This window comes from Bacillota bacterium, from assembly GCA_024653485.1.
In the GTDB taxonomy this organism is placed as follows: domain Bacteria; phylum Bacillota; class SHA-98; order UBA4971; family UBA4971; genus UBA6256.
Window position 1 is genome coordinate 1 of record JANLFY010000008.1, and the last position, 115343, is coordinate 115343.

The following is a 115343-nucleotide window of genomic DNA, read 5'->3' on the forward strand; positions in this document are numbered from 1 at the left end:
AGATCCCCGATCCCGAAAACCCCCTCTGTGTGCCCTGTCACTGTCGAACCCGGGTACTCGCGTGAGCACGCTTCCGGCGCGTTTCGCAGTCGCGGGTTCCAGAACGATAGGAGGGTCAGAATCACAGCGGAGCACGGAGGGCCTTCGCAGAATATCGGGCGCCAGCCGGCAGTCTTTGCCGGTGATCTGGTGAGTCAGCGGCAGAGGACGATGGGGTGGCCCAGGCTTTAGACACGGTCCGGGGCTCAGGAGCGTTGCCTCTCGAGAGGCATGGAGGAGCGCGCGAATTCGGCGGTGGCAAACAGGACTTGGAATGATGATAGGAGAATACCAGTACATCGCAAGACATGTTTGCTGCGGTCCTTTTCGCTATCGTCCTCGCAGCTACGACCTTAAGAGAAGGCTTGAGCGAAATCCCGAGACCTGGGAGGTGTTGGGCGTGGGTGTCTCCATCCTGATCATCGGGGCCGGTGTCGCGGGGCTTTCCACAGGGTGCTACGCTCAGATGAACGGCTTTACCACGGAGATCTTCGAGATGGGCGACAAGCCGGGCGGGCTGTGCACGGCATGGACGCGCGGGGGCTATACGTTCGACTACTGCATTCACAATTTGGCTGGGACCGCGCCAAGCTCACGGTATTATCGGATGTGGCGGGAACTGGGCGCTCTGCAACCGGAGAGCAACACACGGGCTGGAGCCGAGTCCACGGCTGAAGAAGCTGAACTGGCTCGACCGTACAGTCCAGAGGCTCGCACACGCCCTGCGGGTCCAGACTGGACCGACGCCGGAGGTTGTCCCGTGTATCACTACAAGGAACTGGTCCGCGTGGAAGATCCCTCTGGCAAGTCTCTCACGATTGGACCGGACATCGACAGGCTTGAGCGGGATCTAGTTGCCTTGGCCAAGGACGACACGGGGGTCATCCGTGAATACGTCCAGGGTGTGCGCGCCTTCAAGGGCCTAGATCTCCTCAGCTTGACGGGCGCGGGCATCGGCGGCGCGCTGAGACTGCTCCCCCATGCCGGTAAGGTGCTCAGGTGGATGAAGCCTACTCTCGCCGAATTCGCTCAGCGGTTCTCTGACCCCTTTCTGCGGCGGGCGTTCCGTTATGTCCAGTATGACATGCCTGCGACTCCCACGGGCGTACACCTCAGTATGATCGCGGGTATGAGCCGCGGGGACTGCGGTTGGCCGGTGGGGGGCTCGCTGGCCTTCTCGCGCGCCATAGAGCGGCGCTACCGCGACCTGGGAGGTCGGGTTCACTACAGGTCGAAGGTGGCGAGAATCCTCACGGAAAACGGACGGGCCGTCGGCGTTCGTCTGGCGGATGGCTCGGAGCACCGAGGAGACGTGGTGGTCTCGGCGGCGGACGGGCACGGCACAATCTTTGATATGCTAGAGGGTCGCTACGTGAACCAGGCTGTCCGCTCGTACTACGCCGCGGCGCCCGAGACTCAGGACATGGCCTTGCACGTGTGCTTTGGAGTGAACCGAGATCTCTCACGGGAGCCGCACGCTCTCGTTCTGCTCCTCGATAAACCTGTGGAGATCGCGGGACACGTGCGGGACAGGCTCGGCGTAGAGATCCTCAATTTCGACCCAGTCATGGCCCCGCCGGGAAAGTCCGTGATAAAGGTCCCGCTGGAGGCCAGGTATGCCTTCTGGCAATCTCTGAAGTCCGGCGGAGGAGACGCATACCGCGCCGCAAAGGAAGAGGTCGCCGCACAGGTCTTGGACTTGCTCGAAACGCGTTTTTCAGGGCTTGGCAGGCAAGTGGAGGTTACTGACGTTTCCACGCCGCTCACCGTGGAACGCTACACGGGGAACTGGCGCGGGTTGCAAGCGTGGATGCCCCCCGGCAATCCCATGGGCGCCTTTCTCAAGGGGGCCTTCATGAGCACCCTCCCGGGGCTTGGTGGATTCTTCATGGTGGGACAATGGGCGTGCGGCGTGATCGGCTTGACTACTGCCGCCTCCGCCGGCCGGAGGCTGGTCCAGTCGCTCTGCCGGCGCTTTGGACGTCCTTTCGCGGCCTTTGAGTCGGAGAGCGAGGAGTACCGACGCTGACCGCTCTCAGCCTTCAGCCGCCCAAACGAAGCGTTTCGGTCGCTTGGTCTTCGTGGGAGTGAGGTAGCCCTCTTGCACCAGGGCTTCGAGGTCTCTGTACGCTGTCGTCGCGCTGACCCGGAAATGTTCCTGATAGCTTCTGGCCGTCCAGACGCTGCCCCGTTGGGCAAGGACGAGAGCTTCGCGCACGCGTCCCACATGGTCTCTCACGGAGACGGCGCCTGAATCAGACGGCACTGTGTCTTGCCCCGTGAGGTCCCACCCGACGTGGCCCTCGGCGACCGCACTTGCCGTCTGCGTGTCGTTCCAAGGAACGGTCTCGCCGGCACCCTCAAACCCCTCCCGAAGCACGACCACAGCGGCGGATAGCCAGCGGTACGCCATATTCTGAGCTATGCCTCGCGTCTCCGCGAAGAGCCACTGCACTGCCGGATACTCCGCCTGCAACGCTGCTACGACGTTGAGCAGCCACGCCGTAGAGACTCGGGCTTCTCTCGCTGCTTTCACCATGTCGCTGAGACGTCCCTCCACCACGAGGATGCTCCTTGGCAGTTGGCTTAGCTCGGCCAGCTGCATTCTCAAGGTGCCCGATGACACGGCGCTAACTACATCACCCAGCGACTTGCGTTCCACCGCCGCCACAAGCTTGTCTCCGAAGAACACACCGTAGTCTCCCACTGGGAGCTCTCTTCGCTCTGTTCGTGCGTTCTGGCGCGGGAACTTCCAGGGATAGCGTTCCCGATGGTCTACGGCCACCGCGAGCACCCGCTTCTCCAAGCCCCTCGCGACCGGCACACGGATTCCCGGGCGTGCTGATTGCATAGTCTTCTGGGTCCGCCAGAAAACAAGCGTGCGTCCTCGGCTCTCCGTCCAGATGAACATGGAGCGACGCCTTTGGCGCCGCCTCAGAACCAAGTGGACTGCCTTGCCCGCCCGCCAGCATGACTGAACAGGGGCTGTCTCGAGCACTTCCGATTCCGCAGGCCACGCATCGGCCTCCAACTCCAGGCAGAAGAGGTCCTTGCCGTGCGGCCACGTATCCGAGGTCGCCAGGACGAGAGGACGTTCCCCGGCCACGGGTAGGGAAATGAGGTAAGGCAGCCGCGTGTTAGACTTGGGATTGCGAGCCACGATGAACGCGTGGGAAGCAGGCTCATTTCTGGAACGTGCGCCAGCGGAACTCGTGTCGTCAGTGCTCAAGAAGCCTCACCTCACCGCCCAGGGTGGCCGTCATTGACAGCCCAATATCGAACTTGCCCAGCTCCATTCTCGTACCGCGTGGCGGATATGTCAACCTGGTTTTCTGCTCGCTCCGCTCAGCGTCGCCTCTCTTCGTCTGAACCGCCAAACCGTGCGGCGGGCTCTCCTTAACAGGGACCACCACGCACCAGCTTCACGTAATGCTCATAGCGCGAGCGTCGTATGAATCCCGATTCGACGGCGTCGCGCACGGCACATTCCGGCTCAGAAACGTGGACGCAGTCGGAGAACCTGCACCTTCCGATGTAGGGCCTCATTTCCCGGAAGCACGGCGCGAGGTCCCTGGCCGGGATCTCCCACAGCCCGAATTCCCTCATTCCGGCGGTGTCTGCTACGAATCCACCGGCTGTCAGCGGGATGAGCCGCGAGGCGGTGGTCGTGTGCCGCCCCCGGTGAGTGGTCTTCCCGACTTCTCCTGTGGCCAGCTTGATCCCGGGCTCGACCGCGTTGAGCAGGGACGACTTTCCGACCCCCGAAGGTCCTACCACGACGGAGATCCTCCCTGAGAGAACAGCATTGAGCTCGTCGACGCCCTGGCCGGTCCTGACGCACGTGCGGAGAACGCGGTATCCGATCTCCTCATACGGAGCTGCCATTCCCTGGACGTCTTCTGGAGACACGAGGTCGATCTTGTTGAGACACACGATACAAGGTATGCCGGAATGCTCGGCTACGGCCAGGTAACGGTCAAGGGCCCTCGCTCTGAACGCGGGTTCAGCTGCGGCGAACACGATGACGATCCGGTCGACGTTCGCCGCGATGACTTGTTCTCCGGGGCGGTCGCCCGCCGCTCTCCGTCCGAACGAGTTGCGTCGTTTCTCAATCTCCTCTATCACGCCCTTGTCGTGCTCGAGTAGCGCAAGGCGGACGAGATCGCCCGGCGCGACCGGGTTTGTGGCGCTGCCCGTCTCCCTCACCAGCCTGCGCCTGATCGTGCAAAGGACAGCCCTGCCGTCGACTAGGACGTGGTACACGTCGTTTCCTATCTGCAGAACGAGTCCGCGGCGGAGGTTGTCCTCTGGTACGCGTTCACCCATCGGACTCCACCTCCCCGTCGTCATCGAAGCCACCGAGGAACTCATCGATGAGCTCCATGATCTCCTGATTATCGCGACGCGGCGAGCCGTGGCGTCCCGCATGCCTTTCCTGGCGCCGCGCCTTGAGGCGTTCCTTCATCTTGACTCGATTGCGCTTTTGCTCGAGGTTCTTCTTGATCCCTGCTACTTGGTGCTTAGTCAATCTATCTGCCATCGGTACATGACCTCCATTATCATCTTCGCGTGACGTGCGACAGGGTTGCTCGAGCGATCCTGTCGGTCGCCTTCGAAGCTGTCCTCAACGTCTTGAGTCCATGGCCTCCTTCCTTGTGAACCGTCGCCTATCGTGTCTGGTCGGTACACAGGAAAGCCGTGGGCGACGCCTCACCCACGGCTCGAAACTAGACAGGATGTCTCGACAAACGGAAATGCCCGCCAGCGCGGGCATACAGAGCCGGTCTAGACTCACCTGACATGAGTTGCAGGCAGGAACCCAGTTCTCTGCTCTTAGGGGTTCCCGTTCATGTCAGGGCCTTCCTTCATGCCCCGACGGCAAGGTGGGTGAGGCGAATTGTGCCAGCAGCAAACATACCCGCAATGGCCCTCTTCACACAACCCACCTCCGTTCCGGAAACATGATCCAGACGCTATAACTGTAGCACCCGAGGGAGACGATGTCAACAGCGGCCTCCCTGTTCTCTCACAAACCGTTCCCTGCGAAGTGGGTTGATGGATGCGTTCCGGCTCATAGAGGAAAACGCATGGATGTCTAGAAGTGCCCATCATGCTCCTTGCCAAGCGGTGAGCGTTGACTATATCGCGGTCGGCCGCGCAGCGCAGCCGAACACAATGTCGACGTGGATGGAAAGCACTATGGCTGGGAGCATATCGGAGATCTCCTGGCTCGGCTCGATGAGGGGCTTGCTGTGACCGTCAAGGTCAGCGATGTGACCTCCTGAGTCGTAGCGGTATATCGGCTGGCCGGGCCGTGCCATGAACAGGCGGCCTGAAAGCTGGCGGATCAGGAGATGGCCGCACGGACGACGTATGAGCCGGGAGAGACGGCGGATGGGGGGAGTGAGTGTGAATCTGGAGGAGGTTGCCTATTGCGGGTTGTATTGTGGCCTGTGTGCGAGCCGGCGGCGCATTCCAAAGCAGGCTGCGACGCTGCGCGAGTCCCTACGCAAGGAGGGATACGATCGCGGTTACTTCGATGTGCCCGGTCTTGACAAGGTGTTCGCCGCGTTCTGGGAGGGGCTCGGGCTCCTGGTCGACGTGCCTTGCCCGGGATGTCGAGCGGGCGCGGGTTTTCCCGATTGTAGCGTCCGGGCGTGCGCGCAGGAGCGGGAGGTGCTCGCTTGTCCCTTCTGTTCCGATTTCCCCTGCGATAGACTGGCGATGCTGAATCGCTACCCGCTTCTCGTGGCTGACGGCGAGAGGATGCGCCAGCTTGGTCTCGAAACGTGGGTAGCGGAGCAAGAGGCTCGAGCAGCTGCCGGATTCGCATATGCCGACGTGCGTTATCCGGAATAGCTATCGGCAATAGCCACAGACAGCCACCAACGTCTTTGCACGTGGCTGCGTCCATTTCGGCAAGGATAGGCTCACCGGGCGGGCCATGGCAATACCATGGCAATACAATGTATCATGCGCTTTACTCCGCGAACGAAGAGACGTGCTCATGCCTGTTGTAAGCTCCGAGATAACATGTCCAAATCGGACCAGGCGTATAATACGGCGTCATACTGCTGGCCGCCGATCTCTATCTCATTGCGCTTGATCTCCCGGGCTCCAAGATCCTCGTAGAACTCGCGAAACGGATTGGCGGCAAGCACCCAAACAGCCATCGAGTGGAGGCCTGCCTCGAGCAGGCTTTTCGCGATGCCAGCCACAAGCATTCTGCCGACGCCCTTTCTCTGATGCTCGGGCAGGACATAGATTGCGTGCAATTCTCCGGCGCACTCGATCTCCTCGATCTCCGTGTCCCGATTGGGGCCCCCTGCGGCGAAGCCCACTACTCCAGACACCTCGTGCTCGGCCACCAGCACGGTTAATCCACGTGACGAGTCTGAATCTGGCGCATCGGCAAGGCTTGCAAGGCTTGCCTTCCAACGGTCCTCTCCTGCACGGTAATCGAGGCGGGCAAGATACGAATCAGCTATGATTCCTTTGTACGTAGCTCTCCAAGTATCCACGTGCACTCTGGCCAATATCGGGGCGTCAGCCGGAGTCGCTTTCCTGATCCTCATGAGTGACCTCACTGTCCCGCTTACGAGAATCGTCAGGACCCATCCTATGCCTTTTGGTCTCCTCAATTCGCATTGTGAGTCGCGTGGCAGGTGCGCCAGTGGCGCAACCAAGCAATTCTTCACTTGACAACAGACTCCTCCACGACAGAACTGTCTTGTTAGCCTACAGCTTGGCTTACCGCCTGGCTTGCCGCCGGCTCAGCAGTGGCGCGCGATCATCAGCGCGTACAATCACGCGCGCACGCGCGGGCGTGTCCGAGCATGTCCTTGTACGCCGCCACGTGGAGACAGGCTCGAAACAGGGAGTGGGCGAAAAGTCGACAGAACACGCATGGAGGCTAGTGAGAGCTGGTCAGAAGGAAGCGCCGGGCACCGAGCCGCAGCAGATGTCGCCAGAGACCTTCTTGCAGGCGTCACCGCCTCAGGGGCCTGGTCGAACATCTCGGAAGGCGCGCTTCGGACCGCACGAGGTCCGAAAGACGCTTCTAGGGCGCCTTGCCCGGCGCTTAAGGAGACACCCTGAAGGACATCTGGCAGGGGTCTCCGCTCAAAGAGTATTCCCCGACGTTCCCCCGGCTATGACACCGACCGGACATGGCGAAAAGAGATTCGTTAGCCAGATTCTGACTTTCTGACTCCCTCTTGCCTTCTCGTCCGGACCGTGCTATAGTACCTGCCAACAACCTAGCAGAAGAGAGGAGAGGGAAGAGATGCAGTATCATATCCGACGGTCGCTCTGCGCGACCATACTCGCAGCAAGCCTGGTGTTGTTGTGCCTGTTACCTGGAGCAAGTGCGGCAGGTGCACAGAAACGCGGAGGCACTCTTGTCATCGGTACTACGACGGACTTGGACACGTTCAACGTTCTTGTATCCAACAGCATCACGTCGTCATGGATTCTCGATCTGATGTACCCGAGCCTTCTCGTGATGGATGAGAAAGCCAACAAGATCCCCTACCTCGCGAAAGAATGGGGCTACTCCGATGGTGGCCGAGTCGCCTGGTTCAAGCTCAGAGAAGACGCCAAGTGGCAGGATGGCACGCCGATCACGGCCGAAGACGTGAAGTTCACCGTCGACGTCACGGTCAAACATAGCATAGGTTTCAACGCGTCGCTCTTCTCGTCGGTGGAGAAGATCGTCACCCCCGACTCGCGTACCGTGCAGTTCTACCTCAAGGAGCCGAGCGTGAGCTTCGCGCCGAGCGCTGGTTTCTGGCTGCGCGTCGTGCCGAAGCACATCTGGGAGAAGATACAGGATCCCAAGCAGTTCGCAAACGAGAAACCGATAGGAGCGGGTCCTTTCGCGCTAGTGAGGTACCAGCGCGGTCAATACTATGAACTCGAACCCGTCAAGCAAGGGTTCTTCGTCGAGTCGGGGCCGCCGCTAATCGATAAGGTGATCTTCAAGGTCTATCCGGACATCAATACTTTGATACTGGCTCTCAAGAAGGGCGAAGTGGACCTTTGCGCTGAGTCGATTCCGCCCGCCTCCGTGCCCGACCTCAAGAAAACAAAGGGCATCAACGTTGTTTCCGGGCCCAGCCTTGGGTACGCGTACATGATCTTCAACCTGCACTCGAAGCAGGCTGGATTCCTAGCTGATGTCCAGGTTAGGAAGGCTTTGGCCCATGCGGTGAACAAGGACATAATCAACAAGATGATCCTCGCGGGAAACGCGCTTCCGATCGCGACCGCCGTCTCCCCGGTCCTGGACTTCTGGCACAATCCCAATGTGAAGGACTATGCATACGATCTCGAGCAGGCCAAGAAGATCCTAGACGCGGCAGGGTACAAGGATACGAACGGTGATGGGGTCCGCGAGGTTCCGGCTTCCAAGGGCGGTGGGAGACTCAGAGTGAGGATCCTCTACGATTCTGGACACGCTCAGCAGCCGAAGGTCGTGCAGATCCTCAAGGACGATCTCGCCAAGATCGGAGTTGAGCTCGTGGCGGACGGCATGGAGCGCAACGCGTACCTGGCGAAGAGGAAGGCACTGGACTTCGACCTCATGTTGGGCCGCTGGGGCATCATGGACGAGCCCGCCGACTACCTCTACTTGCTGTATCACTCAGACACGTACGGAAAGGGAGGAATCAACGAATCCGGTCCTAACGATCCCGTCCTCGACAAGCTCATAGAGGAAGCTAACAAGACCGGGGACGTAAACGTCGCGCGCGACAGGGTCTTCAAGATCCAGGAGCGCCTGCACGAGGTGATACCGGAAGTCCACCTGTACGTGGAGCAGTATTACTTCGCATACCGCGACCGGTTCACCGGCTATAGGCTGTTCCCGAGCGATCTGCGCGGGCTAGTGGATCCTCAGTCGCTCTCTGTGGTCCACTTGGCTGAGTAGAGAACGACAGCGAGCTGGTGAGCCACGCGCGGACACCGCACGCACCGCGGGGATGAGCCAAAGCGCGAGGATGAACGCAGGAGGGTGCGCGGACCAATGAAGGGATGAGGACGCGCGTCGCGCAAGGGAATCATGCCGCGCGATATGGTTCAGCAGGCTATCTGAAGAACCTCGTTATGCCTACGGCCGTGGACTCAGGCGTTGCCTTTCTCGAAGGCTTCCTTTTCGGACAGCCTGAGTCCACGGCTTGGCAGTCCCGTTGCTCGTCCCGTTGATCGAACCCCCAACCTCCATCGGAGGGAACGCTGATGAGCAGATATATGGTGAAACGGATACTGCGCGGCCTGCTGACGGCCGTGGTTTCAGTATCGTTGACTTTCATCGTGGTTCGGGTCATGCCTGGGGACCCCGCCGCGATGCTCATGGACCCCAGGATGACCGAGGAGATACGACAACAGATACTGCGCGACTTCGGGCTGGACAAACCGCTGTGGGCGCAGTACCTAACATACATCGGGCAGCTGCTAAGAGGAAACCTCGGAGTATCCTTCCGGTCGCTTAGCTCCGTGACCGGGGTCATATGGTCCCGGTTGCCTTGGACACTCCTCCTCATGGGCACGAGTTTCGTCCTCACCATCATCATGGGAGTTCCGCTGGGTGTGCTGGCGGCGGTGAGGCGCGGCGGTGCTCTCGACCGAGCCATCAACGCGTTCGCCATCGTCGGACATTCTGTTTTCGTTCCGTGGCTCGCCATCACCCTGCTCTACCTCTTGGGATACATGCTGCCGTGGTTCCCGATAGGAGGCGCGTGCGACATAGGGGTGGCGGGTTGGGATGCCGTGAGGAGCATCACCAAGCATCTGGTGCTTCCCGCGGCCACTCTCACCATAATCAACCTCGCGAGCTACGTCCTCTTTCTGAGGACGGGCATGGTGGAGACGCTGAAAGAGGACTTCGTCCGGACGGCCAGGGCGAAAGGAGTGCCGGAGAACAGCGTGGTCTTCAAGCACGCTTTGCGGAACGCTTTCCTGCCCACTGTGACGATGATGGGCCTTCAGCTCGGGTCCATGGTTGGAGGGGCGGTGCTCACCGAGTCCGTCTTCGCTTATCCCGGAGTTGGAAGGCTCATCTACGAGTCGGTGATGCAACACGATTACCCGGTGCTGCAAGGCACGTTCATCATCCTCGCTTTCACAGTCATCCTGGCCAACATACTCACCGACCTGGCCTACGCTTACCTGGACCCCAAGGTCAGGTTCGAGTCTTGAGCGAGGTGAGAGCAGTGTCTGTAGCAGTCGATGTAGATGCGGCCGGCGTCGAGCCCGGGACGCGAGGTGCGCGACACCACGTTCTGGCTGTGGTGAGGCAGCTCGTTTCCAACCCTCTGGGTGCCATCGGCTTGTCGGTTCTTGCAGTGATGGCGCTGGTGGCCGTATTCGCGCCTGCCATAGCGCCTTACCCGTCGGGATACGGCAATCTGGAGGAGATGAGCCTGCCGCCCAGCAGCCGTCATCCATTCGGAACGGACGACATGGGACTGGACATCCTGGCGCAGGTCGTGTGGGGCACGAGAGTATCCATGCTGGTCGGCATCGCGGCGACCATGCTCTCCCTCGCCATCGGGGTCCCCATCGGGCTCCTTTCCGGATTCTACAGGGGGCGCGTGGACGCCCTGACTACCAGCGTGGTCGACCTGTTCCTGAGCCTCCCGGTTCTCCCACTGATGATACTGCTCGGCGCGGTGCTCGGCCCCAGCCTGACCAACGTGATCCTCGTGATCGGCTTCTTCTGCTGGCCGTCCACGGCGCGGGTCGTCCGGGCCCAGGCGCTCTCCATCGCCGAGCAGCAGTTCACGGAGGCCGCGAGGGCGATGGGCGCGACGGACGCCCGCATACTTCTGAAGCACCTTCTGCCGAACGTGTTCCCGCCGATCATGGTGAACATGGTGCTGACCATCGCCACGGCTGTGCTGTCTGAAGCGGGGCTCAGCTTTCTCGGCCTTGGCGACCCTACACAGTGGAGCTGGGGGCGCATCCTTGAAAACGCCCACCGAAGCGGGGCCTTTGTTACGGCTTGGTGGCACACCCTCTTCCCCAGCATCGCCATCATGCTCCTAGTCATGTCGGCGAATTTCCTGGGCATGGCGATCAACGAGATCCTCAACCCGCGCTTGAAGAGGAGGTAAGGCGTCTTGCAGGGCTTCGACATTCTGATAACCAACGCCAGAGTAATCGATGGAACGGGTAACGACGCCTTCATGGGGAAGGTCGGAATCAAAGGCGACCGGATAGTGCACGTTTCCCGAGAGAGCGCGCCTGTACCCTTTGGGCCGCGCGAAGGGGAAGCGTCATCGTTCCACGCGGCGAAAACAGTCATCGACGCTCGGGGAAAGGTCGTGTGTCCCGGCTTCGTGGATCCCCACGCCCACCTCGAGCTTCTCATCCTCCATCAACCGCGCACCGAGGCGTACGTGGCCCAAGGCATAACCACGGCGATCAATGGAAACTGCGGGCACTCCGTTACCCCGTACGGGACGGAGCGGGTGCTGGAGTACCAGTACAGGAACGGCCTTATCACGCAGCGATTCCGCTCCACTCCGGTACCGTTCCGGTGGAACTCGTTCGCAGAGTACATCGAGGGTCTCGAGGCGAGCGGCGGCACTACCATAAGCCATGGATTCCTGCTGGGACACGGCACGCTGCGCTGGGCCGTGATGGGCGGCGCCATAAACAGGCCGCCGAACGAGGATGAGCGCAAGGAGCTCGAGAGGCTTGTGAGGGAAGGCCTGGAGGACGGCGCTCTCGGCATGTCCACGGGTCTCGCCTACATCCCGAGCAAGTTCGCAGCCACGGACGAAATCGTGGAGCTAGCCAAGGTGCTCGCGGAGTATGATGCCACGTACGCATCCCACATACGGTACGACCTTGGAATCGAGGCAGCGACAGCCGAGGCCATCGAGATAGGCAGGCGCTCGGGGGCGAGGGTACAGGTCTCGCATCTCCACATGGGAGCGCCTGGAGCATATGAGCTCATCGCGAAAGCCGTGGAAGAGGGGCAGGACGTCGCGGCCGACACGATTCCGAGGAGCACGGGGCATCTCGTGCGCGGCGACCGGCTCGTGCAGTTTGTAATGACGATGTCTCCCGAGTACTTCGACGTCGGCGTCGAAGGGGTGCTCCAGGCCATGCGCACCCGGAAGGGCAGGGAGCTTTTCAGAGAGCAAGAGCCGTTCTTCAAGCACGACCCCGAGAAGGTGTACATAGTCAACACGGGCGATCCTGCTCTAGAGGGCAAGACTGTGGCGGAAGTTGCGGCGACGCACTCGCTGGAGCCCTCGGATCTCATCTTCGACCTCTTGCTGGCTAAAGGGAAGGCGGTGACCTTCTGGTTCGGGAAAGACAGGCAGGACGCCGCGCCGGATTTCCCGCCCGACGAGGTCATCAGGCAACCATGGCTTTCGCCTGGCACCGACATTTTGATGGTCGAGGACTGGGATCCCACGGGGTGGTACGAGCTCATGCGGCCGGGGTGCATGGTCACCTTCATGAAGCAGGCTCGCCGCGCAGGAGTGCGGCTGGAAGAGATAATCAGGCGGATGACGTCCTTCCCGGCCAAGCAGTTCCGCATCGGCGACCGGGGGGTCTTGGAGCCCGGCAAGGCGGCAGACGTGATAGTGTTCGACCCGGATACGCTATCGTACCCGTCGCTGGACGCGATGGATTACTCTGATCCGTACAAGCGCGCGAGCGGCATGGATTACGTGATCGTGAACGGCACGGTCGTGATGGCGCACGGCAAGCAGCTCGACGCGCGGCCCGGGCGACCGGTCACCCGCCGCGGGTGATACAGGCGCGGTTTTCCGCAAGCGGGCAAGCGGGAACGCGAAGGCGAAGAAGGATGGTGATGGTCGAGTGAGGCTCACGAGACCCTTTTACCTGCGCAAGATAGCGAGATGTAGACAGGCGCTGGCCGACAGAGGCCTAGACGGTCTGTTCATCCTCAACCACTTGAGCATCTGGTACCTGACGGGGTTCTTCCACTTTCCGACCGAGCGGCCCATCGGGGTGTTCATCGCCACCGACGAGGAAGTCCCGAGGTTCTTCATACCGAAGCTCGAGGAGGACCAGGTGCTCGAGGTGTGGGACCGCGACATAGAGACATACTTCGAGTATCCCGGGGTCGAGGACCCACTTTCGTGGATGTGCGGGCGCCTCGGCGAACTAGGCTACGGGCGCGGGCGACTGGGGTATGAGTCCAGTATATCTGTGGGCGCGAGAGACGTGTTGAGCGCGGTCCTTCCCGAAGCGCGCTGGACAGAGGCGGGTGACATCATAGCCGGCATGCGCCTAGTGAAAGACGAGGAGGAGATCGAGCTCATCCGCAAGGCGGCTATGTACTCCGACTTCATGGTGGAAGAGGGCGTCCGGGTCGTTAAAGAGCGGGGGTTCATCTCCGAGATAGAGATCCTCGAGGAAGTGGTCAGGAGAACCGTGGACAAGATGCTCGACGAGCTGGACCCCATCGTCTACGTGTCGGGCATCGCTGCGGGACTCGTGTGCTCAGGAGAGAGGTCGGCCTTCCCCCATGGCCTTCCGAGTAAGCGCCGGATCAGGCGGGGCGAGAACCTCATCCTCAGCTTCGGGTGCGTTGTCGGAGGATACAACGCCGAAAGCGAGAGGACCGTCTTCGTGGGGAGCCCGTCGGATGAGCAGAGGAAGACGTACGAGGCTGTGAGGGAAGCGCAGGAAGTCGGCACCATGGCCCTCAGGTCGGGCCGGCCCTGCCGGGACGCGAACCGCGTGTGTCTCGACGTGCTCCGGAAGGCGGGCCTGTGGGACTACGTCAAGCATCGCCAGGGACACGGGATCGGGATCTCCAATCACGAGCCGCCGTGGATCGAGGACGGGGACGGCACCATTCTGAAGCCTGGAATGGTCGTGTCGAGCGAGCCGGGGATATACGTCCCCGGCAAGGGAGGGTACCGCGTGTCTGACACGGTGCTCATCACCGAAGCGGGGCCGGAGAGGTTGACATCCTACCCTCGTGACATGGAAAAGTTGATCATCGACCTTTGAGGATGGGGACTCAACCAGGAGGTCACACCGCTGCCTGTGGCCCGTTGCCTACCACGCGTGACCTGCACCAGACGCAGAATGCGACGACGTTCCACAATTGCGGGGACGTTCACGAAACCGGACGCACGGCGCCGCTAGGCATCGTGCAGCGCGTAATAAGCAACAAGCAGTGCGTAGGGAGGAATGCAGCACGGGTATGAACAAAAGGTACAACGGATACAGAGCCTACCAGTACCTGGAGCCTGGAGTGGACTACAGAGACTTCGTCATGTGTAAGGAGATCGGACGCGTTCCCGAGTACTTGGTTCCGCTCACCCCGGAGCAAGAGAAACGCGCGGAGGAGATAGCCCGGGATTCGATCGTCATATCGCTGCACGATCATCCCGTGGTATTCCCGGAAGACCTCGAGCGCGACCTGTTCGAATACGCCCGCGAGGGAAGGGAGAAGACCGCGTATGAGGCGCTGTCCCACTCCTACCTTGACTGCGTGTTCGACAACATGATGGACGGAACGTGCACCATCACTTCCAAGGCTGGGTGGAAGTGGCGCGACGTGCTCTACGACCTTGGAATGAGGCTGTGCGACATCGCCCATCAGGACTTCATCATCCGTTGCGAGCGCGTAGATGATATATACCGGGCTCATGCAGAGGGCAAGATCGCCCTGGTCGCGGCCATCGAGGGCGCGGCCATGCTCGAGAACGAGGTCGACCGCGTGGACATCCTGTACGGCTTCGGCGTGCGGCTCATGGGGATCACGTACAGTGAATCGAACGCGCTTGGGTCCGGTCTGCGTGAAGACAACGACGGTGGCCTCACCCAGTTCGGGCGGCAGGTGGTCGAGAGGATGAACAAGATCGGAATGGCCATCGACTGCTCTCACTGTGGCGTGAAGACGGCCCTGGACGTGATCAAGACCAGCAAGAAGCCGATATTCCTGACGCACGTGGGCGCGAGGGCTTTGTGGGAGAGCAGAAGGCTGTTCCCCGACGACGTGCTAAAGGCGTGCGCGGACAAAGGCGGCGTCATCGGCATCGAGGCGGCGCCTCATACGACGCTCACGGAGAAGAACAGGACGCACTCCATCGAGTCGTACATGGAGCACTTCGAATACGTGAAGGATCTGGTCGGCATCGACCACGTGGCGTTCGGGCCCGACACGCTGTACGGCGATCACGTCGGCTTGCACCATGCGTACGCGGCCCATCTATCCACCAAGGGCACGCAGGGCGTCAAGCATTTCGACGAAGTGGAGTACGTGAAGGGCCTCGAGAACCCGACCGAAGCCTCGAAGAACACCCTGCGCTGGCTGGTCAAGCATGACTACTCCACCGAGAACATCAAGAAGGTCATCGGTGGGAACATCCTGCGGGTCCTGAAGGAAGTGTGGTACTAGGCCCAATCGTGCTGAGAAACGTGCTGAGAACGGTACGCACTGTCGGCCCCGGCCCAGCAGCCGGGGCCGCGCCGTCTGCGTCCGAGCCAGCAGCGGTGCGTGAACTCTCCGCGACAGCTTCCTCTCCTTGCGATCGTAGTCGCAGGAAAGCGGGATGACCGCTCCTTGTCGCGACCGCAGGTACGTGCTATCATACTATTCGTGTATACATGATCGAGTGCGCGCGTCCTCATGCGCCGGCGTGGCAGTCAAGCGTGCAACGCCGCCGCGCGGCGCGCAGCCCGTTGCGGGAGGAGGGCGACGACCAGTCGTGCGCGGGCATGAGCCGGTTTTCTACGGGGCCGTGACTGTCGGAGAACGCGGTCAGGTGGTCATCCCCCAGCAGGCCAGGGAGGCTCAGGGGATCAAACCCGGCGACAAGATGCTGGTGCTTGGCGGGGGATTCGACGGCCACGGCTTGGTGATGATCAAGGCCGACGCGGTGAGCGGTCTACTTGCGAAGTTGAGCGAGCGTGTGACCCTTCTCGAGAAGGTGTTTCGCATGTCCAAGGGAGACGCCAAGGAGGACGTCAAAGAGGAGGACGTCAAGCAGGACGAGTAGGGCCGAGTCCGCCGACACCGAGTCCGCGGCAAATGCCTAGCTTGTCCATCCCTTCGGCCTGGCCTTGCTCCAAACGAGGGGAAAGAGGCCGTTGAGAGGCATGGTGGGCCATGATAAAGCTGATGAGATTCCTCAAGCCATATAGGGCCGAGATAGCGCTGGTGGTAGGTCTCGTGTTCACTCAGACCATTTCTGAGCTGTACCTTCCGACACTTATGTCTGACATCGTCAACACGGGGATCATGAGGGGCGACATCGGCCACATCTGGCGAGTGGGCAGGCTGATGCTCCTGGTCGCTCTGGGCGGGACGGCCTGTTCCATTACGGCGGCGTTCTTGTCTGCTCGAATTGCGATGGGTTTCGGCAAGGTGCTCCGGGCGAGGATCTTCGAGCATGTTCAGAAGTTCTCGCTGCGCGAATTCGACAAGATCGGCACACCCTCCCTCATCACCCGGAACACCAACGACGTCACGCAGATCCAGATGGTGACGATGGTCATGATGCGCATGATGATAAGCGCGCCCATCATGTGCTTCGGAGGGATCATAATGGCCTTGTCCAAGGACAGAGGCCTTGCGCGGATCCTCGCCTTCGTCCTGCCGGTCCTTGCGGCCACGGTCGTCTTCGTCGCGCGCAAGGGCTTCCCTCTCTTCAGGATGATCCAAGAGAAGATCGACAGGATAAACCTCATCGTGCGGGAGAACCTCTCGGGAATCCGAGTCATTCGCGCCTTCAATCGGACGGACCACGAGAGGAGGCGCTTTCACGACGCCAATATCGACCTCACCGAGACCTCCATCAGGGTCAACAGACTGATGGCTCTCATGATGCCTACCATGATGTTCATCATGAACTCGACAATGATAGCGACCATCTGGTTCGGGAGCATTCGTGTCGATCGCGGAACTCTCGAGGTCGGCAATATGATGGCGTTTTTCCAGTACGCCATGCAGATCATGATGTCGCTGCTCATGGCCTCGATGCTCTTCATCATGATCCCCCGCGCCCAAGCCTCGGCGGACAGGATCACCGAGGTGCTGGCCATCGAGCCGGAGATCAACGACCCGTCCGCGCCGAAGTCGGCCGCGGCGGGTGGCCTCGAGGGGCATGTTGAGTTTCGCGATGTAACGTTCAGGTATCACGGCGCCGAGGAGCCCGCCGTGAGGAACGTCTCATTCCGCGCTCGTCCCGGTGAGACCGTCGCCATTATCGGCGGAACGGGGTCGGGCAAATCGACGCTCGTCAGCTTGATCCCGCGCTTCTACGACGTAACCTCCGGCAGCGTCCTCGTCGATGGCGTGGACGTTCGCGCGATGACCCAGGAAGAGCTGAGGGTGAAGATCGGTTTCGTCCCACAGAAAGCGATGCTCTTCTCCGGCACGGTCGCCGAGAATATCCGCTACGGCAAGGAAGATGCAACGGATGAGGAAGTCGCGCGGGCGGCGAAGATCGCCCAGGCCTTCGACTTCATCTGCGAAATGAAAGACGGGTTCAACTCCGAGATCGCTCAGGGTGGCGCGAACCTTTCGGGCGGGCAGAGGCAGCGTCTGGCCATCGCCCGCGCCCTCGTGAGGAAGCCTGAGATCTACATCTTCGATGACAGCTTCTCTGCCCTTGACTTCAAGACCGACGCCAAGCTGCGGGCGGCGTTGAAGAGGGAGACGGCAGGTAGCACGGTGCTGATCGTCGCTCAACGGGTCAGCACGGTCATGGACGCGGACCGAATAGTCGTGCTTGACCGCGGCAGGGTCGTGGGGACCGGCACCCACAAGGAACTGCTCAAGACGTGCGAGATCTACCGCGAGATCGTCGCTTCGCAGCTTCCGGAGGAAGAGATCGCCTGAGGATGAATGCCGTATGAGCCAAGCAAACGTAAGCAGGGACAGCGTGACAAGCAGGGACGGCGTGACAAGAGTCGGTATGAATGGGGCTTTTCAGTCACATGCAAGGCCGGTCGGTCCTATGATGCCTGGCGGTTTCAGACCCGGCAGAGGCGGCTTCGGCGGCGGACACGGATTCGGCGGGCCCGTGGAGAAACCCAAGGATCTCAAAGGCACGCTGAGGAGGTTGGCGGTCTACCTCAGGCCGATGTGGCCGCGCCTGGCGGTGGTATTCCTTGCGGCCGTCGGGAGCACGGCGTTGAGCGTCGTGAGCCCCAAAGTCATGGGAAAGGCCGTCACGAGCCTGGGGCGGACGTTCGGGATGAGGCTCATGGGGCTCCCGGCCGGTGTAGACTTCCCATACATCGGCCGCATAGTCCTGTGGCTCGCCGGCTTGTACACCGCAAGCTCGCTTCTGAATTACGTGACGCAATACGTCATGGCAGGCGTTGCTCAGAGGACCGTCTGCGACATGCGCCGCGACTTGAGCGACAAGTTCGCGCGCCTGCCCTTGAGGTTCTTCGACGGACGCACTCACGGCGAGATCATGAGCCGGATGACCAACGACATAGACACCATCGGCATGACGCTCCAGCAGACCTTGGGGCAGCTCATCACGGCGTCTATTGGAATAGTCGGCGCCATAGTCATGATGTTCAGCATAAGCTGGCTCCTGACGCTGATATGTCTCGTCACGCTGCCGCTTGCTTTCTTCGTCACAGCCACGATTGCCAGAACTTCTCAGCGCAACTTCGCGGCGCAGCAGATGGAGCTCGGCCTGCTCAACGGGCATGTGGAGGAGATGTACACCGGACACAAGATAGTCAAAGCGTTTGGCCACGAGAGCAAGGCCATCGACCGGTTCAATCAGATCAACGAGCGGCTGTACAACGCGGCGTGGCGGGCTCACTTCGTGTCCGGGATGATCTTCCCTCTGATGAACTTCATGAACAACATAGGGTATGTACTCATCTGCGCGATAGGCGGGGTGATGGTTACCAGGCGAGCGATAGAGCTCGGCGACATCACCGCTTTTCTGCAGTACCAAAGGATGTTCACAATGCCCATAGGCCAGACGGCGAATATCGTCAACATCCTCCAGTCGACGGTGGCCTCCGCGGAGCGGGTGTTCGAGCTGCTGGACGAGACCGAAGAGGTTCCTGACACCAGGGACGCTGCAGCCATTGCTTCGCCTCGGGGCGAGGTGAGGTTCGAGAACGTCAGGTTCAGCTACAAGAGGGACGTTCCGCTCATCGAGGACCTCAGCATCGAGGTCAAACCCGGACAGACCATCGCCATCGTAGGGCCGACGGGTGCGGGCAAGACCACCCTCGTCAACCTGCTCATGCGCTTTTACGATGTCGACGCCGGACGGATCACCATTGACGGGGTGGACATCAGGGACCTGAACCGAGGGGAGCTACGCAAGCTCTTCGGCATGGTGCTCCAGGATACCTGGCTCTTCCACGGCACCATAAGAGACAACATCGCGTATGGTCGCGAAGGGGCAACCGATGAGGAGATCGTTCGGGCCGCCAAGGCCGCCCAGGCCGATCATTTCATCAGGGCTCTTCCCGACGGCTACGACACAGTCCTGGACGAAGACGCCTCAAACCTCTCTCAGGGTGAGAGGCAGCTAGTCACCATCGCCCGAGCCCTTCTGGCCGATCCTGCCATTCTCATCCTCGACGAGGCAACCAGCAGCGTGGACACGAGGACTGAGACCTACATCCAAAAGGCCATGGCCGAGCTGATGCGTGGCCGCACGAGTTTCGTCATAGCCCACCGGCTTTCCACAATCAGAAACGCCGAACTCATCCTGGTGATGAACAACGGAAGGATCATTGAGACCGGCGCCCACGAGCAGCTGCTCGCTATGGGAGGCTTCTACGCGGATCTCTACAACAGCCAATTCCGAGGGGCTTACGCCGACGATCTGGCGGTCTGAAACCCGAACGTAGCCGGCCCCGCCTGTCACCCGGGATGTCGGTGCCGGGCGGGGCTGTTCCCCCTGAATCGCCCACATTCCCCCAGACTACCGATCAGAAGTGTGCTGCGCGGCCATGCAGCGAAGCCACCCGAAGCCGTCCACGGAAAAGGGCACGGCGAAAACGAAAGGCAGCCCAAAAGTAAGCAGGGATCAAAGTGGGTTTCAACGAACTATCTTGCTGTCTTGGAAACAACCCCTGGGGTTACTATCGTCCGAGCATGAGAAGCAGATCAGAAGAGAATTGGATGCCGCCCCGGGATTGAGGGGAAAGGGGGTCGATGGGGCTCGGTAAGCTCAAGGTCTCAGAGCGCAGGGAACATCCGGGAGAGCAGGGTAGAAGGAGGATACGAAAGTCTGCTGAGGGGGCCGCGCCAATGCCCGGCCGCTACAGACCCATAAGGAGGTAATCCTCGAGATGAGACTCGGACGGTTCGCAGCCACGACCCTGGGTATGGTGTTGATTCTGAGTCTAGTGCTTACGCTGCAAAGTGCGGCGACGCTTGCGAGCGTCAAGACAGGCGGCACTCTCAACGATTACTTCGCGGAGGACCCCGGCACCTTCGATGTCCAGGCTGACACGACGCTCGCTGTGTACGGCTTGGGCAGGGAGATCTTCAATACCCTTCTCAGGTACAAGGAGTCCACGCTGGAGCTCGAGCCGGAGCTTCTTGCAAAGATGCCGGAGATATCCAAGGACGGGCTCGTGTATTCGTTCGAACTGAGAAAGGGTGTCCGGTTCCACGACGGCAAGACCGAGCTTACTTCAGAGGACGTGAAGTTCACCATCGAGCGGATGCTCGGTCCCGTCGGCCTCAGCAAGTGGCTTTTCGATCCCATCAAAGGGGCAAAGGACTTCATAGCCAAAAAGGCCAGTTCCGTGTCAGGTATCGCCATTGTCGACAAGTACCGTTTCACTATCACCCTGGAGAAGCCATACGCACCATTTCTTGCCAATCTTGCGGTGCCCTCGGCCTCGATCTACTCCAAGAAGCTGGTGACCGAGGCCGGCGACAAGTGGCCGCACAATCCCGTGGGCACGGGCCCGTTCAGGCTCAAGAGATACGTCCCGAACACCGAGATCATCCTCGAGAGGAATCCCAACTACTTCGAGGAGGGGTTTCCCTACCTCGATGGGATCAACTACCGGATCATTGCTGACTCCACCACCGCACTCATGGAGTTCGAGGCGGGGAACCTCGATCTCGCGACCGTTCCCTCCGAGGCGGAGGAGAGACAGAGGCTTCTCAGCACGGGCAAGTACGAACTCCTGAAGTCGACGCCTCTCGCCACGTACTACTTTGTGTTCAACATGAAAGACCCGGCGTGGAAAGACGTGAGACTTCGAAAGGCGCTCGCCATGTGCATCGACAAACAGGCCATCATCGACTCCATTTGGGGAGGCGACGCGGTGGTGGCCACCAGCTTCGTGACCCCCGGCATTCCCGGGGCCTTTGCCATGGGCAAGGGACCCGCCCTGCCTTACGACCCCGAGGCCGCGAAGAAGCTCGTTCAACAGCTGAAGGCAGAGGGAAAGCCCGTGAAGTGTGAGGCGTGGCAGCGGGGAGGCACAGCCGTTGCCGACACCAACATCGCCATTCAGGAGATGGCGAGGCAAGTAGGCATTGAGCTGGAGGTGGTCCTCACCGAGAGGGCAGCCTTCGGCGAGGCGAGATCCAAGGGCCAAGTCCCGGCGAACTACGGGAACTGGTGGGCCGACATCCCCGACCCCGACAACTACCTGTACACATACTTCCATCCCTCTGAGATGATGTCCACGCAGTACCGGAACGACAAGGTCACCAAGCTTCTCGAGGAAGCCAAGGTGGAGACCGACCCCAAGGTCAGGGCCAGGAAGTACCAGGAAGCGGAGACGATCATCATCAGAGACGACTGCGCCATCGTTCCATTGCTTCACCCAGTTGACCTGCTTCTCGTTCAGAAGAACGTCCACGGGGTGATAATGCATCCCACGGGCGTGAACAGCTACAAGCATACCTGGAAGGACGCTCCTCAGAAGTGAGACGGCGAGACTAGAGATTGAAGTTGGAAGGCGAGCCCGGCAGGGTGAGCGGCGCACGGTGGAGCACCTAGCAGGCCGAGCACTCGTGGGAGAAGCGACTGGCTAGGGAGGACCTGGTAGAGGAGCATGGGGTAGAGGAGCATCCGGTTGCGGTCATCCGGTTGGGGTCGTCCGGGAAGGAAGCATCCAGCAGGAGGAGTACCTGGAAAGGGGCGCCCTTTAGGGGAAGGGCCCACCAGAAAGAAGGGAGACGCGCGGAGCGTGGGGTGCGCCCGCGGAACGCGTACCCCACGTCTCCGTTCCGGATCGCCACGCCTCCAGGCTCCCCGCGCCTTCTGGATGGAAATCCTCTATAGCCGCGCCCGTCGATTCGCCCTTGACGTCCGTGGCACCTTTGTGCCCTCCGTCCGCCGCACCCTAGTCTCGCCGTTCCGACGTTGTCTCGGGACCACGTCCGACGACGGCCGCACGTTTCGCGATCTCGAGACTCATTGCAGGGTGTTGCGAGGTGAGCGCTTTGCTGCAGTACGTCACTCGGAGGATTCTCATGATGATACCCGTTCTGATAGGGGTGACGTTGGTCACCTTCATTCTGATGAACGTCGTCCCTGGAGATCCCGTCATCGAAATGCTGGGCAAACGAACGGATCCGCAGACAGTCGCCATGGTGAGGAGGGAGCTCGGCCTCGACGCTCCGCTTCACATCCAGTACTTGAGGTTCCTGGGGGGCGCTCTGCGAGGAGACCTCGGCACGTCATACAAGCTCAGGCAGCCGGTTACCGCGCTCATCATGAGAACGTTTCCGACCACCGCGAAGTTGGCCTTGTCCGCCGCGGTGGTCGCGATAGTATTGGGCCTCTCCGTCGGCATCATCTCGGCGGTGAAGCAGTACTCCCTTCTCGACCATGTCACCATGGTAGGGACTCTTACCGGGATATCGGCGCCGGTTTTCTGGGTGGCGATGATCGCTCAGCTCGTGTTCGGATACTACCTCAGGTGGTTCCCGATTTCCGGGTACTACAGCCCCTGGCACATGGTCCTTCCGGCAATCGTGTTAGGGACGCGCTTCTCAGCGTCAATAGCCCGCCTTACACGCACCACGATGTTGGACGTCATAAGGCAAGACTACGTGAGGACCGCGCGAGCCAAGGGGCTGGGCGAGAGAATCGTCATTTACTCGCATGCACTGAGGAACGCGATGATCCCCATCGTGACCATAATCGGGATGCAGATCTCCGGGCTGCTGACAGGATCGTTCTTCACGGAGACGGTCTTCGCCATACCGGGCCTCGGCAGCTTGGCGGTGAGAGCCATGCAGCAGAGGGACTTCCCTCTCATGCAAGGAACGGTCCTCTTCGGAGCTGTCGTGCTTTGCTTCGGAATACTGGTCGTAGATATCTCCTATGCTTACCTCGATCCCAGGATCCGTCTGGAGTGACCCTCAGGACAAGGAGGCAAGAAGAAAGGAGATGCGGCTTCTCACACGCGAAAGCAAGATCCCGGCCGGAAAGACCCTGTGGGCCGACTCCTGGCGGAGGCTCAAGAGGAACAAGCCCGCTGTGGTAGGCCTCGTTTTCGTCCTGCTGGTCCTCTTCGTCGGCGTTTTCGCGGACCTCCTGGCGCCTGCGAGCCCGACTGACCAAGACCTGCGCGCTCGGTTCGCGAGGCCCGGGTCACCTTCCAACATAACGAGGAACGGGACGTACATCCTCGGAGCAGATCAGTTCGGCAGGGACATCCTTTCCAGGATCATCTACGGGGCACGCGTCTCGCTGACCCTCGCCATCGTGGTAGAGGCGATCACGAGGGTCATAGGAATCACCGTGGGGTCCGTGGCAGGATACTATGGCGGGTGGATGGACATGGCCATATCCCGGGTGCTCGAGGTGCTCATGGCCTTCCCCGACCTCTTGTTCTACATCGGGATAAGGTTCGCTCTGGGGTCGAGCCTGCCCGTCCTCATACTTGCGTTTTCCGCCTTCGGTTGGGCCGGGACGTCGAGATTCGTCCGCGGGCTCGTCATGCAACTCAAGGAGTCGGAATACGTGGAAGCCGCCCGTGCCCAGGGCTTCTCGAGCTCACGGATCATCGTGCGACACATCCTTCCCAACTGCCTCGGCCCTTTGATCGTTTCCATCACCCTGAGCATACCGGGGACCATCATGGGCGAGGCCGGGCTTGCCTTCCTCGGCCTCGGCATCCAGCCGCCCGCCCCGAGCTGGGGGAACATGATCTACGACTCCAGGGCGTACTTGCGGGTCGCTCCATTCTTCGCGATTTGGCCGGGCATAGCGCTGATAGTGACCGTGCTTGCTTTCAACCTGTTTGGTGATGGCCTACGGGACGCGCTCGACCCGAGGCTGAGGAGGTGATCCTCGGGTGCCGGAGGAGTTGCTTCAGGTAAGGGATCTCACCACCAAGTTCTTCACTGACGATGGCGTCGTCACCGCCGCTGACAAGGTATCGTTCTCCGTCGGAGAGGGCGAGACCTTGGGCATGGTTGGGGAGTCCGGCTGCGGGAAGTCGGTGACCTCCCTGTCTATAATGAGGCTCATTCAGTCCCCTCCAGGGAAGATAACTTCGGGAGAGATATGGTTCCAGGGTCGGGACCTGCTCCAGATGGCTCAAGACGAGATTCGGACGATACGCGGAAACAAGATATCCATGATATTTCAAGAGCCCATGACTTCGCTGAACCCCGTCTTCACAATAGGCAGGCAGATTTCGGAAGCCGTGATCCTCCACCAGAAGGTCTCGCGACGCGAGGCGAGGGAAAGGGCGATCGAGATGCTTCGCCTCGTGGGGATCCCCATGCCAGAGAGGCGCATTGATGAGTATCCCCATCAGTTGTCAGGAGGGATGCGCCAGAGGGCGATGATAGCCATGGCGCTTTCGTGCAACCCGAAGCTGCTCATCGCGGACGAGCCCACGACAGCGCTCGACGTCACCATCCAGGCTCAGATCCTCGATCTCATGCGGGAGCTCAAAGAGAAGGCGGCGATGAGCGTGCTGCTCATCACTCACGACCTTGGTGTGATAGCTGAGATGGCTCAAAGGGTCTTGGTCATGTACGCGGGCCAGGTCGTGGAGGAAGCCCGGTGCGACGAGCTCTTCGCGGAGCCGAGACATCCGTACACCGCCGCCTTGCTCAGGTCGATACCCAGGCTCGAGGCAGGCAAGATGCGGCTGCACGTCATCGAGGGGTCCGTCCCGAACCTGCTCGAACTGCCGCGCGGTTGCAGATTCCATCCGAGGTGTGGTGCGGTCCTGGATGTCTGTCGCGTCAAGACACCGGCGCTCAGCGCAATCGACGGCCGCAAGGTGAGATGTTTCCGGATGGATTCGCCCCCCGAGGCTGAGGAGGTGGCTTCGTAAGTGAGCGTGGCTTTGGAAGGGGTCGGTGCGATCGAACCCTCACAGAACCTTGTCGAGGTGGAGGGCCTCGTCAAGTGGTTTCCGGTCCGAGCGGGCATCTTCAAGACGGTCGTGGGCTGGATCAAGGCAGTCGATGACGTGAGTTTCACCATCCGGCGAGGCGAGACCCTCGGCTTAGTGGGCGAAAGCGGCTGTGGAAAGACGACGACGGCCAGGGCCGTGCTCCGGCTCATAGAGCCCACGAGTGGCCGGATCTCGTTTGACGGCATGGATCTCATGCGGTTGGGCCCGCGGGAGCTCGCACGCATGCGCCCCCAGATGCAGGTCATTTTCCAGGATCCGTACGGTTCGCTGAATCCCCGGCACACGGTGATGGAGATAGTGGGGGAAGCTCTCGCCTACCACGGCATGGTCAAGCGGGGGAAGGCATTGGAGGAGAGGGTCGCGGAACTCCTGGACATGGTCGGTTTGTCTCCGCAACAAATGCGAAGGTACCCCCACGAGTTTTCTGGCGGTCAGCGCCAGAGAATCGGGATCGCGAGGGCACTGGCCACGTCGCCGAAGCTCATTGTGTGCGATGAGCCCGTTTCCGCCTTGGATGTCTCGATTCAGAGCCAGATCCTCAACCTTCTGGAAGACCTACAGGCCAAGTTCGGGGTCACGTACCTTTTCATAGCGCACGGGCTGCACGTCGTGAAGCACATCTCCAACAGAGTGGGCGTGATGTACCTGGGCAAACTCATCGAGGTGGCGGGCAGCGAAGAGATATACGCGGAACCGCTCCACCCTTACACACAGGCGCTCATATCAGCGATTCCCATACCCGATCCGCGGCGCCGACGCCAGAGGATGATTCTCCAAGGGGACGTGCCGAGTCCATTGAACCCGCCCCCGGGGTGCAGGTTCTGGACGAGGTGCCCGGTGATGACAGATGCGTGCAGAGAGGCCCAGCCCGTTCTCAGGGATGTGGGCAGGGGTCACCAAGTGGCCTGCTTGAGATACGAATGACGGCAAAGGTGCGGCGGGTCGGTCCTTCTCACGATGCTGCGCGCCGTGCCGCGAGTCTTGCCCGCCACTCGCTCTTCGTCGTCTGCCCCCGTTGCGTTACGCCGCGCCGTGCGTATCAGAGCCTGCGCCGTATACGAGGACTTGGCGGGCGACCTGCGCAGCTTACGAAATGCGCAGCTTACGAAAACTTGGTGAGCGACGCCAGGGCGCGAAGGGCCAGGACGTAGACGAGGGGGCCGAGGCCTGTGATCTGGCCCCATGCCACCGGTGCGACCACCGACCGGTGGCGGAGCTCCTCGCGCGCGTGGATGTTGGAGAGATGTACTTCGATGGTAGGAAGACCGCATCCGGCTATGGCGTCGCGGATGGCGATGCTGTAGTGGGTATACGCCGCGGGGTTTATGACAAGACCCCGACAGCGGTCTGCGGCGTCCCATATTAGGCTAACTATCTCGCCCTCGTGGTTTGTTTGGTGGATCTCCACCGCCACGCCGAGAGCGCTCGCTTCCCGCTCGATGAGAGCGTTGATGCTGTCGAGGGTTTGGGCTCCATAGATGTCAGGCTCCCGCGCGCCCAACCGATCTAGGCTTGGACCGTGAATCACCATGATAGCGGTTTCAGCAGTGGTCTTTGCCATGTTCTCCTCTCCTATCAGAAGATAGCTCGCAATGGCTAGACGGCGCTCCGGGAAAGTCAGAGGGGATCCCGCAAGAGCAGTAAGAGCAGTGCGGCACTCCTCCCCGAATGCCTCGCCTTCACGCCACCACTGATGTACATCTTCTCCACATCAGGGGTCTCCTGAGATCGATTCTCCAGGAACCACGAGCCTGCCTCCCGGATCGCTGCGACCCCGGGGGCACCCGCGTGAGGCCATTGGAGCCGTGGATAGGCTGTCAAGGTTCACCGAGGCTCTTCCGGCCACGACTATCTCGTCCGCCAGGGCTTTCGCGGCACGGTCCTCGCAAACGGAGCATTTCCCTATGGATAGCGGCAGCACGACGCGGAGCTTGCCTCCGCGGACTTTCTTGTCGAGGGCCATAGCGGCTAGGATGGACTCGTGGAAGACGCCATCACACCCGGCGGGGATCGACGTTGGCAATCCAAGGCCTGCGAGCGCTTGGCACACCCGTGCTGAGTCTTCCCCGCTAAGGCAACCCAGCCGCTCAGACGCACGACAAGCAGCGGCAAGACCTATCGCCACCGCCTCTCCGTGCGTCCAGCGACGAAAGCCGCCTGCCCGCTCGATGGCGTGTCCAAGGGTGTGCCCAAGGTTGAGGAGCAAGCGGTCCCGTGTGTCCCGCTCGTCCGTAGCCACGAGCTTGGCCTTGACCGCGACCGCCCTGCGGACGATGTCCTGACACAAAGCGGGCTCCCGCTGGAGAACCCGGGCCGCGGCAAACCTGGAGCCGTTCGAGCGTCGACGCCCCGCGGCGCATCGACCGTCCCTCGCAAAGGTATCGCCACCGCCCGCGACTCGGACAACCTGCTCCAGTGTTTCGAAGAGCTCTGGATCCCCTATGACGGAGGCCTTGATCGCTTCAGCAAGACCGCTCGTGAAGTCGCGCAGAGGCAGCGTTCCCAGGGTAGCGACGTCTGCTATGACGGCCGTGGGTTGCCAGAACGTGCCTGCCAGGTTCTTGGCCGCTCGGAGATTGATGGCGGTCTTGCCTCCTATTGAGCTGTCCACCATTGCCAGGAGCGTGGTTGGAACCTGGATGAGCTTGATGCCCCGCATGTACGTGGCGGCGAAGAACCCCGCCACGTCGCCCACTGTGCCGCCTCCGAGGGCTATGGCCAGCGAGTCGCGGCCTATGCCGCAGGCCGAGGCGAAGTCGTACAGTTTTGCGAGTGTTGAGAGGCTTTTCGCTCTCTCCCCATCTGGAACCATCGCCCAGACAATGCAAGGATCGCGGCCTAGCCAGGCGCGAAGGCCTTGCTCCAGACGCTCTCCGTAGAGCAATCGGATGAGGGGGGTGGTGATCACGATGATCCTGGTCACGATGATCCTGGACGGAACGGTGCCTGGCGGACTCGGGAGGGTGCCAGGGTGGGCGGGAATGGCGCCACGTTGGCTCGGGATGCCGCCCAGTGGGTGCAAGCCGCCTGACTCCAGGGTCGATCCTGGGCTTGAGGGCGTGGGTTCAGCGGCTGCGACGGGCTCATCGGGCGCACCCAGCGTGGAGAAGGCGGCCCGGTACGCATCTGGCCGGGCGAGGATGCCGTGCCCGAGAACGTAGGAGCACGTGGAGGCTCCCGCAGTGATATCAAACTTACACCAGCCCTGGTCACTCCGTCCCGCTGGTTCTCCCACTGCGAACGCGCCTTGCGCCGCGCCCTCGGTCCAAGCGAAGGACTCTTCTTGAGCGCGGGCAGGTCCGCTCATCTCGTGCGGCTCCCACGGCTCAGGCCCTCCTACGCCCTTATCCTGCTTGTTGCGGTCAATGCGCGCGGTCCCGCGGGAGGAAGTGACACGCCGCGTGAGCTCGCGGGCAATCTCGCGCGCGATTTCGTCGGGGCTCTTGTCATCGGTATCTATCGCGATGTGCGCCAGGCGGTAGCCGGCCTCTCGCTTGCTCATGAGGGATCGAACTTGCTCGATGTCGGTCTTCCCTACGAGAAGCGGCCTGGTGCACTTGATCTCCGCTTCCCCGGGCCGCAGGCGCAGGCGGGTGACGACGCTTTCGGCAGAAGCCCGCAGCCAGACTAGCACGCCCGTCTGCCTCAAGATCTCAACGTTTCGTTCGTTCATGAGAGCTCCGCCGCCAACGGAGATGACGGTATTCCTCAAGAGAGCTGCCCGCCTCACGGCGCGCGTTTCCAGGCGTCTGAACCACGCCTCTCCGCGAGTGCGGAAGATCTCGCTGATGGTCGAGCCCGCCTCCGCTTCGATGAGAGCGTCTGTGTCGAGGTGAGCCATTCCGAGCAGCGATGCGAGGCGTGCGCCGACGCATGACTTGCCCGCCCCCATGAATCCCACGAGTATTACGTTGTCGCGCGAAACAGTCTCGCTCGAAACACGTTCGCGTGCCACTAGAATCCTCTCCCATCTGCGCCGCGTTCGCGCCTGCACCCGCACCGTCGCCCTGTTTCCTCGAGGTACGCAGCCACGCGGGCCGCGATCTCGGCGACGCTGTCGCCGCCGAACTTCGAGAGGAAAGCGTCAGCGAGCACCAGAGCCACCATGGCTTCCGCCACCACTGCGCATGCGGGGACGGCGCACGTGTCGGCGCGTTCATAGTGGGCCGCGCCTTCGCGTCCCGTATCGAGCTCTACCGAGCGCAGCGGTGCTCTCATGGTGTTTATCGGCTTCATGACCGCGTCCAGCCACAGAGGCATTCCGTTCGTCATGCCTCCCTCGAGGCCGCCACCATGGTTGGAACGCCGTTGGATTCCCAGCGCCGAAGCCTCCATTTCGTCCGCTGCGGCCGTGCCCACGAGCTCCGCCAGTCGGAAGCCATCGCCGATGCCGACGCCCTTGACCCCTGGAATGCTCATGACGGCCTGGGCCAGCCGCCCGTCGAGGCGCAGGTCCCATTGCGCATAGGTGCCGAGGCCGGGGGGAAGCCCCCACGCAATGACCTGGAATACGCCCCCCACGCTCTGGCCGGCGGACGCCGCCTCATCGATGCGCCGCATCATCCTCGCTGCCGCTCCTGCGTCCGCGCATCGGACGGGGGACGACTCGATGGTTTCCAGGAGCTCCGGGCTCGGCGCGCCTACCAAGAGAGACTCCAGGATAGGGGCCCACTCGCCCCCGATGCAGAGGACGTGGGAAGCGACGGCGACTCCCAACTCTTCGAGCAGCTGCCTCGCGATGGCGCCCGCCGCCACCCTCGCGGCGGTCTCCCTCGCGCTCGCGCGCTCGAGTACGTTTCGAATGTCGTCGTGTCCGAATTTGAGGGCGCCTGCCAAGTCAGCGTGTCCCGGCCTGGGCATCTTTATGGGGTCCGCGCAGGCGTCAGCGTCGTCCCAAGGGGCCATGACACCCACCCAGTTAGGGTAATCCAGGTTAGGGATCTCCAGCACGATGGGTGAACCCATGGTTAGCCCGCCCCTAATGCCAGCAGTGACGCGAGCCTGGTCTCGCTCTATCTCCATGCGGCGCCCGCGTCCGTAACCAGCCTGGCGCCGGGCGAGGTCGCGCTGGATGTCCTCGGGCCTTACGCGAAGACCCGCTGGGATGCCGTCCAGCACGACGGTGAGAGCGGGGCCGTGTGACTCACCGCCTGTCATGAACCGGAGCGCGCTCAAGGCCTTCACCTCCCAGCCGATCCGCAGCTGCGGCCGCAGCGTGGAGCGCCAGCTCCATCGCCTCCACCGCCTCGGATGGCGCCTTGTGACCCGTCCACGCCTCGAAAGCCGGGATCGCTTGGTGGAAGAGTATCTCTAGCCCAGACACCACGCGCAGGCCCAGGGACCGCCCCTGTAAGAGGAGCTTGGTCGCGGCTGGTCGGTAAACCATGTCACACACGATGCAGTCCCGGGACGGGGAGATGGCGTCGAGGACCTCATCAGGGACCGGGCTTGAGCTGGGATCGCGCGTCACGGGCGTGGCGTTCACCACAATGTCCGCGCCCTCCATGGCGTCCACAAGGGTGCGCAGGTCATCGTCTTCGCGAAACCATGGGCGCACTTCGGCTCGGAGACGCCCTCCACCAGCCGTCAGGGCGACGTCCCTCAGGCGCAGGGCGCGGTCGCGGCCGCGGTTGAGAATTACGATCTCCCTGGCTCCGGACTGGGCTAATGCCGCGGCGACACCCCTCGCTGCGCCTCCCGCTCCGAACAGCACCACTCTGCGGCCGGCGGGGGTCTGCCCTCTCTTGGCCAAGGCGCGAAGCAGTCCGACTCCGTCGGTGTTGTCACCCACCAGAGTGTCGCCGGTCTTGATGATCGTGTTGAGCGCACCGGCGACTCGGGCTCTGGAAGTCAATCCGTCAACTATGGATACGGCACCCTCCTTGTGTGGTATGGTAACGTTAGCGCCCACCACCGAAGGCAACCTGAGCACAGAGCCCACGGCTTCGAGGGTTCCTGGGGGGACATCAAGTGGTCTGTAGCACCAATCGAGCCCTACGGCTCTGAAACCCGCTTCGTGCATCGGTGGAGACAAGCTGTATCGCGCGGGCCAGCCCAGGAGGAGTACGACCCTTGTCCTAGCCACTTCGGCTTCCTGCTTTCGCTCCATCTCATGCAAAGGAACCATGCCTCCTTGATCCCCCTAGCGTGCCAGCGTTGATCAATACCGAATGGGAGCGCTCTGTGATGCCGTGCGACCCTCGGCGGGTTCGCCGGACTCCTCGGATATTGCATCCCCCGCATTCAGGGCTCGGAGCGCTGAGAGAAATCCTGGATACGACACGCGTGTCGCCTCCCACCCCTCCACAACCGTCGTGCCGCTGGCGATCAAGCCTGCCACGGCAAGCGCCATGGCCATGCGGTGATCGCCTCGAGCCGACACTCTGGCTCCGCGGAGCCTGGAAGGGTGGATGCGGAGCGAGTCGTCGGCTTGGCTGATACGAGCGCCCATCTTCGAGAGCTCCTCCACCACAGCGGCGACCCTGTCGGTCTCCTTGACCTTCAACTCGGCGATGCCGCTGATAGAGGACGGGGTGCTCGCAGCACAAGCCAAAACGGCGAAGATCGGGACCTCGTCGATCATACTCGGGACTGCGGCAGGCGGAATGTCAACGCCTGTGAGGGGGCCGCCGTGCTCCACGCGGATGTGCGCGCGAGGCTCAGGTCCGTCGCAGGGCAGCGGCTCGAGATGTACCGACGCGCCCATGCGGGCTAGAACTTGGACGAACCCGAGGCGCGTCGGATTCGCGCAGACGTCGAGCGCGGTGACGCTCGACCCCGGGAGGGCAGCTGCGGCCGCGAGTATGAACGCGGCGGACGACGGGTCACCTGGTACGGTCAGCTCAAACGGGTGGGGCGGGTGCCCACCGCATACGGTTACTTCTCCGGGACTACGCCAGGCATCACGTTGATCATCTCCGTCGCCACAGGGCCAGGCAGCGACGGCGTGCAGCGCGTCTCCGGAGCCACGGCGCGTGTGGCGGAAGCTGTCTCCGGTACACCCGCGCTTGCCGGCTTCGCAGCCGACCCTGCCGCCGTCGACGCCGCTGACGCCGCGGTCAGTGCAGTTGCGCGAGGCCCACGAGCAACCATCTCCGCCGCCGTCGTGGCGATCGCTGCTACCTCTAACCGCGCTGACCGGGCTGCGGCCAGCTCCAGCCGGCGTCTGCTTCCTCTTGACAGGGACACCCGCGAACCTTAGGAGCCGCTCTGTGTGGTCGCGGGACCAGGCCGGTTCGACCACAGTCGTCTCGCCGTCGGAATACAGGCCTGCGAGCAATACGCACGATTTCACCTGTGCGCTTGCGACAGGCAACACGTGCCTGAGCGCGCGGAGACCCGCGTCCCCCGCGCCCCTGATCACGAGCGGAGCCAGGGTGCCTCCTGCTCGCCCGTCGACCCATGCGCCCATGGCGCGGAGCGGGACCGCGACTCTCGCCATCGGTCGTCGCCGTAGGGACTCATCGCCGGTCAGCACGAAGAGACCTTCCTGACCCGCAAGGATGCCTGCTAGAAGCCTCATTGTTGTGCCCGAGTTGCCGGCGTCAAGGACGTCCATGGGTTCCGCCAACCCCCGGAGTCCGCGCCCGGAGATCACGAGCAAGCCGCCGTTGTCATAGCACACGCGGACGCCCAACGTCTTCAGGCACCGCAGAGTAGAGATGCAGTCCTGCCCGGACGGGTAGTTGCGCACCTCGGAATCGCCGGGGCAAATGGCCGCCAGCATGGCGGCACGATGCGCGATGGACTTGTCGCCGGGAGGCTCGAAGGACCCGCGCAGAACGACGCCCCCTCCCGAGACACGAAGCGAATGGGCCGATGGCCGGGCTTCCGGGCTCCCGGCGTTCAGATCATCGTTCTCGGCGTTCCGATCATCATCGTGCTGGAGGCCATTCCGCGCGTCGAGCTGAGTCCCGGCCTGCGGGCCGTACTGCACTCCGCACCGTGTGCCACACTGCACGCCGTGCCCGTCGAATCCGAAAGCCGCCGTCTCTTCCCGTTGCGCTGGTGCGGCCAGGTCTCGCTCTTCTCCCCGTCGCGTCCTCACTTCAGTTGCTTCCCCCCGTGTCCCGCGCGTCCACCGCGTTTCTGCTCTTGTTCATCCTGCCCCTGTTCGGGCCTCCGCCCTAGCTCCCGGTCCTGCTCCCGCACCCACTCATGCCCCTGCTGCTCCTCCTACTCCTGCTCCTGCTCATGCTCATGCTTGTGCTCCTGCTCATGCTTCGGCCCTTCCTGCTCCTCGTGAGCCCTGCTCCTCGTGAGCCGGCCCTCAGATTTCTCCGGATTCCCTTCGTGCCCTCGAGCTTCAGTCCAGCAATCAGTCCCGCGGGGCCCCTTCTTCCATTGAGCCTTCGACGCACCATCACGCCACCATCAATGCATAATCCATGCATCATCAATGCATCGGGCTCGTCCACGCGTCTCGTTTACTTGGCTGCCTCGGTCTCGGCATCTCCTGCGTTGCATCGTCATGTCGCGTGGGTGCGCCGCCGAACCCCCGAAACTCTTGCGTCCGCTCGATCCAAGTCTGCCTGCTTGCCTGCGCTTTCGCGAGGAACTGCCTGACCCTTGCGGCCCGCAAGCGCGCTTCCTGGTCCGCCTCGGATGAGACGGTCGATGTCCGGGCATTGGTGATGAGAGCACGCACCTCGTCGAGCTCTCGTTGGAACTCGTCGAGCGCCTCGATCACCTGGCTTGCATTGGTCGCGAGCATACCGGCGCCCATGTCCGGGTCGCCCGATGCCACGCGCGATGTGTCCCGAAATCCCCCCGCCGCGAGATTCCAGATGGATGGGCGGACCTTGGAACGCTCACCCACTACCCTAGCCAGGCACGCGGCCACGACCAACGGGAGGTGGCTCGTAGCGGCCACCATCGCGTCATGGTCTCCGGGTTCCATTACTTGCGGGATAGCCCCAACCGCTTCACACAGTTCGATGACCGCCCTGACGTCGATGTCCCGCGCCCACGCGGCCGGGGTCAGCACGTAACGGCATCCTTTCAGCAGACCTGACGAGGCGTGCTCCACTCCGCTCTTCTCGCTCCCGGCCATGGGGTGGCCGCCCACGAACGGGACGTCCGGAGCGAGGTGCTTTCGCGCGAGATCGAGAACGTAACCCTTGGCGCTCCCGACATCAGTGACCACGGACGCCTCCGCTCCGCGGGCTCCCTTCAGACAACGTCCCAGCTCTGCGAGGACGGATGGCATCGAAAGGAGCGGCGTCGCCACAACGATCAGATCGGCGTCTGTCGCCTCATAAAGCGCTCTTGCGGAGCGGTCCAGAGCCCCAAGTGCGACCGCGCGGTCGGCGGATCGCTCGTCGATGTCGAAGCCCATCACCGCGTAGCGTCCTGAAGCTCGAAGCGCCATCGCAAGAGAACCGCCGATGAGGCCGAGGCCGACCACGAACACTCTCTTTCTGTCAGCCGAGGCGGACGAACCCGCCGAACGCAGTTGGAACTGGCTCACGGATACCACTCCTCTTCTCGTCGCCATTTGCGTCAGCCAAGGTCTTCCCATCCGCGCATGTGCTGCTGGCGCCGTCAGTCCGCCCGCTCGCGCTCGCTTCTCTTGCACTCTGCGGGCTCACCCTTGTCGGGCTCGCCTTGCCTGCGTTTGCTCGACCTTTGTTCGCACGCTCTAGGTGCGCTGTTGCCGGTCCCACCTTGAGCGCGCTGGCCAGGGCTCTAGTCGCGTGCCTCGCACGCACCCACTGTGTCGAGCCTTGATGGCGCAAGGACCCTCCGCCCGATCGCCTCCGCGACCGGCCCGAGCCTGCGCATCATGTCCGCGAATGCTTCAGGCCTCACCGACTGCGGGCCGTCCGACAAGGCGCACGCCGGGTCGTCGTGTACCTCTACCATCAACCCGTCCGCTCCGCACGCCACGGCCGCGAGCGCCATCGGCACCACCATGTCCGCGCGTCCCGTGGCGTGGCTCGGGTCAACTATGACCGGCAGATGGCTAAGTTTCTTGACGACCGCAACGGCTGACAAGTCCAGAGTGTTGCGGGTGGACGTCTCAAAGGTCCTTATGCCGCGTTCGCAGAGGATCACATTGTCGTTCCCCGCGGACAGGACGTACTCCGCCGCCATCAGCCACTCGTCTACGGAGGACATCATCCCTCTCTTGAGTATGACGGGCTTTCGCTGCAGGCCGACCTCGTGAAGGAGAGCGTAGTTGTGCATGTTCCTGGACCCTATTTGAAGAGCGTCCGCGTATGTGCAGACGAGCTCGACGTCCTGAGGGGAAACCACTTCTGTTACGACGGGTAGGCCGGTTACCTCGCGCGCCTTGGCGAGGATGCGAAGACCCAGCTCGCCGAGGCCTTGGAAAGAGTAGGGGGAGGTGCGAGGTTTGAACGCCCCGCCCCGGAGAACGGAGGCGCCCCCCGCCGCCACGACGCGGGCTATTCGGATCATGGAATCCTCGCCTTCCACGGCGCAAGGGCCTGCGATCACCGGGACATCCTCGCTACTGCCTCCGAAGAGGACTCCTGCGATAGGGACGGGACTGCGGTTCGGAATGAACTCCCTGCTTGCGAGCTTGAAAGGCTGCAGGACGCGTACCACCCGCTCCACGCCGGGTAGGAAAGCGATTGTGTCTGGATCGAGGCGGCGTACGTCCCCTATGAGGCCTACGACCGTGCGCTCCTCGCCCCTCGACACATGCACTCTAAGGTGTGCGTTCTCGGCAATGCGCATCACGCCATGGATCTCGTCGTCAGTGGCGCTTTGTCTCATTATGACGATCATGCGTTCTTCCTCCCAGCTCCATGTGCCGGCTATCAGCCTTGTTGCTCTTGCGTCCTCGCTCCGAACCGCATCCGATCCGCTCCGATCCATCTCCTTTAGCCGTCTCGCAGTCCGCGCTTGTGTCTGCGCGCGCAAGGTCCGGGCGGAGGATGGCAGCCTCTCCCAGGTATACGTGAACGGGCCGAGCTTGGGCGCACCTGTCCGGCGACGACGACCTCGCGCGGCGGCGAGTCCGCCTGTGCACAGCGGCGCGAGCATCTGCCGGAAGCCTTCTCGCAGCCTGACGGTTGCCGCACCTTGCGAGGCAGGGCCGGGTGAACAGGGCAGCTTGGCTGGTCCTTCGGTCCTGTGCCGCCGAGCGGTCCTGTGCCTCCGGGGCTTCCGCACGGCGGCACAACAGAAGCACTCGCAGGCAGGACGAAAGCGCTCCCTCCACCGGGATCTCGACCCCACACATCATGGGCACGGAAGACCAGCCTGCCTCTCTCGCGGCAGCGGCGGGAAAGGCGGCGTTGAGGTCCGCGGTTGTGGTGAAGAACGCAAACACGACGCTTTCGACATCGAGACGGTTCCGGTTGAGGATGGCGGCCAACAGCTCGCCCGTGGCTTTGGCCACGCCTTCTTTCGTGTTCGCGACGGGCGCAATTGCGCCACGTATTGCGAAAACCTCATCGCCCATCGTCACGCCACCCTCCGTTCTCATCCCAGCTAGGTGCGATCACCGCATCACCCGCCGCGCCTTGATGCGTGCGTGCACACCGTGGCCGCGCACCCTGGCAGCACGCCGGCCTATGCGGCGTGGCTGCCTGCCTCACCGGGTCCGTGCATCGCGGCTGCGGACCGAGCCTGCGCACAGCACGCAGCGTCCGGAGGTCAAGCGGGGCGGTGGTCGGGCCGTGGTCTTGAGCATCGCGAATGATGTGGGATACGAAAAGGGCTACCCCGTGAGGGGTAGCCCTCGCACTTACCCGGTTGACCTAGCCCTGGCCCCAGAAACCCGAGTTTCCTTGGGCTATCGGACGAGTCCCGTCCAGAAAGCGCCGCTTCCCAGGAACCTCGGCCTCAAAGAGCTGCTTCCCGGCTAGAGGCCGCCTTCGCGACACGCACAACGCGGTCGCGGGACGCCACCGCCGGCGCCAACTGACATGCGATGTTCTCCCCTACCGTACTACCGTCCTGCTCGAAGACCTTTAGTTACCTTGTCGTCACATGCGTGTCTCGCGGCGTCGCTCTCGTGGGAACCTGATGCCGCGAGCACCGCGTGCTCTCACGTGAGCGGGATTCGCTGACCTGGCGAACTTGAGCCGGCCTTAGCAGCCCCGGCTCCGGCCACGGCCCCGGCCCGCGCAAGTCTCGCTCTGCCCGCCCAGACCTACCATACTGCATGGCTGCTTATTAACACGAAGTATAGCATCCTCAGGTTGTCCGCGCAAGACTCTGATCTTGAGTTCCTTCGTCTCTGCTGAAGTGCGAAAGCCTCTTGGGATGTCGAGAGGACGTGGGTGCTCGCTGCGTGGGTCAGCGGGCGGAGCCTCGCCTTCTCCGCGCGCGCCTCCCCACCCACGCGGCGCTCACGGCGCTTTCGTTCTCACTCCGCCGGGATGGCCCTGTGCGCTAAGGCCAGGCCTACGTCGTCCAAGTGCAAGAGTCCGACCTGAAGAAATACCGCCACGGACAGGTGTTCTCCGCGGCGGGCGACGCCCACCTTGCCGCCCACGCTGAAGCCCGCCGCCCTAGGCATGAGCTGAGCGAGTGCTTCGCGCGCCGCGCCTGTTACGGCACCCTCGTGAGGATGAGACGGGGAGATGACGCCCTCTCGCTTGGCCGCCACGAGGATGCTTTCCACAGCGCGCGCGATGGACTGTACGAAGGGCCCGCCGACGTCCACCGCCGCGGTTTTGATTCCGGCTTCGGTGAATGCCCGCTTGAGCTCCCGCTCGTGGTCACGCGATGTGGACATGGCCATCTGCACCGCCGCTCTCGCCACCGCGGCGCTCGGTCGTTCGCAATTTGCGTTCGAATCCGGCTGCATTCCTCGAGCACCACCTCTCGTAGAGACGCGCTAGGAGACGCGCTGGGAGACGCGCCAGCCAGGGGACTGAGCCAGGCGCACCCGGCGCTCTCAGCTCTTTCGCATGACAGACGCGCAGGACAGACGCGGGAAACCCGCGACAGAGGCAGCCGAGGCATCCCCGGCAGGGCGCTTCCTGCCTCGCAGCCGCGCTGCGCCAGCGCCGTGACGCCGTTCAGGAGCATGCCAGCGGCCATGGCCTCACCTGCCCACATTCTATACCAGCTTTCCGAGTCGCGTCAAAGTGACACGTGGCTGGCCCACTGGTCACGGAGTCGAACCTTCGAGAGTGATGGCGTTTGGGGACAAGCTCTCCCTGCTTGCCTGCCCCCTAAGCGCTCATCACGAGAGCGCGCGCTGAGAGGTCGGCAGTCTCCGGGAGGCGCCGTCGTGGGCCCTCGACTTCTGCGCCTACCGAAAGCGCCGTTGCCGCTACACAGCACTTTGCTCATGTGATAGAATCGGTCCTGGAGAAATCCTGGACATGAGCTGGAACCCGCTCGAGTGGGCGCGATAAACCCTGGCCGGCGCCGGGTCGCCGAAGATGCGAGCCGGGCGTTGTGCGGAGGAGTGGATGACCCGATGCTGGCGGCGAGGCTGTACGGACCAAACCAGTTGCGCTTCGAGCAAGTGCCCGTCCCGGAGCTGGAAGAGGGGGAGGCCCTCATACGCATTGCTGCGTGCGGCGTCTGTCCTAGCGATGTCAGGCTCTTCACCGGCAATGCCCGGCTACCCGTAGGCAAGGTGCCGTTCCTTGCGGGACACGAATGGGTCGGAGAAGTGGTCTCCGTCCGAGTGTCCGGCCCAATTCAGTCCGCCATCCGGCCAGGTGCGCGGGTGGCCGCCTGCTGGCTCTCGTCTTGCGGCGAGTGCGAATTCTGCCGCCGTGGCTACCCAAACTACTGTGTGCAAGACAATCGTGCCCGGGTTACCGGCGGGTTCGCCGAGTACGGCAAGGCACCGGTCACGAGTCTCTGGGAGCTCCCGGCTTCCCTTGCGTATGAAGAAGCCGTCTTCGCCGAACCCCTCGCTTGCTGCGTGAACGGGCAAGAGAGGAGTCGCATTGCAGCCCGCGACGAAGTGCTCGTGATAGGCGCCGGCCCTGTCGGGTTGCTCCATGCCCAGTTGGCTCACGTACAGGGTGCGAGAGTCATCGTGTGCGACCTGGCGGCCGAACGCCTAGAGATCGCGCGCGGGCTGGGCATAGAGGAAACGCTTCTCATCGGTGACGTCACGTCGCCGTCCATGGCTTACCGGCTTGCGGCCGAGCGGGTCCGGAAGATGACGGAGGGGAAAGGACCCGACAAGGTCATAGTCGCCACAAACTCGGTGGACGCCGTCAGTTGGGCCTTGGAGGTCATCGCTCCCTGCGGAATCCTCAACGTTTTCGCCGGCCTTTATCCTGAAAGTCACCTGAGCCTTGACCTTAACGCAGTACACTATAAGCAGGTAACCATCACAGGGAGCCACGATTTCAACCACACGCACTTTGATGCGGCCGTGAACCTTATCGTTCGAGGACGTGTCAATGTGAGGAAGTTGATAAGCCACGTGGTTCCACTCGCCGAGCTGGAAGAGGCCTTCCGCATCGTGGCCCAGCGCCGGGGGATGAAGGTCGTAGTGAGCCCGGACCGCTTCGAACCCTCGCGCTCGTTGTGAAGGCAGTACCCCTACGCTAGACTCCTACAGACCCTCGGAAAACAGCCGCAACCTCCCGGCAGTCGGGAGGGATACGCCACCGGCTCCTCATACCTCACGCTAGCGCGATAATGGCGGAACCTGCTCGCGACTCGCGTGCACCCGCCTTTGCTGCACCATCAACACGAGAAACGCAAGGAATCGCGGCCGCAATTGAGTACGTCGCGAACGTGAAAATTCCTATCGGTAGAAAGAAGGAATTTACCACAGGGCGACGAATGATCCAATCACAGCACATCTGTCCAGATCATGTGCACATATGTTCCAGATGCTATCGTGCGGAGTCTGCAGGATGCGCTGGTAGGCTGGCAGACGCGCTGAATTGCGCAGCCCATGAACCCGGTGGCACGGGTTTCGACCGCCGGGCGCAGCGCAGCCGCAACCGTAGCCGCAGCTGCAGCCGCTGCAGGTGGCATACGAGCAAGGAGGACGCAGCATTGGTTCCCAAGAGCATGCTGGCAGCAAGGTTGTACGCTCCAGGTGACATCCGCGTGGAGCGCGTTCTGGTCCCCCAGATTGGGGAGGACGAGGTTCTCATCAAGGTCGTGGCAGCGGGGATATGCGGATCAGACCCGTCAAGGGCCATGGCCACTGGTGCCTATTCGTATCCCATCACTATCGGGCACGAGTTCGCCGGCGAAGTGGCACTGAGAGGCGCGGGCGTGACAAACGTGTCAGAGGGCGATCGCGTCACGGCGATACCTCTCATTCCGTGCGGGTCGTGCATGTACTGCAAGAGCGGCCAGTACAACCTCTGTGATCATTACGATTATATCGGTTCCAGGACCGACGGAGCGTTCGCTGAGTACGTGAAGACCAGAGCCGAGAACGTGCTCAGGCTTCCTGACACGGTGGATTTCGAGACTGCGGCTACAACGGATCCCGCGGCTGTCGCTCTGCATTCTGTGAGGAAAGCCGGGGTTTCCGTCGGGGACACCGTTGCGGTGCTGGGGACGGGACCGATCGGGCTCTTCACGGTTCAGTGGGCCAAGATAGCGGGTGCAGTCATGGTGTTGGCCGTCGACGTCTACGACGAGAAACTCCAGATCGCCCGGGAGCTCGGAGCAGACTTGTGCGTCAACGCCAGGAATGAAGACCCTGTCGAGGTCGTGAACCGGGTGACGAAGGGACGGGGCATCAACCGGGTCATAGAGACTGCGGGCGTGCCCCAGACGCAACGCCAGGGGTGTCTGATCGCCTCGAAACTGGGATCGGTGGTTTTCTGCGGCATATCCCACGCAGGTCTCGACCTTTCTGAAGTGGCCGTCGACAGGGTGATGCGCCGTGAGATCTCGGTGATCGGGTCGTGGAACTCGGGCGATGTGACCGTGCCGCACGAAGATGACTGGAGGACCACTCTGCACTTCATGGGCGAGGGGAGACTGGTTGCGGCGCCCTTTATAACCCATCGAGAACCGCTGTCCAACGTGCCCAAGCTGTTCGACGACATCTGGAATCGCCACGTGGTCCACGGAAAAGTCCTGTTCCTGCCGCAACTAGCGTAGTCTCCCGAGGCTTTGCAGGGGGTGCCCAAGACATGGCCCGAGGCCTCTACTATCTGGGAATAGACGCTGGGACTCAGAGCCTAAGGGCGGGGCTGTTCGATGACCGCGGACGCGCTGCTGCGCTGGAGAGCGAAGAGTACCCGCTCTATCAGGAAAGACCTGGCTGGGCTGAGCAAGATCCGGATGACTGGTGGCAGGCCGCCAAGAAGGCGGTTCGGCGCTGCCTGCGATCAGCGGAAGTGAGCCCCGATCAAGTTCGCGGCGTCTCAGTCGACGGGACTTCGTCGACTGTTGTCTTCCTGGATGCGTCGGGCAGGCCCCTCCGGCGCGCGATACTCTGGATGGACTCTCGGAATCCAGATCAAGCTGCGACCATCACTGCCACCGGGCACCCTCGACTGAGGTACGTGGGTGGGCAGGAATCACCTGAGTGGATGATGGCGAAAGCCCTTTGGGTCAAAGAAAACGAATCTGAAACCTGGCGCCAGGCCGCGCGGGTGATGGAGCAGACCGACTGGCTCATTCTCAGGCTCACCGGTGAGTACACGGCGTCCCGCTGTAACGCCACGTGCAAATGGCATTATTCGCTTCCTGACGGCGGTTTCGATGAGAGTCTGCTTGCCGCTTCCGGGCTGCTTGAGCTTCGGGATATGTGGCCTCAGCGAGTGCTGCCGATCGGCGCTCTCGCGGGAGAGCTGACCTCTCAGGCAGCCGAAGAACTCGGCCTTGAGCCCGGCACTCCCGTCGCGGAAGGCGGCATAGATGCGCACATAGGAATGATAGGTCTCGACGGTCTGGAACCCGGCAGGTTATCGGTGATTCTCGGGACTTCCAACGTTCACCTCACCAACAGCGAGCAGCCCGTGTTCCACCGTGGGATATGGGGCCCGTATCCCGGCGCCATGCTGGAGGGACTTTGGCTAATCGAGGGCGGACAGATTTCGTCCGGTTCCATAGTGCGGTGGTTCCGCGACGTGTTCATGACGAGCGGTGCCTGTGCGGGCGCGGCGTCAACCTCAGATCCCTATGAGACCATGAACCGCGAAGCTGCCGAAGTGCCTCCTGGGTGCGAGGGGCTGGTAGTGCTCGATCATTGGCAGGGAAACAGAACACCGTTGCGGGATCCGCTCTCACGAGGGGTCATTCTGGGGCTTTCGCTAAAGCACGGGCGTGGGCACCTGATTCGAGCGATCTTCGAAGCGTGCGCCTTCGGAACCAGGCAAGTCCTGGAAACATTCCGAGAGGCCGGCGTTGAGGTCCATGAGTTGAGGGCGTGCGGCGGCGCGACCAAGAGCCGGTTGTGGCTTCAGATATACGCGGACGTATGTGGCGTGCCGGTCGTCCTGACGAAGGTGAGAGAGGCCTCCGTGCTCGGCTCCGCGATCGTTGGAGCTTTTGGCGCGGGCAGATATAGCTCAATTGAGAAAGCAGCAGCATCAATGGTTGAGGTCCATGAAGTCGTGCAACCTGACACAGGCGTAGCGGACGTATACGACTTCTACTACAAGAGGTACCTCCAGACGTACGAGGCGAACCGAGACATACTTCATTCCCTGGCCGCCAGAGCTCTCTCAAAGGCAGGTGGCTGAAACCACGGAGGCCTCTCCTCGCAGGTCGGAGCGCATTTCCGGACGATGGGGGTTTCCAACTGGGATTGCTCTAGGGGAGGTGGTGATACGGGGACGCAAAGCGCAGGATTCGTGAGGAGATGACCGTCAACTACCTCGGAACATCTCAAGTACTCATGGACAAGGGGAGGCAGAAAACATGCTGAAGAGACTCACCTTTGGTAAGTGTGTGGTAGTTGGAATGGTCCTGGTGCTCTTGTTGGCGTCTCTCGGCGCGAGCGTGGGTGCTCAGAAGCAGTACCGCTACACGATCGGGTTCTCTCAGGTGGTCATGAACTGCCCCTACTATCTCGCACTCTATCAGGGCGCGGTTGATACCGCCGAGCGTCTCGGAGTGAAGCTGATCTGGCTCAACGCCGACAACATCGTTGCGCGCCAGATCGCAGACATGGAGGACCTGATCACAAAGAAGGTCAACGGAATAATAGTGAACCCCGTAACCCCGACCGCGCTCGACTCGGCTGTCAAGAAGGCGCTAGCGGCGAAGATCCCGATAATCTGCGCTGACAGGGAGCTTGCAGAAGGCCACGTCGGCTACGTGGGAATCGATCAATGGAAAGCCGGAGAGCTTGCGGGCGAGCTCATAGGCAAGACCCTGAACGGCAAGGGCAAGGTCGTGGAGATCGCGGGCGACCCGGGAGACTCGGCAGGCAAGGGTCGTGGCGGCGGGATGCACGCTGTGCTTTCGCAGAAATACCCCGGGATCAAGATCGTGGGCCCCTACATCGCTCACTACAACACAGCCGAAGGCATGGCGAGAATGGAAGAAGCGCTCGCCGCACATCCCGACGTGAACCTCGTCTACGCGCATAACGACGCCATGGCTCTCGGGGCCTTGAAGACCCTCCGGGCCGCTGGAAGGAAAGACGTCTACGTCGTGGGCATCGACGGGCAGCGCCAGGCGTACGAGGAGATCATGAAGGGCGGTCAGTACATCGGAACCGTTATCAACAACTCATACGAGATAGCAACAAAGGCAGTAGAGATGATGGTAGACCACCTAGACGGCAAGTCGCATGCTCCTCGCGTCATCACCGGCACGATTCTCGTTACCAAGGAGAACGTCCAGAAGTACTACAATCCTGACAGCATCTTCTAAGAAAGCCCCGGAGGCCGGTGCGGCGCTGCTTCACCACAGCGCCGCACCGGCCGGCTGCCGGATTACCTCGGTCTTGTGGCCGGATGAAACGGAGTCAGAAGCATGGAGCACTGGCAAGCAGTACAAAGGCAAGGGCAAGTCGGGATGAGCAGACGGGAGCGCATCGGCGAGCGGGTCCACGCATTCTGGGGCGCTTACAAACTGCATATCGTGTTCGCAGTGCTCGTGGGCATATCGGGATTCATGTCACCGCAGTTCTTCTCTGTCGAGAACGTGATGAACTTGCTGCTCAGGTCGAGTTTCGTGGGTCTCGTCAGCCTGGGGATGACGTTCGTGATTCTCACCGGCGGGATCGACCTCTCGGTGGGCGCCGTGTTCGCCTTCGCAGGAGTCCTGCTTGCTACCGTGCAGCACGGCTATCTCTTCAGGTTCATGCCCGAGCTGACAGCGGGCTTCGAGCAGTCCGGCGAGCTGGCGCCCATAATGCCGTTCGCGTTCGCCTTCCTCCTTACGGTCGGCTTGGGCGCTCTGTTGGGATTCCTGAACGGAGTCCTCGTGACGAAGGCAAAGATGCCTCCATTCGTAGTTACGCTTGGAACGATGGTCGCGATTCGTGGCCTCGCGTTCACGTATACGGCAGGGTTTCCAATCCCCGGTGTGACATCGGAGGTTGAGTGGATAGGCGCAGGCCAGCTGGGCGCTCTGCCTGTACCGGTCCTCATCTGGGGTATGGCCTCGGTTGCTTGCATATTCGTCCTCGGCCGCACCGTCTTTGGGAAGAAGGTGTACGCCGTCGGCGGCAACGAACGCGCGTCGTGGCTGTCCGGCATAGACAGCGACAGGATCAAGATCACGGTCTACACGATAAGCGGTGTCCTCGCCGCGCTTGCGGGGATTCTGATGCTCGGCAGGATGGGCGCGGCTGAGCCCCGGGAAGGCGCCGGAATGGAGGCCGACGCCATCGCGGCAGCGATCATCGGAGGAACGGCGTTGACAGGCGGCCGGGGGAGCATCGTGGGGACTCTCATAGGCGCGCTGATCCTTGGTCTAATCTCAAACTTCCTCAATCTCATGGAAGTGCCGCCCTATCCGCAACAAGTGGCCAAAGGTCTCATAATCATCGCGGCGGTGCTGATGCAGGGCAGCGCTCGGCAGCGATGAGCGCTGACTCGTCTTGGTGGTGATTGAGTTGGCTGACGAATTCGTGCTGCGTATGGAGCACGTGTCGAAATCGTTCCCTGGTGTCAGGGCTCTGCACGACGTTTCTCTGGCGGTGCGTCGGGGCGAGATCCACTGTCTGGTGGGTCAGAATGGCGCGGGGAAGTCGACGCTCATGAAGATCTTGGGCGGAGCCTACCGCATGGACGCAGGGCACATACTCCTTGACGGGGAGAAGGTGTTCTTTCCTAATCCCCACGCGGCCTTGAAGGCAGGCATATCCGTCCTGTATCAGGAACTAGCTTTGAACCCGTGTCTGAGCGCGGCCGAGAACATCTTCCTCGGGCGTGAGATCAAGACCCGGCTTGGCGTCGTGAACATCAGGGGACAGCAGCAGGAAGCGGAACGCCTGATCAAGCCCTTCGGGGTCGAGATAGACGTCCGAGTGCCGGCGGATCAGCTCAGCATCGCTCAGCAGCAGATAGTAGCCATCGGGAAGGCTCTCTCCTTCAAGGCGAAAGTCATCGTGTTGGACGAACCGTCCGCTGTCTTGACAGTGGAGGAGCTCGGCAGGCTGTTCAACACAATGCGGGAGCTCCGTGAGGACGGAGTGGGCATCATATACATCTCGCACCGGCTGGAAGAGATCTTCGAAATAGGCGACCGAGTCACCGTCCTGAGAGACGGCGAGGTCGTGGGCACGTTCGACGTATCGGCTGTGAACGAGTCCGACCTGGTCAGGATGATGACCGGCAGGGAAGTGGTCAAGACCGGCGGCCGGCTTCGTTCGGAGACAGGCAGGCCGATGCTGGAGGTCGAGAACCTTTCGCGCCGCGGAGTGCTCCGCGATGTGAGCTTCCAGCTGCGTGCCGGTGAGATCGTCGGCGTGTTTGGACTTGTTGGGGCCGGCAGGACAGAACTCGCGCACGCTCTGGTCGGCGCGGCGAGGCCGGATTCCGGGCGGATCGTCGTCGATGGCGTGGAGGTAACGCCGGCCTCTCCACAACACGCATTAAGGATCGGTATAGGCTTGGTACCCGAAGACAGGAAGAGACACGGCCTCGTGCTCGGCATGAACGTCGCCGACAACTCGACGCTCGCAATCTGGGATAGGCTGGCGCGTCTGGGGATAGTGGACAGACGCTCCCTCATCGCGAGCGCCCAGGAGTCCGTGGACGAACTCAGGATCAAGACGCCGTCTCTTTGGGCGTTCGTGCAGAACCTGAGCGGGGGGAATCAGCAGAAAGTCGTGCTTGCCAAGTGGCTTGCCACGGCTTGCAAAGTGCTGATTCTTGACGAGCCGACGAGAGGGGTAGACGTGGGAGCGAAAGCGGAGATCCACGAGTTGATCAGGGCAATAGCGGACAAAGGCAAGGCACTCATCGTGATATCGTCGGAGCTACCTGAGATAATGTCGCTAAGCGACAGGCTCTTCGTCATGCGCAAGGGGAGCATCGCCGGAGAATTCCTGCCCGCGCAGACCACGCAGGAAGATGTGCTTGCCTGCGCCATGGGGGTGAAGGTGGCGTGAGTGGAGCAAAGCGGCAACAAGTCGTGACCGCGCCGGCGGCCGGCGCAGGGCTGCGCGGGTCGAGCACCTGGATCGGTGGGTTGAGGCGCAACAGCGTATACCTCATGTTCGTGGTCTTGGTAATCATCAGTGCGCAAGTCTCACCGGCGTTTCTGACTTGGACCAACATCGCCAACCTCCTTCGCCAAGCGAGCTACATCGGCCTCGTGAGCATTGGCATGACCTTCGTAATCATCTCCGGGGGCATCGACCTTTCGGTTGGCTCGACAGTTGCGGTGTCAGGAGTGTTACTCGCTTACTTGTTCCACTGGGGCGGCTACAAAGGGTACGTGGTAACGCTCTCGCCTGCCATGCCGACGCCGTTCATCGTCCTCTCCGCGCTTGCTGTAGGCGGACTTGTGGGGCTCTTGAACGGAATTCTCATAGCGAAGGCACAGATACCTGCCTTTGTGGCGACGCTGGCGACCATGGTGTCTGTCAGAGGCATCGCATACATGCTCGCCGGGGGGCGTACCATCTTCGGGCTCGGCGAATCGCTTTCGGTGTTGGGATTCGGGAACGTGGGTCCGCTTCCCGTTCCGGTGATCATATGGCTGGGTTGCGTGCTGGCATCAGGGATAGTGCTGAAGAGGACTGTCTTCGGACGCTGGGTGTATGCTGTAGGTGGAGACGAAGACTCGGCGAGATTGTCGGGGATCAACTGTGATCGTCAGAAGGTACTCATGTATGTGGTGGCCGGCGTGTTCGCGGCGCTTGCAGGTATGCTCATGGCTTGCCGGATCGACCAGGGAGAACCGCGGCAGGGCGAGCTTTTCGAATTGGACGCCATCGCTGCGGTGGTCATCGGAGGCACGAGCCTCTCAGGGGGCCGGGGTGGTGTGGGCGGCACCGCGATCGGGGTGCTCGTTCTCACGCTCATCACAAATGTACTGAACCTCGTGGGTGTTCATCCTTTTCCGCAGCAAATCGTGAAAGGAACAATTATCCTTGGTGGCGTATTCCTACAGCACTGGCTCGCCTCGCGGAACTAGAATGCAGCTGGCGTCCGCGGGAGCGCAGATTCTGTGTCCGGCGGTGCACACATTGTGGGCGACCTTGAACACATCCGCGGCCTTGTGCGAGTGGCGAAGCTGTACCATGAAGAAGGCCTCTCTGAACAGGAGATAGCTCGGCTCGTCGGGACATCCCGTTCAACTGTCTCGCGTATGCTGACGGAGGCCAAGAGGAGAGGAATCGTCCGAATATCATTCGCCAAAGAGAACCGGACGATCACTGAGAACGAGAATGAACTGAGGGAGAGGTTCAGACTCAAAGACGTCGTCACAGTCCCTGCGCTCGGAGACGGGTCGGAGGGACGACTGAAGGAGCGTCTTGGGGCTGCTGCCGCGGCCTACGTCTCCGAGATGCTCCAGCCCGGACAGCTTCTGGGCATATCCTGGGGGACCACTCTGTTTGAGGTGGCTCTGAAACTGCGGCCTCACAGGGTGCCGGGCACTCGCGTAGTGCAGTTGAACGGAAGCGTGGGGCAAGGGCGAGTTTCCTACCTGGGAGCGCGGGTCCTGGAGATCATCGCCGCAAAGCTGGGTGCCCAGGCGTTTTCGTTTCCTGCCCCTGCTATCGTTGGAGACCCGGCATTCTGCGAGGCTTTGGTGCGGGAGCCTTCGATCGCCGAAGCCCTCGAAGCTGCCAGGAAATGCGACGTAGCCGTGTTCACCGTGGGAATCGTGGATCCGTCGTGCGTGCTGGTGGAGACCGGCTACCTGACGGCTGACGACATCAGGGGCTTGCGTGCCCGAGGGGCTGTCGGGGACATATGTTCTCGGTTCTTCGACGGTTGCGGACAGATATGCGACCCGGACCTCGACAGGCGAACCCTAGGCCTGCACCTGTCCGATCTTGCGTCGATCCCCATCAAGATCCTTGTCGCCGGAGGGCAACGGAAGGCGGCAGGCATACTGGGCGCCTTGCGCGCTGGCTACGCGGAGGTCTTGATAACGGACGAGACTACGGCCAGCGAGGTCGCAGCCATGGCGAGGGGGGCTGCTTCAGTGCGGCCGAACGCGACGGACGCCGCCGACACGGTCGCTGTACACGCGCGTACGACTCTGGGCAATCGATCTCGTTGCGGTGGAGGAGTTGCTTCGTGAGCATCGTCGACGATGACGCGCTTTGCGCAAAGGCCGCGAGGCTCTACTATGAAGATGACTTGACTCAGGCGGAGATCGCTCGGATGATGGGGGTATCCCGACCGGTAGTGTCGCGGTGCATATCTAGGGCCCGCGCCAGGGGCATCGTCCGTGTGGAAGTGTTCGATCCAGAAGAGGATTGCCGAGAGAGAGCCGAAGTCATCAAGCAAGCCTTTGGGCTCAAGAGCGTGTTGATCGTTCCTCACTTCGGGTACAACGAAGAGCAGGCCAAGGGGGCCGTCAGCTCGGTTGCAGCATCCTATCTCGACGGCATCGTCCGCGACGGCAGCGTAATCGCTGTTTCGTGGGGCACGACCATGTACGAGGTGGCGAAGCGCCTTGTTCCGCGACGGCTGTCGGGGGTCAGGGTGGTGCAGCTGAATGGGAACGCGAGGGCCAGCCGGACTCACGAGAACGCCGCGACGATATTGATGAACTTCGGCCAGGCGTACTCCGCGGAGTCGTACTCGCTGCCGGTCCCCGCGGTCACGCGCAGCAGGGCCCTGTCTGCGCAGCTTCTCGCCGACCCCACCATAAGGTTCACCATCGACCTGGCCAGGCAGGCTGACATCGCCATTTTCAGCATAGGCTTCCCCGACGCGCGCTCAATCCTGGTGGAAGCTGGGTACGTCACCGTCCAGGAGATAGCGGGGCTCGTTGCCCGTGGCGCGGTGGGCGACGTGTGCTCGAGGTACTTCGGCATGAATGGCGAAGTCATCGATCCCGACCTCGACGCGCGGACGATAGGGATCGGCCTGGACGATCTCCGGAGGAAAGAGCATTCCATCGGGGTCGCTGCGGGCGCCCACAAGGCGAGAGGAATTGTGGGTGCAGCCAGGGGCGGGTATGTGAACACGCTCATCATAGACGAACTCGCAGCCCTCGAGATGATGCGCCTCGTCTGAGAGCCTCTCGAGTCCTGCTTCACGAACCATCCCTCCGGCACGGTCGGCCCGGGGTGGATTGAGGAACGCAGAAAAGTCCCAGGAAACTGAGGTCGCATTGGAGGATTTCCGGGGGAGACGGCGAATATCCGGACATGAGCACAGATGTGCGCGTGCGAGCACGCATGTGCGGCGGCTGGGCCGACGCCGGAGGCAACGCCCGGGAGTGAGGGCATGGGTACTACCGCGGACCGAAAAGACGCCGAGCTCCTGGTGGAGATCGCGCGAATGTACTACGAATACGGTCTCGACCAGCAAGAGATCGCAGAGAGGGTGGGCCTATCGCGCAGCCGCGTCTCCAGAATGCTGACGAGGGCGAGAGAGGCAGGCATCGTGCAGGTCACCATAGTTGACCCTTTCAGGGAGGAGTCGCTGCTTGCCCAGGAGCTCCAGGACAGGTACGAACTGAAGAGGGTCGTCGTGTGCCCCATCCCGCGGTCGAGTCAGGCTCCCCTGGCTTGGCACCTGGCGCAGGCAGCGGCCAGATTGCTGAGAGAGATCGTCCGCGACGGCTCCGTCGTCGGCGTCTGCGGCGGAACGACGATGCTTGAAGTGGCGCGGGCGCTGCGTCCGCTGAGGCGAAAGGACGTGAGCGTCGTCCAGCTCGAGGGGACGCTGTCTGGGAAGGGCGAGGCGCTGATCCACGGCAACGAAATCGCACTCTTGTTTGCAAGGGCGTTTGGGGCCACGCCCTTCTTTCTGAGCGTGCCCGCGATCGTCGCCCACGAACGGGTGAGGGAGGCGCTCCTGAGCGACCGTAACGTTGCCAAGGTCCTCGATATGGGTAAGCTCGCCTCCATCGCGGTCTTTTCCATCGGGCGTCCCGATAGGTCCTCTCTGCTCGTTCAGGCTGGCTACTTTTCGGCGGAGGAGATGGACTCGCTCGTGGCCGCGGGGGCTGTCGGAGATCTCTGCTCCCGCTTCTTCGCAGAGGACGGATCCGTCTGCGACGACTCGCTGAACAGGAGGACGATCGGGCTGGAGCTCCAGGACTTCACTCGGAAGGATTTCGCGGTGGCGGTCGCGGGCGGCCCACAGAAGGTCGCGGGGATTCGAGGAGCTCTGCGCGGCGGGTTCGCAAACGTGCTCGTCACTGACGAAGCGACGGCCAGACAATTGTTGGACGAAGACGCACTTGCTGGAAAGGCGAGGTGAGACGGGAATGGCGCTTGACGCAGACCTTGAGTCGATTCAAGAGGCGCGGGATGCGGTGCGTCGTGCCACCGAGGCCCGAGCGAGGCTGGCGTCGTTCTCACAGGAACAGGTCGACCGGATCGTGGCAAAGATGGCGGAGGCCGGGCGGGCGAACGCGCGCGCCCTCGCGAAGGCGGCGGTCGAAGAGACGGGTTTCGGGGTGTATGAAGACAAGGTCACGAAGAACCTCTTCGCGAGCGAACGCGTTTATGAGGCCATCCGAGGTCTGAGGACCGTCGGCGTCATCCGGTGCGACCGGTCGCGCAGGGTTGCCGAGATAGCCGAGCCGGTGGGCGTGATAGTGGCCCTCGTGCCGTCCACCAATCCCACGTCCACGGTAATATACAAGAGCCTGATAAGTCTCAAGGCCCGAAACCCCGTCGTCTTCAGCCCACATCCTTCTGCGTGCAGGTGCAGTTGCCAGGCGGCGCAGGTGATGGCTGACGCGGCGGCCGCCGCTGGAGCGCCGAGGGGGGCGATCCAGTGCCTGGTTCATCCGACCAAACAAGCCACGGATGAACTCATGCGCCATCCTGACACAGCCCTCATACTCGCTACCGGCGGATCGGCCATGGTGAAGGCGGCGTACAGCGCGGGCAAGCCCGCGTACGGCGTGGGACCAGGCAACGTGCCGGCGTTCATCGAGCGCACGGCCGACATCAAGAGGGCCGTGCAGGATATCCTCTCGAGCAAGACGTTTGACAACGGCACGATCTGCGCGTCCGAGCAAGCGATAGTGACTGAGTCGGTCATCGAGGACAAGGTCGTGGGGGAGGTCAAAGCTCAAGGAGGGTACTTCCTGAACGACGCGGAGGTCGTGGCGATCTCGAAGACCGTGGTGACGTCTGGGGGCAACATCAACCCGTCCATCGTGGGAAGGAGCGCTGAAACCATCGCCAAAATGGCCGGCATCTCCGTGCCGGCCGGAACTCGCGTGCTCGTTGCGCGTCTTTCGGGAGTCGGTCCACAGTATCCGCTCTCGAAGGAGAAGCTCAGTCCCGTGCTTGCCTTCTACGTGGAGCCTGACTGGCAGGCGGCCTGCGAACGATGCATCCAGATTCTGGAGTTCGGAGGCATCGGCCACACACTGGTCATTCACTCGCGAAATCCCGTCGTCATCAGGGAGTTCGCCATGAAGAAGCCCGTTTTCAGGATCCTGGTCAATACCCCTTCATCGCAGGGAGCCATCGGAGCTACAACGGGCCTGGACCCCGCGCTGACCCTCGGTTGTGGAACGTGGGGAGGCAGCATAACCGCGGACAATGTCGGACCTTTGCACCTGGTCAACGTGAAACGCGTGGCGTACGGTCTCGACTTCGACGGTGCCGAACAGCTGTACGAGGGGATGCTGGAAGGGGCCGCGGGGGCGGACGTCACCTGCACGCTTCCCGGCATGATCGCTCGCCCGGGGAACACATCGCGTCGGGCGAGTGTGGAAGAGCTCGGGTCGGATGCGCCTGATACGCGGCCAGGATCCAGCCGGCGCGGCCTCGTTCCCGCCATCGTCGGCCCGGCGGCCGCGGCCGACAAACCGGTGACGGGTCTCTTCCCGATCATCGCGAGAGGAGGGTCGGGCAAGGAATCGGCTTCCGTCGGGCAACCTCATCAGACCAGGCTAGTCACGGATGAGGATATCCGGGCGGTTGTCGACAAGTTCTTGTCCGAGATGGGTCGTGGGAGGGGCGGCTGACGCGGCGTAGATGTCGCGTAGATGTCGATCGTGACGTGGCGACCTCGGGGCGGCTTGAGACCTGGGTCGGCGCGGCGGCGGAGGATAGACGGAGTCAGGGCGGGACCACGTGAAGACATGCCTTGCGAACGTACATTGCGACAGGGGGGCGGGACCGGTGGTTCAAGACGCACTGGGGATGGTTGAGACTAAAGGACTAGTGGGGGCCATAGAGGCTGCCGATGCCATGGTGAAGGCGGCGAACGTAGTGCTCATCGGCAAGGAATATATCGGCGGCGGGTACGTGACGGTCATGGTCCGCGGGGATGTGGGGGCAGTCAAGGCGGCGACAGACGCTGGAGCGGCCGCTGCCGCGAGGGTCGGGGAGCTAGTAAGCGTGCACGTCATCCCGAGGCCCCATGCGGATGTGGATGGAATCCTGCCGAGAGCGTGAGGCTTGATTCATCGCGTGCCGCATGACGCATGGCATGCTGCAAGGAGCGCGCAGTAGGCTCATGCTGCGCCATGTGTCGCTTTCGCGCGGCGGAGGCGGGTTGAGATGGACCACAGCTCTATTGAGGATCTCGTGGCAAAGTGCGTGAGAGAGCTCGAGGCGAGGGGTCTTGTCGTCCCCGGGGTCCTCGGGGTTCCTGGAGTCCCCGGAGCTTCCGGAGTCCCCGGAGTCACTGGCGCTTTTCCCGCCCCGCCTCATGATCGGCCCGCTGGCGGCGCTGGCGGATGGGCGGTTCCGGTGGGCGTGTCCAGTCGCCACGTTCACCTGTGTGCCCGGGACTTCGAGGCGCTCTTCGGAGTGGAGAGCGCGAAAAGGGGTCTTGAGAAGCTGCGAGACCTGTCGCAGCCCGGGCAGTTCGCGGCGAAAGAGATGGTCGCGCTCGTCGGCCCCAAAGGGAGCATACACGGCGTGAGAGTGCTGGGACCTCTGAGATCGAGAACCCAGATTGAGATAAGCCGCACGGACGGGTTCGCATTGGGGGTCTCTCCGCCGGTTCGCGACTCGGGCGACGTCGACGGGTCCGTCGCCATGACCCTGGTCGGCCCTGCTGGCGCCGTGAACCTGAAAGAGGGCGTCATAATAGCGACCCGCCACATCCACATGAGCCCGCGGGATGCGTCTTCATGGGGCCTCCGCGACGGCGACCGCGTGGACGTGGAGGTTGAAGGGGTGCGGAGCCTGGTGTTTCGTGGCGTGCTCGTGAGGGTGAGGGAGGACTTCCAACTCGAGATGCACGTCGACACCGACGAAGCCAACGCGGCGCTCTTGCGCACCGGAGACGTGGTCAAGGTAATCGGCAGGAGTTCGGGCGGAAACGGTTAGGCCGTTTGGACGAGTGGTTCGGGAGATGGAGCTGGAAACGATTGGAGCCTTGTGACGGCTCTGGAGGGGTAGCCCCGTGGGTCTGGCGATAGGTCTCGTGGAGTTTGCCAACGTGACCAAGGGCATAGAAGGAACCGACGCGATGGTCAAAGCCGCCGACGTCGAGCTCCTGTTGGCGCGGCCCACCTGCCCGGGCAAGTTCACGACCATGGTGTCCGGCGACGTGGGCGCGGTGAAGAGCTCGATCGCGGCAGGGACAGCCGCGGGCGCTGAAGCCGTGGTGGACGAGTTCGTCCTGCCGAACGTGCATCCGGGGGTGTTTCCTGCGATCACCGCGACATCCGATGTGCGGGAGGTGAAGGCGCTCGGCGTGATCGAGACCTTCACGGTCGCGTCCGCCATAGTCGCGGCTGACGCCGCTCTCAAGGCCGCGGCGGTCGACGCCATTGAGTTAAGGCTCGCCATCGGGCTCGGCGGAAAGTGCTTCGTTACCCTCACCGGAGACGTGGGCGCGGTTCAGGCTGCCGTGAGCGCGGGCAGCGCCGACGCGAGCGCGAGAGGGCTCCTCGTCTCGCAGGTGGTAATCCCTTCGCCTGCGAAAGAGCTTGTTGCGGCCCTCCTGTGAGAAAGGGGGTGCTTGCGTGCGCGCGGTAATAACCGAGGCTGAACTGAGAAGGCTTGCGCCGGCATCAAAGGTCCTGGCGCCGCGTGGCGCGATCGTGACGCCCTCAGCCAGAGACTACGCCAGGGACAATGGGATCGAGATCATCGAGACGACCGGCGAGGGTGTCTTCGCCTCCCCGTGCAGTGGGAACGAAGGTGCGGCGAGAGCTGCGGCCTTTGACGCGACGGAGGGCGCGACGTCACGCACGTGGTCAAGCACGCTGTCCGGGTCCGGAAGGAGTCCGTCAAGGAACTCGTCAAGGAGCTCGTCCACCGCAGGGGGATGGCTGGCAGGAGCCGATGGAGGCTCAAGCGTCGAAACGAGCGCCGGCGTGCGCCTGCCACCGGGCATGGGTGTGCAGGAGGTCATGGAGCGAGTGGTCCGCGCTGCCGTCGCAAGGCTGGGACCGCAAGCCGACAGAGAGACGCTGGCCAGAGTATTGGCCATGGTATTGATTCACCTGGGTTACGCGGTTGCGGTGTCAGACATCACGTCCGTTGCGTCTCAGGACCGGTGAAAGGGGGTGAACCCAAGTGGCCATGGAAGCGCTGGGAATGATTGAGACCAGAGGGCTCGTCGCGATGATCGAGGCCGCAGACGCTATGGTCAAGGCGGCCAACGTAAGGCTCGTGGGCTGGGAGAAGATCGGCGGCGGGTACGTGACAGTCCTGGTGAGAGGGGAAGTGGCGGCATGCAAGTCGGCCTGCGAGGCCGGTGCGGCAGCGGCAGCGAAGATCGGCGAGGTCGTGTCGGTGCATGTCATTCCGAGACCGCACTTCGACCTTGAGGGAAAGCTGCCCATTTCCCTGCCCGAGACAAAGAAGGAGAAGGGCCAATAGCGCCCTGCTTCCCCCGGGGCCGGGCGCGACGACGGCTGTCGACTCCACGGTGGAGCCTTGGCCGTGCGGTTGCGCCCGGCGACGGCGAGGGCATGTGGGCTCACACCCGGGCTTACGTCCGGGTGAGTGCACCGCGCGGGTGAGTGCACCGCGGTTGACCAATGAGGGGGGACCTCCTTGATCGCGTGCAGAGTGGTGGGCACGGTGGTATGCACGAGGAAGGACGAGAAACTGGTGGGATCGAAGCTCCAAATCGTGGAGCCCGTATCCCTGGCTGACCAGTCTCCCGATGGCAAGCCCTTGGTGGCGATTGATACGGTCGGAGCGGGCGAGGGCGAGATCGTCCTCGTCGTGAGCGGAAGCTCGGCCCGACAGACGTCGAGGACTCAGAATACGCCAGTGGACGCTGTCATCATGGCTATCGTGGACTCCATCGAGATGGGCGGCAAACTGGTGTACCAAAAGGGCTGATGAAAGAAAGGGCTGACGAGAGAGTCGACGAGAGGGCTGGCAAGGGAGCTGCTAGCGAAAGGGCCGGCGAGAAAGCCGGAGACGACCTGGGAGTGCGCTGCCGACGCGAAGGTCGGCGAGAGGGTCGATGGGAGACCTTGCGAGAGACCTCTTGCGAGAGACCTCTAGGGAGGTCCAGTGGCTAGGGAGGCCCAGTGGGAGCCGGTTGCTGGTCGAGTGCTGGACCGTCAGGTGGTGGAAGGATGGCAGCCGCGTCGGTCACGGACATCGTAAACGCCATAGAGGCCGCAGGCGTTGTGGGAGCAGGCGGGGCGGGGTTCCCGACGCACGTCAAGTTGTCCACTGCCGTAGGCACGGTGATAGCGAACGGTGCCGAGTGTGAGCCGTTGCTTGAGGCCGACTACGCGGTGATGGCGCTCGAACCTGCGAGAGTGCTAGCGGGTCTTGAGATCGCCATGGCCGTCACCGGCGCTACGCGGGGTTATGTGGCTGTCAAGGAGAAGCGAGGAGCCGTGCTACGCGTGATGGACGATCTGGTCAAGCGCGAAAAGGGAATCAGCGTGTGCGCGCTGGACGACGTATACCCCATCGGCGATGAGCACGTGCTCGTCAATGAAGTGACTGGCCGGCACGTTCCCGAAGGCGGCTTGCCTCTGGAAGCAGGTGTCGTAGTGAACAACGTGGCTACCCTAGCCGCCGTGGCGGACGCGGTTGACGGCCGCCCGGTGACCTCGCGTTACGTGACAGTTGCCGGGGCGGTTGCGCGGCCTGTGACCGCGAGGTTCCCGATAGGAACCTCGGTGGCCGATGCCATCGCTTTCGCGGGCGGACCGCTCACCGAAAGGTACAGGGTCATTCTGGGTGGGCCGATCATGGGCAAGCTGGCGCCTGACACGGCCGCCGTGGTGACGAAGGTGACAGGGGGCATCATCGTGCTTCCTGTGGACCATCCGCTGGTGAGGACGCGAGAGGCGGACATCGGCGTCATCATCAGGCAGGCGAGGGCGGCGTGCTGCCAGTGCATGAGCTGCACCGAGACGTGCCCGAGACATCTCTTGGGGCATAGGATAGCTCCTCATCTGATCATGCGCGCCGTGACCATGTGGTCGGCGTCAGGGCCGCCTCCAGACACGATAGCGAGCGCTTGGCTGTGCTCCGAGTGCGCCGTGTGCGCCACCGTGGGCTGCCCATCGGGTCTTTCGCCGGTAAGGGTGAACCAAGCCCTCAAACAATCAATGGCCAGGAAAGGCATGAAGAATCCGTACCACGAGAAGGACATCTCTTCACACCCGCTGCGAACTGCCAGGAGAGTTCCTTCTTCTCGCATGGTGACGAGGTCAGGGATAGCTTCTTACGTGACTGGCCAGGGACGCGGCCTTGCCGAGGCCGCCGCCGAAGCTGATGGCAAGGCCGGTGCCCGAGCTGGTGTCAGAGCCGGAGCCGGAGATGGCACCGGAGCCCGTGACAGAGCAGGTGGGACCGGAGGCCACAGCTCTCATACGGAGTGCGTGTCCCAGGTTTTCCAACCGAACAGGGTAGACATCCCGCTCCTTCAGCACGCAGGAGCTCCCGCTGTGCCGTGCGTGAGGATCGGGGATGAGGTGCGGGAGGGACAACCAATCGCCGAGATCCCTCCGGGGAAACTGGGGGCGAGGATCCATGCGAGCATTTCTGGGCGTGTCACGGGTATCGGCGATGCCATAACGATCGAGGCCGGGAGGCGCGGTAGATGAGGATAGTGATAGGCAGCGACCACGGAGGTTTCGATTTGAAGGAGGATATCAAGGCCTACCTGGCAGAGCTTGGCCACGAGTGCGTCGATTACGGCACTCACGGCAAGGAGCCTGTGGACTACCCCGACTTCGCCTTTCTAGTGGCCGAAGCGGTGGCAAGGGGGCTTTTCGAACGAGGCATAATCGTTGACAGCGCCGGCGTCGGTTCGGCAATGGCGGCGAACAAGGTGCCGGGCGTGAGGTGCGCGCCTTGCCAGGACATATACACGGCAAGGAACAGCCGTGAGCACAACGACGCCAACGTCCTAGCCTTGGGCGACAGGGTCATAGGCAAGGGCGTGGCGAGGGAGATAGTCAAGGTTTGGCTCTCCACGGAATTCGCGGGAGGAAGGCATCTGCGCCGCGTGGACAAGATCATGGAGATCGAGCGGAGATTCCTTTCGAGAGGCGACTGAAACCGCGACCGGGCAACGCGCCGGTGTGAGGTGATCTCCCTGTTCATAGCGAGAGTTGTCGGAAAGGTTGTCGCTACTCGTAAGGATGAGAAACTGGAAGGCGTGAAACTGCTCATCATCGAGCCGCTGAAGCGAGACGGCACCCCTTGCGGCAAGCCAGTCGTGGCCGTGGACAGCGTGGGTGCCGGCGCGGGCGAGATAGTGCAGGCGGTGAAGGGGAGAGAAGCGTCGCTTCCTCTTCCAAAGGCAGGCGCTCCGGTCGATGTGGCGATCGTGGGGATAGTGGACCGTGTGTTCCCGGACGACGGACGACGGTGAACGCCGGTCATGTGACGAGGGAGAAGACGCCCAGCGCCGGGTGGGGCGTCATACGCGGCCTCCCGGTTGACGCGGTGTGACCGGGCGGCTAACACGCTCGAGGTGAGGCTGTGGTAATCGGCAGGGTAGTCGGGTCGGTGGTCGCGACCCAGAAGAACGAGAGTTTTGTCGGATCCAAGATGCTCCTCGTGCAGCCCTTGGATCTCGACGGGAACGATTACGGCCAGGAGATCCTGGCCATCGACACGCAGGACGCGGGGCCCGGCGACATAGTCCTGGTCGTGAGCGAAGGCAATTCCTCGCGACAGGCCATTGGAAAGACCGATGCTCCGGTGGACTCTGTCATCATCGGGGTGGTTGACACCGTTCGCATATCTCGCCGCTTCGAAGGGAGGTAAGCCGTGTTTTGCTCGACCGGACGACGGCCACTCGCAGTGCGGATCGGGCGCGACACGGCACGGTCAGATGGGAATTGACGAGTTGATTGAAAGGGTAACCGATGACGTGATAGCTCAGATGAGAAAGCGAGGCGAGATCCCACAGGCCGCGACGAGTCCGCCGGCTCCGTCGCCCGCCCGTGCGGTCTCACCGTCCCCCATGCCCGGGGGCTGCCCGGCCCGCCCGAGGGTGTTGGTGCTACTGGCGGGCGACAAGGCGTCGCTCGAGAACGCCCTGACTCAACTGGGGAGAATCGGCGACCGCGGGCTGTCCGTTGCGTGCCTCGTGTCAGACGAGGTCAAGGACTTCTGGAGCGAGGGCGAGATCGCGGGGGCGCTGGGTCACGTGTCCTTCGTCGACCTGCGCGACGCAGCAGCTGCGGTATCATGCACCGACGTCGCGGTGGTTCCGGTGCTTCCTCTCCATGTGGCGGCGCGGGCGGCTTTGCTCACAGGGAATGACGCTGCCACGAAGGCTCTCATAGCGGCGCTTGCGGAGGGCAAGCGGGTGTATGCAGCCGCCGACTCGCTGGCGCCGTCCGGTCAGACCGAGAGCGAGGGCGCCAAACGTGGCGGGCACGGCTTCGCCCTCCGAAGGCAGGCGGACGAGTACCTCAAGAAGCTGCGAGAGTACGGCATGATTGTCGTCGATTCCAAGGACCTAGCACGTGAACTGGAACGCGGGATTCGCATAGTCAACCCTGGAAGCGCAGCCTCCTCGGCCTCCTTCACGGACTCGCACGGCGCAAGTCAGGCGTCTCGTGGCACCGCGGCCAGTCCGACCAAAGCTCGGCCGGAAAGCGGGGCCAACAGCGCGGATTCAGGGTGCTCAAGGCTCTTCGGCGAGTGCTCTGCATGCGGCAAGTGCGTTCAGGAGAACCCTGATGGAACTGCCAGGATAGTCGAGGCGGGAGCGTCCCGCATCGGCGCTGCACCTGGCGTCGGGGCAATTGCCGGCGACGTTGCCGCCATGATAGACCATACGTTGCTGAAGCCTGACGCGACGAAGGACCAGGTCATCAAGCTGTGCGAAGAAGCGAAGCAGTACAACTTCGCGTCGGTGTGCGTGAACCCGACCAACGTTAGCCTTGCCGCCAGCATCCTCAAAGGTACACCTGTGAAGGTGTGCACCGTCATAGGCTTCCCGTTGGGAGCGACGACGCCGACCGCAAAGGCGATAGAGACGCGCGACGCCATAGCGAACGGGGCGACTGAAGTAGACATGGTCATCAATGTGGGTGCGCTCAAGTCAGGCGACTACGACCTCGTCAAACGCGATATCGAAGCGGTCGTGGACGCGGCCCGAGGCAAGGCAATCGTGAAGGTCATCATCGAGACGGCTCTCTTGACCGATGAAGAGAAAGTGAAGGCTTGCCTGCTTGCGAAGCTCGCGGGCGCTGACTTCGTGAAGACATCGACCGGCTTCGGCCCCGGAGGCGCCACAGTCGAGGACATCAGGCTCATGCGCAAAGTCGTCGGTAGCGACATGGGAGTGAAAGCCTCCGGCGGCATCAGGAACCTCGAGTCGGCGCGCAAGATGATCGAGGCGGGGGCCTCGCGCATAGGCGCCAGCGCAAGCGTGGCTATCGTGAAGGGGCAGTGAACAGACGAGCAGGGGAGGAGGCGCTCCCCCCTGCTCTGTATCGCAAGCGGTTACGAGACTTGCCCAGAGATACGGGCACCTATCTCCCCGTGTTACTGCTGGAGTCCAGTGGTCGTGAACCCTGCCTGCTGTCCGACGTTCTGCTGCGCCGGAAGGGTGCTGGGCAGGTTGTACGCGCTGGTGGTCGTGCCGAGGTTGGCACCGAGCCCGGCCCTGAAGCCCGCTCTGACGTTGAGCGCGCTCTGCTCGACGAGAGATCTCTCAGCCGCCTCGATCATCCTCTTGACCATGTGGCCGCCAACCGCACCACACTGGGCCGACGGAATGTTACCCCAGTAACCGCCCACAATTTGGTTGACGGGGAAGTTGATCTCATTCGCGATCTCGTACTTCCACTGATCCAGGGCGTTGCCTGCTTCGACCACGAGAGCGCGATTCCTCTTCTGTCCGCGTGCCATTGCTGTCTCACCTCGCTTTCTTTCTCTGCTGGTAGTGTTGCCTTAGGACAAGACTGTATGTTAGCGAAAGTGTGGCACGGTTGCACATGATGTTCCATCGTGCACGCAAAGCCTCATCCCGCCTTGACCTGCACGAAAACGCGAAAGCGATGGTGCCATGAAGGACCGGCGGGGACTTGTGGAGAAATACCACGGGCAGTATACGCCAGTCCCGAGAGTGGTATTTACTTTGCAAGGAGGTAACTCATCCATAGTGCGATTGCTCTTGACGATGTTTTGGTCCTTTTTCAAAATCGGAGCGTTTACGTTTGGCGGAGGGTACGCGATGGTTCCCATGATTCAGAAGGAGGTCGTGGAGTCGAAGAAGTGGGTCACAAGTGAGGAGTTCATCGACATGCTTGGCCTCGCTCAGACGGCGCCGGGGCCCGTCGCCGTGAACACTTCGGTCTTCGTGGGCTACAGGAAAGCCGGATACGCCGGCGCTGTCGTGGCTGTTGTCGGTGCGACCCTCCCTTCATTCCTGGTCATCCTTGCGATAGCCGCATTCTTCGCAGGGATCAGGAGTCTTCCTGCTGTCGAGGCCGCGTTCGCGGGCGTGCGGCCTGCTGTCGTCGCGCTCGTGGGGGGCGCCGCGTTCAAGATCGGCAAGACGGCGATCCGTGACGTCCGCGGAGCGGCACTGGGAGCTTTCGCGCTCGTCGCGGTGGCATTCTTCGACGTGCATCCCATCGCGGTGATAATCGGGTCGGCCATGGTTGGGTACTTCCTGTTCCGCAGGGACTTCCAGGACACGACCAAAGACCGACCGCGCGACGAGACCTCTTCCCAGCGCAAGGTGGTTGAAAAGCAGTGAACGTGCTGATTCTGTTTCTGACATTCGCGAAGATCGGGCTTTTCACCTTCGGAGGAGGGTACGCCATGATACCCCTCATCCAGAAGGAGATCATCCAGGCTCACGAATGGCTCACCACGAAAGAGTTCGTGGACATAATCGCGATAGCCGAAATGACTCCCGGCCCGGTCGCTATCAACTCGGCCACTTTCGTCGGATACAAGCTCGCAGGTGTGCCAGGTGCGGCCGCGGCGACTCTAGGCGTGATACTGCCGTCGTTTGTGATCATCGTTGCCTTTGCTACCGCTTTCTTGAAGTTCAAGGATGCACCGGCCGCAAAGGCCGCTCTCAAGGGCCTTCGACCGGCGGTCACCGCGCTCATCGCCGCGGCTGCCATTTCGCTGATGCGAGCCTCGTTCGTGGACATCGCTGGGCCAGTGATCGCCGCTGCGGTGCTCGCGGGCACATTCAAGCTGGGCGTGCATCCAATCCTTGCGATAGTGCTGGCCGCCCTCGCGGGGGTCGTGCTTTACTGAGCGCCCTCGCCACCATGCAGAGCCGGTCGCCACTCGCTAGGGCGTGTCGAGGCGGCCGAGTCCCGCGACGGTGGACCGGTGAAGCCTTGTTCCGCTCGGGCCGAGGTCGGGAGAGAGGGAGACAGAGATGAACGGGGGGAAACGGCGTTGAAACAGAGGGAGCGCTCCGCTGTTGCGGTGGACGAAGCCTGCGGATCGGAGAGCGCCAAAGCGAGCGGCGATGGCCGGGTCCTGATGTCCGGGAACGAGGCCATTGCACGAGGAGCCTACGAAGCAGGGGTGGGCGTCGCGTGCGGGTATCCCGGCACCCCGAGCACGGAGATCATCGAGCGCATGAAGACGTTCGATGGGGTTTACGTAGAGTGGTCTCCCAACGAGAAGGTAGCGTTCGAAGTAGCCTTGGGTGCGGCGATAGCCGGCGTAAGGGCGCTCGTCGCCATGAAGCACGTCGGTCTCAACGTTGCGGCGGACCCGCTCTTCACGGCGGCATACACCGGAGTCAACGCGGGCTTGGTGATAGTGTCCGCCGACGACCCCGGCATGCACAGTTCTCAGAACGAGCAGGACAACAGGCACTATGCGAAGTTCGCCAAAATCCCTATGCTCGAGCCCTCCGACTCTCAAGAAGCAAAGGATTTCATCGGGCTTGCTCTCGACATCAGCGAGAGGTTCGACACTCCTGTGATGCTTCGGACCACCACGCGCGTTTCCCACTCATCGGGGATCGTGTTGTTGGGCCCGCCCCGGGCGCGACTTAGGCTTGCTTACAAGAAGGCTCCACCGAAATACGTAATGGTTCCGGGCAATGCAAGGCTGCGCCGCATGGAGGTGGAGGCGCGCCAGAGGGCCGTTGCGGAGTTCGCTGAGAGTTTCTCGCAAAACGTCATCGAATGGAACGGCGCTCGCGTGGGCATTGTTGCCAGCGGGGTCGCTTACCAGTACGCCAGAGAGATCCTTGGGAAGAACGCTTCCTACCTCAAGATCGCCATGACACACCCCATTCCCGGGGGAATGGTGCGCGAATTCGCGTCGCGAGTCGAGCGCCTGTACGTCGTCGAGGAACTCGATCCTTTCCTTGAAGAACAGATCCGCGCAATGGGGCTGACCGTCACCGGCAAGGCGTGCTTGCCGGCTACAGGCGAGCTCACGCCGGAGATCGTGCGCAGGGCGCTGACAGAAGAGGGCGTTCTCCCGGGCAGCATGGAGCGCGCAGCGGAGTCCGCAGAAGAGAGGGCGGCTGAGGGCGCAAGAGAAGGCTTGAGAGAAGGCGCGAGAGAAGGTGCGGGAGAAGGTGCGGGAGAAGGCGAGGCCGGGAATGCCCCAGAACGCGCCGCGGATAGGATTGCCTTGGCCCCTCCGGCTGTCAGCGACGAAGCCTCCATGGTCGAAAGCGGCGAGACGAGCGAGGTCGTATCCGTGCCGGCTCGACCTCCGGTCATGTGTCCCGGGTGCCCACATAGGGGTGCGTTCTACGTGCTCAAGAAGATGAAAACGATCGCTACCGGAGACATCGGTTGCTACACTCTCGGCGCGAGCCCGCCCCTCTCAGCGCTGGACACCACGATATGTATGGGCGCCAGCATCGGAAACGCCATCGGATTCTCGGCGGCCGCTAGCGTCGCTGGGGAGCCTCAAGCACAGGCTACCGCCGGCCTAACCGAATCCGGCGGGCTCGAACCCGATGGGATCCGGGCACTTGCTTCCGGACACGCTCCGAGGAAGCCCGTTGCGGTGATCGGCGATTCGACGTTCGTTCATTCAGGCGTGACAGGGCTCATCGACGCCGTGTATAACCAGGCGCAGATCGTGGTGCTCATCATGGACAACGGGACCACGGCCATGACCGGTCATCAGGACCACCCGGCGACCGGCGTGACGGCGCGAGGGTCACGGACCCACAAGCTCAGCCTGGAGGCTCTCTCTCGCGCTTGCGGTGTGGACTTAGTGGCTGTTATCGATCCGTACGACCTCGCCTCGATGGAACGAGCGCTTCGCCAGGCGATGGACGCGCCCGGCCCGGCGGTTGTGATCGCAAGGAGACCGTGTGTCCTGCTGCCAGGCGCGAAACCTCGAAGGAGGTACAGAGTTGCGAGGGAGCGGTGCAACGCGTGCCGAGTCTGCTTGGGCTTGGGATGCCCCTCGATCGAGCTTTGCGACGGACGTCCTGTCATAATCGAGGGATCGTGTGTGGGATGCGGAGTGTGCGCTCAGATCTGCGCGCACGACGCCATAACGCTGCGAGAGGCGGGTGAGGACCGTGAGTGAGCGTCGCGCAGCCGCTGGCGTTCGCAACGTTCTGATAGCCGGAGTGGGTGGGCAGGGTATCCTGTTGGCCAGCAGGTTCCTGGCAAGTGCCGCGATAAGGGCCGGCCTTGATGTGAAGGTATCCGAGGTCCACGGGATGGCGCAGCGCGGCGGGAGCGTTGTAACCCACGTGAGGTTAGGGCGGACGATTTACTCACCGCTCGTGGAGATGGGCGCAGCCGACTTCCTGGTGGCGTTCGAAAGGCTGGAAGCTCTGAGGTGGTTTCCGTATACACGGGCGGGTGCCACCGTGATCGTGAATGACCTCGAGATTCCTCCGCTTCCCGTTATCCTTGGGATCGAGAGGTACCCAACTGGCATAGAGCGCAGGCTTGCCGCAGGGGACCGAAGGGTCATTCTAGTCAATGCCAAGGATATGGCTATAAAAGTTGGAAATGCCAAGTGTGGAAACGTCGCGCTCATGGGCGTGCTCGCCCGCAGCTTGGGCCCCGGCGTTTCCGAAGAGGACTGGAGAGGCGCTCTAAACAACGTGGTTCCCCTCGGGACCGCCGAGGTTAACTGGAGGGCTTTCTTGCAGGGATACAAAGGAGAGTAGTGACATGTCGTGCACGAACATCACCAAGCACTCAGCGACTTCGCTTGTGGACTTCCATGTCCATTCCACCTTCTCACCCGACGCTGAGGACACGATAGACACGATGTGCGAGGCGGCCGCGAGAGCCGGGCTCGCGGAGATCTGTTTCACGGATCACGCTGACTTCGAACCGAAAGACCAGGGTCACGGGTACCTGCGTTTCGAGACATACAGGGAGGCAGTCGAGCGGGCTTCGAAGAAGTGGGAGGGAACTCTCGCGGTCAGGCTGGGGGTCGAGGCCGACTACCAAACATGGTACGCTGGCCAGGTGAAGGAGTTCATTTCCAAACGATCCTTTGATTTCGTTCTGGGTTCGGTCCATTGGGTGGACAGCCTCTCGGTGACCGGGGAAGTATTCGATACTTGCGGCGTTGAGGAGGCGTGCCGCCGGTATCTCTCTGCCGTGCTCGATCTCGCCCGTTCGGGCATGTGCGATGCCCTCGCTCACCTCGACGTCGTCAAGAGATATGCGTTTGAAAGATATGGAAAGGTGCGGCTGCGGGCGTTCTCAGACGAGATCGAGGCGGTCCTGCGTGCTCTCATAGAGCGTGGCACCGCGCTGGAGATCAATACGTCTGGCCTTAGGCGCACGATCCACGAGACTCTGCCCGACTATGAGACTCTCGAGCTGTACCGTCATCTTGGTGGAGAACTGATAACGTTTGGATCCGACGCACACCGAGCCAGCGACGTCGGCTTCGCCATACCCTATGCCGTCGACATGGCAAGGTCGGCAGGCTTTCGGTACATCACGGCGTTTCGGAATAGACAACCATATTTTATTTGTATTGGCTGAAGAAGGAATGCCATCCCTTTTTCACCACCATAGGGTATGTCAGGAGGTCGCCCAGCACGACCCTCACATAGTTGAGATTCGAGCCGGGAATCATATGTGTACCAGGTGAAAAGGGGGGCTTGCAATGCCGGCCAGAAAGAATCGGCCTGCCGCGAAGGGCGCAGCACGCCCGCTCGACGCGCTCAAATACGAGATCGCGAGAGAAATGAACCTTCCCCAAGAGGTCTATCAGCATGGCTACTGGGGCAATCTTTCGTCCAGGGAATGCGGTGCCGTCGGTGGACGCATGGTCAAAAGAATGATCGAGGCCGCCGAGAAAGCCATCGCTGAGCACGTGGCAGCCGAGGCAGTGGCCGGGTTCCGGTCCAGCCTGGGTCTGTCTGTGACTCGAAGCGACGAAAACGGTGATGGCGAAAGGGAGCCGCCTCCGTCGGAGTGACGCCCGGGAGCAGGCTCTCCACCGGTACCACGCGAGACGTCGCGTGGTACCTCGCGCTTGCAGGTCCAGCACAGATGACTGCCGAAAGGGCCGGATGCGAGGGCGCTGATCGCATCTGGTCCTTTTGCGGTCTTCCTCTTTGATTTGCGTGAAGTTCCGCACAGTGGACCGGTCTCCCCGGTTTGGCGAGCACATCACATTAGAGTAACCGAGTTGCGTCATCCCCATACGCTCCCTCGCATTTATCTCTTGTGGCGTGCAAGACTATAGACAGAAAGCGCGAAGGGTGGTGAAGAGGAATGGCAAGAGGAGCGGCCAGAAGGAATCGCCCGGTTGTCCCCAACGCCCTTGCGGCGCTCGACAGGTTCAAGTATGAGATTGCAAACGAGCTGAACCTGCCCAGCAACATCATCAACTCGGGCTACTGGGGCAGCCTGCCCTCCGCCCAGTGCGGGGCGGTTGGGGGACACATGGTCCGCAGGATGATTGAGGCAGCTGAGAGGTCCCTCGTAGAGGGCACGGTTGCCGGCGTGAAGTCCGGGTTCCAGGCCGGTCTCACTCAGCCTGCCGGTCAACGACCGGCCCAGACCGGGTACGGTGCTGGTTACGGGTTCGAGCAGGCTCAGTCCGGCTACAACCAGCCCATGTGATTGCGATGAGGTAGTACTGGTGCAGTCGTAGCTTTCCCGGCGCCCCTTTGGCCAAGGGGCGCTCTCGCTTTCGGTCCGATCCCTTTTCATGGCTGTCTTGCGGATCCCAGGACCTGCGAGCGAGGGTAAGTTGCCCCGCCGCGGGGAATACTGAGGATTGGCGCAAGACCGCGCTATACGGGCGCGTCTGGGAACGTATCGTGCGCAAACCCATGGAAAGACCCGGGCACGTGCGGCCCCGGGGGAAGGAAGGAGATCGCTCGTGAAGAAAAGAGACAAGCGGGAGTACCCTGAGACACCGGACAACGCCGAGGAAAGCATCAAGTGTAAGAAGTGCGGAAACATGTTTGGGGTGAGCGGCTTGTCTGTGGAGGACACGGTATCGTGCCCTGTCTGCGGAGCATCGATGTGTGTGGCGGACTCGCTTCGCCTGGGAGCCTCGAATGAGGACTACTGAGAGGACGGCAACCGCACGGGCGAGGTAGCAGCCGCGGAGGGCAGGAGGACCTTACAGGACATCTAGATGGGAGGTTGCGACCGTGGGGAAACGAATCCTTGTGGTGGGGGGCGTGGCAGGCGGGGCAGGCGCGGCAGTCAAAGCTCGACGAACGTGTGAGGACGCTGAGATAGTGCTCTTCGAGCGCACTCCCTACGTCTCGTGGGCAAACTGCGGCCTGCCCTACTACATAGGCGGCACCATCCAGAAACGTGAGGAGCTCTTCATAGTCAATCCCAGAAGGCTTGCATCCAGGTTCTACATAGATGTGCGGACGCGGCACGAAGTTATGGCCATCGACAAGTCTCAAAGGACCATATCCGTTCGGAACCTCGAGACTGGGGAATCTCGGGACGAGAAGTACGATTCACTCATACTCGCCACTGGAAGCGAACCCGCCCATCCCAACATACCAGGATTGGACGATCCAAGGGTGTTCACGTTGGTGTCGATGGACGACGCCGACCGGCTCTACCGCTTCCTCGAGGAACACCGGCCGGCAAGTGCGGCAGTGATGGGAGGCGGGTTCATAGGCCTCGAAACCACAGAAGCGCTACTCGAGCGCGGCATCTCTGTCACGCTCATAGAAATGGTGGATCACTTGTTGCCACCAGTTGACAAGGAAGTGGCCGAACCCATTGCCATTCACCTCCGAGATAGGGGAGTCCAGGTCCTACTTGGCGAGAGAGTTACAGGCATATCGGAATGTGTCAATACACATCAGCTCCAGCTCGCCTTGGCCAGTGGCAAGACCGTTGCCTGTGATTTCGCCATCTCCGCGTTGGGGGTCGCACCAAGGCTGGACCTTGCGCGGCAAGCTGGCCTCGCCATAGGTCAGGCCGGGGGCGTGGTCGTCAATGACAGGATGCAGACAAGCGATCCAAACATCTACGCAGCGGGCGACATCTGTGAGGTGCGGAACCTCATCACGGGCAAGCCTATGCGCGTGCCCCTGGCGGGTCCCGCCAACAAGCAGGCGCGGGTGGCAGGCGCGAACGCCGCGGGCGCGAACATGAGGTACGCGGGATCTCTCGGGACCATGATAGTCAAAGTGTTGGACATGACCATAGCCAAGACAGGCCTTTCCGAGAGAGAGGCGTCTTCCGAAGGAATCCCTTACTACGTGTCATACAGTCATTCCCAGCACCATGCGGGGTACTACCCTGGCGCACGCATGATGACCGTAAAACTCGTGGTCGACAGGTTCACAGGAACCGTGCTGGGGGCCGAGATTGTGGGAGGTGAAGGGGTCGACAAGAGAATAGACGTGATAGCCACCGCGATTCACTCTCGTATGACCGTGGAGGATCTTGAGGATCTCGACCTCTCGTACGCCCCGCCGTACTCCTCGGCAAAAGATCCCGTGAACATCGCCGGCTTCGTGGCTGCAAACATTCATCGTGGAGAGGTCCGCGTCATTGAGCCGGGTGAGCTCGACGTTCTTCTCGAACGAGGGGACGTTCAACTCGTGGACGTCAGGACCCCGTCTGAGCGCGACCGGACGGGTGCGATCCCCGGCGCTCGCCTGATTCCCGTCGATCAGCTGCGCGAGCTCGCGGGCGAGCTCGACCCGCACCGGAAGACTGTGGTCTACTGCGCCATCGGGTACCGGTCGTATCTTGCGTACAGAATACTCAAGCAAAGGGGCTTCGAAGACGTATCCCACCTGGCCGGAGGGTTCGACGCGTGGAGGATGTTCCACGGAAAACCCCAGGTCGTGTGAGAACCCAAAAGGGCGGCGCTTTCGCGCCGCCTCCATTTCAACCAGTTTATGGCCTCCGCTCTACACCGCCCTCGTCTCCGCAGAGCACGCTCTGTCCTGCTCGAGATCTTTGAAAAGGGTGAGGTAGTCCGCGAGGTGTCGGGTCGAGAGGAATCTCTGCCTGACATGCTCCTTGCCAGCGCGCCCCATTTCGCGGGACTGGTCAGGGTGCGTGAGGAGGTACAGAACTCTTTCCGCGCACTCTTCCACCGAGCCCACCAGGAACCCCGACTTGCCGTCTTCCACCTGTAAGGGTATGCCTCCGACATTGCCTGCGACCACAGGGCGAGCCTTCCAGAGCCCTTCGGACACGGTCAGTCCGAAACCTTCGCGTATCGACTTCTGAACAACTACGTCGGCGGCGGTCTGGAACGCATTCACATCGGCGTTCCCAATGCCGTTTAGATTCGATAGGACGTGCACATCCGGATCTCCGTCCGCGTGCTCCAGTGACATACGATAGTATGCCGCTCCTTCAGGGTCATCGGCGGCCATGGATCCGACGAGTGCAAGCTGCACGCCGGGGATCTCCCGCTTCACCATGCGGTACGCGTCTATCACGCCGAGCGGGTCTTTCCAAGGATCGAACCTGGAGACCTGGACTATGATTGGCCGTGAGGGGTCCAGGCCGTAGCTGGCGACGATTTCCCTCGCCGTCTCCAAAGACATCTCGACGTTCTTGGAGCTCAGCGGGTCGATGGACGGAGGGATCATGGCCAGACGAGGCACTCGAAGACCTTCCTTGGCGTACGCCGGCATCGTGAATATCGCCGCATCATACCTCTCCACGAAGGGTCTCATGAGGTTCCATGCCTCCTCCGCGGGACTGGAGAGGTCGATGTGGCACCGCCAGACCCACCTGGTTTTCCGCCCGAACCGGTCCCTGAGGTGAATCGCAAGCGGCGCGGGTTGCGGATCATGGACCACCACGAAGTCGGGGCTTCCCGAGAAACAGGACGCTTCCCGTTCGTTCGTAGCGAGGTACGTTCCCAGGGCCGACGAGAGATCCTGGCCAGCCATGCCTTGCAGTGAGTTGTGCAACCCCTTGGTGAAATCGAAGAACGCGGGTGGGGCTTCGATCACCATCCACGTGGCCTCAAGGCCGACGTCCCTCATCAACGGGACGATGGTGTGGAGTATCTCCGCCACACCCCCGCCGTACGCCGTGGAATTGACGTGGAGGACCTGGGCCCCTCTAAGGGGCTCGGCGAGCGCCTTGATTTCGTTGATCACGTCATCCCCCGCTACCCTTCTGTAGTCGCTGAGTGATTTCGTCGCTGTCTTGATCTGCCTTGCCATTACACATCGTCTCCGTATCGTTTTCCATTTTCCACGACAACGCTCGTCGTGAGGATCACCGCGCACACGTGACTCCGCGTACCATGTCATGGGCTATGGCGCCCTGCCCGACCCTCGCCCGGGGATGGAGATCACTTGGAGACCCACCCAACCATCCCCTTGACGTAGTAGCGTTGGAGGAAAGCGAACACCAGGACCGGCGCGAGCATTACGATGATGGTGCCCGCGGTCAGGACCCCCCAGTCGATGTGATACATCCCTCTGAGAAGGGGGATGCGTTGGATGGCGAGGAGTTTCTCAGGCGAATAGATCAGGATGAGCGCCAGGAAGAAGTCGTTCCAAACCCACATGAACTGGAGAACAGCCGAGGATACCAAAGCCGGGATGCACATAGGCAGCACTATCTGGAAAAACACCCTGAAGTCGGACGCTCCGTCCACCCGGGCAGCTTCCTCTACCTCGATGGGAAGCGTAGAGAAGAAGTTCCGCATGAAGAACAGGATCCACGGGATTCCCCAAGCGGAGTGTACCAGCACCAGCCCGAGGGGTGTATCGACAAGGCCCAGGTTCTTCATTATCCGAAAGATGGGGACGGCTATCATCTGCTGCGGGACGGTCATGAGCATGACGATGGTAAGGAAGAGGTACGTCTTCAGAGCGAACCTGAACCGGGCGAATCCGTATGCTGCTATGGCAGCAACGAAGAGAGGCATTATGGTGCCGGGGACAGTGACTTTCAACGAGTTGATCATGCCCTGGGAGAGCGGGGCGGCCGGGTGGTTCCACGCGCCGACGAAGTTGCGCAGGGTGGGCGTGAACTCCTCGAACCTCCACCAGCCGTGGATGATCTCGCTCAGCGGCCTGATGGAGGCCATGAAGACTCCAAGGAACGGGATTATCCACACGAGCCCTATAAACCACGCGAACGCGTCCCTGGACAGCGCTGCTATAGCTCTTCTTCGCACCTTCCTGCTCACCTCGCCTCTCGCGCGGACCTTGCCATCATCGGAGCGGCCACGAGAGTGGTCAGTGCCATCAGCACGCATGCAACCACTGCCGCGCTATTCGAATTGAACTCCCGGAACGCGTAGAAATACATCTGAAGCGCGAGCACGTTGGATGCTCCGCCCGGACCTCCCATGGTCGCAGCGTATACTACGTCGAATATCTTCAGGTCCCACAGGAAAGTCATCGTCACGACCACTTCGGTGATCGGCTTGAGCAGCGGGAAGGTTATCCTAAAGAACATGGAGAGGGGCGATGCCCCGTCTATCATGGCTGCTTCATAGACTTCCGATGGGATCGTCTCCAGCCCCGCCGAGTACAGCACCATACCAAAGGGTACCCACAGCCACAGGGATCCCAGGATGAGCGAGAAGAGGGCGGTCTCAGGATACGCCGTGAGCGTATGCGGGGTTCCGCCTACCAGCCGCACGATGCCGGGGACTATCCCTATGCTGCCGTCGAACATGAAGCGCAGGATGATTCCGCCCACTATCATCGGCGTGACCATTCCAAGGAACACGATGGACTTGATCACTGAGCCTCCCCTCACGCCTCGTAGAACGACCGCGAGAGCGAGTCCCAGAAGCACGGTCAATGGGAGGTGGATGACCAGCCACATGAAATTGTGTATTAGAGCCCCGTACGGGAACCCTCTCTGCAGTCCCCTTGGATCAACCATCTCCGGTTGTCTTAGGACCTCGGCATAGTTTTCGAGGGCTACGAAATCACCCTTCGGTGAGAGGAAACTCAGCCAAACGGTGCTAACGACGGGATACACCACGAAGGAGGCCAGCAAGACCAGGGCCGGCAGGAAGAAGACCGGGCGGAGCAACCTCTCTTTCATGCTCAGAGCTCCTCTCCTCGCCCGCGGCGGGGCAGACACATTACTGGTAGTCGTGTTCATATCCTGACCGGGCGCGGCAGAGCGAAGGCCGCGCCCGGTTCACTCGTTCGTCAACTCAACACGGAGTACAACCGCCGGTCAGCGCCAGCGTCACGGGGCCTTCTTCTCGAGGGTGTCGAGCACCTCGGCGTACCTCTCCGGCCTTACCCACATCAGCTTGAGCTGGTCCCAGAACGTGGGCTGCCACTCGCCTCCGATGGTGTCGTCCATGTCGGACAGGGCAACGCGACCGGTGAGCAGCTCCGCTACGCCCCTATCGACAGGCGGATAGGCCTCGAGGGGTACCTTGACGTAGGTGGCGATATGCCCACCCTGTGCCACCTGGACCTCCTGCCCTTTGGTGGCAAGGGATTGTATGAGTTTCTTCGCTTCCTCAGGGTTCTTCGAGTACTTCGGTACGAAGGCGTAGTCGGCCCCGAAGACTATGCCCCTTGCGCCAGGCAGTGAGAAGACGCCTAGGTCGTTCGGGTCTTTCACCATGCCCGTTATCCAGCTGCCCATGAAGTAGAGGCCGTAATCGCCCTGCCACCAGAGTTCCAGAGCCTGGGTCCACTCAATCGGCTCGCTGAATCGCTTCGCCCGGAGGAGAGGCACGAGCCTGCCCTCGAATATGCCTTTCACAACGGGGTCCGTCCACGCGATCGCGCCCTCGGTCAGCTCCTTGTGGAGCTGTGGACCGCCGAACGTCGCGATGAAATGCTCGGTGACGTCAGAGAGCGGCCAGCCCACGCCATCACCGCTTACAATGGGAGCCTTGATGCCAGGAATCTTCGCTATCTTGTCGAGGAGCGCCACGAACTCCTCCCAGGTCTTGGGCGGGGTGAGGCCGTGCTTCTGGAAGAAGGACTTTCGGTACCAGAAGCCGGGCTTCACCTTGCCCGTGTACGCTATGCCGTAGACCTTTCCGCCCACTTTGAGGCTGTCCAGAGCCCCGGGCAGGTAGTCAGCGTCCTTGACGACACCCGTCAGGTCAAGCGCGTGCCCGGCTTCGCCCTGCTTGGCTATGAACCACGCCCACATGAAAATCACGTCGCCAGGCGCGGTCTTTGCAGAGAACTGGGCCGGCAGCTGGGCTGATAGATCCTCGCCGCGGTAGATCCGGTACTCCACCTTTATGCCCGTCTCTTTCTCGAACGCCTGAAGGACCGGCAAGAACGCCTCCATCTCCGCCCCGGACCAGGGGCCGATACACGTGAGAGTCTTTGTCTCAGCGGCAAACGCCGCGCACGTAGCTACCAGAAACGCCGCGCACGCAACGAGCAAAACCCTTTTCAACACGTTCTCTTGCCCTCCCCTTTCCTTCCGAGATGTCTCGACTCCACCGACTTGAGCACCGCGACCCTCTACCAGCTCCACTGGGTCCATGCGACCTGTTCCGCTGTCACCTCCCCGGCGCGAGGCCCTCCTCGGCCCCCTGCGGCGTTCCTTCCGCACAAGGCTCGAAGGAGCCACTGCGCTCTGACTCTTCGTCGCGAAGGCAATCAAGGTTTCTCGCTGTGGCAGTGCACCCCACCACAGCGGAGTGTTGCAAACGGTTGCACGAGATTCACGAAACCGAGTTGCGGCACAGCTTAAGAGCGCCGTCAAGCCGTTTGGCCAGCGGAGTGCAACCGGTTGCACTACATCCTCAATAAGCATTCGTCGCTTCCTTACGGAATCCTGCCGCCGCGGAGGAGCGCGCGAGCGTTTTTTTGTGTTCGCGGTCATGGTCGTTTCCGTCTATCTCGTTATGCTGAGGAGCCAGAACACCGTGCCTCGGTCCCAGCCGAGGTCCCACGGCACGTGGTATCTATCCGCGGTGTGGGAGTTGACTACGATGTATCCGTGGGAATCAGTTCCCGTCACGATGGCCAGGTGCTGTATTCGTCCTCGCTCCTCATATGCGACGATGTCACCGGGGCGAAGGGCTCCGACGTGCCCGTTCGCCAGTTGTCGCAACGGCGCGGCGACTTCGGGGTACGTGCCACGGGCGAGCCTCGTGGCGCGCCCGCTGGCAATCAAGTACCCTACGAGCGCTTCCGCCTGCGCCCAGGCGCGGCTCGGGCCGGCTCCGGGCCCGGTGAGAGTGTAGTGCCACGTCCAATCCATGGGCAGGCCTCCCGCGTCCGCATCTCCAAGCACTTGAGACACGAAGTTGGTGCAGTCTCCTCCCAGACCGGTGAAGTCCTTGTACTTAGGATTGTATTCCCCATCATTTCCGCCTCCCCAGGCGAACCCGCAGTACCGGTCGGCGTAGGCGACGGCCCGCGCCCTGTCGTATTGGCGAACGGAGGGGCGGACGGGGCCTTCATGGCCTCCGGGCGACGCGCTGGTGCCGGCGGAATGGGGTGTGTCGGTCGACTCGCGGGAGTGCCCGTGTTCGCCGGGCGCGGGTGCCTGCGTTTTCGGAGCGTGGCCTTCAGTCGGGTCAGGGCTCGGTCTCACGTCCGCGACGATGGAGTCCTCGTCTAGGGGATCCGTGTACCAATCTCGCCTTACGAGCCACGTGCCGTTCCGCCTCACAAGCTCCACGGAGTGGCGGGTTCCGATGCCGAAGTTGTCGGGCGGAGCGTGCGGGTCGGCATCGTGCACGTACGCGAAACCAGCGCTCTGCCTAAGGCGAAGCCACGCCGTGTCGCCTCTGACCTCGACAGCATCCACCTTGATACGTGCTGAGGCGCCGACGAATCGTACTCCGCGCGCCTTGCTCCATGCCTCGACATATCTCGTGCGGCGGTGCTCGCGGTCGAGAGCCCACCTTCCGTAGGCGGACTCCAGATCGTAGTGGCTCGCGAGATTGCCAGTGTCCCCCCGGACGATCGCCTGAGCACGGTCGCGGTAGAGCGCGTCGAGCCTGGCTGCGATGCCGGCTTCAGACACGATGGAAGGGCTGTCCGTGGTTTCCACTAGCGTTGAAACGGCAGCCGCCATGCAGGTCGCTACCGCGAGAAGATACACCATGGCGGGTCTGCGGTTCAGCACACAAAGCCTCATGCTACACCCTTACCTCTCTCCGGTCTCCGGCTCTTGGCCCGGACGCATGGTCTAGATCCTTTTCGGTTCTCGTTGATGTATATGCCCGGCTGGGAGCGAATAAAAGACTGGCGGGAGAGAGATGTGATGTGGACCGTCCTCGTTGCGCTGTTCGGGGCCGTTTGCTGGGGGATCGCCCCGGTCTTCGGAAAGATGGGCCTAGCTAGGATTGACCCCGTCGCCGGCCTATGTCTTCGCACGCTCATCGCGTCCGTCATCGTGTCAGGCTGGCTCTTGATCGGCGGGGGGTTGAGGACGATGGAAACGGTCTCAGGCAGAGCGTCGCTTTTCATCGCTCTTGAAGCCGTGCTTGCGACGCTCGTAGGTGATCTAGCGTACTACGCGGCACTGAAGTGGGGAGGGGCAGCTCAGGTTACACTCGTGATGTCAGCCGCCCCTCTTTTCACACTGGTAGTCGCTGTGGTGTACCTCCAGGAGTCCGCGACGTGGACCCAGGTGATCGGCGCGGTGCTCATAGCGTCTGGGCTCTTACTTGTAAGCCTTGGCGCCTGAACCTTTCCTCATTGCAGGCGCGTTCTCTGGCGCACCACGCTGCTGGGTTCCGGGGCGGCGACCGCCGTAGACGTCTGAGAGGGAGTGCCGCCCCCCAAGCGGCCGGTGGACTCACCGTGCCGGCCCGCCAGAGCCAAGCGGACGCTTCAGCGAAGAGCGGCCACTATCCGCTTTTGCTGCTGCGGGCGCAGCTTGATGAGACCAAGCTCTGCCTTGACGATGGTCTCTACGGGAATCCCCGTCCTCATCGAGACCTCTCTGGCGCTCAGGCCCGCCTTCTCGCGCAGCTTCAGCAAGGGGGTCATGGTGCCGCCTCCCTCCTCAACACGGTTTCGAGCTGTATGGTGTCCTTTGGTGGTTTGCGCCATGATTTCACGATAATGGATTCCATTGCCATTATGGACGGGTCTTCCATAGTATATGCCACCGTCTCGGGAGAGAGACCTCTATAGTCACTCTTCTGTAAGCACTCTGTTGTAATCACTCTGTCGGAAGGCTCGAAAAACGAACCGAAGCCTATTGACACAGGAGATGGCGGACTATAGAATATGCCCAAATACGAATGATGTGAGGAAACCTCACATGATTCGGCCGGGTGACCGACGAACTGACGAGGGGGGATGGTACATAATGGCTGTCTCGCGGGACGCGCCCATCTACACCATAGGTGCGGTGAGGCGGCTTACCGGGCTTACGGACCGGCAGATACGTTACTACGACGAGACAGGCCTCGTCGTGCCGGCGAGAACCCCGGGAAACCAGCGTCTCTACTCCGAGGCTGACGTGGATGCGTTGAGGGAGGTCAAGCGTCTGCTGGGTCAGGGACGGCGGATCGAAGAGGTGAGGTCGATGCTCTCCCTTCGACAACGCTCCCAGCCGGCTAGCCTGGGAGAGCTCATGAAGTCGAGCGACGCCGCGATGCGCTTCGGCGGCCCGGTTTCGCTCAGATCCGTGTACCCGCTTGCCGACCGTCCCGAACTACTTCGGACGATCGACATTCGCAGGAATCCGGCCCCTTCACGGAAGGCCCCCACACGTGACGAATGAGGAGGAATCGTAATGCCAGGTCTCACCAAAGAAGACGTGCTCAGGAAGGCGGAAGAGCTCAATGTGAAATTCGTCCATCTCCAATTCACTGATATCCTCGGTGTCATAAAGAACGTCGCGATTCCCGTGGAGCAACTCGGCAGGGCGCTCGATGGCGAGATCATGTTCGACGGGTCAGCCATCGAAGGCTTCGTGCGCATCGAAGAATCCGATATGTACCTGCGGCCGGATCCTTCTACTTTCGTGACGTTTCCTTGGAACGGCCAGGACGCGGTCACGGCCAGGCTCATCTGCGACATCTACAACCCCGACGGCACGCCGTTCGAGGGGTGCCCGCGGCATACGTTGAAGAAAGTCTTGGCCGAAGCGGAGGAGATGGGGTTTACCTTCGTGGCCGGTCCTGAGCCGGAGTTCTTCCTGTTTACCAGGGATGAACAGGGCACGCCGACCACGAAAACCCACGACCAGGCAAGCTACTTCGATCTTGCCCCCCTCGATCGCGGCGAGCGGGCACGTCAGGACATGGTCGTGACCCTTCAGAAGATGGGGTTCGAGATCGAGACCTCCCATCACGAGGTGGCTCCCGGGCAACACGAGATCGACTTCAAGTACACGTACGGCCTCACCACGGCCGACAACGTCGCCACGTTCCGTTTCGTAGTGAGAACCGTGGCTCTCGCCCACAACCTCCACGCGACCTTCATGCCGAAGCCTGTTTTCGGAATCAACGGTTCGGGAATGCACACTCATCAGTCTCTCTTTAGAGGCGCCGAGAACGCGTTCTACGATCCGAGGACCCCGAATGGGCTTTCCGAAGTCGCGCTGTACTACATTGGAGGTCTCATGAAGCACGCCAGAGGCTTCACGGCCATCACTAATCCCATCATCAACTCGTACAAGAGGCTTGTTCCCGGATATGAGGCACCCGTGTACATCGCCTGGTCGGAGAGGAACAGGAGCCCGCTCATCAGGATTCCGGCCGCTCGAGGAAAGAACACGAGAATCGAGCTAAGGAGCCCCGACCCGTCGTGCAACCCATACCTGGCGCTCGCGGTCACTCTGAAGGCCGGACTCGACGGGATAAAGAACAAGATCCTTCCGCCGGAGCCGATCAACCTCAACCTTTACGGGCTATCTCCCGCTGAACGAAAGGCAATGGGCATCGAGAGCTTGCCTGGCAGCATCGTGGAGGCGATCGAATGCCTCAGGGCTGACGAGGTCATCACCGATACCCTCGGACCGCACATTGTCACGAGGTTCATCGAGGCCAAGGAGATCGAGTGGGACATCTACCGCACGCAGGTGCACCCTTGGGAGATCGAGCAGTACCTGAACGTGTTCTGACGGTGTGGCTAAGGCCCTCGGGTAGCACGCCCGTTTCGGGGCCGCGTGCCCCTTTGAGGCGGCACGACAAGACAGCACGACAAGACAGCGCGAGGTTCTCCTGAGGAGGAGCAAACAGACGCCGGGCGAAGAGGGCACGGACCGACCGGACTTGCCGCGCGAACCGGTCCGTGCCCTCCGCTGTCATCCTGCTTGCGCTGAATCGGGATCCCGAGGGTCCACGCGCGTGCGTCTTGTCAGCCGTGCGTGCGTCTTGTCAGCTAGTCCTGTATCTATCGCCGGTCATGCTTTCGAAACGCTGGACGGTGTGGATTCCGGAGCCAGGACCACCTGAGTGTTCGCCCACCTGTCTCCAAGTCGACGCCCATCGGCGTCTGTAAGGACGAGCACAACCTCTATGAAACCCAAGATGCCTCCGATGAGCGGTGCCAAGAGAAATCCGAGAGGGGGCAGGGCGGCAAAGAGCGGGCCGACTGCCAGCGTGACGTTGCGTTTCACCGACATGCTCACGTCCACATCCCCGCCGGCGAGGTTCGCCACTTGCAGGCCCATGAGCTTCTTCCCGATGCTCTTGTTCTTCCATTGAGTGTCCTTCGTCAGCTGAAACACGAGAGCGTCCTTCGTGAGAGTGTACGCAGCTCCAAGCAGACCGCCTAGAACCGGGATGACCATCGAAAGAACACCAGAGATGACCCCGTCGATGAGGGCAGCGAGGAACCGTTTACCAAGGTCAGCCTTTGGGTGACTCATCAACTCACCTCCTATTGCGCTCTGAGGGAGAATATACGCTAGCGTCCGCGGTTTTCCTCTGTTTTGGGAACCTGCGCGTATTGCAGATGATCGGCTCCAACGTTCAGGGGCAAGAGCGTGCCCAATGGCCGTGCCTCGGGCGAGGATGGAACGGCGGCGCCACGTCTCGGGTGTATAGCCCGTCCAGAATGGGCACATTATGGAAGGAAAAGAGCTGTGGATTCGAGGAGGAAGAACAGAAGCTCTACAGAAGAAAAATAAGGTACGTCGCTCTTCATGAAGCGTCCGCCCTGCAAGGGAGCGCTTCTATTGTGAGGTGGTTAGGGACATGACGTTTTCAAGGAACCCATGGCGGAGAAGACATCTAATGCTTGCTCTTGACGGTGTAGCAGCGGCGTTCGTTATGGCTGCGGCTGCGCTGATCACGTCGCTTTCGGCACAAGCAGCTGTGCCACCCGTGCTCAAGGCGCGCTCGGCTGTACTGACCAGCGCGGAGACGGGCCAGATCCTCTACGAGAAAGAGGCCGATCTTCGTGTGGCGCCCGCGAGCATAACCAAGGTAATGACGATGCTTCTCGCCATGGAGGCCGTGGATTCCAAGAAAGTCAGCCTGGATGACATGATAACCACCAGCACCGAAGCAAGTCAGATAGGGGGATCCCAGATTTGGCTGGCTGAAGGAGAGCAGATGAGGCTCGGCGATATGATGAAAGCCATCGCGATCGTCTCCGCCAACGACGCGGCATATGCGGTCTCGGAGTTCATAGCTGGTAGCGCCGAGGACTTCGTGGACCGAATGAATGAGAAAGCCAGGGACCTGGGGATGAGTGGCACACACTTCCAGAACCCCGACGGCTTGCCGGCTCCAGACCATTACACCACAGCCCGGGACATCGCCACGATGTCCCGCGAACTGGTTACGAAACACCCAAAGGTGCTTGAGTGGACGAGCACCTGGACCGACAGCCTCGAGCGCAAGGGCGTGAGGGTCAGGCAGGAGGAGTCCTTCCTAAGGAATACCAACGAGCTCATACTGCGGTATCCGGGAGCGGACGGGCTGAAAACGGGGATGACCGATGAGGCGGGTTACTGCTTGGCGGGCACCGCAAAGCGAGATGACGTGAGGCTCATCTCGGTGGTCATGGGGCTTCCAACCAATCAGGACCGTATCGAGGACACGATAAAGCTCCTGAACTACGGTTTCCGCGAATTCGACCGCGTGGCCGTGGCGAAGAGAGGCGAAGTGGTGGGCGAGGTGAGGGTGCCCAACGGGCGGCGCGAGGACGTTCCCGCCGCGGTGAGCACGAACTTCGTGGTCTTCGTGGACAAGGGCAAGAAGGACTTCGTGGAGACGGCAATAGTGTCTCTGGAGCGCCGCGCCCCAATTCGGCAGGGGGAGAAGCTGGGCGCGATAGTGGCGTCACTGGAAGGTCGCGAGATCGCAAGGGTGGACGTCGTCGCCGCGGAAGACGTGCCTAGGGCGAACATCTTCACGGTTATAGTCCGTGCGATCCGCGACTTCTTCAGGAACGTGTTCCGGTTGGGTAAGTAGGGCCTCCTGAGGTCTGGCAGATGACTTGCGGACGTCGCTCGAACGAAGCAGGAGTTTCGTGCGTTTCGCATAATGTACTAGACGCAATGTCTAGAGTGGAAGACAAGAGACTCCTGATTATCGCCAGGGCCAAGCTCAACCTCACCCTCGACATCCTCGGCCGCCGTCCCGACGGATACCACGAGCTCGAGTCGGTGGTCCAGTCCATTGATCTTTACGATGGTGTAGCGCTGGGGTCGACACCCGCGCACCGCGTGTCGGGGCAGGGAAGGGAGCTCGGTGTTACCCTGGCCTGCCAGAACCCGCTTGTTCCCCTGGGGCAGGAAAACCTCGCATTCAAAGCGGCGCTTGCTCTTTCGCGTCATGTCGGCGTAGGGGCGGCGGTATGGATAGACATAAAGAAGAGGATCCCGGTGAGCGCCGGGCTTGGCGGGGGAAGCGCTGATGCGGCGGCGGTGCTTCTGGGCCTTAACGAGCTCTGGGGTCTGGGCCTTGACGATGCGGAGCTTGCCGCGATCGGTGAGACGGTTGGGGCGGACGTGCCGTTCTGCCTCACAGGGGGAACCGGGGTCATCAGAGGCAAGGGGGAGAAGATCGAGAGGCTTCCCGCCCTTGAGAACGTGTGGTTCGTCGTGGTGGTCCCCGAAGGCGGGATCAGCACGGCTGAGGCGTACGCAGCATATGACCGACTAAGTGCGGACGAGTCGGATAGCGCCACTCAAGTCGGTGGTGGAGGCGGCCCGCGGGCGGGGTGTGCCACGCCTGCGATGATCCGGGCGGTGGCCGAACATGACCTGCGACGCGTTGTGTCGGGGATTTCCAACGACTTGGAACGCGCCGCCGCAACCATGGTTCCTTCGGTGAGGGACGCAAAGAAGGCGCTGCTTGAGGCGGGAGCCTTGGGCGTGGGGATGTCCGGCTCTGGCCCGGCTGTGTTTGGTATCGCTGAGGACGAGAGGACTGCAAGGGAGATAAGGCGCATCGTCCGTGAGGCATACGATACCACGTTTGTATGTTGTTCGTCCCCGACGGGGCTGGAAAGCATTTCGGTACGGCACTGGAAACGTCGCGACTGAAAACCTTGGCAGTAACGTAGCGGGACACCGTAACTGAAAGAGGAAACGTTGCGGTCGTGACTGGAAAGGAGACGGTACGCGTGGTCGATGCCGTGATCCTGGCGGGAGCCGACAACGATGGGAAGCTTGCTGGATGCGACAGCGCTCGCTATGAGGCCCTCATCGACATCGCCGGAAGACCGATGATCCATTACGTACTCCGTGCTGTTAAGGGATGTTCGAGGATCGGGCGGGTGGTCGTGGTCGGGCCCAAGCAGGCTCTGGCGCAAGTCATCTCGTCCGGGGACGCCATTCTGGTGGAGCGGGCGGGTTCTATCGTGGAGAATCTCAAGGCCGGCATGAGGGCGCTGGGCTCGCCAGAGAAGGTGCTCATTGTCACGGCCGACCTACCTCTCCTCACTACGGAGGCGTTGGAGGATTTCTTCCGGAGAGCCGACGCTAACCCAGCGGAGATCCATTACCCGCTTCTCCGAAAAGAGACGAACGATTCGAAGTTCCCAGGAATGAAGCGCACGTACCTCACTGTTGCCGAAGGGACGTTTACCGGCGGAAACGTCATACTTGCGTCGCCATCGGGGCTCGAGGCATGCGGCCGGCTCTTGGAGCAGGCCGTTGCCACTCGAAAGAAACCCTGGATGATGGCAGCGTTCCTCGGTGTGAGATGCACGGTCAAGTTCGTCTTCAGGCGTTTGTCCATCCACGATGTGGAAAGGCGTCTTCACGCGATCGCGGGCGTCAGGGGCGTGGCCATCATCTCTGAGTTCCCGGAGATCGCCGTGGATGTGGATAAGCCGAGCGACCTCGAGCTCGTGAGGAAACTAGTGACTTCTCCCGCTTGACCGCTTCCCCGCACGGAAGATACGGGTCCGTGTTGGCCGGAAAGCACAAATTGCGATTCCGAGCCTGCCAGAAGAAGGAATCTATGGATGTGTGTGGAATACTCATCCCGGAACCCATCCTGGTTCCTACTCATGGAAGGTGGTGACGGGAATTGAACATCACGGAAGTAAGAGTCAGGCCGGTGAAGACCGATGGGAAGACGCGAGCGATAGCGTCCATAACTTTCGACAACGAGTTCGTGGTAAAAGAGGTAAAGGTGGTCGAGGGACCTACCGGTCTCTTCGTGTCGATGCCCTGCCGAAAGGTGGGGACTAACGGCTACAGGGACATCGCGCACCCCATTACGAAAGAAGCGCGGGAGGAAATCAACAAGGCGGTCATGGCAGCGTACCAAACTCAGGCAAACCCCCAAGCCGAGGCAAATTGAAAGAGACCCCGCGGGGGCGCGGGACAGCGCTGGTGAACGCTGGGGCGACTTGACGCCCCATGGTGGGTTTGCTATACTCGTAGTGCCGGATTGCGAGGCAATCTGCGGGTTTGTGCTGGGGCGTAGCCAAGCGGTAAGGCACGGGACTTTGGATCCTGCATCCGGAGGTTCGAATCCTCCCGCCCCAGCCAGTTCATGTACTCCAACGGCTTACGCGCGGCTACGTTCCCTTCATTTCGCGCAGCATCCCCAGGAGTACGTCTCGTGAATTGAGACTAGGATTCTCGAGCACCGCCTCCAAGAGCCTCGTGAGAGCCTGTCCGACTTTCGGCCCTTCGGCCACGCCGAGCACACTCATGACGTCGCGCCCGTTCACGGCGAGATCACGCACCGAAAGAGCTGGGCTATTCGCCATCACGCTCTCAACCCTTGAGAGGAAGGCGGCCATGTTCGCGCCGGGTCCAGGCTCCGCGCCGAGGGCCATCCTATCAGCCTCGCGCAGTTTCCCGAGATCGCGGATGAAGTCCATCCCCAACGCGCCGGCCATACGGCGGATGCCCTTGTCCGTCGTGGCAGGGTCATATGAGAACATGTGCCGCTCCACGAGCGACACGACCCTCTTGATGACATCTCTAGGGTACCGGAGCCTCTCGAGCGCGCCCAGCGCCAACGACGCTCCCACCTTTTCGTGGCACGGGAATCTCAGCGTTCCGTCGGCCTGACGCTCCATCGTCGCGGGCTTTCCTATGTCGTGGAGGAGAGCGGCGAGCCTGAGATGGAGGGTAGGCTCAATGATGTCCGTCACCTTGAGGCTGTGCTCGAACACGTTCCCTGCGGAGGGTGCACCCGACGGCACCGAGACGCACGCCTCCAGCTCGGGAAGGATGTGCTCCAGCAGGCGGGTCCGTCGTGTAAGGCTCAGGGCGTTGCCTGCGGCAGGTGTCACTATCATCGAGGATAGCTCGTCTCGAATCCTCTCCCATGAGATCCTTGTTATGGACTCGTGACAACCCTCAATGGACCTCAAAGTCTCCGGCTCCAGTTCGAATCCGAGCTCTGCTCCGAGGCGGATCGCCCGAAGCATCCTCAAGGCATCCTCTTGAAAGCGCTCACGGGGGTTGCCGACGGCACGGATAAGGCGCGCCCGGAGATCCTTGAGGCCGCCAAAGCAATCGAGCACGGCCCTGCGCCCGATGTCGAAGGCCATCGCGTTCACGGTGAAGTCTCTGCGGGCCAAGTCGTCAGTGACCTGAGACGAGAATACGACCACCTCCGGCCTGCGTCCGTCGGTGTACCTGCCGTCTCGACGGAACGTGGTCACCTCCACTTCATCGTGTCCCGAGAGCACTGTGATGGTTCCGTAACGCTTGCCCGTGCGCGACGCGTGCTCGTGGAAGATCTCCTCGACTTCATCGGGAGTGGCCGACGTACAGATGTCCCAGTCTTTCGGCTTCTTGCCAAGGAGGGAATCGCGCACCGCGCCGCCCACAAGGTAGGCACGATGTCCCCGCGCCTCTAGTTCCCGGGCCACGCGCTGTATGTTCTCCGGCACTTGGATATTCTCGTTGATGACTAACTCGCGTCCGAGATCCATGTCTTGATCCACCCTAACATCCTGACATCGCACCCTGACATCCTGGGCTTGCGTTTTCCTCCGCCTGAGGGTCGGCAGGTCCTTCTCTCGACCCGGGCTCGGGAGGCGGCGACAAGGCGCTCGCTTCTGCGCGTTCAGCGGTTCGGTCCAGAGGGTTCATTTTAGATCGTACACGAAGCGCGCCCTCGTCTTCAAGGCCCAATCGGCCCGTCGTCATACATGCCGGTGCCTCACCCTGGATTCCTGACCGAGAGCGTCCGCGTGTCTACCCAGGCTGCGCATCTTCTGCCGGAGAGCCGACAGGATGCGAGACAAGCCGGGAATACTATGTATGCGGCGCGTCCGCCGGGCGCGCGTCTGCAGGCCGCGCGTCAGCCGGGCGCAGGCAGTCGATATGTCCCCGGCTTCCGGCGGACACGATGCGGACACGGCCTTTCACTCAAAGTGCTCTGGGCTTAACGGGCTCGCGCGGCCCGGAGTTGGCTCCTGCGGTCGGCCCGGGCCCGACGTTCCGGTCGCGCGGATCTGACGACGTTTAGGTTTCTTCGGACTGGCCCCGGACAGGAGGACGGACGATGACACATCGACACGGGCTGGCGAGGACCTTCATTCTCATTGTGCCGCTCGCGCTGAGCTGTCTGCCCGTTCGCGGCGCCGAGGGAGCGTCGGCGGTGTATTCATGCGCTTGCGGGCACGACAGGGTCATCCGGGCTGAACCGCCCTATCCATTCGGTGCCGACATCGCCGGTCTCCAGGAACATCTAGCGACGCTCGGATTCGATCCGGGCCCTCTTGACGGGGTGTACGGTCCCCGAACCGCAGCGGCTGTGGCAGCTTTCCAGCAAAGCAGGGGGCTTGAGCCGGATGGAGTGCTCGGACCTCTCACTTGGATTGCTCTGGGAAAGTCTGCAGCGTCTCCGGTCGCGCAGACGCCCGTTCCTCCTCCCCCTGGGAGAGTAGAGATAATCATAGACACGGTGGACCGAACCCTGACCGTGCTCTCCGACGGAAAGCCGTACAGGAGGTTCCCAGTAGCGGTCGGCAAGCATTCCACTCCTTCTCCCCATGGTCAGTGGAAGGTGACATCGAAGGGGGCATGGAGCGGTGGGTTTGGCACACGATGGATCGGCCTCAACGTGCCCTGGGGAAAGTACGGCATACACGGCACTAACAAGCCGTGGTACATCGGGGACGCCGTGAGCGCCGGTTGCGTCAGGATGTTCAACCACGATGTGGAGACCGTCTTCGAGTGGGTCGAAATTGGGACCCCCGTAGTGATATGCGGAAATCCGTTCGGGCCCCTTCGCAGCCCCCGGCGTGAGCTGGGCCTTGGCGAACGGGGCGCCGATGTCTTGGCGGCTCAAAGGCGCCTCCGTATGCTTGGGTTCGACCCTGGACCGGAAAACGGAGTATATGACAGCCGCACGCTTGAGGCTGTGAAAGCGTTTCAAGCGTCAAGAGGTTTGAGGGCGACCGGGGTGGTCACCTCGGATACGTACGACGCCCTTGGATTGCGCCTGTTCGAGTAAGCCACGGTGGAGACGCGGCGGACCGGGACGAGACTGGCCTTTACGTGAGCGAAAGCTGTCAACACACTGTGAATATGTGCATACCGCATAGAACCATCGAGTGCAGACGCGCAAAACGCGCGCATTTGGCCTGAAGTCGAGTCCCTTCGAGATTCTTCATCTCGTAGCCTTGAATTGCGCCCATAAATGTTATAAACTGGTTATGGCAAGACATACCATATGTCTGCTTGGAAGGGGGATGGAAGTTGAGTCAAGTGGGGTTACGGGTGGTCACGAGTGTTCTGCCCGGTGGCACCATAGCGATACCGGAAGAGGTTCGGGTGCGACTCGGGCTCCAGCCTTTCGACGACTTGGCTTTCAGCCTGGAAAACGGGGTGATCGTCGCGTCAAAGGTCAAAGACGGTAGAACCAAGTACGACAGAGAGGAATGACCCATCGGGGCAGATTGACGTGAGGGGCAGTGCTGAAGGCGAGGGGGGTGGAATCTGGCTCCTCTCGTCGCGTTTTGTGCGCTGGCTCGGGAGGAAACCACTAGCCAGCGTTGAATAGATTTCTGGATCAGGCGCGTGGACCCGAGCACGGCATGGAGGCGCCGGGCATGAGGGGTATCGAGCTGTATCGACACGTTTCGTGGCTCCGCTTGAGTAGAGCGATTCCGGGGGAGTGAACATGGAGCAGTTCGTAGCCGTCATATTGGCCGCGGGCCTGGGGACACGGATGAAATCCCGCAGGCCCAAGGTCATGCACGAGATATGCGGCAGGCCTATGGTATCATACGTGCTTGACGCGGCCGAGTCCGCCGGAGCGGCGAGGATCGTCGTGGTGGTAGGACACGGTGCGGAACTCGTGAAGCAGGCAGTGGGGTCGCGTGGAGAGTGCGTTGTCCAGGCCGAGCAGCTCGGCACTGGCCACGCCGTCATGGTGGCTGAAACCATCCTGAGCGGCTACGACGGCCCTGTCGCAGTGATCGCCGGGGACGCGGCGTTCCTCAGTGGGCAAGACCTTGCCGCCCTTGTCGAGGGACATGTGCAGAGCGGTGCGTCTGCGACCGTCCTGTCCGCGGTCCTGGACGACCCCGAGGGATACGGTCGGATCGTACGGAACGCGCAAGGCAACATAGTCAAGATCGTCGAGGAGAGAGACGCCTCTCCCGAAGAGGCGGCGCTGACCGAGGTCAATAGCTCTATATACTGTTTTTCTGCCCAGGACCTCTTCAGCTCCCTTCGGGAAGTGGCTCCCGACAACGCTCAGAGAGAATACTACCTTACAGACGTGATAGGCATCATGCTCCGAAAGGGCCTTCGCGTTCAGGTGGTGAGGGCCCGCGATCCGTTATCGGCGCGGGGCATTAACACCCGCGTCCAACTGGCTGAGGCGGAGCGCATCTTCCGTGACAGGGTCCGGGAGCGTCTCATGCTGTCGGGCGTGACCATGATCGATCCGCAGTCGACGTTTGTGGACGCCGATGTCGCCGTGGGGCGGGATACCATCATTCTTCCGTTCACGTTCCTGGTGGGCAAGACGTCCATCGGCGAAGGATGCACAATCGGTCCGTTCGTCCGGATAGTAGACTCCCAAGTGGCAGATGGGGCATCAGTATCAAACGCCGTGGTGCTCGAGTCCGTCATCGGGCCCGAGGCAACGGTGGGACCGTACAGCTACCTCCGTCCGGGGACCGTCTTGGCGGAAAGGGCGAAGGTCGGGACGTTCGTGGAAGTCAAGAAGTCTACGATAGGGAAAGGAAGCAAAGTGCCTCACCAGACGTACCTGGGTGACGCAACCGTCGGCGACGGGGTCAACATCGGAGCCGGGACGATCACGTGCAACTACGACGGTTGGCAAAAGCATCCCACGATGATCGAGGACGGGGTGTTCATCGGCAGCAACTCAAACCTCGTGGCTCCTGTAAGGATCGGGAAAGGCGCGTACGTTGCTGCGGGGTCCACTATCACACGGGATGTGCCTGAAGGCGCGCTAGGAATCGCACGAGGCTATCAGAAGGAGATCCCGGGTTGGGTACAGAGGCGCCTTGAACGTCGGAACGACGCTGAGGGGCACGGCGGGAAAGGCTGAGACGGGCCCTGCAGCAAAGAGTCGGGAGGCTTACGTGATGAGTGACGCTGGTGGAATCCACATGATGCTGCCGTCCTACAAGAAGATGAAGGTTTTCACGGGGCGCGCTCATCCCGCCCTCGCGGAGGCGATAGCTGCCCATCTCGGTGTCGGCCTTGCCGCGATGAAGGTGGACAGGTTCCGCGACGGCGAGATACGAGTCGCCATTGAAGAGAGCGTGCGCGGCACCGATGTCTTCGTGATACAGCCTACGTGCCCGCCGGTCAACGAGAACCTCATGGAGCTCCTCATAATCATAGACGCGATGCGTCGCGCCTCCGCCAAGACGGTCACGGCCGTGATCCCGTATTACGGCTACGCGAGGCAGGACAGAAAGACAAAGGCCCGCGATCCCATAACGGCGAAGCTGGTGGCAAACCTGCTGGTGACGGCGGGGTGCGACAGAATGGTGACGGTAGATCTGCATGCCGGGCAGGTTCAGGGTTTCTTCGACATTCCGGTGGACCCGCTCCTGGCCATGCCGATCCTGGCCAGGTACATCCAAGAGGCCGGCCTTGCCGACTGCGTAGTGGCCTCACCCGACATCGGAGGGGTTGCAAGGGCCCGAGCCATGGCCGGGAAGCTCCACGCGGACCTCGTGGTCATAGACAAGAGGCGGCCTGAGCCAAACGTATCCGAGGTAATGAACATCATCGGTGATGTGGACGGAAGAAACGTCATCCTCGTCGATGACATCATAGATACTGGCGGCACGATAGTGCAGGCGGCCGACGCGCTGTACGAGGCAGGGGCTCGAGAGGTATACGCCGCATGCACTCACGCGCTTTTCTCGGGACAGGCTAGAGACGTTTTGACCGGGTCGAGCATCAGGAAGACGATAGTCACCGACACGATACCCATCGACCAGGACAGGCGCCCGGAGAGGACTGAGGTGCTATCGGTGGCGCCTCTCCTGGCCGAGGCCATTCGAAGGATATACGAGGAGCTTTCAGTGTCCACCCTCTTCGATTGAGCGGGACGGATGGACAGAAGGGCGTGCCATGGGGAGACTTGTCGTCAGCAGCGGGCTCTGGACTATGAGAGTTCCAGTGAGGAGAGTTCCAGTGAGGCAAAGGAGAGTAATAGTCGAGGAAAGCCTGGGAGAGAGTACCGACAGAGCATGGGGTTGTGTCCGGAGTTCGACGAGACCGCAACGAACGTTGGAAGGAGCGGTTGTAATATGAAAGAGATAGTCGTCAATGCACGGCCAAGAGAGAGAACCGGCAAAGGATACGCGCGCAAGGCGCGGGTCGTGGGCGAAGTGCCCGCCGTGGTATATGGAAAGGGCTCAGGGTCCACCTCCATCAGCCTTGATGAAAGGGAGTTTTACAGGGCGGTTCAAGCCGGACTCGGCGCCGGCAAGCTAGTGAAGCTGGTCATCAATGGTGCAGGGAACGGCAGAGTTGAGAAGACTGCTCTTCTGAAGGAAGTTCAACGAGATTTCGTGAGAGGCGACGTCATCCACGTCGACTTCCAGGAGGTTTCCCTGACGGAGGCCATTACCGCCACCATTCCGGTGGTCTTGGTAGGAGAGGAAAGGCGTCCGAACGACGGTGGGGTAATAGAGCACCTGCTTTGGGAGATCCAGATTCACGCATTACCTGCCGATATGCCCGAGAGAGTAGAGGTGGATGTCTCCGGGCTGCGGATAGGCGATTCTGTCAAGGTGGCCGATCTCAGGCTGCCCAAGGGCGTACGGACGCTGAGCCACGCAGACGAGAGCGTGGTAACGGTGGCGGCGCCAGCGCGAGGAGCGGAGGAGAAGAGGCCCGCGGCTGAAACGGGCGAGGCTGGTGGGGCCGGAGAGGCCAAGACTGCCGGCGAGGCAAGCTGACGAGGAGAAGGCGGATTACGCTCGTGAAACTCATCGTCGGGCTCGGCAACCCGGGCAGCCAGTATGAAGGATCCAGGCACAACGTGGGTTTCCTGGTCGTCGATTTCCTCGCGAAGAGGCACGGTATCAGGGTCGCGCAGAGGAGATTCCACGCGCTCCTGGGGCAGGGAGAGATCCGCGGGGAACAGGTGATCGTCGCCAAACCCATCACTTACATGAATCGCAGTGGGTATGCAGTTCGTGCAATCGCAGACTGGTACGGGGCGGCGCCTTCCGAGATCTTAGTGATTGTGGATGACATGGCACTCGAACCCGGACGCATACGCATGCGTCCCAAGGGGAGCGACGGAGGCCACAAGGGTTTGAGATCCATAATCTCTCTTCTGGGCTGCCAGGACTTTCCGCGGCTGAGGGTGGGCATCGGAAGACCGGGACCTTCCGAAGACGCTGCGGGTTACGTGCTCGGCTGGTTTACACGTGAAGAGCTTGCCGTGATGCTGGAGGCGTTCGACCGCGCTGCGGATGCGGTGGAGGCTTGGATCGCCTCCGGCGTCGACGAAGCCATGAACATGTTCAATGGATGACGTTTCCCGCCTTCCGACGTCTTGAGATCCAGCAAGATCCTAGCTACGACGTGTCCTCTCCGCAAGCAGGAATGAAAAGCTCTACCTCGAAATGTACAGTTGACGCGCCATGGGGGAGGTTCGCTTCCAAATTCTCATACGGAGGTGGATGCGATGAATTCTCTGCTGGTTATGGTGGTGACCTTCCTCCTGTACATAGTCGCCTACAACCTCTATGGTAAGAAGCTCGGGCACAAGCTGTTCGAGCTAGCCGCCAAGAACGTGACTCCGGCGGAGGAGATCAACGACCGGGTAGACTACGTGCCGACGAACAGAATCATACTCACGGGTCACCATTTTACTTCGATTGCAGGAACCGGTCCCATCGTAGGCCCGGTTCTCGGTGTCATATGGGGCTGGGTTCCTGCGCTGCTCTGGGTTGTGCTGGGGTCCATCTTTGCGGGCGCGGTTCACGACCTCGGCGCTCTCGTCGTATCCATGAGGCAACGAGGCAAGTCAATAGGTGACATAACGGGGTCCATCGTGAATCCTCGCGCGCGGACGCTGTTCTTTGCGATCATATTCTTCTGTCTCTGGATAGTCATAGCCATCTTCGCGATTCTCATGGCCAACCTTTTTGCGACCTACCCGGAGTCAGCGTTCCCGATCTGGGTTGAGATCCCTATAGCCATGGGGCTTTCATGGTATCTGTTCAATAGGAAGGGCAGCCTCCTCGTGGGCTCAATTGTGGCGATAGCGTTGATGTACCTCACCATCTGGATAGGGCTCTTCATCCCGATAAGCCTCAGCAAAGCGGCATGGCTCGTCATCATCATGGTGTATATCTACTTCGCCGCCACACTTCCTGTCCACCGCCTACTGCAGCCGCGAGACTACATCAACGCTCTCGAGCTCGGAGTCGCCATGGTTCTGCTCATTCTCGGAATAGTCATCGCGCCCAAGCCTATCGTTGCTCCTGCCGTGATCACCTCGCCGGCTGGAGCCCCTCCGATGTTACCGTTCTTGTTCATAACGATAGCGTGCGGCGCCATCTCAGGGTTCCACAGCCTGGTCTCGAGCGGAACTAGCTCCAAGCAGATCGACAAGGAGCCCAATGCGGTCACGGTAGGTTATGGAGGGATGATGCTCGAGGCCGCGCTCGCGACCCTGGTTATCCTGGCCGTCACCACGGGAGTCTCCAGGGAGACCTGGCTCGCTACGTACGCGAATTACGCGAAGGTCCCAACGCTTCCAACGTTTGCCGAGGGCGGCGCGCGGATAGTTGCGGCGCTTGGGATCCCGAAGGCGCTTTCCCTCAACATCCTGGCGGTGTTCATGATCAGCTTCGCCGGCACGACCATTGACACGGCCACGCGCTTGCAGCGGTACGTGATCTCGGAGTTCGGAGACGCCGCCGGCCAGAAGTGGCTCACGAATAGGTATGTAGCCACGCTCATCGCCGTGGTAACCGCGTATCTCCTCGCCTTCAGAGGAAGCGCCAACGTTATCTGGCCTCTGTTCGGAGCTACGAACCAGCTCCTAGCAGGGCTGGCGCTCCTGGTAGTAACGGTGTACGTGGCGAAGCAGAAGAAGCCGCTGATCTACACGGCGGCCCCGATGGTCTTCATGATCGTGATTACCACGTGGGGAATGATCGGCAATCTGAGGAACTACCTGGCCGCAGGCAACTGGCTTCTCTCGGTCATTGACGCTATAGTCCTTCTCCTCGAGGTGTGGCTGATCATCGAGGCATGGACGGTCATGACCAAGATCACGCGCGGCGAAATACCACACGAGGCAGCGAAGGCGTAGTCACAATCCGCAGACGTGGATCCCTCCATGGCGCGTGTTCCACGTGCGACAGGCTGAACACAGATAGAACATAGAGCCCAAGAAATCACGCAGGTCTCAGTAGGGACAATTCGACGAAAGCAAGGCGCTCGAAAGAGGTGTGGACGGACCAGGAGCAGGGGCTTATGCCCCTATCTCCTGGTCCGTCCGGCCAAGAGCTCCTCGGCCTTCTGGATGAGGCCCCGGACTATCAGTCCGGCTTCCCTCGTGGTGATGTTGCTGTAGTCGTACACACCATTGTCGACGTTTATCTTGTCAGCGAAGCCGAGCTCCCGCGCGATCTCGTACTTCACCTCGTCCGAGACAATGCTGCGGTTTCGACCCATGGCTCCACCTCCGCGACTAGTATTCCCCGGACCCTCTTTTTCGAGTCGCCTGAGCGCTGAGGCCGCGAACGACGCCCTCAGCGGGACGAAAGAAATACATGATGCTGAGCAAATTTTGCCCGCCCTTCACCGGCCGCCTTCCGCGCTTCCAGCGCGCATCCTCACACAACGCGCTTTGTGTCGAACGCTGTCCCATTTCCAGTTGGCACCATATTTGCTAAGCTTACAGGTGAGTCTCTGTCTCTCCGTACGCTGTTAACCGCGAACACGCCGAAGATGTCGAAGATGTCGAAGACGGAGGGGTGTCGTGATGCCTGTTCTCGGAGATCAGACGATTGTCGCCTTGTCGAAAGTGCTGGATGCGCTGTCGCTCCGGCACGAAGTCACGGCTGACAACATCGCCAACGTCAATACCCCTGGCTTCAAGGCAAGGCGTGTCTTGTTTGAGGACCAGCTCAAGGCGGCGATCTCCCGTGGTGACCCGGGATCTTGGCAGCCCACCATTGAGGAGGACCATCTCTCGGTGAGGCGCGACGGGAACAGCGTCGACATAGATCTCGAGATGGCGTGCCTGGCAGAAACCACGATGATGTACAGCGCCATGTCTCGTCTCGTATCAGATCGTTTCAGCCTGCTAAAGTACGTCATCAGCGAGGGGAGGCGATGACGCATGGGCGTTTTTTCATCCTTCAGGATAAGTGCCACAGGTCTCGCCGCTGAACGCCTTAGAATGGACGTTATTGCCAACAATATCGCCAACGTCAACACGACGCGCACGGAGGACGGGGGGCCTTACAGAAGGCGGCAGGCCGTGTTCCAGGCGCTCGTGACCCGTTTCTGGAGAACTGGCTTCGGGACGAGCGAGCAGCGCGGCCTTGGCCGGAGGGTGGCCGAGGCGCCCGGTCGGGGTGTGGCGGTCGTGGGAATAGTGGAGGATCCGTCTCCGCCACGCATGGTGTACGATCCCGGCCACCCGGACGCGGATGCCCGCGGGTACGTGGCAATGCCCAACGTCGATCCAGTGAGAGAGCTCGTGGACATGATCTCGGCGACGCGGGCTTACGAGGCGAACGTCACCGCCCTCAACGCGGCGAAGACGATGGCTATGAGGGCGCTCGAAATAGGCAAGGGATGATGCTTGTGCGTAAGGCTTGTGCGTGAGATGCGCGGGCCGTTTCCGTGATGAGGTGCCGGTGTCCTGACGCGAGGCTTCAGCACTAGGGGTGGGGTGGTGTGATGGACATCAAGATCAGCTCGACGCTGCAGAAGACGCTGGACGAGCTCGACCGCAGGAGCGCGACGGGAGCCCAGGCGACGCTGGAGGACTTCAAGGAGATGCTGGACGATGCCATCGACACGGTGAACAACCTCCAGAGGAACGCCGACAAGCTCACCCAAAAGCTCGCCACAGGCGAGCTGAAGGACCTTCACCAGGTCATGATAGCCGTGGAGGAGGTAAACGTCGCCCTGCAGCTCACGATGCAGATACGTAACAAAATCGTCGAGGCTTACCAAGAAGTCATGAGGATGCAGGTGTAAGCGATGGCAGCCATCGGGCAGAACCTTGGGCGCCAGACGCGCTCGCTGTGGGACCAGATGACGTCAAGCCAGAAGCTCATGGTCCTTCTCGCGATCGCCTTGGGAGTGGTCGCCATGGTGCTTCTCTTGAGCAGAGCGGGCAAGACCGAAATGGTGCCGCTTTACACCAACCTCTCAGCGAGTGACGCGGCGGACATCGTGACCAAGCTAAGGGAAATGCGTATCCCCTATGAGCTTTCAGATGGGGGTACTACCGTCAAGGTGCCGTTTTCTGACGTGTACGAGACCCGAATGGACTTGGCCAGTCAAGGCCTTCCCAAGGGAAGCACCGTTGGATTCGAGATCTTCGACAAGACGACTCTTGGCGTCACGGAGTTTACTCAGAAGATGAACTACCGGAGGGCGCTCCAGGGAGAGCTCACCCGCACGATAATGCAGCTTCGCGAGGTCGAGGACGCACGGGTCCACATCGCCATTCCGGAGCCGGAGTTGTACACCGACGAAAAGAAGCCGCCGACGGCCTCGGTGATGTTGAAGCTGCGTAGCGGGGCGACGCTGACCAAAGGACAGGTGCAGGGGATCGTGAGGCTGGTGTCGTCGAGCGTGGAAGGGCTGACTCCCGGCAACGTGACGGTGCTCGATGTGGACGGCAACATTCTTTACGCTGCCAGCGAGGATTCCGAAACAGGAGTGATCGCGTCCCTTTCCGTGAGCCAGCTAGAGGCAAAGAGGGCGTACGAGAAGGAGCTTCAGAAGAGCGTCGAGACCATGCTCACCGAGGTGCTCGGCCCGAGGAAGGTCGTCGTGCGCGTGAGCGCGGAGATCAACTTCGATCGCAGGGAGCAGAACAGCGAGCTCTTCCAGCCCACACCCACGGGGCTTGGGGTGATCCGCGAACAAACGAAGGTGCACGAGGTTCGTTCCACTGCGTCCGACCCGGCCTCGGGGATACCGGGGACCGGATCCAACGTAGACACTCTGGACGCGGTGGTCGCGCAGGGCAACTCGATCTCGGGAGCGCCGGCTGGGACGGTTGCTCAGGCTTCCAACGGCGGTGAGCGCCTCGACGTTGCCGCGACGGCACAGATGACAGGCGAGCCAGACCAGGGCACGGCACAGGCCGCCGCCAACGTGGCGGCGGAAGGCGTCTACCGCACCGGGGCAGGCCAGGCGGAGACGAGCGGCGAGGAGAGGTCGGAGGAGACTACCCGTTACGAGATATCCCGGGTCGTCGAGCACACCATCAAGGCGCCCGGCGAAGTGCGAAGGCTCTCGGTCGCGGCCATAGTCGCATCCCCCTTGAGTGACAATCAGCTTCAAGCCATCACGAGGTCCATCGGGGCGGCGGTGGGGATCGACCCCGGCAGAGGTGATTCGCTCATCGTCGAAGCCATGGAATTCGGGGCGCCATTGACACCTGAGGCTGAGGAAGCATCCACCGCGGGGGCGGGGAGGATCGAAGGGCCTCCGAACGTGGGAGAAGTCTTGCTGGCCAACATGGAATACGTGCTAGCAGGGATAATCGCGCTCTTCCTGGTAGGGCTCGTGATTTCAGTGGTCCGCCAAAGAACCTTCGAGAGACCAGTGGCGGTGCCGGTGCAGGCGGCCACACCCCTTCCCATCGCCTCGGAGGGCGCGCCTGCTGCGCCTGTAGCCGCGGCGCAAGAATCAGGACAGGGGGAAAGACAGGGGGACGCCGGCAGGCTGGTGAAGGAGCTCCCGGCGCGTCCTGCTCCCGCGGCAGAAACGGCAGCGAGGGTGATATCCGGATGGATGGACGAGGACAAGAGGTGACCGGCCTTGGCACCATCCATTGAACTCAGTGGAAAGAGAAAGGCGGCCATAGCTCTCGTGAGCCTGGGGTCCGAGATGTCGGCGGAGGTATTCAAGTACCTCGACGAGGCAAAGATCGAGCAACTTACCCTTGAGATCGCGGGCCTGGGCAGTGTTCCTTACGAAACCCGCAAGCAGGTGTTGGAGGAGTTCTACGAGAGGTGCGAAGCACAGGAGTTCGCAACGGGCGGCGTGGAGTACGTAAGGCAAGTTCTGGAGCGGGCGCTCGGCGCCCACCGTGCTTCCGAGATCATCGACAGGATCACGGCTGCTCTTCAGGAGAAGCCTTTCAGCTTCGCGCGTCAGATAGACCCGGCCCAGCTCGTGAACTTCATCGAAAACGAGCACCCTCAGACCATAGCCCTGATCCTGGCCTATCTCCGTCCCGAGCAGTCGGCGGCGGTGCTCTCCGCTCTACCCGAAGGGCTTCAAACAGAAGTAGCCGTGCGGCTTGCTGAGATGGACAGGACGTCCCCCGAGGTCGTCGCGGAGGTGGAGAGGGTCCTGGAGAATAGGCTCTACGCCATAGGAGGCCAGAGCTACAACTTCGCGGGTGGGACGAAGGCGCTGGTGGACGTGTTGAACCGTGTGGACAGGGCTACCGAGAAGACCATACTCGAAGAATTGGAGGAGCAGAACCCGGCGCTCGCAGAGGAAGTCAAGAACCTCATGTTCGTGTTCGAGGACATCACACTCCTCGATGACCGGGCGATCCAGACCTTCCTCAAGGAGGTCGACACGAAGGACCTCGCCCTAGCGCTGAAGGCCTCGAGCGACGAGGTCAAGAAGAGGATCTTCAGCAACATGTCGGAGCGCGCCGCTGAGATGCTGCGGGAGGACATGGAGTTCATGGGCCCGGTCCGCTTGAGGGTTGTGGAAGAGGCTCAGCAACGCATAGTGACCGTCATCCGCAGGCTGGAGGAAGCGGGGGACATCGTCATCGCGAGAGGTACGGAGGACGAGGTGCTTGTCTAGGATCATCAAGGCACAGGAGTTGCGTGGCAACCCCGCGCTCGTGGGAAAGGGACCGCTTGAGGCGATCCTTGCCGCGCTTCCCGACGAGGCGGTCCCAATCAGGGGCGGTGCAGGCGGATCGTTGGGACAGGGAGGCGATCCGGCCGCGCTTGCCCGCTCCATCATCGAGCAGGCGGAACGGGCCGCCAAGGCTCGACTTGATGAGGCGACTGGGGAGAGCGCACGGATTCTCAAGGAAGCCTACGAAAGAGGCTACGAAGACGGGCGTGCCGAAGCCACCGCCAAAGTGATGGAGCGCGCGAGGGAGTTCCTGGAGTACCTGGAGTCCCTTGCGCGTGGGGTGGCCGAGGCCGCGGAGGACGCCGTGAGAGCGGCGGAGGACACCGTGGCGGATCTCGCGATCGAGGTGGCGGAGAAGATCTTGAGGCACGAGGTGTCCGTCGACGGGTCCGTGGTCCTGGAGATGGTCAGGGAGTCTGTCGAGAAGGCGAAGGCCGGAGGGTCCGTCAGAATCAGAGTGAGCGCGTGGGACCTGGAACGAGTCAAGGATTTCCGTGAAGAGCTTATCAGGATGGCAGACGACGTGGAAGCCATCGAGATCATTGAAGATCCCAGGGTAGAACCGGGCGGGTGTATCGTGGACACGGAGTTCGGGTCGGTGGACGCAAGGCTTGGAACGCAGCTGCGCGAGATCAGGAGGGCTTTCTTTGGCAACGGCGACGCCAATGGCAACTGAGATCCCGACGCCCTACCGTGTATGCTACGGCACGTCTCGCCGGGAGGGGCTACACCGAAATGGGTTTCAGGGGAACGGGCGCGGCCCCGCGACGAACCTTGACGTGTCGAGGTTCCGGAGCGCCATGAGGGCTTGTGACCCGTTGCGGGTGAGCGGAAGGGTAGTGCAGGTCATAGGGCTCGTGGTGGAGTCCATGGGCCCGCCAGCGCATGTGGGCGAGATCTGCCGGATATACACGCGGGGCCAGAGGGCGCCGATCCACGCTGAGGTCGTGGGATTCCGGGAAGGCAAGACCCTCCTGATGGTTCTCGGCGACAGGAACGGCATCGAGCCCGGAAGCGAGGTCGTGGCGAGCGGAAGGGAGGCCGTGGCGCCGGTGGGCGAGGGGCTCTTAGGGCGTGTAATCGATGCCTTCGGACGGCCGCTCGACGGCAAGCCGCCCATCAGGATCGAAGCGGAATACCCCCTGTTCAACGCGCCTCCAGCCCCGCTGGAACGCGCCAGGATCTTGGAACCTCTCGCCCTCGGCGTGCGGGCCGTGGATGCGGCAATCACGTGCGGCAAGGGGCAGAGGCTCGGGATATTCGCCGGGAGCGGCGTCGGCAAGAGCACACTGCTGGGGATGTTCGCCAGGAACACCTCCGCGGACGCGAACGTGATAGCGCTCGTCGGCGAGAGAGGCCGCGAGGTCCGCGAGTTCATAGAGAAGGACCTGGGCCCCGAGGGTCTCAGGCGGTCGGTCGTGGTCGTGGCCACGTCAGACCAGGCAAGCCTCGTGCGGCTGAAAGGGGCTTTCCTCGCGACGGCCATTGCGGAATACTTCCGCGACACCGGGCGCGATGTGCTCCTTATCATGGATTCCCTTACCCGCCTCGCCATGGCGCAACGGGAGGTGGGACTCGCCATTGGGGAACCGCCCACCACGCGGGGGTACACGCCGTCGGTGTTCTCAATGATGCCGCGCCTGCTGGAACGAGCGGGGAACTCGTCGTCTGGAAGCATCACAGGACTTTACGCGGTGCTGGTCGAGGCGGATGACATGAACGAGCCCATAGCCGACGCGGCGCGGAGCATTCTCGACGGCCACATAGTCCTTGCGCGGGAGCTTGCCGCCATGAACCACTACCCAGCCGTGGACGTGCTGGCGAGTGTGAGCAGGGTGATGTCAGACGTCGCGGACCAAGCGCACGTCAAGGCTGCCGCGAGGATGCGGGAGGCGCTCAGCATCTATAAGGAAGCGGCGGACCTCATAAACATCGGAGCCTACGTGCCTGGCACTAACCCGAAGATCGACTGGGCCAAGACGATGATCGACACCATAAACGCATTCCTCAAACAGGGGATCAACGAGAAGGCGGACTACGGAGAGACCGTGTCCAGGCTGCGGAGCATGTTCGGATCATGAAAAGGTTCAGGTTTCGCCTGGAGAAGCTGCTCGAGGTGAGGCGGCTGAGAGAAAACGCCCTCCAGCAGGACCTGGCGCGGGCCCAGGAGGCGCTCCGGCGAGAGAAAGGCGTGCTCGAAACGCTGGGGGCGGCGCGCGGCGCGACCCTTGAAGCCCTACGGGCGAACGTGTGCGGCACCCTGAATGTCCAGGATATCGCTGCTTACTACCGTTACCTTGGGTTCCTGGCCCACCGAATCGAGGAACAACGGGCGGTCGTGGAGCGCGCGGCCCGGGAGGAGGCCGCGAAAAGGGACGCGCTCATCGCGGCGAGACGCAGGCGCAAGGTCGTCGAGAAGCTTAGGGAACGGGCGTACGCGCGCTACCGCGAGGGCATCCTCCGGGAAGAGCAAGCGTTCCTCGACGAGGTGGGATCCATGAGATACGCTCGGAAAGGAGGTGAAGACTTGAGTGGAAACGTCCTTTTCCGTGCGCTTGGACCTGGTGAAGGCGACAGCTGACATTTGCCAAGCCGGCGCGGGAGGGGTTCGAACTGTCGGGGCTGCACTTTCAGAGACGGACTCGGGAGGCTGCGGCGCTGACTTCCGGGCAGAGCTTGCCTTGCGTATTGGGGCGGCAAACGCGAACGGCTCAAGGCCCTGGACGCACGTTGATGCGGGTGACCCTGTCCCTGCGGGGACTGTTGCGGTAGGCGACCCCGGGGCCATCGCCGAGCGAAGCGTGTACGAAGCCCACGAGGTCGTCCGGATCGGCGAGACTGACTTGGCCGAGGAGACGGTGGAGGCGGGCAAACCGAGCGAGGGTGGCAAGCCCGGTGAGGCGGGCGAGACGGGCAGCGTCGGGAGAACGGATAGCACCGGGCTAAGGGACGAGCAGGGGGATGCCTTTTCTCAATGCGACGCACGGGCGATTCGCCGCACCAAGAGTTGCTGCTCGGATGGCGCGGGTCGCGCTCCCTGCGAAGAGTCCTCCGCCTCCGTGTCCAGGCTTGTGGCGGCACACGGCCTCTTGGCCGCCCAGGGTGGTGCCCAGGCTCAGGTGGAGGGAAACCCCGCGGACGCGAAACCCATGGAGGCGATTACGGCGCCTGCGGCGACGACTGCCGCCGATGCGCTGACACTGAGCGGGGGTGTGGTCCGTGACACGGGTAGGGTTTCCGAGGCAGTAGGCCTGCCCGAGCACGGCGGCGCAAGCTCCGTGCGGCGGGGTGGTGCCGTGAGCCCAGAGAACACGCGGATGGAGCTGGCGCCAGGGGCATCAGCGCGCAACCGCAAAGCTGAGCGAGCGGCTGCGCAGGATGGGCCCGCGCCGGCGGAACGCGCGCATGCGCGCCGGGCGAGGCAACCGCTGCCAAACGGCGTACGGACGGCGGAAGAGTGGGGCCAGGTAGAGAAGAGAGACAGACTGGGGGCCGGAGGCTATGAGAAGGTCTTCGCTCTGAAGACCAGCGCGTCGGGGGCAATGCAAGTGCCGGTGACTCCTTGCGAACTGGCGGACGAGGTTGAGATGAGCCTCGCTCCGGCGGAGCCATTGCGTGACGGATCTCGATCGACGTCGACGCCTCGACCGGGCGAGTCTGGGGAGGGTGGCGCACCGGTTGACCACGCGGCCGGGGGCGCGTCCGCGAGCGGGAAGCGGGGGGCGGCGCCCGACATCCTTGCCGATTTTCGCGGAACAGGAAGCATCGAGGGCCATGTCCGAGTCCTGGGCAAAGACTGGGGGCGCCGCGACGCGGCGGTCGCTTGCCGTGGCGGCGAGACGGTGCACCGGACCCCTAGGCTCGAGGATTCCAAGGTTGTGGGCATGACGGGGAGCGAGGTGTCCCGTACTGAAGGATGCCCGCCCGACGGAGCGGACCACGTAGTGCTCGAGATGGCTCCAGGGGAAGACTCGGAGGCGCGGCCATCCTCGGCGCATGCGTGTGATCTTCCAGCACAGGCGAGGATGGGGAGGCCAGAATGGACAGACAGCATCTCCGCATCGGAACCTGCCTCGGAAGCGCCCTCGGAACCGGCCTTGGAACAGGCCTTGGAACCTCGACCTAAGGGACTCGAGGCACCCCTCGATGCGGATCGGTCGAATCTCGGGGTGAAGTCCGCGTTCATTGTCCGCAGCGAAAGTTCGGTCGAGCGAACGTCCGTGGCCGTGGGCGTGAGCAAGGGCGCCGTCCCCCGTGTGGGGTCTGCCCAAGTGAGGTGCGAGGTGACCAGCCAGTCGCCACGAGGACAAGACGCGGCGATCTCCGGTTCGCATGTTGACGTTCTGGCAGAAGGCGGGACGATGCTTGAGTCGGCGGTGGGCACACCGGTAGGTCTCTCGCTAGAGAGTCGTTCAGAGGCCGACACGCAGCCTAGAGGCGCCGCCATCATACCGGTCGAGACCAATGTGAGGCTAGGCTCGCACGGTGACGATGGCGATGCGTCCACAAGACAGGCGGGCATTCCTCTCGAAGGCGGTGTGAATAGTCCTCCGGAGGCCCGCTCCGGACGACCGCTCGGGATTCGCGTGCCGAAGGCTGGGTCGCAGGTCACCGGCCGAACCCTTGTGGCTCAAGCGGAGAAGAAGGCGGACACCCAGGCGCCGGCTCAGACGCGGTTCGCCGTCGGATGCCCGGAGTCCCCGCGAACGCCCGTCAGAGAGCGGGTGGCCGGGTCAAGCGGGAGGACAGGTGGCGCGACGACGCGATGGGCCGCGGAGAACGAGAAAGCCGAACCCGTATCAGAAAAGCCTTTCGCCGCGGAATGCGGGATGTCCGAACCCCGCCCTCTCCACGGAAGAGCAGAGATGCCTCCGATGCCGGGAGATCGTGGGATGCCCGAGCGCGCGGTGCCCATCACGGCCCGAGCGGTGGTCGATCAGATCGTCAGAAGGGCGGAGATACGGCTCGGAAGATCTGAAGCGGAGATGGTCATAGACCTAAAACCCGATGTCTTGGGGAGGGTCCACCTCCGCATAACCGCTGAACCCGGACGAATCGTGGCACAGATCAGGGCCGAGAACTCGATTACGAGGCAGCTCATCGAAGCCGGATTAGGTGACCTGAAGGTAGCCCTTGCTGAGCGAGGTCTGGACCTCGGGAGCGTCACCATTTCTGGGGGCTTCGGAGCCGGGATCGCTTGGGACGGGTCGAGGTCGAGGTGGGCGGAGGGCGGCGCGGGGCGTGGCGAATCGGGGGCCGCCCAGGGAGGCGAGAGAGCAGACTCGCTGCGCGCCGTAGGTCAGTTCGCTGTAGCGCGGCCGTTCCACGGGGCGGCGCACATAGTGGATTGCGTGGCGTAGGGCTCCGCCAGCTGACGCCCGGGGCTGACCGCGCACCCGTGACAGGGGCCGGCTGGGCTGGCAGGGTTAGTTGGGCAGGCTGCGGCGGGCCGGGCGGACCGCGGCGGGAAGCTTCGTATTCCTGAGGAAAGGAGGGAAAGCCAGTGAATATCCGAGCGACATCCGGGGCAGGCGCGCAAGCGTCGCCGACGAGCGCCGCTGAGAAGGGCGACAGTAGAACGGAGCTCGGCAAGGACGCGTTTCTGAAACTGCTCCTCACCGAGCTGCGATACCAGGATGCGTTCAAGCCGGTGGATGACAGAGAGATGATCGCGCAAATGGCTCAGTTCTCCACGCTCGAGCAGATGCAGAACCTGAGTGTGGCCATGGAGGGCCTCGCGAAGATGCAGCACGCCACTCAGGCTGCGGCGCTCATCGGTAAGAAGGTCACGGCCGCGGTGGACGAAGGGGTCGTTACCGGCACGGTTTCCGGCGTGAGGTTCAGAGACGGCGTCGCGTACCTCGTTGTGGAGGGGAAAGAAGTTCTCGTGACCGATGTGAGCGAGATCGCGTGAGCGCGAGGGACGATGCGTCGAGGAGTGGTTGTCTTGGTCGAGAAGGTGCCGTCCGAATTCCAGATACCGATGCGAGCGGCTGTGCCCGCCGGGGGTGTTGACAAGGTCCGCAGCAAACCCGCTGGCGACACCGTGACCTCCGCTGCCTCTGCCCCGTCGTTCGGAGAGGTCTTGAGGCGGGAGATCGAGGGGCAGAGCGTGAGGTTTTCCGGCCATGCCCAGATGCGAATGAGGGCCAGGAACATCTCCCTTTCAGAGGTGGATATGGCAAGATTGGCCCAGGCGGTGGACAGAGCTTCCGCGAAAGGCGCGAGGGAGTCGCTCATACTCATGGACAACCTCGCACTCGTGGTGAGCATCAGGAACCGCACGGTCATAACCGCGGTGGACGGGGAGCACATCAAGGAAAACGTGTTCACCAACATCGATAGCGCGGTGATAGTGTGACTGCGACGAGACCGCGCCGTGGGGCTGGACCTCTTTCGAGGGGGCCCCGGAGCCGCCGGCGACACCGGCGGCCAGCGAAGGAAGGAGGTCAAATACGACAATGCTACGGTCGATGTTTGCCGGAGTCTCCGGCTCGAGATCGCACCAGGTTTGGATGGACGTCATTGGCGATAACATCGCCAACATCAACACGCCTGGCTACAAGACAGGCAGGGTTACGTTTCACGAACTCTTGGTCCAGACGATCCGTGGTGGTGGCGCCCCGGTGCAGGACGGAAGGGGAGGCATCAACCCCATGCAGGTCGGGCTCGGGACAAGCCTTAGAAGCATAGACACTTGGCACACCCAGGGCAACATCCAGGTGACCGAGGTGCCGAGCGATCTCGCCATTGATGGCATCGGGTTCTTCGTGTTGAGCGACGGGCTCAAGACGTACTTCACCCGCGACGGCAGCTTCCAGATCGGTGCTGACGGTGTACTCGTGAGCCCTGCGACTGGTTATCGAGTACAGGGCAGGCCCGTCGACCCTTCCACAGGTGAGATCGACACAACTAAACCACCCCAGGACATCAAGATCCTGATAGGACAGGTCATGGAGGCTGCTGCAACGAGGAACACCATTCTGCGCGGAAACCTTGACTCACAGGCAGTCGCTGGGGACAGCTTCAGCAGCCTTCTCCAAGTATACGATTCTCTCGGGCGGCTCCACGAGATGCCGATCACTTTCAGGAAGCTGGATCCCACAGTACAGATCAATGACCCTGCAACAGGCACCACGACGAATATCGGCGATCGGGCGTGGTACTGGGAAGTCACAGAACCTCTTGAGCCGGTAGGAGACCCTTCTAAGGTCGACGTGGTGGGCAAGGGTTTCCTTCTATTCAACGAGAACGGCAAGGTCGACACAGAAGCGACTGAGAACGCCTGTGAGAATGCCTTGGCGACTTATCCAGACTTGGAAGCTGGCCCGTATGATTACCCTCCTACGTTCAAGATCCTATCGACCAATGGGTCCGCCGAACAGGACGTCAGGCTAGATGTAGAAAGCCTCACCCAGTACGCCGAACCTTCGTCGGTGTCCATGAGTTTCCAGGATGGTTTCCCCGCGGGCACTCTCGAGACGTTTGCTGCTGACGCGGATGGGGTGATCACCGGCATCTACTCCAACGGCCAGTATCGCACGCTGGCCCAGGTGGTGCTGGCGAACTTCTCGAACCCTGGCGGCCTTCTCCGGATGGGCGGAGGGTTCTACCAGGTGTCGCCCAACTCGGGCGCTCCTATAATTGGCGAGCCCATGAAAGACGGCAAGGGCAAGATCATCGGCGGTGCCATCGAGATGTCGAACGTTGATCTTGCCAAGCAGTTCACAGACATGATCATCTCGCAGCGCGGCTTCCAGGCGAACTCCAGGGTGATAACGACCGCTGACGAGATGTTACAGGATCTCCTGAGTCTCAAGAGATAACATGGTTTGCCGCGGTGCCCGCCCTGCCCGTTCCAAGTTGTCGCGGTAGGTTCGGGGCGGGGTCGGGCACCGCCTCGCCGCGTGGATGAGCGCGAGCGCGATAAGATGGCTTGAAGAGGGGCGGCGTAACACGGAATTGACCATCTCGGACGGAGACGCAGGCGGAAAGAGGAGCCGTACAAATTGGCCTCAAGCAGGTATCTGAATCAGAGGACAGGCTGACTCGTTGCAGCAGCCGGGACTCGACACAAAGAAGGGCGGCGCATCGGATGATCAGGGTACACCGGCTTGACGGGTCCGAGATCGTGGTGAACGCAGATCTGATAGAGACTATCGAGGCGACCCCGGATACCATCATCACGCTCACCACCGGCAAGAAGCTCGTTGTAAGGGACGCTGTTGACGAGGTGGTGGCGGCTGTGGTTGCCCACAAGAGGGCGATCGCGCTAGGGCAAGGGATACCGGACACCGGAGGAGCGGCGCGCACGTAGAGGGCCAGGTGCCTGATCTGCGGAGGCCGGTCAGGTTTTGTCGCGTGACGCACCAGGGTGTTGGCCGGGGCGCCCTAGCAGACACGGCCGGAAACAGGGCTTTGCTCCGGACCACGGGCGGCTTCACCGGGCATGAGGGCTGTGGGGGATTGGTTCGCGGATGACGCGGACACGCGACGGTGCCCGGGCGGGTTTGCCTCATCACTACGGCACTGCGACTGATGCAGGTGCCACTCGACTCACGGGGGCATGACATGGACCTTACGACTTTCATCGGGATCGTCGCTGGACTCGTGCTTGTGGGTGTGGCCATCGAGGTGGGTGGGTCGCTCCAGAGCTTCATCGACCTTCCGTCGGTGATGATCACGATCGGTGGCACCGTGGCTGCGACGCTCATCAGCTTTCGTTTGGATGACATCAAGAACGTGCTGAGGGTCACGAAAGTCGCGTTCACGCGCCGTCCAACGCAGCTCACAGAGGTCATGGTGCAGATCATCTCCCTGGCAGAACTTGCGCGGCGTGAGGGTCTCCTTGCGCTGGACAACAGCCTGGACAAGGTGAAGGACGACTTCTTGAGACACGGCTTGCAGCTAGTGGTGGATGGAGTGGATGCGACGGTGATACGGGAGGTTCTGGAGACAGACCTCGACGCCATCGAAGAGCGCCACAAGATGGGGAGAAAGCTGTTCGATCAAATGGCGCTTTTCGCCCCTGCGTTCGGCATGATCGGGACGCTCATCGGGCTCATACAGATGTTGCGGAACATAAACGATCCGAGCGCCATTGGCCCTGGCATGGCGGTCGCGCTCGTCACGACGTTTTACGGGGCCATGCTCGCATATCTCGTGTTCATGCCCATCTCAGGGAAGCTGGCGGTGCGGGGGTCAGAGGAAGCTCTGGAGAAGCAGATCCTCATTGAGGGCGTCCTCGCGATTCAGTCAGGAGACAACCCGAGGATCGTTGAGGAGAAGCTCAGGGCATTCCTGCCTCCCGCCACGAGAGCGCGGGTGGCTTATAAGAGAGGGGTGCATGCGACAGGTAAGCCCGGCTCCGCGAGGGCAACCGGTGGCCCCGGGAAGGAAACGGCTGGTGCAAAGACATGAGACGCAAGAGGTCGGGTGACGAGGAATCAGGTGGAAGCCCGCCCTGGATAACGTCATATGCGGACATGACACAACTGTTGTTGACCTTCTTCGTGCTCCTGTTCGCGTTCTCGTCCATCGACGCGATCAAGTTCCGGCAGGCGGTCATATCGCTTCAGGGCGCGCTTGGCGTGCTCACAGGCGGGCCCCAGCTCCTGAACCCGGGTGAGATGCCGGTTCCAAAGCCTCCGAGCGATATCCGACCTTCGGGGAAGTCCCAAGTCGAGCTCGAGGGGGTCATGGAGGAACTCCAATCTTTCTTGGAGGCTCAGGCGCTCGCCGAGGACGTGCACCTCGAGATCACGGAGCGAGGCCTCGTGGTCAGCTTCATGGACAAGGTTCTATTCGATCTCGGCCAGGCAGACCTGCGCCCGGAGGCTCGGCGCGTCCTTGCGGAAGTCGCTCACATCTTGCGCAGACTTCCGAACGACATAAGGATCGAGGGACACACGTGCGATCTGCCCATACGCACGGCGAAATTCCCATCGAACTGGGAGCTGTCTACCTCGAGGGCGTGCACCGTGCTAAGGTACTTCATCGAGAGCGCGGCCCTTGCTCCGGACAGGTTTACCGCTATGGGGTACGGCGAGTACAGGCCGAAAGTGCCGAATACGAGCGAGGCAAATAGGGCCCTGAATCGCAGGGTGGATATCGTCATCCTGAAAGAGAAGGAGAAGATGGTGCTTCCGGAGCAGGCCTCCGGGGAATAGGGGGATGAGCTTGCCAACGGGTGTCTCAGGTTATCAAAAGCCTGTGTCGAGCCAAGTTGCGACGTCTGGCGCCTCGAGCCGCGTGCCTGCCACCGGCGCGGACCGCGCGGGAACGGATCCAGGGAAGACCGCTGCGACGGCGCGGAGCCAGACGGGAGCTGCTGCCGCAGGGTCCAAGCCTCCGGCGAAGGACGGCTGGGAGGTGCCCGAGAGGCCCGCAGGAGTGGCCTCCGCGAGAGACCTTCGTGCTATGCAGGGGCAACAGCAGGAGGCGAGGGCCCGCAAGCGGAGACTGCCTCCGGTCATGGTCGTGGGCGGCGTGGTGTTCTGCCTTGCCGCGGCAGCCGGGGCGCTATGGTACACTCGCGGAGCGAACCGACAGGCGGGTATCGGAGCGAATGGCGCCAGTGTTGCGAACGCGACGAAGCAGGAGCAGAAGCCGGGTCCGACGTACTCGTTCCAGCCGTTCATAGTCAACGTGGCCGGCACAGACGGAACGCGTTATCTGAAGGCATCCATCAGTGTGGAATGCGCGGACAAGAAGGCAAGTGCAGACATCGCGGCGGTGGAATACAAAGTGAGGGATGCCGTCATTGCGGTCCTGTCCGCCTGCGACTTGGACGAGCTGACCGACGTATCGAGAAGGGACGCGATAAGAAGCCGTGTGGCCGAGGCGATAGAGAGAGCGCTCCCCGGCGACGACAAGAGGTCGCCTCGTGTGAGGGGTGTGTACTTCCTCGAGTTTGTCATTCAGTGACCCTGGACGTGGGGGCGGGAACTTGGACGAGATCCTTTCTCAAGAGGAGATTAACGCTCTGCTCTCTTCGTTCGCGAAGCAGGAAGTGGAGCGCGCCGCAAAGAGCGGGAACGGCAAGAAGAAGCAGGTGCGGCCGTATGATTTCCGCCGTCCCGACAAGCTGTCCAAGGAGCAGCTGCGCACCATTGAGATGATACACGAGACCTTCGCTCGGTTGCTTACGACGTGGATGTCCACGTATCTGAGGCTGCCGGTCAGGGTCACGCTGACATCAAGTGAGCAGATGTCCTTCGACGAGTTCTCGTCGTCCTTGCCAATCCCCGGCGTCATAGCGGTTTTCAACATCAGCCCGCCGGACGGTGAGGCCATCCTCTCCCTGGAGCCACTTCTTGCCTTCGGCATGCTCGATAGGGTGCTGGGGGGACCGGGCCAAGCCAAGGGCAAGCCTCGCGAGCTCACCGATATAGAGCAGCGTCTCATGCAGGATCTCACAGCGAAGGTGCTGGACTTGCTTACCCGTGCGTGGTCCGACGTGACGGCCTTCTCAGCGCGGCTCGAGAATATAGTCGCGAGCCCCCAATTCGCGCAGATCACGGCCGAGACGGAAACCGTCGGCACAGTGTCTCTCCAGGTCACCTTGGGCGAGATCACGGGCGGTGTCACGCTGTGCTATCCGTACCCCGTTCTTCAGCCGGTGCTGCCGAGGCTTGTGGCGACGCGGTGGTTCAAGAAACAGACCGGGCGAGGTGCGGAGGCTAGCTCGGCGGAGGCCATCAGGCAGCGTCTGGCGAACGTTCAGGTGCCCGTGACCGTGGAACTTGGCCAAGCCACCGTCCTAGTGGGCGACTTCCTCGACCTTGCGGTGGGGGACATCATCAAGCTCGACTCCAGGCGCGGCGAAGACCTCGTTGTGCGGGTGGGTGGAGGAGCCAAGTTCGTGGCGCGACCAGGGGTAATCGGGAAGAGGCTTGCGTTCCAGGTGTCGCGCGTTCTGTACGACAGGGGAGGGACCTTGAGATGATCGATGACCCAGTTGGCGAGGGGACGAGTGTCGCGCCTGATCCGGACGACGTGGGGGCCCCGGAACCACTTGGAGAACGGGCGGGAAATGGTGCAGGCCCAGGCCAAGGCTCAGGTCCAGGTCCAGGCCCAGGCCCGGGCGCGGGCGCGGTCACGGGCACGGGCGCACGCGCAGGCGTAGGCGCAGACTTGGGCGCAGGAGCAGACGCATGGACAGATACAGGAGCGGATGAAGACGCGTTCGCAAACGCCCGGGGCCGCGCTGTCGCGAACGAGGCGCCTAGGTCCAGCCTGGAGAGGGCGTTCGAGAGGGCGGAATTCGCGCCGTTCGGCGACAGGCAACGCCAGGGAAGCCACAGCAATATCGATCTCCTGCTCGACGTGCCTCTACCCGTGACAGTCGAATTGGGAAGGACGAGCATGACCATACGCGACATCCTCGACCTCGCCCCGGGTTCCGTTGTGGAGCTGGACAGGGTGGCCGGTGAGCCGGTAGACATCCTGGTCAATGGGAAGCTGGTGGCGCGAGGGGAAGTCGTGGTCATTGACGAGAACTTCGGCGTTCGCGTCGTGGACATCATCGCTCCTGCGGAAAGGTTGAGTGGCACCAAGGCGTGACGTGCCTTTGTTTGAACCGGCTCGGAGGTGGCAGCTGCTGTGGACGTGGTCGTGACGGGAATCCGGCTCGCAGTGAGTCTTGCGCTGGTCATCGCCCTCATATACCTTGTCGGGTTGGCTCTGCGGTCCCTGCAGTGGCGACGTGCCGGAAGGAGGGGTCGTCCGGCCATGGAGCTGTGCGAGTCGCTGCCCCTCGGGCCGGGGCGGGCAGTGCACCTGGTGCGGGTCGGGGACAGGCTCCTCGTTCTTGGGGCCACGGGAACGCACGTTTCGATGCTGGCGGAGTTGGCTCCGGGTTCACTGGACGAAGCGGAACGACAAGAGGGCCCCGCTGGGGCCGCCGATTCCGAAAGCGGGCGGAGGTTCCATGAGGTTCTGAAGGCATACATGGGGCGCTTTGGAGACTCTGAGGACTCGGGAGAGGACACCGGTGAAGGCGACATCCGATAGAGGGAAAGCAAGGGTCGTGGCAGCTCTCTCAGGACGTTTCCTGCCGCTCGTCGCGGTGTCGATCGTTTGCGCGCTCGTCCTCGGGACGATTCCCGCACCGCTGGGCGGGGAGGCGGCGCACGCACAGGCCACGACGGCGCAGACCCAGGCACAGACTCCGGCGACGGCCATGCCCATCCCGGCACGGGTGGGGCCCACCGTCGACATCGGGGGAATGTTGCCTCTGCCCAGGATAGAGGTGGGAGTTGAGTCGGCGGACAGCCCGAAGGAAGTCTCGACGTCCCTCCAGATTCTCGCGCTCTTGACCGTGCTGACCCTTGCGCCCGCCATTCTCGTTATGCTCACCTCTTTCACGAGGATCATCATAGTGCTTTCGTTCGTCCGGAGCGCCATGGGCTCACAGCAAGTACCGCCGAACCAGGTTCTCATAGGGCTTGCTCTCTTCCTCACGTTCTTCGTTATGGCGCCGACGCTGGGGGCAGCCAACGAACAAGCGCTTCAGCCGTACCTGCAGGGGGAGATCTCACAGCAGGTGGCGCTCGACCGCGCGGCCGCGCCGCTACGCGAGTTCATGCTCAGGCAGACCCGGGAAAAAGACATCGCGCTCTTCACAGCGCTCGCGAAAGCGAAGCAGCCTGCGAACCCGTCGGAGGTGCCGCTTCTCGTGCTGATTCCGGCGTTCACGATAAGTGAGCTCAAGACCGCCTTCGAGATCGGGTTTCTCATATACGTTCCGTTCCTCGTCATCGACATGGTCGTTGCGAGCGTCTTGATGTCAATGGGCATGCTGATGCTGCCGCCCGTGATGATTTCCTTGCCTTTCAAGTTGTTGCTGTTCGTGATGGTGGACGGATGGAACCTCGTTATCGGATCGTTGCTCCGCAGCTTTCACTAGACGGGATTTTGACGCATGCGCACGGCGGGTGATCGGTTGTGACGGAAGAGGTCATAGCGGGGATCGGTCAACGCGCCATATTCGTGACCCTGGAGGTCGCAGCGCCTGTTCTCTTGTTTGCTCTCGTTGCGGGTCTTCTCGTCAGCATCTTCCAGGCGGTGACGCAAATCCAGGAGATGACTCTCGCATTGGTGCCGAAGATCCTTGCGGTCATATTGGCGCTCGTGGTGTTCGGGCCTTGGATGATGCGTATGCTCGTCGAGTTCACGCGAGAGCTGTTCACGAACCTGCCGAATTACGTGTTGTAGGCATGGCCCGACGTTTGTCCGAGGTTTGTACGAGCTGCAAGCGTTCAAAGACGTCCGTTCAAAGACGTCAAAGAGTCATGAGTCGCGGAGGAGCGAGCTCGTGGGGGTCGTTGATTCCGCCATCACTAGTGTGCAAACGTACCTTCTGGTTCTGGCGCGGATAGGCGGGGTCTTTGGGCTAGCGCCGGTCTTCGGGAGCCACAACGTGCCGCTGCAAGTAAAAGCGGGCTTGTCCGCCGTGCTCGGCCTGGTCGTGACTCCCTTAGTACAGACGCCTCCGTCAGGCTATCCAACGGATATCGTTGCGTACGCCATATGTGTGGGGCGAGAGGTCCTCGTGGGCGCGATCATCGGCTACGTGGCTTCGCTCTTCATGGTGGCGGTTCAACTCGCTGGCCAGCTCGTGGACATCCAGATCGGGTTCGGTCTCGTGAACGTGGTGGACCCCGTGGCGAACAGGCAAGTCACGGTCATGGGCCAGTTTCAGTACCTTCTGGCAATGCTGCTCTTTCTCGTGTTCAACGGCCACCACGCGGTCCTCGCCGGGCTCGTCGAGAGCTACGCGGTCGCGCCCGTGTCGGGCTTCTCCCTCACCGCGAGGCTGGAAGCTGGCGTGGTCAGGATGTTCTGTGACACTCTCGTGGTGGCGTTCAAGATAGCCGCGCCGGTCACGTGTACACTGCTTTTGACCGACGTAGTCATGGCGGTGCTCGCCAGGACGGTGCCGCAGATGAACATCTTCATCGTGGGCCTTCCGCTGAAGATAGGGGTGGGACTCCTCACCGTGGTGGTGGCTTTGCCACTATTCGTCATGGTCCTTAGGGGCGCGTTCAGTGGACTGCAGCGAGATATCCTTGCCCTGTTCGGAGGTGCAAGATAGGCGGTGCCACGTGACGACCGCACAGAGGCCGCGACGCCAAGACGGCGTCAGGAGGCGCGAAGACGAGGCCAGGTGGCGAGAAGCGTCGAGGTAAACTCCGCAGCGATCCTCCTCGCGACGCTCGGAGTGCTCGGCGCGTCTGGAGGGTTCATCTATTCGGGGCTCGGGGCCTTCATGAGGCATCTTTTGGACGACGCCCTGACGCACCCGGATCTCTCGCCCGAAGGCCTGTACGCCCTCGCTATGGACGCCCTCATCGCAGTGGGGAAGGCCGCGGGGCCTGCCATGGCTGCCGGGCTTGTGGCGGGGCTAGCGACGAACCTTGCCCAAGTCGGGTTGGTCGTGTCCCTGGAACCGATCGCCCCAAAGCTCTCGAGGATAGATCCCGCTGCCGGACTGTCCAGGCTCTTTTCGGGGAGGGCCCTCGCGGAACTGATGAAGTCGTGCGCCAAGGTGCTCATAGTAGGGTACTACGGTTACGTGACCCTTCGACAGGACTATCCGGCGCTCGTCGCTACAGGCGTCATGGAACCCGGGCAGATCCTCGCGACCGTGGGGAACCTGGGGTTGCGGCTCGGCTTTCGCGTGGGCATCGCCCTCGCGGTGCTGGCTGCGATGGACTATGCGTATCAAAGGTGGGAGTTCGAGAAGAGCATCAGGATGACCAAGCAAGAAGTGAAGGAGGAGCTCAGGCAAACGGAAGGAGATCCAATGCTCAGGGCGAGGATCCGCGCGCGGCAGCGTCAGATCGCGATGCACAGGATGATGCAGGAGGTCCCAAAGGCGGATGTCGTGGTCACCAACCCGGTGCACCTTGCCGTGGCGCTGAAGTACGACCCAGGCACGATGAAGGCACCGAAGGTCGTGGCCAAGGGAGCGAGGCTGCTTGCCCAGAGGATAAGGGATCTCGCGGCGGCGAACGGCGTTCCGATCGTCGAGAACAAGCCTCTGGCCCAAGCCCTGTACAAGGCGGTGGAAATAGGTCGCGAGATCCCGGCGCACTTGTACAAGGCGGTCGCGGAGATCCTCGCGTACGTATACTACCTCGACAAGAGGGCAGGGCGCACCGGCCGGTGGAGGTGACGTGGCTAAATGGCGGTAGGACGAGTTCAGGGCGTGACAATGGACAGGCTGTCGAGGCACAGCGATGTGTTGGTGGCCGTGGCGGTGGTCGTCATCCTCGTGATGATGATAGTGCCCGTGCCCACGTTCATCCTCGACGTGCTCCTGACCTTCAACATCACGCTCTCTCTCGTGGTGCTCCTGCTGACCATGTACACCCGCGACGCCTTGGAGTTCTCGTCGTTTCCTTCACTGCTCCTGGTGGCCACGTTGTTCCGGCTTGCCCTCAACGTATCGTCGACGCGGTTGATTCTGTTGCACGGCTATGCGGGCAGGGTCATCGAGGCGTTCGGCAACTTCGTCGTAGGCGGCAATTACGTGGTGGGCATGGTAGTCTTCATCATCCTGGTGGTCATCCAGTTCGTGGTGATCACGAACGGCGCGGGCCGCGTGGCCGAGGTGGCGGCGAGGTTCACTCTCGACGCGATGCCGGGCAAGCAGATGTCCATCGACGCCGACCTCAACGCCGGCCTCATCGACGAGCAGACTGCCAGGGCCAGAAGGCGGGCGATAGAGCTCGAGGCGGACTTCTACGGCGCCATGGACGGCGCCAGCAAGTTCGTGCGCGGCGATGCCGTAGCCGGCATCATCATCACCCTTGTGAACATCTTGGGCGGCGTGGTCATCGGCATGATTCAGCTGCGGATGCCGGCCATGCAGGCTCTTCAGACGTTCGCGCTCCTGACGGTGGGGGACGGTCTGGTATCGCAGATACCCGCCCTTCTGATCTCCACTGCGACGGGCATCATCGTCACCCGGGCCGCAGCGCAGTCGAATTTCGGCCAGGAGGTCACGACACAGCTGCTCGCCCAACCCAGAGCGGTGGCCGTTGCCGCGGGAATGCTCGTGCTCTTCGGCATGGTGCCGGGCCTCCCGAAAGCGCCCTTTTTCTTGCTAGCGGCTGCGGCAGGCGCGCTTTCGTACGCCATGGCCGGCGCGGAGCGGGCCAGGGCGAAGGGCGAGGAAGAGGCCGAGAAAGCGCCGCCAGCGCCAAAGCAGCCCGAGAACGTAATGTCTCTCCTGGCGGTGGATCCCCTCGAGCTCGAGATAGGGTACGGCCTCGTTTCCCTTGCCGACGAGAACCAGGGTGGAAACCTGCTGGAACGGGTTACCATGGTGAGGCGCCAGGTCGCAGTGGATCTAGGGCTCGTGCTCCCTCACATCCGGATCAGAGACAACATACAGCTCCGGCCGTCCGGGTACGCCATCAAGATCCGCGGCGTCGAAGTCGCGCGGGGAGAGGTCATGTTGGGGTACTGTCTCGCGATGAACCCCGGCATCGTCGTGGAACCCGTCCCCGGCATCGAGACCATCGAGCCCGCGTTCGGGCTCTCCGCTCTCTGGGTGCCTGAACAGGACCGGGAGAGGGCGGAGATGGCAGGCTACACCGTGGTCGATCCAACGTCAGTGATAGTGACGCACCTCACCGAGGTCATCCGCCGTCATGCGGCGGAGATACTTAGCAGGCAGGACACGGCGAACTTGATCGAAAACGTGAGAAAGACGGAGCCTGCCGTTGTGGAGGAGCTCATCCCCGGTCTGATGACGGTGGGGGAGGTCCAGAAGGTGCTGCAGAACCTCCTGAGGG

Annotated in this window: 108 protein-coding genes, 1 tRNA gene and 3 pseudogenes (1 of these 112 running past the window's edge); 88 read left to right on the plus strand and 24 right to left on the minus strand. The window is 61.9% G+C overall.

Going from position 1 to position 115343, the window contains the following annotated elements:
- Both NUW12_07590 and NUW12_07595 read left to right on the plus strand, forming a co-directional pair.
- Nucleotides 1-231, plus strand: a 231-nt coding sequence (locus tag NUW12_07590; GenBank protein ID MCR4402634.1) for a hypothetical protein, incomplete at its 5' end; no start/stop codon positions are given.
- An 82-nt stretch (nucleotides 232-313) separates the two neighbouring features.
- Nucleotides 314-2068 carry an NAD(P)/FAD-dependent oxidoreductase gene (locus NUW12_07595; protein MCR4402635.1) on the plus strand — a complete coding sequence of 585 codons (1755 nt, stop codon included), beginning with the start codon at nucleotides 314-316 and terminating at the stop codon, nucleotides 2066-2068.
- A gap of 6 nt (nucleotides 2069-2074) precedes the next feature.
- On the opposite strand, the gene NUW12_07600 is transcribed toward NUW12_07595, so the two are convergent.
- The 4 genes from NUW12_07600 to NUW12_07615 all read right to left on the minus strand — a co-directional run bounded on the left by NUW12_07600 (nucleotide 2075) and on the right by NUW12_07615 (nucleotide 5360).
- Nucleotides 2075-3268 carry a hypothetical protein gene (locus tag NUW12_07600; protein ID MCR4402636.1) on the minus strand — a complete coding sequence of 398 codons (1194 nt, stop codon included), beginning with the start codon at nucleotides 3266-3268 and terminating at the stop codon, nucleotides 2075-2077.
- 167 nt (nucleotides 3269-3435) lie between these two features.
- Entirely contained in the window at nucleotides 3436-4365 is a 930-nt protein-coding gene (gene rsgA / locus NUW12_07605) for a ribosome small subunit-dependent GTPase A (protein MCR4402637.1), read from the minus strand.
- Nucleotides 4358-4579: a hypothetical protein gene (locus tag NUW12_07610; GenBank protein ID MCR4402638.1), complete on the minus strand. Its 222-nt coding sequence runs from the start codon at nucleotides 4577-4579 to the stop codon at nucleotides 4358-4360. The genes rsgA and NUW12_07610 overlap by 8 nt, the downstream gene beginning before the upstream one ends.
- Before the next feature lie 598 nt (nucleotides 4580-5177).
- The gene (locus NUW12_07615) at nucleotides 5178-5360 is read right to left on the minus strand and encodes a hypothetical protein (GenBank protein MCR4402639.1); all 183 of its coding nucleotides are present in this window, start codon (nucleotides 5358-5360) and stop codon (nucleotides 5178-5180) included.
- 73 nt (nucleotides 5361-5433) lie between these two features.
- Here NUW12_07615 and NUW12_07620 point away from each other — a divergent pair, with 73 nt between their 5' ends.
- Entirely contained in the window at nucleotides 5434-5898 is a 465-nt protein-coding gene (locus tag NUW12_07620) for a DUF3795 domain-containing protein (protein ID MCR4402640.1), read from the plus strand.
- Between the two features lie 146 nt (nucleotides 5899-6044).
- On the opposite strand, the gene NUW12_07625 is transcribed toward NUW12_07620, so the two are convergent.
- Entirely contained in the window at nucleotides 6045-6614 is a 570-nt protein-coding gene (locus NUW12_07625; GenBank protein MCR4402641.1) for a GNAT family N-acetyltransferase, read from the minus strand.
- Between the two features lie 710 nt (nucleotides 6615-7324).
- Here NUW12_07625 and NUW12_07630 point away from each other — a divergent pair.
- The 14 genes from NUW12_07630 (at nucleotide 7325) to NUW12_07695 (ending at nucleotide 26313) form a co-directional block, all read left to right on the plus strand.
- Nucleotides 7325-8968: an ABC transporter substrate-binding protein gene (locus NUW12_07630; GenBank protein ID MCR4402642.1), complete on the plus strand. Its 1644-nt coding sequence runs from the start codon at nucleotides 7325-7327 to the stop codon at nucleotides 8966-8968.
- A 308-nt stretch (nucleotides 8969-9276) separates the two neighbouring features.
- The gene (locus NUW12_07635) at nucleotides 9277-10236 is read left to right on the plus strand and encodes an ABC transporter permease (protein MCR4402643.1); all 960 of its coding nucleotides are present in this window, start codon (nucleotides 9277-9279) and stop codon (nucleotides 10234-10236) included.
- A 14-nt stretch (nucleotides 10237-10250) separates the two neighbouring features.
- Entirely contained in the window at nucleotides 10251-11153 is a 903-nt protein-coding gene (locus NUW12_07640) for an ABC transporter permease (protein ID MCR4402644.1), read from the plus strand.
- Between the two features lie 6 nt (nucleotides 11154-11159).
- Entirely contained in the window at nucleotides 11160-12812 is a 1653-nt protein-coding gene (locus tag NUW12_07645; GenBank protein ID MCR4402645.1) for an amidohydrolase family protein, read from the plus strand.
- A gap of 67 nt (nucleotides 12813-12879) precedes the next feature.
- Nucleotides 12880-14043 (plus strand): Xaa-Pro peptidase family protein, encoded by a 1164-nt coding sequence (locus NUW12_07650; GenBank protein ID MCR4402646.1) that lies wholly within the window; start codon nucleotides 12880-12882, stop codon nucleotides 14041-14043.
- 196 nt (nucleotides 14044-14239) lie between these two features.
- A complete protein-coding gene (locus tag NUW12_07655) occupies nucleotides 14240-15439 on the plus strand; it encodes a dipeptidase (GenBank protein ID MCR4402647.1) in 1200 nt (399 codons plus the stop codon).
- Nucleotides 15440-15749: 310 nt separating this feature from the next.
- On the plus strand, nucleotides 15750-16040 hold the full coding sequence (locus NUW12_07660; protein ID MCR4402648.1) for an AbrB/MazE/SpoVT family DNA-binding domain-containing protein: 291 nt from the start codon (nucleotides 15750-15752) through the stop codon (nucleotides 16038-16040).
- Between the two features lie 110 nt (nucleotides 16041-16150).
- Nucleotides 16151-17884: an ABC transporter ATP-binding protein/permease gene (locus NUW12_07665; GenBank protein MCR4402649.1), complete on the plus strand. Its 1734-nt coding sequence runs from the start codon at nucleotides 16151-16153 to the stop codon at nucleotides 17882-17884.
- A gap of 121 nt (nucleotides 17885-18005) precedes the next feature.
- Nucleotides 18006-19868, plus strand: coding sequence for an ABC transporter ATP-binding protein/permease (locus NUW12_07670; protein MCR4402650.1), 1863 nt, complete (start codon nucleotides 18006-18008; stop codon nucleotides 19866-19868).
- Between the two features lie 457 nt (nucleotides 19869-20325).
- Nucleotides 20326-21930: an ABC transporter substrate-binding protein gene (locus NUW12_07675; GenBank protein MCR4402651.1), complete on the plus strand. Its 1605-nt coding sequence runs from the start codon at nucleotides 20326-20328 to the stop codon at nucleotides 21928-21930.
- A gap of 517 nt (nucleotides 21931-22447) precedes the next feature.
- Nucleotides 22448-23368, plus strand: coding sequence for an ABC transporter permease (locus NUW12_07680; GenBank protein ID MCR4402652.1), 921 nt, complete (start codon nucleotides 22448-22450; stop codon nucleotides 23366-23368).
- Between the two features lie 31 nt (nucleotides 23369-23399).
- The gene (locus tag NUW12_07685; protein ID MCR4402653.1) at nucleotides 23400-24302 is read left to right on the plus strand and encodes an ABC transporter permease; all 903 of its coding nucleotides are present in this window, start codon (nucleotides 23400-23402) and stop codon (nucleotides 24300-24302) included.
- A 7-nt stretch (nucleotides 24303-24309) separates the two neighbouring features.
- Nucleotides 24310-25305 carry an ABC transporter ATP-binding protein gene (locus NUW12_07690; GenBank protein ID MCR4402654.1) on the plus strand — a complete coding sequence of 332 codons (996 nt, stop codon included), beginning with the start codon at nucleotides 24310-24312 and terminating at the stop codon, nucleotides 25303-25305.
- Nucleotides 25306-26313, plus strand: coding sequence for an ABC transporter ATP-binding protein (locus NUW12_07695; protein MCR4402655.1), 1008 nt, complete (start codon nucleotides 25306-25308; stop codon nucleotides 26311-26313). It abuts the gene before it with no gap.
- A 178-nt stretch (nucleotides 26314-26491) separates the two neighbouring features.
- Here the strand turns inward: NUW12_07695 and aroQ are convergent, their stop codons facing one another.
- From aroQ to aroH, 8 genes are all read right to left on the minus strand, one after another.
- Nucleotides 26492-26950: a type II 3-dehydroquinate dehydratase gene (gene aroQ, locus NUW12_07700; protein ID MCR4402656.1), complete on the minus strand. Its 459-nt coding sequence runs from the start codon at nucleotides 26948-26950 to the stop codon at nucleotides 26492-26494.
- A gap of 150 nt (nucleotides 26951-27100) precedes the next feature.
- Nucleotides 27101-29344, minus strand: a complete 2244-nt coding sequence (gene aroB, locus NUW12_07705) for a 3-dehydroquinate synthase (protein ID MCR4402657.1) — start codon at nucleotides 29342-29344, stop codon at nucleotides 27101-27103.
- On the minus strand, nucleotides 29344-30546 hold the full coding sequence (gene aroC / locus NUW12_07710; GenBank protein MCR4402658.1) for a chorismate synthase: 1203 nt from the start codon (nucleotides 30544-30546) through the stop codon (nucleotides 29344-29346). Before aroC ends, aroB begins: the two co-directional genes overlap by 1 nt.
- Complete coding sequence (locus NUW12_07715) at nucleotides 30533-31498, minus strand: shikimate dehydrogenase (protein MCR4402659.1); 966 nt, start codon at nucleotides 31496-31498, stop codon at nucleotides 30533-30535. The genes aroC and NUW12_07715 overlap by 14 nt, the downstream gene beginning before the upstream one ends.
- 51 nt (nucleotides 31499-31549) lie before the next feature.
- Nucleotides 31550-33436 (minus strand): 3-phosphoshikimate 1-carboxyvinyltransferase, encoded by a 1887-nt coding sequence (locus NUW12_07720; GenBank protein ID MCR4402660.1) that lies wholly within the window; start codon nucleotides 33434-33436, stop codon nucleotides 31550-31552.
- Between the two features lie 348 nt (nucleotides 33437-33784).
- Entirely contained in the window at nucleotides 33785-34858 is a 1074-nt protein-coding gene (locus NUW12_07725) for a prephenate dehydrogenase/arogenate dehydrogenase family protein (protein MCR4402661.1), read from the minus strand.
- A gap of 218 nt (nucleotides 34859-35076) precedes the next feature.
- Nucleotides 35077-36144, minus strand: coding sequence for a 3-deoxy-7-phosphoheptulonate synthase (gene aroF / locus NUW12_07730; GenBank protein MCR4402662.1), 1068 nt, complete (start codon nucleotides 36142-36144; stop codon nucleotides 35077-35079).
- Nucleotides 36113-36823 carry a chorismate mutase gene (gene aroH, locus NUW12_07735; protein MCR4402663.1) on the minus strand — a complete coding sequence of 237 codons (711 nt, stop codon included), beginning with the start codon at nucleotides 36821-36823 and terminating at the stop codon, nucleotides 36113-36115. The genes aroF and aroH overlap by 32 nt, the downstream gene beginning before the upstream one ends.
- Nucleotides 36824-37040: 217 nt before the next feature.
- Here aroH and NUW12_07740 point away from each other — a divergent pair, with 217 nt between their 5' ends.
- Nucleotides 37041-37229, plus strand: a complete 189-nt coding sequence (locus NUW12_07740; GenBank protein ID MCR4402664.1) for a hypothetical protein — start codon at nucleotides 37041-37043, stop codon at nucleotides 37227-37229.
- A 503-nt stretch (nucleotides 37230-37732) separates the two neighbouring features.
- Here NUW12_07740 and NUW12_07745 read toward each other — a convergent pair.
- On the minus strand, nucleotides 37733-38176 hold the full coding sequence (locus tag NUW12_07745) for a HutP family protein (protein MCR4402665.1): 444 nt from the start codon (nucleotides 38174-38176) through the stop codon (nucleotides 37733-37735).
- A gap of 621 nt (nucleotides 38177-38797) precedes the next feature.
- Between NUW12_07745 and NUW12_07750 the strand changes: the two genes are divergently transcribed.
- The 22 genes from NUW12_07750 to deoC all read left to right on the plus strand — a co-directional run bounded on the left by NUW12_07750 (nucleotide 38798) and on the right by deoC (nucleotide 60683).
- Nucleotides 38798-39874: an alcohol dehydrogenase catalytic domain-containing protein gene (locus NUW12_07750; GenBank protein ID MCR4402666.1), complete on the plus strand. Its 1077-nt coding sequence runs from the start codon at nucleotides 38798-38800 to the stop codon at nucleotides 39872-39874.
- Nucleotides 39875-40350: 476 nt separating this feature from the next.
- Complete coding sequence (locus NUW12_07755) at nucleotides 40351-41418, plus strand: galactitol-1-phosphate 5-dehydrogenase (protein ID MCR4402667.1); 1068 nt, start codon at nucleotides 40351-40353, stop codon at nucleotides 41416-41418.
- 32 nt (nucleotides 41419-41450) lie between these two features.
- Nucleotides 41451-43007 (plus strand): FGGY-family carbohydrate kinase, encoded by a 1557-nt coding sequence (locus NUW12_07760; protein ID MCR4402668.1) that lies wholly within the window; start codon nucleotides 41451-41453, stop codon nucleotides 43005-43007.
- A gap of 178 nt (nucleotides 43008-43185) precedes the next feature.
- Entirely contained in the window at nucleotides 43186-44145 is a 960-nt protein-coding gene (locus NUW12_07765; protein ID MCR4402669.1) for a substrate-binding domain-containing protein, read from the plus strand.
- Nucleotides 44146-44289: 144 nt separating this feature from the next.
- Nucleotides 44290-45306: an ABC transporter permease gene (locus tag NUW12_07770; GenBank protein MCR4402670.1), complete on the plus strand. Its 1017-nt coding sequence runs from the start codon at nucleotides 44290-44292 to the stop codon at nucleotides 45304-45306.
- Between the two features lie 28 nt (nucleotides 45307-45334).
- Nucleotides 45335-46834, plus strand: a complete 1500-nt coding sequence (locus tag NUW12_07775; GenBank protein ID MCR4402671.1) for a sugar ABC transporter ATP-binding protein — start codon at nucleotides 45335-45337, stop codon at nucleotides 46832-46834.
- Complete coding sequence (locus NUW12_07780; protein ID MCR4402672.1) at nucleotides 46831-47865, plus strand: ABC transporter permease; 1035 nt, start codon at nucleotides 46831-46833, stop codon at nucleotides 47863-47865. The genes NUW12_07775 and NUW12_07780 overlap by 4 nt, the downstream gene beginning before the upstream one ends.
- 33 nt (nucleotides 47866-47898) lie before the next feature.
- A complete protein-coding gene (locus NUW12_07785; protein MCR4402673.1) occupies nucleotides 47899-48981 on the plus strand; it encodes a sugar-binding transcriptional regulator in 1083 nt (360 codons plus the stop codon).
- Entirely contained in the window at nucleotides 48978-49925 is a 948-nt protein-coding gene (locus NUW12_07790; GenBank protein ID MCR4402674.1) for a sugar-binding transcriptional regulator, read from the plus strand. Before NUW12_07785 ends, NUW12_07790 begins: the two co-directional genes overlap by 4 nt.
- A 213-nt stretch (nucleotides 49926-50138) precedes the next feature.
- The gene (locus NUW12_07795) at nucleotides 50139-51119 is read left to right on the plus strand and encodes a sugar-binding transcriptional regulator (protein MCR4402675.1); all 981 of its coding nucleotides are present in this window, start codon (nucleotides 50139-50141) and stop codon (nucleotides 51117-51119) included.
- 7 nt (nucleotides 51120-51126) lie between these two features.
- Nucleotides 51127-52848: an acetaldehyde dehydrogenase (acetylating) gene (locus NUW12_07800; GenBank protein MCR4402676.1), complete on the plus strand. Its 1722-nt coding sequence runs from the start codon at nucleotides 51127-51129 to the stop codon at nucleotides 52846-52848.
- Between the two features lie 157 nt (nucleotides 52849-53005).
- A complete protein-coding gene (locus tag NUW12_07805) occupies nucleotides 53006-53281 on the plus strand; it encodes a BMC domain-containing protein (protein MCR4402677.1) in 276 nt (91 codons plus the stop codon).
- 105 nt (nucleotides 53282-53386) lie between these two features.
- Nucleotides 53387-54163, plus strand: coding sequence for a phosphate propanoyltransferase (locus NUW12_07810; protein MCR4402678.1), 777 nt, complete (start codon nucleotides 53387-53389; stop codon nucleotides 54161-54163).
- 76 nt (nucleotides 54164-54239) lie between these two features.
- Nucleotides 54240-54788, plus strand: coding sequence for a BMC domain-containing protein (locus tag NUW12_07815; GenBank protein MCR4402679.1), 549 nt, complete (start codon nucleotides 54240-54242; stop codon nucleotides 54786-54788).
- 16 nt (nucleotides 54789-54804) lie between these two features.
- Entirely contained in the window at nucleotides 54805-55344 is a 540-nt protein-coding gene (locus tag NUW12_07820; GenBank protein MCR4402680.1) for a hypothetical protein, read from the plus strand.
- A 22-nt stretch (nucleotides 55345-55366) separates the two neighbouring features.
- On the plus strand, nucleotides 55367-55666 hold the full coding sequence (eutM, locus tag NUW12_07825; protein ID MCR4402681.1) for an ethanolamine utilization microcompartment protein EutM: 300 nt from the start codon (nucleotides 55367-55369) through the stop codon (nucleotides 55664-55666).
- Between the two features lie 177 nt (nucleotides 55667-55843).
- Complete coding sequence (locus NUW12_07830; GenBank protein ID MCR4402682.1) at nucleotides 55844-56137, plus strand: EutN/CcmL family microcompartment protein; 294 nt, start codon at nucleotides 55844-55846, stop codon at nucleotides 56135-56137.
- 242 nt (nucleotides 56138-56379) lie between these two features.
- Entirely contained in the window at nucleotides 56380-57870 is a 1491-nt protein-coding gene (locus tag NUW12_07835) for an SLBB domain-containing protein (protein ID MCR4402683.1), read from the plus strand.
- Nucleotides 57867-58325, plus strand: coding sequence for a ribose 5-phosphate isomerase B (rpiB, locus tag NUW12_07840; GenBank protein ID MCR4402684.1), 459 nt, complete (start codon nucleotides 57867-57869; stop codon nucleotides 58323-58325). The genes NUW12_07835 and rpiB overlap by 4 nt, the downstream gene beginning before the upstream one ends.
- Before the next feature lie 39 nt (nucleotides 58326-58364).
- Nucleotides 58365-58643 carry a EutN/CcmL family microcompartment protein gene (locus NUW12_07845; protein ID MCR4402685.1) on the plus strand — a complete coding sequence of 93 codons (279 nt, stop codon included), beginning with the start codon at nucleotides 58365-58367 and terminating at the stop codon, nucleotides 58641-58643.
- Nucleotides 58644-58753: 110 nt separating this feature from the next.
- Nucleotides 58754-59041, plus strand: a complete 288-nt coding sequence (locus NUW12_07850; protein ID MCR4402686.1) for a EutN/CcmL family microcompartment protein — start codon at nucleotides 58754-58756, stop codon at nucleotides 59039-59041.
- Nucleotides 59042-60029: 988 nt separating this feature from the next.
- The gene (gene deoC, locus NUW12_07855; GenBank protein MCR4402687.1) at nucleotides 60030-60683 is read left to right on the plus strand and encodes a deoxyribose-phosphate aldolase; all 654 of its coding nucleotides are present in this window, start codon (nucleotides 60030-60032) and stop codon (nucleotides 60681-60683) included.
- Nucleotides 60684-60925: 242 nt separating this feature from the next.
- Here deoC and NUW12_07860 read toward each other — a convergent pair.
- Nucleotides 60926-61141, minus strand: a pseudogene (locus NUW12_07860) (alpha/beta-type small acid-soluble spore protein).
- A gap of 253 nt (nucleotides 61142-61394) precedes the next feature.
- Here NUW12_07860 and NUW12_07865 point away from each other — a divergent pair.
- The 9 genes and pseudogenes from NUW12_07865 (at nucleotide 61395) to NUW12_07905 (ending at nucleotide 69512) form a co-directional block, all read left to right on the plus strand.
- Nucleotides 61395-61994, plus strand: a complete 600-nt coding sequence (locus tag NUW12_07865; protein MCR4402688.1) for a chromate transporter — start codon at nucleotides 61395-61397, stop codon at nucleotides 61992-61994.
- Nucleotides 61991-62509, plus strand: a complete 519-nt coding sequence (locus NUW12_07870; GenBank protein ID MCR4402689.1) for a chromate transporter — start codon at nucleotides 61991-61993, stop codon at nucleotides 62507-62509. Before NUW12_07865 ends, NUW12_07870 begins: the two co-directional genes overlap by 4 nt.
- 234 nt (nucleotides 62510-62743) lie before the next feature.
- A complete protein-coding gene (locus NUW12_07875; GenBank protein MCR4402690.1) occupies nucleotides 62744-64774 on the plus strand; it encodes a thiamine pyrophosphate-dependent enzyme in 2031 nt (676 codons plus the stop codon).
- On the plus strand, nucleotides 64767-65369 hold the full coding sequence (locus NUW12_07880) for an indolepyruvate oxidoreductase subunit beta (protein MCR4402691.1): 603 nt from the start codon (nucleotides 64767-64769) through the stop codon (nucleotides 65367-65369). The genes NUW12_07875 and NUW12_07880 overlap by 8 nt, the downstream gene beginning before the upstream one ends.
- Before the next feature lie 4 nt (nucleotides 65370-65373).
- Nucleotides 65374-66204 (plus strand): histidinol-phosphatase, encoded by an 831-nt coding sequence (locus tag NUW12_07885; protein ID MCR4402692.1) that lies wholly within the window; start codon nucleotides 65374-65376, stop codon nucleotides 66202-66204.
- Nucleotides 66205-66328: 124 nt separating this feature from the next.
- Entirely contained in the window at nucleotides 66329-66643 is a 315-nt protein-coding gene (locus NUW12_07890) for an alpha/beta-type small acid-soluble spore protein (protein MCR4402693.1), read from the plus strand.
- Nucleotides 66644-66942: 299 nt separating this feature from the next.
- Nucleotides 66943-67152, plus strand: a pseudogene (locus NUW12_07895) (alpha/beta-type small acid-soluble spore protein).
- Nucleotides 67153-67555: 403 nt separating this feature from the next.
- Nucleotides 67556-67750 carry a hypothetical protein gene (locus tag NUW12_07900; protein ID MCR4402694.1) on the plus strand — a complete coding sequence of 65 codons (195 nt, stop codon included), beginning with the start codon at nucleotides 67556-67558 and terminating at the stop codon, nucleotides 67748-67750.
- A gap of 82 nt (nucleotides 67751-67832) precedes the next feature.
- The gene (locus NUW12_07905) at nucleotides 67833-69512 is read left to right on the plus strand and encodes an FAD-dependent oxidoreductase (protein ID MCR4402695.1); all 1680 of its coding nucleotides are present in this window, start codon (nucleotides 67833-67835) and stop codon (nucleotides 69510-69512) included.
- A gap of 60 nt (nucleotides 69513-69572) precedes the next feature.
- Here NUW12_07905 and NUW12_07910 read toward each other — a convergent pair whose 3' ends face one another.
- The 5 genes from NUW12_07910 to NUW12_07930 all read right to left on the minus strand — a co-directional run bounded on the left by NUW12_07910 (nucleotide 69573) and on the right by NUW12_07930 (nucleotide 75732).
- Entirely contained in the window at nucleotides 69573-70850 is a 1278-nt protein-coding gene (locus NUW12_07910) for a glycosyltransferase (GenBank protein ID MCR4402696.1), read from the minus strand.
- Between the two features lie 131 nt (nucleotides 70851-70981).
- A complete protein-coding gene (locus tag NUW12_07915) occupies nucleotides 70982-71815 on the minus strand; it encodes a carbohydrate ABC transporter permease (GenBank protein ID MCR4402697.1) in 834 nt (277 codons plus the stop codon).
- An 8-nt stretch (nucleotides 71816-71823) separates the two neighbouring features.
- Nucleotides 71824-72699, minus strand: a complete 876-nt coding sequence (locus tag NUW12_07920) for a sugar ABC transporter permease (GenBank protein ID MCR4402698.1) — start codon at nucleotides 72697-72699, stop codon at nucleotides 71824-71826.
- A gap of 150 nt (nucleotides 72700-72849) precedes the next feature.
- The gene (locus tag NUW12_07925; protein ID MCR4402699.1) at nucleotides 72850-74037 is read right to left on the minus strand and encodes an ABC transporter substrate-binding protein; all 1188 of its coding nucleotides are present in this window, start codon (nucleotides 74035-74037) and stop codon (nucleotides 72850-72852) included.
- A gap of 441 nt (nucleotides 74038-74478) precedes the next feature.
- Nucleotides 74479-75732, minus strand: a complete 1254-nt coding sequence (locus tag NUW12_07930; protein MCR4402700.1) for an amidase domain-containing protein — start codon at nucleotides 75730-75732, stop codon at nucleotides 74479-74481.
- 126 nt (nucleotides 75733-75858) lie between these two features.
- On the opposite strand from NUW12_07930, the gene NUW12_07935 reads away from it, so the two are divergent.
- A complete protein-coding gene (locus tag NUW12_07935) occupies nucleotides 75859-76284 on the plus strand; it encodes an EamA family transporter (GenBank protein MCR4402701.1) in 426 nt (141 codons plus the stop codon).
- A gap of 146 nt (nucleotides 76285-76430) precedes the next feature.
- On the opposite strand, the gene NUW12_07940 is transcribed toward NUW12_07935, so the two are convergent.
- Nucleotides 76431-76589: a helix-turn-helix domain-containing protein gene (locus tag NUW12_07940; GenBank protein ID MCR4402702.1), complete on the minus strand. Its 159-nt coding sequence runs from the start codon at nucleotides 76587-76589 to the stop codon at nucleotides 76431-76433.
- Nucleotides 76590-76866: 277 nt separating this feature from the next.
- Between NUW12_07940 and NUW12_07945 the strand changes: the two genes are divergently transcribed.
- On the plus strand, nucleotides 76867-77331 hold the full coding sequence (locus tag NUW12_07945; protein ID MCR4402703.1) for a MerR family transcriptional regulator: 465 nt from the start codon (nucleotides 76867-76869) through the stop codon (nucleotides 77329-77331).
- A gap of 12 nt (nucleotides 77332-77343) precedes the next feature.
- Nucleotides 77344-78675, plus strand: a complete 1332-nt coding sequence (gene glnA / locus NUW12_07950) for a type I glutamate--ammonia ligase (GenBank protein ID MCR4402704.1) — start codon at nucleotides 77344-77346, stop codon at nucleotides 78673-78675.
- Between the two features lie 282 nt (nucleotides 78676-78957).
- Here glnA and NUW12_07955 read toward each other — a convergent pair whose 3' ends face one another.
- Complete coding sequence (locus NUW12_07955; GenBank protein ID MCR4402705.1) at nucleotides 78958-79425, minus strand: RDD family protein; 468 nt, start codon at nucleotides 79423-79425, stop codon at nucleotides 78958-78960.
- A gap of 328 nt (nucleotides 79426-79753) precedes the next feature.
- Between NUW12_07955 and NUW12_07960 the strand changes: the two genes are divergently transcribed.
- From NUW12_07960 to NUW12_07980, 5 genes are all read left to right on the plus strand, one after another.
- Nucleotides 79754-80977 (plus strand): D-alanyl-D-alanine carboxypeptidase, encoded by a 1224-nt coding sequence (locus NUW12_07960; protein MCR4402706.1) that lies wholly within the window; start codon nucleotides 79754-79756, stop codon nucleotides 80975-80977.
- 86 nt (nucleotides 80978-81063) lie between these two features.
- On the plus strand, nucleotides 81064-82053 hold the full coding sequence (ispE, locus tag NUW12_07965; protein ID MCR4402707.1) for a 4-(cytidine 5'-diphospho)-2-C-methyl-D-erythritol kinase: 990 nt from the start codon (nucleotides 81064-81066) through the stop codon (nucleotides 82051-82053).
- Nucleotides 82054-82109: 56 nt separating this feature from the next.
- Entirely contained in the window at nucleotides 82110-82892 is a 783-nt protein-coding gene (locus NUW12_07970; GenBank protein MCR4402708.1) for a nucleotidyltransferase family protein, read from the plus strand.
- A 152-nt stretch (nucleotides 82893-83044) separates the two neighbouring features.
- Nucleotides 83045-83320, plus strand: a complete 276-nt coding sequence (gene spoVG, locus NUW12_07975) for a septation regulator SpoVG (GenBank protein ID MCR4402709.1) — start codon at nucleotides 83045-83047, stop codon at nucleotides 83318-83320.
- A gap of 116 nt (nucleotides 83321-83436) precedes the next feature.
- Nucleotides 83437-83511, plus strand: a tRNA-Gln gene (locus NUW12_07980).
- Between the two features lie 29 nt (nucleotides 83512-83540).
- On the opposite strand, the gene NUW12_07985 is transcribed toward NUW12_07980, so the two are convergent.
- Complete coding sequence (locus tag NUW12_07985; protein MCR4402710.1) at nucleotides 83541-84914, minus strand: CCA tRNA nucleotidyltransferase; 1374 nt, start codon at nucleotides 84912-84914, stop codon at nucleotides 83541-83543.
- 575 nt (nucleotides 84915-85489) lie between these two features.
- Between NUW12_07985 and NUW12_07990 the strand changes: the two genes are divergently transcribed.
- From NUW12_07990 to NUW12_08020, 7 genes are all read left to right on the plus strand, one after another.
- Complete coding sequence (locus NUW12_07990) at nucleotides 85490-86443, plus strand: peptidoglycan-binding protein (protein ID MCR4402711.1); 954 nt, start codon at nucleotides 85490-85492, stop codon at nucleotides 86441-86443.
- 245 nt (nucleotides 86444-86688) lie between these two features.
- The gene (locus NUW12_07995; protein MCR4402712.1) at nucleotides 86689-86874 is read left to right on the plus strand and encodes a hypothetical protein; all 186 of its coding nucleotides are present in this window, start codon (nucleotides 86689-86691) and stop codon (nucleotides 86872-86874) included.
- 238 nt (nucleotides 86875-87112) lie between these two features.
- Nucleotides 87113-88516, plus strand: a complete 1404-nt coding sequence (gene glmU, locus NUW12_08000; protein MCR4402713.1) for a bifunctional UDP-N-acetylglucosamine diphosphorylase/glucosamine-1-phosphate N-acetyltransferase GlmU — start codon at nucleotides 87113-87115, stop codon at nucleotides 88514-88516.
- 37 nt (nucleotides 88517-88553) lie between these two features.
- On the plus strand, nucleotides 88554-89528 hold the full coding sequence (locus NUW12_08005) for a ribose-phosphate pyrophosphokinase (GenBank protein MCR4402714.1): 975 nt from the start codon (nucleotides 88554-88556) through the stop codon (nucleotides 89526-89528).
- Between the two features lie 207 nt (nucleotides 89529-89735).
- A complete protein-coding gene (locus tag NUW12_08010) occupies nucleotides 89736-90389 on the plus strand; it encodes a 50S ribosomal protein L25 (protein MCR4402715.1) in 654 nt (217 codons plus the stop codon).
- Nucleotides 90390-90412: 23 nt separating this feature from the next.
- Nucleotides 90413-90973, plus strand: coding sequence for an aminoacyl-tRNA hydrolase (pth, locus tag NUW12_08015; GenBank protein MCR4402716.1), 561 nt, complete (start codon nucleotides 90413-90415; stop codon nucleotides 90971-90973).
- Nucleotides 90974-91126: 153 nt separating this feature from the next.
- Nucleotides 91127-92764, plus strand: a complete 1638-nt coding sequence (locus tag NUW12_08020) for a carbon starvation protein A (GenBank protein ID MCR4402717.1) — start codon at nucleotides 91127-91129, stop codon at nucleotides 92762-92764.
- 170 nt (nucleotides 92765-92934) lie between these two features.
- On the opposite strand, the gene NUW12_08025 is transcribed toward NUW12_08020, so the two are convergent.
- Nucleotides 92935-93129 carry an alpha/beta-type small acid-soluble spore protein gene (locus tag NUW12_08025; GenBank protein MCR4402718.1) on the minus strand — a complete coding sequence of 65 codons (195 nt, stop codon included), beginning with the start codon at nucleotides 93127-93129 and terminating at the stop codon, nucleotides 92935-92937.
- 310 nt (nucleotides 93130-93439) lie between these two features.
- Here NUW12_08025 and NUW12_08030 point away from each other — a divergent pair, with 310 nt between their 5' ends.
- The 24 genes and pseudogenes from NUW12_08030 to flhA form a co-directional block, all read left to right on the plus strand.
- The gene (locus NUW12_08030) at nucleotides 93440-93796 is read left to right on the plus strand and encodes a flagellar basal body protein (GenBank protein MCR4402719.1); all 357 of its coding nucleotides are present in this window, start codon (nucleotides 93440-93442) and stop codon (nucleotides 93794-93796) included.
- A gap of 3 nt (nucleotides 93797-93799) precedes the next feature.
- Nucleotides 93800-94264, plus strand: a complete 465-nt coding sequence (gene flgC, locus NUW12_08035; GenBank protein MCR4402720.1) for a flagellar basal body rod protein FlgC — start codon at nucleotides 93800-93802, stop codon at nucleotides 94262-94264.
- Between the two features lie 101 nt (nucleotides 94265-94365).
- Nucleotides 94366-94668 (plus strand): flagellar hook-basal body complex protein FliE, encoded by a 303-nt coding sequence (gene fliE / locus NUW12_08040; GenBank protein MCR4402721.1) that lies wholly within the window; start codon nucleotides 94366-94368, stop codon nucleotides 94666-94668.
- 3 nt (nucleotides 94669-94671) lie between these two features.
- Nucleotides 94672-96462, plus strand: coding sequence for a flagellar M-ring protein FliF (gene fliF, locus NUW12_08045; protein ID MCR4402722.1), 1791 nt, complete (start codon nucleotides 94672-94674; stop codon nucleotides 96460-96462).
- Between the two features lie 6 nt (nucleotides 96463-96468).
- Nucleotides 96469-97476 carry a flagellar motor switch protein FliG gene (gene fliG, locus NUW12_08050; GenBank protein MCR4402723.1) on the plus strand — a complete coding sequence of 336 codons (1008 nt, stop codon included), beginning with the start codon at nucleotides 96469-96471 and terminating at the stop codon, nucleotides 97474-97476.
- Nucleotides 97469-98212, plus strand: a complete 744-nt coding sequence (locus tag NUW12_08055; protein ID MCR4402724.1) for a FliH/SctL family protein — start codon at nucleotides 97469-97471, stop codon at nucleotides 98210-98212. Before fliG ends, NUW12_08055 begins: the two co-directional genes overlap by 8 nt.
- A gap of 124 nt (nucleotides 98213-98336) precedes the next feature.
- Entirely contained in the window at nucleotides 98337-99617 is a 1281-nt protein-coding gene (gene fliI, locus NUW12_08060; GenBank protein MCR4402725.1) for a flagellar protein export ATPase FliI, read from the plus strand.
- Entirely contained in the window at nucleotides 99614-100117 is a 504-nt protein-coding gene (fliJ, locus tag NUW12_08065; GenBank protein ID MCR4402726.1) for a flagellar export protein FliJ, read from the plus strand. The genes fliI and fliJ overlap by 4 nt, the downstream gene beginning before the upstream one ends.
- A complete protein-coding gene (locus tag NUW12_08070) occupies nucleotides 100068-102896 on the plus strand; it encodes a flagellar hook-length control protein FliK (protein ID MCR4402727.1) in 2829 nt (942 codons plus the stop codon). The genes fliJ and NUW12_08070 overlap by 50 nt, the downstream gene beginning before the upstream one ends.
- Nucleotides 102897-103039: 143 nt before the next feature.
- Complete coding sequence (locus tag NUW12_08075; GenBank protein ID MCR4402728.1) at nucleotides 103040-103450, plus strand: flagellar hook capping protein; 411 nt, start codon at nucleotides 103040-103042, stop codon at nucleotides 103448-103450.
- Between the two features lie 24 nt (nucleotides 103451-103474).
- Nucleotides 103475-103897 carry a flagellar protein gene (locus NUW12_08080; protein MCR4402729.1) on the plus strand — a complete coding sequence of 141 codons (423 nt, stop codon included), beginning with the start codon at nucleotides 103475-103477 and terminating at the stop codon, nucleotides 103895-103897.
- A gap of 100 nt (nucleotides 103898-103997) precedes the next feature.
- Nucleotides 103998-105362: a flagellar hook protein FlgE gene (locus NUW12_08085; protein MCR4402730.1), complete on the plus strand. Its 1365-nt coding sequence runs from the start codon at nucleotides 103998-104000 to the stop codon at nucleotides 105360-105362.
- 269 nt (nucleotides 105363-105631) lie between these two features.
- The gene (locus tag NUW12_08090) at nucleotides 105632-105853 is read left to right on the plus strand and encodes a flagellar FlbD family protein (GenBank protein MCR4402731.1); all 222 of its coding nucleotides are present in this window, start codon (nucleotides 105632-105634) and stop codon (nucleotides 105851-105853) included.
- 254 nt (nucleotides 105854-106107) lie between these two features.
- The gene (locus NUW12_08095; GenBank protein ID MCR4402732.1) at nucleotides 106108-106956 is read left to right on the plus strand and encodes a motility protein A; all 849 of its coding nucleotides are present in this window, start codon (nucleotides 106108-106110) and stop codon (nucleotides 106954-106956) included.
- Complete coding sequence (locus NUW12_08100; GenBank protein MCR4402733.1) at nucleotides 106953-107705, plus strand: OmpA family protein; 753 nt, start codon at nucleotides 106953-106955, stop codon at nucleotides 107703-107705. Before NUW12_08095 ends, NUW12_08100 begins: the two co-directional genes overlap by 4 nt.
- Before the next feature lie 4 nt (nucleotides 107706-107709).
- On the plus strand, nucleotides 107710-108462 hold the full coding sequence (locus NUW12_08105; GenBank protein MCR4402734.1) for a flagellar basal body-associated FliL family protein: 753 nt from the start codon (nucleotides 107710-107712) through the stop codon (nucleotides 108460-108462).
- A gap of 22 nt (nucleotides 108463-108484) precedes the next feature.
- Complete coding sequence (gene fliM / locus NUW12_08110; GenBank protein ID MCR4402735.1) at nucleotides 108485-109483, plus strand: flagellar motor switch protein FliM; 999 nt, start codon at nucleotides 108485-108487, stop codon at nucleotides 109481-109483.
- A 356-nt stretch (nucleotides 109484-109839) separates the two neighbouring features.
- Nucleotides 109840-110100 (plus strand): annotated as a pseudogene (gene fliN / locus NUW12_08115) (flagellar motor switch protein FliN).
- A 39-nt stretch (nucleotides 110101-110139) separates the two neighbouring features.
- Nucleotides 110140-110550 carry a flagellar biosynthetic protein FliO gene (fliO, locus tag NUW12_08120; GenBank protein MCR4402736.1) on the plus strand — a complete coding sequence of 137 codons (411 nt, stop codon included), beginning with the start codon at nucleotides 110140-110142 and terminating at the stop codon, nucleotides 110548-110550.
- A 214-nt stretch (nucleotides 110551-110764) separates the two neighbouring features.
- Nucleotides 110765-111445 (plus strand): flagellar type III secretion system pore protein FliP, encoded by a 681-nt coding sequence (gene fliP / locus NUW12_08125; protein MCR4402737.1) that lies wholly within the window; start codon nucleotides 110765-110767, stop codon nucleotides 111443-111445.
- 38 nt (nucleotides 111446-111483) lie between these two features.
- Nucleotides 111484-111753 (plus strand): flagellar biosynthesis protein FliQ, encoded by a 270-nt coding sequence (gene fliQ / locus NUW12_08130; GenBank protein MCR4402738.1) that lies wholly within the window; start codon nucleotides 111484-111486, stop codon nucleotides 111751-111753.
- Nucleotides 111754-111853: 100 nt separating this feature from the next.
- Nucleotides 111854-112633, plus strand: a complete 780-nt coding sequence (gene fliR / locus NUW12_08135; protein ID MCR4402739.1) for a flagellar biosynthetic protein FliR — start codon at nucleotides 111854-111856, stop codon at nucleotides 112631-112633.
- 3 nt (nucleotides 112634-112636) lie between these two features.
- Nucleotides 112637-113716: a flagellar biosynthesis protein FlhB gene (gene flhB / locus NUW12_08140; GenBank protein MCR4402740.1), complete on the plus strand. Its 1080-nt coding sequence runs from the start codon at nucleotides 112637-112639 to the stop codon at nucleotides 113714-113716.
- Between the two features lie 9 nt (nucleotides 113717-113725).
- A protein-coding gene (gene flhA / locus NUW12_08145; protein ID MCR4402741.1) for a flagellar biosynthesis protein FlhA crosses the window boundary here: on the plus strand, nucleotides 113726-115343 show its 5' portion. 461 nt of this gene lie beyond the right edge of the window; 1618 of the gene's 2079 nt are visible here — the first part of the coding sequence; it begins with the start codon at nucleotides 113726-113728; its stop codon lies beyond the right edge, outside the window.

What these genes read in the sequence shown, in the direction of transcription:
- NUW12_07595 (MCR4402635.1), top strand. Translation starts at nt 314, where the DNA reads ATGATGATAGGAGAATACCAGTACATCGCAAGACATGTTTGCTGCGGT.
- rsgA (MCR4402637.1), bottom strand. Translation starts at nt 4,365, where the DNA reads ATGGGTGAACGCGTACCAGAGGACAACCTCCGCCGCGGACTCGTTCTG.
- NUW12_07610 (MCR4402638.1), bottom strand. Translation starts at nt 4,579, where the DNA reads ATGGCAGATAGATTGACTAAGCACCAAGTAGCAGGGATCAAGAAGAAC.
- NUW12_07615 (MCR4402639.1), bottom strand. Translation starts at nt 5,360, where the DNA reads ATGGCACGGCCCGGCCAGCCGATATACCGCTACGACTCAGGAGGTCAC.
- NUW12_07620 (MCR4402640.1), top strand. Translation starts at nt 5,434, where the DNA reads ATGGGGGGAGTGAGTGTGAATCTGGAGGAGGTTGCCTATTGCGGGTTG.
- NUW12_07625 (MCR4402641.1), bottom strand. Translation starts at nt 6,614, where the DNA reads ATGAGGATCAGGAAAGCGACTCCGGCTGACGCCCCGATATTGGCCAGA.
- NUW12_07630 (MCR4402642.1), top strand. Translation starts at nt 7,325, where the DNA reads ATGCAGTATCATATCCGACGGTCGCTCTGCGCGACCATACTCGCAGCA.
- NUW12_07635 (MCR4402643.1), top strand. Translation starts at nt 9,277, where the DNA reads ATGAGCAGATATATGGTGAAACGGATACTGCGCGGCCTGCTGACGGCC.
- NUW12_07655 (MCR4402647.1), top strand. Translation starts at nt 14,240, where the DNA reads ATGAACAAAAGGTACAACGGATACAGAGCCTACCAGTACCTGGAGCCT.
- NUW12_07665 (MCR4402649.1), top strand. Translation starts at nt 16,151, where the DNA reads ATGATAAAGCTGATGAGATTCCTCAAGCCATATAGGGCCGAGATAGCG.
- NUW12_07670 (MCR4402650.1), top strand. Translation starts at nt 18,006, where the DNA reads ATGCCTGGCGGTTTCAGACCCGGCAGAGGCGGCTTCGGCGGCGGACAC.
- NUW12_07675 (MCR4402651.1), top strand. Translation starts at nt 20,326, where the DNA reads ATGAGACTCGGACGGTTCGCAGCCACGACCCTGGGTATGGTGTTGATT.
- NUW12_07685 (MCR4402653.1), top strand. Translation starts at nt 23,400, where the DNA reads ATGCGGCTTCTCACACGCGAAAGCAAGATCCCGGCCGGAAAGACCCTG.
- aroQ (MCR4402656.1), bottom strand. Translation starts at nt 26,950, where the DNA reads ATGGCAAAGACCACTGCTGAAACCGCTATCATGGTGATTCACGGTCCA.
- aroC (MCR4402658.1), bottom strand. Translation starts at nt 30,546, where the DNA reads ATGACAGGCGGTGAGTCACACGGCCCCGCTCTCACCGTCGTGCTGGAC.
- NUW12_07715 (MCR4402659.1), bottom strand. Translation starts at nt 31,498, where the DNA reads ATGGAGCGAAAGCAGGAAGCCGAAGTGGCTAGGACAAGGGTCGTACTC.
- aroF (MCR4402662.1), bottom strand. Translation starts at nt 36,144, where the DNA reads ATGATCGTCATAATGAGACAAAGCGCCACTGACGACGAGATCCATGGC.
- aroH (MCR4402663.1), bottom strand. Translation starts at nt 36,823, where the DNA reads ATGGGCGATGAGGTTTTCGCAATACGTGGCGCAATTGCGCCCGTCGCG.
- NUW12_07745 (MCR4402665.1), bottom strand. Translation starts at nt 38,176, where the DNA reads ATGCAGCCGGATTCGAACGCAAATTGCGAACGACCGAGCGCCGCGGTG.
- NUW12_07750 (MCR4402666.1), top strand. Translation starts at nt 38,798, where the DNA reads ATGCTGGCGGCGAGGCTGTACGGACCAAACCAGTTGCGCTTCGAGCAA.
- NUW12_07760 (MCR4402668.1), top strand. Translation starts at nt 41,451, where the DNA reads ATGGCCCGAGGCCTCTACTATCTGGGAATAGACGCTGGGACTCAGAGC.
- NUW12_07765 (MCR4402669.1), top strand. Translation starts at nt 43,186, where the DNA reads ATGCTGAAGAGACTCACCTTTGGTAAGTGTGTGGTAGTTGGAATGGTC.
- NUW12_07770 (MCR4402670.1), top strand. Translation starts at nt 44,290, where the DNA reads ATGAGCAGACGGGAGCGCATCGGCGAGCGGGTCCACGCATTCTGGGGC.
- NUW12_07795 (MCR4402675.1), top strand. Translation starts at nt 50,139, where the DNA reads ATGGGTACTACCGCGGACCGAAAAGACGCCGAGCTCCTGGTGGAGATC.
- NUW12_07800 (MCR4402676.1), top strand. Translation starts at nt 51,127, where the DNA reads ATGGCGCTTGACGCAGACCTTGAGTCGATTCAAGAGGCGCGGGATGCG.
- NUW12_07810 (MCR4402678.1), top strand. Translation starts at nt 53,387, where the DNA reads ATGGACCACAGCTCTATTGAGGATCTCGTGGCAAAGTGCGTGAGAGAG.
- eutM (MCR4402681.1), top strand. Translation starts at nt 55,367, where the DNA reads ATGGAAGCGCTGGGAATGATTGAGACCAGAGGGCTCGTCGCGATGATC.
- NUW12_07835 (MCR4402683.1), top strand. Translation starts at nt 56,380, where the DNA reads ATGGCAGCCGCGTCGGTCACGGACATCGTAAACGCCATAGAGGCCGCA.
- rpiB (MCR4402684.1), top strand. Translation starts at nt 57,867, where the DNA reads ATGAGGATAGTGATAGGCAGCGACCACGGAGGTTTCGATTTGAAGGAG.
- NUW12_07875 (MCR4402690.1), top strand. Translation starts at nt 62,744, where the DNA reads ATGTCCGGGAACGAGGCCATTGCACGAGGAGCCTACGAAGCAGGGGTG.
- NUW12_07885 (MCR4402692.1), top strand. Translation starts at nt 65,374, where the DNA reads ATGTCGTGCACGAACATCACCAAGCACTCAGCGACTTCGCTTGTGGAC.
- NUW12_07890 (MCR4402693.1), top strand. Translation starts at nt 66,329, where the DNA reads ATGCCGGCCAGAAAGAATCGGCCTGCCGCGAAGGGCGCAGCACGCCCG.
- NUW12_07910 (MCR4402696.1), bottom strand. Translation starts at nt 70,850, where the DNA reads ATGGCAAGGCAGATCAAGACAGCGACGAAATCACTCAGCGACTACAGA.
- NUW12_07920 (MCR4402698.1), bottom strand. Translation starts at nt 72,699, where the DNA reads ATGAAAGAGAGGTTGCTCCGCCCGGTCTTCTTCCTGCCGGCCCTGGTC.
- NUW12_07930 (MCR4402700.1), bottom strand. Translation starts at nt 75,732, where the DNA reads ATGAGGCTTTGTGTGCTGAACCGCAGACCCGCCATGGTGTATCTTCTC.
- NUW12_07935 (MCR4402701.1), top strand. Translation starts at nt 75,859, where the DNA reads ATGTGGACCGTCCTCGTTGCGCTGTTCGGGGCCGTTTGCTGGGGGATC.
- NUW12_07940 (MCR4402702.1), bottom strand. Translation starts at nt 76,589, where the DNA reads ATGACCCCCTTGCTGAAGCTGCGCGAGAAGGCGGGCCTGAGCGCCAGA.
- NUW12_07945 (MCR4402703.1), top strand. Translation starts at nt 76,867, where the DNA reads ATGATTCGGCCGGGTGACCGACGAACTGACGAGGGGGGATGGTACATA.
- glnA (MCR4402704.1), top strand. Translation starts at nt 77,344, where the DNA reads ATGCCAGGTCTCACCAAAGAAGACGTGCTCAGGAAGGCGGAAGAGCTC.
- NUW12_07955 (MCR4402705.1), bottom strand. Translation starts at nt 79,425, where the DNA reads ATGAGTCACCCAAAGGCTGACCTTGGTAAACGGTTCCTCGCTGCCCTC.
- NUW12_07960 (MCR4402706.1), top strand. Translation starts at nt 79,754, where the DNA reads ATGACGTTTTCAAGGAACCCATGGCGGAGAAGACATCTAATGCTTGCT.
- ispE (MCR4402707.1), top strand. Translation starts at nt 81,064, where the DNA reads ATGTCTAGAGTGGAAGACAAGAGACTCCTGATTATCGCCAGGGCCAAG.
- NUW12_07985 (MCR4402710.1), bottom strand. Translation starts at nt 84,914, where the DNA reads ATGGATCTCGGACGCGAGTTAGTCATCAACGAGAATATCCAAGTGCCG.
- NUW12_07990 (MCR4402711.1), top strand. Translation starts at nt 85,490, where the DNA reads ATGACACATCGACACGGGCTGGCGAGGACCTTCATTCTCATTGTGCCG.
- glmU (MCR4402713.1), top strand. Translation starts at nt 87,113, where the DNA reads ATGGAGCAGTTCGTAGCCGTCATATTGGCCGCGGGCCTGGGGACACGG.
- NUW12_08005 (MCR4402714.1), top strand. Translation starts at nt 88,554, where the DNA reads ATGAGTGACGCTGGTGGAATCCACATGATGCTGCCGTCCTACAAGAAG.
- NUW12_08010 (MCR4402715.1), top strand. Translation starts at nt 89,736, where the DNA reads ATGAAAGAGATAGTCGTCAATGCACGGCCAAGAGAGAGAACCGGCAAA.
- NUW12_08020 (MCR4402717.1), top strand. Translation starts at nt 91,127, where the DNA reads ATGAATTCTCTGCTGGTTATGGTGGTGACCTTCCTCCTGTACATAGTC.
- NUW12_08025 (MCR4402718.1), bottom strand. Translation starts at nt 93,129, where the DNA reads ATGGGTCGAAACCGCAGCATTGTCTCGGACGAGGTGAAGTACGAGATC.
- NUW12_08030 (MCR4402719.1), top strand. Translation starts at nt 93,440, where the DNA reads ATGCCTGTTCTCGGAGATCAGACGATTGTCGCCTTGTCGAAAGTGCTG.
- flgC (MCR4402720.1), top strand. Translation starts at nt 93,800, where the DNA reads ATGGGCGTTTTTTCATCCTTCAGGATAAGTGCCACAGGTCTCGCCGCT.
- fliE (MCR4402721.1), top strand. Translation starts at nt 94,366, where the DNA reads ATGGACATCAAGATCAGCTCGACGCTGCAGAAGACGCTGGACGAGCTC.
- fliF (MCR4402722.1), top strand. Translation starts at nt 94,672, where the DNA reads ATGGCAGCCATCGGGCAGAACCTTGGGCGCCAGACGCGCTCGCTGTGG.
- fliI (MCR4402725.1), top strand. Translation starts at nt 98,337, where the DNA reads ATGAGGGCTTGTGACCCGTTGCGGGTGAGCGGAAGGGTAGTGCAGGTC.
- fliJ (MCR4402726.1), top strand. Translation starts at nt 99,614, where the DNA reads ATGAAAAGGTTCAGGTTTCGCCTGGAGAAGCTGCTCGAGGTGAGGCGG.
- NUW12_08085 (MCR4402730.1), top strand. Translation starts at nt 103,998, where the DNA reads ATGCTACGGTCGATGTTTGCCGGAGTCTCCGGCTCGAGATCGCACCAG.
- NUW12_08090 (MCR4402731.1), top strand. Translation starts at nt 105,632, where the DNA reads ATGATCAGGGTACACCGGCTTGACGGGTCCGAGATCGTGGTGAACGCA.
- NUW12_08095 (MCR4402732.1), top strand. Translation starts at nt 106,108, where the DNA reads ATGGACCTTACGACTTTCATCGGGATCGTCGCTGGACTCGTGCTTGTG.
- NUW12_08100 (MCR4402733.1), top strand. Translation starts at nt 106,953, where the DNA reads ATGAGACGCAAGAGGTCGGGTGACGAGGAATCAGGTGGAAGCCCGCCC.
- NUW12_08105 (MCR4402734.1), top strand. Translation starts at nt 107,710, where the DNA reads ATGAGCTTGCCAACGGGTGTCTCAGGTTATCAAAAGCCTGTGTCGAGC.
- fliP (MCR4402737.1), top strand. Translation starts at nt 110,765, where the DNA reads ATGTTGCCTCTGCCCAGGATAGAGGTGGGAGTTGAGTCGGCGGACAGC.